117 protein-coding genes, 2 tRNA genes, 1 other RNA gene and 1 pseudogene (2 of these 121 only partly in view) are annotated in these 110,433 nt (G+C 61.5%); 60 read left to right on the top strand and 61 right to left on the bottom strand.

Going from position 1 to position 110,433, the window contains the following annotated elements; all coding sequences use genetic code 11:
* The 15 genes from Q1A89_RS18205 to Q1A89_RS18135 all read right to left on the bottom strand — a co-directional run.
* On the bottom strand, positions 1-2,320 hold the 5' portion of the coding sequence (locus Q1A89_RS18205) for a DUF3772 domain-containing protein (RefSeq protein WP_299731675.1). Its footprint begins 80 nt before the window's first position; only the first 2,320 of its 2,400 coding nucleotides appear in the window; its start codon is at positions 2,318-2,320; its stop codon lies off the left edge, out of view.
* Positions 2,320-3,348 (bottom strand): cysteine synthase A, encoded by a 1,029-nt coding sequence (locus tag Q1A89_RS18200; RefSeq protein ID WP_299731672.1) that lies wholly within the window; start codon positions 3,346-3,348, stop codon positions 2,320-2,322. Before Q1A89_RS18200 ends, Q1A89_RS18205 begins: the two co-directional genes overlap by 1 nt.
* Before the next feature lie 58 nt (positions 3,349-3,406).
* A complete protein-coding gene (locus tag Q1A89_RS18195) occupies positions 3,407-4,522 on the bottom strand; it encodes an NUDIX domain-containing protein (RefSeq protein ID WP_299731669.1) in 1,116 nt (371 codons plus the stop codon).
* A gap of 4 nt (positions 4,523-4,526) precedes the next feature.
* Positions 4,527-4,967, bottom strand: coding sequence for a TrgA family protein (locus Q1A89_RS18190; protein WP_299731666.1), 441 nt, complete (start codon positions 4,965-4,967; stop codon positions 4,527-4,529).
* A gap of 20 nt (positions 4,968-4,987) precedes the next feature.
* Positions 4,988-6,196 (bottom strand): cyclopropane-fatty-acyl-phospholipid synthase family protein, encoded by a 1,209-nt coding sequence (locus Q1A89_RS18185; RefSeq protein ID WP_299731663.1) that lies wholly within the window; start codon positions 6,194-6,196, stop codon positions 4,988-4,990.
* Between the two features lie 178 nt (positions 6,197-6,374).
* On the bottom strand, positions 6,375-7,793 hold the full coding sequence (locus tag Q1A89_RS18180) for a deoxyribodipyrimidine photo-lyase (RefSeq protein WP_299731660.1): 1,419 nt from the start codon (positions 7,791-7,793) through the stop codon (positions 6,375-6,377).
* A gap of 77 nt (positions 7,794-7,870) precedes the next feature.
* On the bottom strand, positions 7,871-9,097 hold the full coding sequence (locus Q1A89_RS18175) for an aminotransferase class V-fold PLP-dependent enzyme (RefSeq protein WP_299731657.1): 1,227 nt from the start codon (positions 9,095-9,097) through the stop codon (positions 7,871-7,873).
* Positions 9,098-9,256: 159 nt separating this feature from the next.
* Complete coding sequence (locus Q1A89_RS18170) at positions 9,257-9,547, bottom strand: hypothetical protein (RefSeq protein WP_299731654.1); 291 nt, start codon at positions 9,545-9,547, stop codon at positions 9,257-9,259.
* A 246-nt stretch (positions 9,548-9,793) separates the two neighbouring features.
* Complete coding sequence (locus tag Q1A89_RS18165; protein WP_299731650.1) at positions 9,794-11,488, bottom strand: BCCT family transporter; 1,695 nt, start codon at positions 11,486-11,488, stop codon at positions 9,794-9,796.
* A gap of 307 nt (positions 11,489-11,795) precedes the next feature.
* Entirely contained in the window at positions 11,796-12,218 is a 423-nt protein-coding gene (locus Q1A89_RS18160; protein ID WP_299731647.1) for an HIT domain-containing protein, read from the bottom strand.
* 39 nt (positions 12,219-12,257) lie between these two features.
* Entirely contained in the window at positions 12,258-13,244 is a 987-nt protein-coding gene (acuI, locus tag Q1A89_RS18155) for an acryloyl-CoA reductase (RefSeq protein WP_299731644.1), read from the bottom strand.
* 84 nt (positions 13,245-13,328) lie between these two features.
* Positions 13,329-14,432: a dimethylsulfoniopropionate demethylase gene (locus Q1A89_RS18150; protein ID WP_299731977.1), complete on the bottom strand. Its 1,104-nt coding sequence runs from the start codon at positions 14,430-14,432 to the stop codon at positions 13,329-13,331.
* Positions 14,432-14,953, bottom strand: coding sequence for a DinB family protein (locus tag Q1A89_RS18145; protein WP_366524507.1), 522 nt, complete (start codon positions 14,951-14,953; stop codon positions 14,432-14,434). Before Q1A89_RS18145 ends, Q1A89_RS18150 begins: the two co-directional genes overlap by 1 nt.
* Positions 14,932-15,639: a DUF1326 domain-containing protein gene (locus Q1A89_RS18140; RefSeq protein ID WP_299731641.1), complete on the bottom strand. Its 708-nt coding sequence runs from the start codon at positions 15,637-15,639 to the stop codon at positions 14,932-14,934. Before Q1A89_RS18140 ends, Q1A89_RS18145 begins: the two co-directional genes overlap by 22 nt.
* Before the next feature lies 1 nt (position 15,640).
* On the bottom strand, positions 15,641-16,438 hold the full coding sequence (locus Q1A89_RS18135; RefSeq protein WP_299731638.1) for a DUF2182 domain-containing protein: 798 nt from the start codon (positions 16,436-16,438) through the stop codon (positions 15,641-15,643).
* A gap of 69 nt (positions 16,439-16,507) precedes the next feature.
* On the opposite strand from Q1A89_RS18135, the gene Q1A89_RS18130 reads away from it, so the two are divergent.
* The 4 genes from Q1A89_RS18130 (at position 16,508) to Q1A89_RS18115 (ending at position 20,188) form a co-directional block, all read left to right on the top strand.
* A complete protein-coding gene (locus tag Q1A89_RS18130) occupies positions 16,508-17,263 on the top strand; it encodes a GntR family transcriptional regulator (protein ID WP_299731635.1) in 756 nt (251 codons plus the stop codon).
* Positions 17,264-17,340: 77 nt separating this feature from the next.
* Positions 17,341-18,741 carry a selenium-binding protein SBP56-related protein gene (locus Q1A89_RS18125; protein WP_299731632.1) on the top strand — a complete coding sequence of 467 codons (1,401 nt, stop codon included), beginning with the start codon at positions 17,341-17,343 and terminating at the stop codon, positions 18,739-18,741.
* Positions 18,742-19,395: a hypothetical protein gene (locus tag Q1A89_RS18120; RefSeq protein ID WP_299731629.1), complete on the top strand. Its 654-nt coding sequence runs from the start codon at positions 18,742-18,744 to the stop codon at positions 19,393-19,395.
* A gap of 85 nt (positions 19,396-19,480) precedes the next feature.
* Positions 19,481-20,188, top strand: coding sequence for an SDR family oxidoreductase (locus Q1A89_RS18115; protein ID WP_299731627.1), 708 nt, complete (start codon positions 19,481-19,483; stop codon positions 20,186-20,188).
* A 21-nt stretch (positions 20,189-20,209) separates the two neighbouring features.
* On the opposite strand, the gene Q1A89_RS18110 is transcribed toward Q1A89_RS18115, so the two are convergent.
* Entirely contained in the window at positions 20,210-21,016 is an 807-nt protein-coding gene (locus Q1A89_RS18110) for a nucleotidyltransferase domain-containing protein (RefSeq protein ID WP_299731625.1), read from the bottom strand.
* Positions 21,017-21,158: 142 nt separating this feature from the next.
* Between Q1A89_RS18110 and Q1A89_RS18105 the strand changes: the two genes are divergently transcribed.
* Positions 21,159-21,605 (top strand): universal stress protein, encoded by a 447-nt coding sequence (locus Q1A89_RS18105; protein ID WP_299731623.1) that lies wholly within the window; start codon positions 21,159-21,161, stop codon positions 21,603-21,605.
* Between the two features lie 33 nt (positions 21,606-21,638).
* Here the strand turns inward: Q1A89_RS18105 and yghX are convergent, their stop codons facing one another.
* The gene (yghX, locus tag Q1A89_RS18100; RefSeq protein ID WP_299731621.1) at positions 21,639-22,526 is read right to left on the bottom strand and encodes a YghX family hydrolase; all 888 of its coding nucleotides are present in this window, start codon (positions 22,524-22,526) and stop codon (positions 21,639-21,641) included.
* Positions 22,527-22,627: 101 nt separating this feature from the next.
* On the opposite strand from yghX, the gene Q1A89_RS18095 reads away from it, so the two are divergent.
* From Q1A89_RS18095 to Q1A89_RS18065, 7 genes are all read left to right on the top strand, one after another.
* The gene (locus tag Q1A89_RS18095; RefSeq protein WP_299731619.1) at positions 22,628-22,978 is read left to right on the top strand and encodes a DUF4345 family protein; all 351 of its coding nucleotides are present in this window, start codon (positions 22,628-22,630) and stop codon (positions 22,976-22,978) included.
* Between the two features lie 112 nt (positions 22,979-23,090).
* Positions 23,091-23,441: a transfer-messenger RNA gene (gene ssrA / locus Q1A89_RS18090) on the top strand.
* Positions 23,442-23,509: 68 nt separating this feature from the next.
* The gene (locus tag Q1A89_RS18085) at positions 23,510-23,950 is read left to right on the top strand and encodes a nuclear transport factor 2 family protein (RefSeq protein WP_366524506.1); all 441 of its coding nucleotides are present in this window, start codon (positions 23,510-23,512) and stop codon (positions 23,948-23,950) included.
* A 226-nt stretch (positions 23,951-24,176) separates the two neighbouring features.
* Positions 24,177-24,779, top strand: a complete 603-nt coding sequence (locus Q1A89_RS18080) for a VPLPA-CTERM sorting domain-containing protein (RefSeq protein WP_299731615.1) — start codon at positions 24,177-24,179, stop codon at positions 24,777-24,779.
* A gap of 236 nt (positions 24,780-25,015) precedes the next feature.
* Entirely contained in the window at positions 25,016-25,831 is an 816-nt protein-coding gene (locus Q1A89_RS18075; protein ID WP_299731612.1) for a sulfurtransferase/chromate resistance protein, read from the top strand.
* Positions 25,828-27,081 carry a chromate efflux transporter gene (gene chrA, locus Q1A89_RS18070; RefSeq protein WP_299731609.1) on the top strand — a complete coding sequence of 418 codons (1,254 nt, stop codon included), beginning with the start codon at positions 25,828-25,830 and terminating at the stop codon, positions 27,079-27,081. Before Q1A89_RS18075 ends, chrA begins: the two co-directional genes overlap by 4 nt.
* A 77-nt stretch (positions 27,082-27,158) precedes the next feature.
* A complete protein-coding gene (locus Q1A89_RS18065) occupies positions 27,159-27,665 on the top strand; it encodes a ClpXP protease specificity-enhancing factor SspB (RefSeq protein WP_299731606.1) in 507 nt (168 codons plus the stop codon).
* A 20-nt stretch (positions 27,666-27,685) separates the two neighbouring features.
* Here the strand turns inward: Q1A89_RS18065 and Q1A89_RS18060 are convergent, their stop codons facing one another.
* Positions 27,686-28,255 carry a hypothetical protein gene (locus Q1A89_RS18060; protein ID WP_299731603.1) on the bottom strand — a complete coding sequence of 190 codons (570 nt, stop codon included), beginning with the start codon at positions 28,253-28,255 and terminating at the stop codon, positions 27,686-27,688.
* 184 nt (positions 28,256-28,439) lie between these two features.
* Here Q1A89_RS18060 and fumC point away from each other — a divergent pair, with 184 nt between their 5' ends.
* The 3 genes from fumC to Q1A89_RS18045 are packed head-to-tail and all read left to right on the top strand — an operon-like array spanning position 28,440 to position 30,249.
* Positions 28,440-29,831, top strand: coding sequence for a class II fumarate hydratase (gene fumC / locus Q1A89_RS18055; protein WP_299731600.1), 1,392 nt, complete (start codon positions 28,440-28,442; stop codon positions 29,829-29,831).
* Complete coding sequence (locus Q1A89_RS18050) at positions 29,828-30,025, top strand: DUF4169 family protein (RefSeq protein ID WP_299731597.1); 198 nt, start codon at positions 29,828-29,830, stop codon at positions 30,023-30,025. The genes fumC and Q1A89_RS18050 overlap by 4 nt, the downstream gene beginning before the upstream one ends.
* Positions 30,022-30,249, top strand: a complete 228-nt coding sequence (locus Q1A89_RS18045) for a ribbon-helix-helix domain-containing protein (protein ID WP_299731593.1) — start codon at positions 30,022-30,024, stop codon at positions 30,247-30,249. The genes Q1A89_RS18050 and Q1A89_RS18045 overlap by 4 nt, the downstream gene beginning before the upstream one ends.
* On the opposite strand, the gene Q1A89_RS18040 is transcribed toward Q1A89_RS18045, so the two are convergent.
* Entirely contained in the window at positions 30,246-30,998 is a 753-nt protein-coding gene (locus tag Q1A89_RS18040; RefSeq protein WP_299731590.1) for a cytochrome c biogenesis protein CcdA, read from the bottom strand. The genes Q1A89_RS18045 and Q1A89_RS18040 overlap by 4 nt on opposite strands.
* Before the next feature lie 93 nt (positions 30,999-31,091).
* On the opposite strand from Q1A89_RS18040, the gene Q1A89_RS18035 reads away from it, so the two are divergent.
* On the top strand, positions 31,092-31,319 hold the full coding sequence (locus Q1A89_RS18035; RefSeq protein WP_299731587.1) for a sulfurtransferase TusA family protein: 228 nt from the start codon (positions 31,092-31,094) through the stop codon (positions 31,317-31,319).
* A 42-nt stretch (positions 31,320-31,361) separates the two neighbouring features.
* Here the strand turns inward: Q1A89_RS18035 and Q1A89_RS18030 are convergent, their stop codons facing one another.
* The 9 genes from Q1A89_RS18030 to purC form a co-directional block, all read right to left on the bottom strand.
* Positions 31,362-34,016: a ribonuclease E/G gene (locus tag Q1A89_RS18030; RefSeq protein WP_299731584.1), complete on the bottom strand. Its 2,655-nt coding sequence runs from the start codon at positions 34,014-34,016 to the stop codon at positions 31,362-31,364.
* A gap of 730 nt (positions 34,017-34,746) precedes the next feature.
* Positions 34,747-34,902: a hypothetical protein gene (locus Q1A89_RS18025; protein ID WP_299731581.1), complete on the bottom strand. Its 156-nt coding sequence runs from the start codon at positions 34,900-34,902 to the stop codon at positions 34,747-34,749.
* A 57-nt stretch (positions 34,903-34,959) separates the two neighbouring features.
* Positions 34,960-35,820, bottom strand: a complete 861-nt coding sequence (locus Q1A89_RS18020) for a hypothetical protein (protein ID WP_299731578.1) — start codon at positions 35,818-35,820, stop codon at positions 34,960-34,962.
* A gap of 163 nt (positions 35,821-35,983) precedes the next feature.
* Positions 35,984-36,790 (bottom strand): hypothetical protein, encoded by an 807-nt coding sequence (locus Q1A89_RS18015; protein WP_299731575.1) that lies wholly within the window; start codon positions 36,788-36,790, stop codon positions 35,984-35,986.
* Positions 36,791-36,793: 3 nt separating this feature from the next.
* Entirely contained in the window at positions 36,794-38,128 is a 1,335-nt protein-coding gene (locus Q1A89_RS18010) for a sigma-54 dependent transcriptional regulator (protein ID WP_299731572.1), read from the bottom strand.
* Positions 38,129-38,134: 6 nt separating this feature from the next.
* On the bottom strand, positions 38,135-39,931 hold the full coding sequence (locus Q1A89_RS18005) for an ATP-binding protein (RefSeq protein WP_299731569.1): 1,797 nt from the start codon (positions 39,929-39,931) through the stop codon (positions 38,135-38,137).
* Positions 39,932-39,967: 36 nt separating this feature from the next.
* Positions 39,968-40,636, bottom strand: coding sequence for a phosphoribosylformylglycinamidine synthase subunit PurQ (gene purQ / locus Q1A89_RS18000; protein WP_299731566.1), 669 nt, complete (start codon positions 40,634-40,636; stop codon positions 39,968-39,970).
* Complete coding sequence (gene purS, locus Q1A89_RS17995; protein ID WP_299731563.1) at positions 40,633-40,863, bottom strand: phosphoribosylformylglycinamidine synthase subunit PurS; 231 nt, start codon at positions 40,861-40,863, stop codon at positions 40,633-40,635. The genes purQ and purS overlap by 4 nt, the downstream gene beginning before the upstream one ends.
* A 42-nt stretch (positions 40,864-40,905) precedes the next feature.
* Positions 40,906-41,667, bottom strand: coding sequence for a phosphoribosylaminoimidazolesuccinocarboxamide synthase (purC, locus tag Q1A89_RS17990; RefSeq protein ID WP_299731560.1), 762 nt, complete (start codon positions 41,665-41,667; stop codon positions 40,906-40,908).
* 150 nt (positions 41,668-41,817) lie between these two features.
* On the opposite strand from purC, the gene Q1A89_RS17985 reads away from it, so the two are divergent.
* From Q1A89_RS17985 to bmt, 3 genes are all read left to right on the top strand, one after another.
* Positions 41,818-42,138: a DUF1476 domain-containing protein gene (locus Q1A89_RS17985; RefSeq protein ID WP_299731558.1), complete on the top strand. Its 321-nt coding sequence runs from the start codon at positions 41,818-41,820 to the stop codon at positions 42,136-42,138.
* A gap of 166 nt (positions 42,139-42,304) precedes the next feature.
* The gene (locus Q1A89_RS17980) at positions 42,305-44,185 is read left to right on the top strand and encodes a phosphatidylglycerol lysyltransferase domain-containing protein (protein ID WP_299731556.1); all 1,881 of its coding nucleotides are present in this window, start codon (positions 42,305-42,307) and stop codon (positions 44,183-44,185) included.
* Between the two features lie 39 nt (positions 44,186-44,224).
* Positions 44,225-45,241, top strand: a complete 1,017-nt coding sequence (bmt, locus tag Q1A89_RS17975) for a betaine--homocysteine S-methyltransferase (RefSeq protein WP_299731554.1) — start codon at positions 44,225-44,227, stop codon at positions 45,239-45,241.
* Here the strand turns inward: bmt and Q1A89_RS17970 are convergent.
* Positions 45,238-46,314: a PA0069 family radical SAM protein gene (locus Q1A89_RS17970; RefSeq protein ID WP_299731551.1), complete on the bottom strand. Its 1,077-nt coding sequence runs from the start codon at positions 46,312-46,314 to the stop codon at positions 45,238-45,240. The genes bmt and Q1A89_RS17970 overlap by 4 nt on opposite strands.
* A gap of 203 nt (positions 46,315-46,517) precedes the next feature.
* On the opposite strand from Q1A89_RS17970, the gene Q1A89_RS17965 reads away from it, so the two are divergent.
* From Q1A89_RS17965 to Q1A89_RS17955, 3 genes are read left to right on the top strand one after another with little or no spacing between them, the layout of a single operon-like run.
* Entirely contained in the window at positions 46,518-47,219 is a 702-nt protein-coding gene (locus Q1A89_RS17965; RefSeq protein ID WP_299731548.1) for a B12-binding domain-containing protein, read from the top strand.
* A 33-nt stretch (positions 47,220-47,252) separates the two neighbouring features.
* Positions 47,253-47,798, top strand: a complete 546-nt coding sequence (locus tag Q1A89_RS17960; protein WP_299731545.1) for a thioredoxin family protein — start codon at positions 47,253-47,255, stop codon at positions 47,796-47,798.
* Positions 47,789-48,439, top strand: a complete 651-nt coding sequence (locus Q1A89_RS17955; protein ID WP_299731542.1) for a DUF1638 domain-containing protein — start codon at positions 47,789-47,791, stop codon at positions 48,437-48,439. Before Q1A89_RS17960 ends, Q1A89_RS17955 begins: the two co-directional genes overlap by 10 nt.
* 74 nt (positions 48,440-48,513) lie before the next feature.
* Here Q1A89_RS17955 and Q1A89_RS17950 read toward each other — a convergent pair whose 3' ends face one another.
* Positions 48,514-48,918 (bottom strand): SufE family protein, encoded by a 405-nt coding sequence (locus Q1A89_RS17950; RefSeq protein ID WP_299731539.1) that lies wholly within the window; start codon positions 48,916-48,918, stop codon positions 48,514-48,516.
* 190 nt (positions 48,919-49,108) lie between these two features.
* On the opposite strand from Q1A89_RS17950, the gene Q1A89_RS17945 reads away from it, so the two are divergent.
* Entirely contained in the window at positions 49,109-49,585 is a 477-nt protein-coding gene (locus Q1A89_RS17945) for a hypothetical protein (protein ID WP_299731536.1), read from the top strand.
* An 8-nt stretch (positions 49,586-49,593) separates the two neighbouring features.
* Here the strand turns inward: Q1A89_RS17945 and rnd are convergent, their stop codons facing one another.
* The 3 genes from rnd to purM form a co-directional block, all read right to left on the bottom strand.
* Positions 49,594-50,754, bottom strand: a complete 1,161-nt coding sequence (gene rnd / locus Q1A89_RS17940) for a ribonuclease D (protein WP_299731533.1) — start codon at positions 50,752-50,754, stop codon at positions 49,594-49,596.
* Between the two features lie 75 nt (positions 50,755-50,829).
* A complete protein-coding gene (gene purN / locus Q1A89_RS17935; RefSeq protein ID WP_299731530.1) occupies positions 50,830-51,420 on the bottom strand; it encodes a phosphoribosylglycinamide formyltransferase in 591 nt (196 codons plus the stop codon).
* Positions 51,417-52,463 carry a phosphoribosylformylglycinamidine cyclo-ligase gene (purM, locus tag Q1A89_RS17930; protein ID WP_299731527.1) on the bottom strand — a complete coding sequence of 349 codons (1,047 nt, stop codon included), beginning with the start codon at positions 52,461-52,463 and terminating at the stop codon, positions 51,417-51,419. Before purM ends, purN begins: the two co-directional genes overlap by 4 nt.
* Before the next feature lie 193 nt (positions 52,464-52,656).
* Here purM and Q1A89_RS17925 point away from each other — a divergent pair, with 193 nt between their 5' ends.
* Both Q1A89_RS17925 and Q1A89_RS17920 read left to right on the top strand, forming a co-directional pair.
* On the top strand, positions 52,657-53,745 hold the full coding sequence (locus Q1A89_RS17925) for a hypothetical protein (RefSeq protein ID WP_299731524.1): 1,089 nt from the start codon (positions 52,657-52,659) through the stop codon (positions 53,743-53,745).
* A 60-nt stretch (positions 53,746-53,805) separates the two neighbouring features.
* Positions 53,806-53,882 (top strand) — tRNA-Ile (locus Q1A89_RS17920).
* Positions 53,883-53,890: 8 nt separating this feature from the next.
* On the opposite strand, the gene Q1A89_RS17915 is transcribed toward Q1A89_RS17920, so the two are convergent.
* The 3 genes from Q1A89_RS17915 to Q1A89_RS17905 form a co-directional block, all read right to left on the bottom strand.
* A complete protein-coding gene (locus Q1A89_RS17915) occupies positions 53,891-54,271 on the bottom strand; it encodes a GFA family protein (protein ID WP_299731520.1) in 381 nt (126 codons plus the stop codon).
* Between the two features lie 5 nt (positions 54,272-54,276).
* Positions 54,277-54,726 (bottom strand): DUF4442 domain-containing protein, encoded by a 450-nt coding sequence (locus Q1A89_RS17910; protein ID WP_299731517.1) that lies wholly within the window; start codon positions 54,724-54,726, stop codon positions 54,277-54,279.
* 85 nt (positions 54,727-54,811) lie between these two features.
* Complete coding sequence (locus Q1A89_RS17905; RefSeq protein ID WP_299731514.1) at positions 54,812-56,137, bottom strand: ATP-binding protein; 1,326 nt, start codon at positions 56,135-56,137, stop codon at positions 54,812-54,814.
* A 57-nt stretch (positions 56,138-56,194) separates the two neighbouring features.
* Between Q1A89_RS17905 and Q1A89_RS17900 the strand changes: the two genes are divergently transcribed.
* The 3 genes from Q1A89_RS17900 (at position 56,195) to Q1A89_RS17890 (ending at position 58,665) form a co-directional block, all read left to right on the top strand.
* Complete coding sequence (locus Q1A89_RS17900; RefSeq protein ID WP_299731511.1) at positions 56,195-57,097, top strand: MBL fold metallo-hydrolase; 903 nt, start codon at positions 56,195-56,197, stop codon at positions 57,095-57,097.
* A gap of 80 nt (positions 57,098-57,177) precedes the next feature.
* Positions 57,178-57,252: transfer RNA gene (locus Q1A89_RS17895), tRNA-Asn, on the top strand.
* Between the two features lie 399 nt (positions 57,253-57,651).
* Positions 57,652-58,665 carry a D-cysteine desulfhydrase gene (locus Q1A89_RS17890; RefSeq protein WP_299731508.1) on the top strand — a complete coding sequence of 338 codons (1,014 nt, stop codon included), beginning with the start codon at positions 57,652-57,654 and terminating at the stop codon, positions 58,663-58,665.
* Positions 58,666-58,668: 3 nt separating this feature from the next.
* On the opposite strand, the gene Q1A89_RS17885 is transcribed toward Q1A89_RS17890, so the two are convergent.
* On the bottom strand, positions 58,669-59,349 hold the full coding sequence (locus Q1A89_RS17885) for a LysR substrate-binding domain-containing protein (RefSeq protein WP_299731971.1): 681 nt from the start codon (positions 59,347-59,349) through the stop codon (positions 58,669-58,671).
* Positions 59,350-59,379: 30 nt separating this feature from the next.
* Positions 59,380-59,553: pseudogene (locus tag Q1A89_RS17880) on the bottom strand (LysR family transcriptional regulator); the annotation flags it as partial.
* Between the two features lie 248 nt (positions 59,554-59,801).
* Between Q1A89_RS17880 and Q1A89_RS17875 the strand changes: the two are divergent.
* From Q1A89_RS17875 to Q1A89_RS17860, 4 genes are all read left to right on the top strand, one after another.
* On the top strand, positions 59,802-60,767 hold the full coding sequence (locus tag Q1A89_RS17875) for a glycine betaine ABC transporter substrate-binding protein (RefSeq protein WP_299731505.1): 966 nt from the start codon (positions 59,802-59,804) through the stop codon (positions 60,765-60,767).
* A 75-nt stretch (positions 60,768-60,842) separates the two neighbouring features.
* Entirely contained in the window at positions 60,843-61,898 is a 1,056-nt protein-coding gene (locus Q1A89_RS17870) for a betaine/proline/choline family ABC transporter ATP-binding protein (protein WP_299731502.1), read from the top strand.
* Positions 61,895-63,448, top strand: a complete 1,554-nt coding sequence (locus Q1A89_RS17865) for an ABC transporter permease subunit (RefSeq protein ID WP_299731499.1) — start codon at positions 61,895-61,897, stop codon at positions 63,446-63,448. Before Q1A89_RS17870 ends, Q1A89_RS17865 begins: the two co-directional genes overlap by 4 nt.
* Positions 63,445-64,164 carry an alpha/beta hydrolase gene (locus Q1A89_RS17860; RefSeq protein WP_299731496.1) on the top strand — a complete coding sequence of 240 codons (720 nt, stop codon included), beginning with the start codon at positions 63,445-63,447 and terminating at the stop codon, positions 64,162-64,164. The genes Q1A89_RS17865 and Q1A89_RS17860 overlap by 4 nt, the downstream gene beginning before the upstream one ends.
* Before the next feature lie 51 nt (positions 64,165-64,215).
* Here Q1A89_RS17860 and Q1A89_RS17855 read toward each other — a convergent pair whose 3' ends face one another.
* Genes Q1A89_RS17855 through Q1A89_RS17840 form a run of 4 tightly spaced genes read right to left on the bottom strand, consistent with a single transcriptional unit; the run spans position 64,216 to position 67,516 of the window.
* Entirely contained in the window at positions 64,216-64,590 is a 375-nt protein-coding gene (locus tag Q1A89_RS17855; RefSeq protein WP_299731493.1) for a PAAR domain-containing protein, read from the bottom strand.
* A 35-nt stretch (positions 64,591-64,625) separates the two neighbouring features.
* A complete protein-coding gene (locus tag Q1A89_RS17850) occupies positions 64,626-65,498 on the bottom strand; it encodes a hypothetical protein (RefSeq protein ID WP_299731490.1) in 873 nt (290 codons plus the stop codon).
* 18 nt (positions 65,499-65,516) lie between these two features.
* Positions 65,517-66,248, bottom strand: a complete 732-nt coding sequence (locus Q1A89_RS17845) for a hypothetical protein (protein WP_299731487.1) — start codon at positions 66,246-66,248, stop codon at positions 65,517-65,519.
* Entirely contained in the window at positions 66,245-67,516 is a 1,272-nt protein-coding gene (locus Q1A89_RS17840) for a DUF4123 domain-containing protein (RefSeq protein WP_299731484.1), read from the bottom strand. The genes Q1A89_RS17845 and Q1A89_RS17840 overlap by 4 nt, the downstream gene beginning before the upstream one ends.
* Before the next feature lie 432 nt (positions 67,517-67,948).
* On the opposite strand from Q1A89_RS17840, the gene Q1A89_RS17835 reads away from it, so the two are divergent.
* Both Q1A89_RS17835 and Q1A89_RS17830 read left to right on the top strand, forming a co-directional pair.
* A complete protein-coding gene (locus Q1A89_RS17835) occupies positions 67,949-68,875 on the top strand; it encodes an aldose epimerase family protein (RefSeq protein ID WP_299731481.1) in 927 nt (308 codons plus the stop codon).
* 224 nt (positions 68,876-69,099) lie between these two features.
* Entirely contained in the window at positions 69,100-69,438 is a 339-nt protein-coding gene (locus Q1A89_RS17830) for a TfoX/Sxy family protein (protein WP_299731478.1), read from the top strand.
* 169 nt (positions 69,439-69,607) lie between these two features.
* On the opposite strand, the gene ndk is transcribed toward Q1A89_RS17830, so the two are convergent.
* Complete coding sequence (gene ndk, locus Q1A89_RS17825) at positions 69,608-70,030, bottom strand: nucleoside-diphosphate kinase (protein ID WP_299374660.1); 423 nt, start codon at positions 70,028-70,030, stop codon at positions 69,608-69,610.
* Between the two features lie 171 nt (positions 70,031-70,201).
* Here ndk and Q1A89_RS17820 point away from each other — a divergent pair, with 171 nt between their 5' ends.
* From Q1A89_RS17820 to Q1A89_RS17805, 4 genes are all read left to right on the top strand, one after another.
* Positions 70,202-70,480 carry a hypothetical protein gene (locus tag Q1A89_RS17820; RefSeq protein ID WP_299731473.1) on the top strand — a complete coding sequence of 93 codons (279 nt, stop codon included), beginning with the start codon at positions 70,202-70,204 and terminating at the stop codon, positions 70,478-70,480.
* Positions 70,481-70,531: 51 nt separating this feature from the next.
* Positions 70,532-72,376, top strand: coding sequence for an ABC-F family ATP-binding cassette domain-containing protein (locus Q1A89_RS17815; RefSeq protein ID WP_299731471.1), 1,845 nt, complete (start codon positions 70,532-70,534; stop codon positions 72,374-72,376).
* A 91-nt stretch (positions 72,377-72,467) separates the two neighbouring features.
* The gene (locus Q1A89_RS17810) at positions 72,468-73,088 is read left to right on the top strand and encodes a MarC family protein (protein WP_299731469.1); all 621 of its coding nucleotides are present in this window, start codon (positions 72,468-72,470) and stop codon (positions 73,086-73,088) included.
* A gap of 30 nt (positions 73,089-73,118) precedes the next feature.
* Positions 73,119-73,700: a TIGR02281 family clan AA aspartic protease gene (locus Q1A89_RS17805; protein WP_299731467.1), complete on the top strand. Its 582-nt coding sequence runs from the start codon at positions 73,119-73,121 to the stop codon at positions 73,698-73,700.
* A 39-nt stretch (positions 73,701-73,739) separates the two neighbouring features.
* Here the strand turns inward: Q1A89_RS17805 and Q1A89_RS17800 are convergent, their stop codons facing one another.
* Entirely contained in the window at positions 73,740-74,195 is a 456-nt protein-coding gene (locus Q1A89_RS17800; RefSeq protein ID WP_299731969.1) for a DNA polymerase III subunit chi, read from the bottom strand.
* Between the two features lie 5 nt (positions 74,196-74,200).
* A complete protein-coding gene (locus Q1A89_RS17795; protein ID WP_299731464.1) occupies positions 74,201-75,670 on the bottom strand; it encodes a leucyl aminopeptidase in 1,470 nt (489 codons plus the stop codon).
* Between the two features lie 165 nt (positions 75,671-75,835).
* On the opposite strand from Q1A89_RS17795, the gene lptF reads away from it, so the two are divergent.
* Genes lptF through rsmA form a run of 6 tightly spaced genes read left to right on the top strand, consistent with a single transcriptional unit; the run spans position 75,836 to position 83,310 of the window.
* On the top strand, positions 75,836-76,960 hold the full coding sequence (gene lptF / locus Q1A89_RS17790) for an LPS export ABC transporter permease LptF (protein WP_299731462.1): 1,125 nt from the start codon (positions 75,836-75,838) through the stop codon (positions 76,958-76,960).
* The gene (lptG, locus tag Q1A89_RS17785; RefSeq protein WP_299731460.1) at positions 76,957-78,054 is read left to right on the top strand and encodes an LPS export ABC transporter permease LptG; all 1,098 of its coding nucleotides are present in this window, start codon (positions 76,957-76,959) and stop codon (positions 78,052-78,054) included. The genes lptF and lptG overlap by 4 nt, the downstream gene beginning before the upstream one ends.
* Positions 78,047-80,227, top strand: a complete 2,181-nt coding sequence (gene lptD / locus Q1A89_RS17780) for an LPS assembly protein LptD (protein WP_299731457.1) — start codon at positions 78,047-78,049, stop codon at positions 80,225-80,227. Before lptG ends, lptD begins: the two co-directional genes overlap by 8 nt.
* Before the next feature lie 17 nt (positions 80,228-80,244).
* Entirely contained in the window at positions 80,245-81,468 is a 1,224-nt protein-coding gene (locus Q1A89_RS17775) for a peptidylprolyl isomerase (protein WP_299731455.1), read from the top strand.
* On the top strand, positions 81,465-82,463 hold the full coding sequence (gene pdxA, locus Q1A89_RS17770) for a 4-hydroxythreonine-4-phosphate dehydrogenase PdxA (protein WP_299731453.1): 999 nt from the start codon (positions 81,465-81,467) through the stop codon (positions 82,461-82,463). The genes Q1A89_RS17775 and pdxA overlap by 4 nt, the downstream gene beginning before the upstream one ends.
* A 4-nt stretch (positions 82,464-82,467) precedes the next feature.
* Positions 82,468-83,310 (top strand): 16S rRNA (adenine(1518)-N(6)/adenine(1519)-N(6))-dimethyltransferase RsmA, encoded by an 843-nt coding sequence (gene rsmA, locus Q1A89_RS17765; RefSeq protein WP_299731450.1) that lies wholly within the window; start codon positions 82,468-82,470, stop codon positions 83,308-83,310.
* Between the two features lie 4 nt (positions 83,311-83,314).
* Here rsmA and Q1A89_RS17760 read toward each other — a convergent pair whose 3' ends face one another.
* The 3 genes from Q1A89_RS17760 to prfA all read right to left on the bottom strand — a co-directional run bounded on the left by Q1A89_RS17760 (position 83,315) and on the right by prfA (position 85,975).
* A complete protein-coding gene (locus tag Q1A89_RS17760) occupies positions 83,315-83,893 on the bottom strand; it encodes a DUF4167 domain-containing protein (protein WP_299731447.1) in 579 nt (192 codons plus the stop codon).
* Positions 83,894-84,095: 202 nt separating this feature from the next.
* On the bottom strand, positions 84,096-84,929 hold the full coding sequence (gene prmC, locus Q1A89_RS17755; RefSeq protein ID WP_299731444.1) for a peptide chain release factor N(5)-glutamine methyltransferase: 834 nt from the start codon (positions 84,927-84,929) through the stop codon (positions 84,096-84,098).
* A complete protein-coding gene (prfA, locus tag Q1A89_RS17750) occupies positions 84,926-85,975 on the bottom strand; it encodes a peptide chain release factor 1 (protein ID WP_299731441.1) in 1,050 nt (349 codons plus the stop codon). Before prfA ends, prmC begins: the two co-directional genes overlap by 4 nt.
* Before the next feature lie 62 nt (positions 85,976-86,037).
* Here prfA and Q1A89_RS17745 point away from each other — a divergent pair, with 62 nt between their 5' ends.
* Positions 86,038-86,325: a hypothetical protein gene (locus Q1A89_RS17745; RefSeq protein WP_299731438.1), complete on the top strand. Its 288-nt coding sequence runs from the start codon at positions 86,038-86,040 to the stop codon at positions 86,323-86,325.
* Here the strand turns inward: Q1A89_RS17745 and Q1A89_RS17740 are convergent.
* The 4 genes from Q1A89_RS17740 to Q1A89_RS17725 all read right to left on the bottom strand — a co-directional run bounded on the left by Q1A89_RS17740 (position 86,266) and on the right by Q1A89_RS17725 (position 89,826).
* Positions 86,266-86,685, bottom strand: coding sequence for a DUF1499 domain-containing protein (locus Q1A89_RS17740; RefSeq protein WP_299731435.1), 420 nt, complete (start codon positions 86,683-86,685; stop codon positions 86,266-86,268). The genes Q1A89_RS17745 and Q1A89_RS17740 overlap by 60 nt on opposite strands.
* Positions 86,682-87,629, bottom strand: coding sequence for an agmatinase (gene speB, locus Q1A89_RS17735; RefSeq protein WP_299731432.1), 948 nt, complete (start codon positions 87,627-87,629; stop codon positions 86,682-86,684). Before speB (Q1A89_RS17735) ends, Q1A89_RS17740 begins: the two co-directional genes overlap by 4 nt.
* Positions 87,626-88,588, bottom strand: coding sequence for an agmatinase (gene speB / locus Q1A89_RS17730; protein WP_299731429.1), 963 nt, complete (start codon positions 88,586-88,588; stop codon positions 87,626-87,628). Before speB (Q1A89_RS17730) ends, speB (Q1A89_RS17735) begins: the two co-directional genes overlap by 4 nt.
* Positions 88,589-88,662: 74 nt before the next feature.
* The gene (locus tag Q1A89_RS17725) at positions 88,663-89,826 is read right to left on the bottom strand and encodes a M20 aminoacylase family protein (RefSeq protein ID WP_299731426.1); all 1,164 of its coding nucleotides are present in this window, start codon (positions 89,824-89,826) and stop codon (positions 88,663-88,665) included.
* Between the two features lie 63 nt (positions 89,827-89,889).
* Between Q1A89_RS17725 and mazG the strand changes: the two genes are divergently transcribed.
* From mazG to Q1A89_RS17700, 5 genes are all read left to right on the top strand, one after another.
* Positions 89,890-90,714: a nucleoside triphosphate pyrophosphohydrolase gene (gene mazG, locus Q1A89_RS17720; RefSeq protein WP_299731423.1), complete on the top strand. Its 825-nt coding sequence runs from the start codon at positions 89,890-89,892 to the stop codon at positions 90,712-90,714.
* Positions 90,715-90,784: 70 nt separating this feature from the next.
* Positions 90,785-91,726 (top strand): nucleoside hydrolase, encoded by a 942-nt coding sequence (locus Q1A89_RS17715; RefSeq protein WP_299731421.1) that lies wholly within the window; start codon positions 90,785-90,787, stop codon positions 91,724-91,726.
* Positions 91,723-92,232 (top strand): GrpB family protein, encoded by a 510-nt coding sequence (locus Q1A89_RS17710; RefSeq protein WP_299731418.1) that lies wholly within the window; start codon positions 91,723-91,725, stop codon positions 92,230-92,232. The genes Q1A89_RS17715 and Q1A89_RS17710 overlap by 4 nt, the downstream gene beginning before the upstream one ends.
* Entirely contained in the window at positions 92,229-92,678 is a 450-nt protein-coding gene (locus Q1A89_RS17705; RefSeq protein WP_299731415.1) for an N-acetyltransferase, read from the top strand. Before Q1A89_RS17710 ends, Q1A89_RS17705 begins: the two co-directional genes overlap by 4 nt.
* 32 nt (positions 92,679-92,710) lie before the next feature.
* On the top strand, positions 92,711-94,102 hold the full coding sequence (locus Q1A89_RS17700) for a protein adenylyltransferase SelO (protein ID WP_299731412.1): 1,392 nt from the start codon (positions 92,711-92,713) through the stop codon (positions 94,100-94,102).
* Between the two features lie 44 nt (positions 94,103-94,146).
* Here Q1A89_RS17700 and Q1A89_RS17695 read toward each other — a convergent pair whose 3' ends face one another.
* Positions 94,147-95,022, bottom strand: coding sequence for a DMT family transporter (locus Q1A89_RS17695; protein WP_299731409.1), 876 nt, complete (start codon positions 95,020-95,022; stop codon positions 94,147-94,149).
* Positions 95,023-95,148: 126 nt separating this feature from the next.
* Between Q1A89_RS17695 and Q1A89_RS17690 the strand changes: the two genes are divergently transcribed.
* Both Q1A89_RS17690 and Q1A89_RS17685 read left to right on the top strand, forming a co-directional pair.
* A complete protein-coding gene (locus tag Q1A89_RS17690) occupies positions 95,149-96,003 on the top strand; it encodes a DUF533 domain-containing protein (RefSeq protein WP_299731405.1) in 855 nt (284 codons plus the stop codon).
* Between the two features lie 96 nt (positions 96,004-96,099).
* Positions 96,100-96,756 carry a class I SAM-dependent methyltransferase gene (locus Q1A89_RS17685; protein ID WP_299731402.1) on the top strand — a complete coding sequence of 219 codons (657 nt, stop codon included), beginning with the start codon at positions 96,100-96,102 and terminating at the stop codon, positions 96,754-96,756.
* A 10-nt stretch (positions 96,757-96,766) separates the two neighbouring features.
* On the opposite strand, the gene Q1A89_RS17680 is transcribed toward Q1A89_RS17685, so the two are convergent.
* The gene (locus Q1A89_RS17680; RefSeq protein WP_299731399.1) at positions 96,767-98,056 is read right to left on the bottom strand and encodes a DEAD/DEAH box helicase; all 1,290 of its coding nucleotides are present in this window, start codon (positions 98,054-98,056) and stop codon (positions 96,767-96,769) included.
* Between the two features lie 90 nt (positions 98,057-98,146).
* Between Q1A89_RS17680 and Q1A89_RS17675 the strand changes: the two genes are divergently transcribed.
* The 6 genes from Q1A89_RS17675 (at position 98,147) to Q1A89_RS17650 (ending at position 102,329) form a co-directional block, all read left to right on the top strand.
* The gene (locus Q1A89_RS17675; protein WP_299731396.1) at positions 98,147-98,566 is read left to right on the top strand and encodes a Fur family transcriptional regulator; all 420 of its coding nucleotides are present in this window, start codon (positions 98,147-98,149) and stop codon (positions 98,564-98,566) included.
* A gap of 23 nt (positions 98,567-98,589) precedes the next feature.
* Entirely contained in the window at positions 98,590-99,282 is a 693-nt protein-coding gene (locus Q1A89_RS17670; RefSeq protein ID WP_299731393.1) for an NYN domain-containing protein, read from the top strand.
* A 3-nt stretch (positions 99,283-99,285) separates the two neighbouring features.
* Positions 99,286-100,167, top strand: a complete 882-nt coding sequence (locus Q1A89_RS17665) for a DMT family transporter (protein ID WP_299731390.1) — start codon at positions 99,286-99,288, stop codon at positions 100,165-100,167.
* 76 nt (positions 100,168-100,243) lie between these two features.
* On the top strand, positions 100,244-101,518 hold the full coding sequence (gene eno / locus Q1A89_RS17660) for a phosphopyruvate hydratase (RefSeq protein WP_299731387.1): 1,275 nt from the start codon (positions 100,244-100,246) through the stop codon (positions 101,516-101,518).
* A complete protein-coding gene (locus Q1A89_RS17655; protein ID WP_299731384.1) occupies positions 101,515-101,823 on the top strand; it encodes a hypothetical protein in 309 nt (102 codons plus the stop codon). Before eno ends, Q1A89_RS17655 begins: the two co-directional genes overlap by 4 nt.
* Entirely contained in the window at positions 101,820-102,329 is a 510-nt protein-coding gene (locus tag Q1A89_RS17650) for a GNAT family N-acetyltransferase (protein WP_299731381.1), read from the top strand. The genes Q1A89_RS17655 and Q1A89_RS17650 overlap by 4 nt, the downstream gene beginning before the upstream one ends.
* Here Q1A89_RS17650 and Q1A89_RS17645 read toward each other — a convergent pair.
* Entirely contained in the window at positions 102,317-103,378 is a 1,062-nt protein-coding gene (locus Q1A89_RS17645; RefSeq protein WP_299731378.1) for an FAD-dependent oxidoreductase, read from the bottom strand. The two genes, Q1A89_RS17650 and Q1A89_RS17645, sit on opposite strands and share 13 nt — an antisense overlap.
* A gap of 24 nt (positions 103,379-103,402) precedes the next feature.
* On the opposite strand from Q1A89_RS17645, the gene Q1A89_RS17640 reads away from it, so the two are divergent.
* Positions 103,403-103,819, top strand: coding sequence for a cupin domain-containing protein (locus tag Q1A89_RS17640; protein ID WP_299731375.1), 417 nt, complete (start codon positions 103,403-103,405; stop codon positions 103,817-103,819).
* 6 nt (positions 103,820-103,825) lie between these two features.
* Here Q1A89_RS17640 and Q1A89_RS17635 read toward each other — a convergent pair whose 3' ends face one another.
* A complete protein-coding gene (locus Q1A89_RS17635) occupies positions 103,826-104,950 on the bottom strand; it encodes an anhydro-N-acetylmuramic acid kinase (protein ID WP_299731372.1) in 1,125 nt (374 codons plus the stop codon).
* Between the two features lie 88 nt (positions 104,951-105,038).
* Here Q1A89_RS17635 and tyrS point away from each other — a divergent pair, with 88 nt between their 5' ends.
* Complete coding sequence (tyrS, locus tag Q1A89_RS17630) at positions 105,039-106,280, top strand: tyrosine--tRNA ligase (protein WP_299731369.1); 1,242 nt, start codon at positions 105,039-105,041, stop codon at positions 106,278-106,280.
* A gap of 238 nt (positions 106,281-106,518) precedes the next feature.
* Here tyrS and lpxB read toward each other — a convergent pair whose 3' ends face one another.
* From lpxB to Q1A89_RS17605, 5 genes are all read right to left on the bottom strand, one after another.
* Positions 106,519-107,682 carry a lipid-A-disaccharide synthase gene (gene lpxB, locus Q1A89_RS17625; protein ID WP_299731366.1) on the bottom strand — a complete coding sequence of 388 codons (1,164 nt, stop codon included), beginning with the start codon at positions 107,680-107,682 and terminating at the stop codon, positions 106,519-106,521.
* Positions 107,670-108,563, bottom strand: a complete 894-nt coding sequence (lpxI, locus tag Q1A89_RS17620; protein WP_299731363.1) for a UDP-2,3-diacylglucosamine diphosphatase LpxI — start codon at positions 108,561-108,563, stop codon at positions 107,670-107,672. The genes lpxB and lpxI overlap by 13 nt, the downstream gene beginning before the upstream one ends.
* Positions 108,563-109,351: an acyl-ACP--UDP-N-acetylglucosamine O-acyltransferase gene (gene lpxA, locus Q1A89_RS17615; protein WP_299731360.1), complete on the bottom strand. Its 789-nt coding sequence runs from the start codon at positions 109,349-109,351 to the stop codon at positions 108,563-108,565. The genes lpxI and lpxA overlap by 1 nt, the downstream gene beginning before the upstream one ends.
* Positions 109,348-109,812, bottom strand: coding sequence for a 3-hydroxyacyl-ACP dehydratase FabZ (gene fabZ, locus Q1A89_RS17610; RefSeq protein WP_299731357.1), 465 nt, complete (start codon positions 109,810-109,812; stop codon positions 109,348-109,350). Before fabZ ends, lpxA begins: the two co-directional genes overlap by 4 nt.
* 130 nt (positions 109,813-109,942) lie before the next feature.
* Positions 109,943-110,433, bottom strand: partial view of an OmpH family outer membrane protein gene (locus tag Q1A89_RS17605; RefSeq protein WP_299731354.1) — the 3' portion only. Its footprint extends 79 nt past the window's final position; the window shows 491 of its 570 coding nt (coding positions 80-570); its start codon lies beyond the right edge, outside the window — the gene reads right to left on this strand; its stop codon occupies positions 109,943-109,945.

The following is a 110,433-nucleotide window of genomic DNA, read 5'->3' as shown; positions in this document are numbered from 1 at the left end:
GTGTTTCGGGTGTGGGCGTGGGCTGCAAAGCTTCGGGGTTGCGCAACCAGACGTCCCGTTGGGCAAAGGGAATTTCGATGCCCTCTTCGGCAAAACGTGCCGCGATCTGATGGTTGAGTTCGTTCTTGACCACCATCATCCAGTTTACATCGCGCAGGATCATGCGGATTTCGAAATCAAGACTGTCTGCGCCAAACCCGGAAAACAGGATCATCGGCGGCGGGTTCATGATTGCCATCGGATGCGCCTCGGCCAGTTCGCGCAGGATGCGGTCTACCCGGCGGGTGTCTGTACCATAGGCGACACCGACCGGGATGATCACCCGGCCCACGGTATTGCCGCGCGTATAGTTGGTCACGGTCCCCGAAATCAGATCGGCGTTGGGCACAATGACGTCGGTGCGATCAAAGGTCTCGATCCGGGTCGAGCGCACCGAGATCGAGCGGACATAGCCCATCTGTCCGCCCACCTCGATCCAGTCGCCTTCGGCGATGGGCCGTTCGATCAGCAGGATGATGCCCGAGACAAAGTTCGACACGATGGTTTGCAAGCCAAAGCCGATGCCGACCGACAGAGCCCCGGCGACAATCGCGAGGCTCGACAAATCGATCCCGGCGGCGGTGATCGACACAAGGGCTGCAAGGAATATCCCGACATAGCCCAGCCCTGAGACAATCGCGACCTGCCCACCCGGATCAAGCTTGGTCTTGGGCAGCACCGATACTTTGAGCGCGTTTTGTGCCGCGCGGGTCATCGCATAGCCGATGGCAAAGACGATGATGAGGGTAAAGAAATTGCCCGGCGAAATGGTCATCTCGCCGATGGTCAGACCGGTCCGCACCCGGGCCCAGAGCTCGGTCATGTCGGTGACACGCGCCCCCCAGATCAGCGGCAGCACAAGCAGGGCCATCAGCACGATCACGAAACTGGCGAGCGTCGGGATCAGGCTTTCTTCTGCCCCTTCGGAGGGGCGCAATGCGGCATAGATATCACGCACCAGCCCCTGCAACAGGCGGGCCGTGCCGACAAGGCCCAGCGTCACAATCGACGGATAGATCAGGAACTGTGCCGCCGTGCTATAGCCGAACGTGGACAGAATTGGCGCGAGGATGCCGACGGCAATCACCCCTTTGCCGAGCACCGAGATCAGCCGCTCGTACAATTCGCTGTCCGGCGTGGTTTCGTCGGCGGCATCGCGGCGGACGCGGCGTAGCAGCCAACCGACCCGGATCAGCAACAGGCTGGCCGCGATGGTCAGCGGGTAATGCAGCACCGCATTGGCCGCCCGCTCATAGCGGTCAAACTCGGACAGCCGATCCAACAGGATATACAGCGCCAGAACAAAGCCGAGGAAGAAAACGTAAATGCGCGCCTCGACCCGCCGCGTTTTGGGCAAGCGTGTCGGGGCACGAACGTGTTCGTCGCGCGGAAAGACCCGGCTGGCCAGCCAAAGCGCGTAGAACAGGACAAAGCCCATCGGCTCGAGCGCCTCAAGCACGATTCCGCCGCGCGGACCAAACAGCCCGGTCGCGCCAATGGCGCGCACGATGGCAAAGAGGCCCAGCATCGGCAGCACGATCTGCCCCAATGATACGACAAAGCCTGCAACCTCGCCCGTGGCCCGCGCATCATTGCGCTGGATGCGCAGGGCAAGCCATTCCGACCAGTACCGGGCCCGCGTCAGCAGGATGAAGCCGATGGCCAGCAGAACCACCACCAAAGGCAGGTTGTCGCGGGCCGTTTCGCGCTGTGTCGGATTGTGCCAGGCCTGTTGTGTGCCTGCCATCGCGGCGGCGGCGGTGTCACCAAGCGCGCGCAGGGCAATGGACCAGTTTGCAGGATTGATAGGCCATGGGCCGGCGTCCAGCAGCGCCTCGGCCTGGCGTTCCCGTATGATGCGGTCGATTTCGGAAATGATGCCGTTGGCGCGGCTGATCGATTCCTCGGCAGTGCGTCGCGGCGTGGTCAGCCGTTCGATCTGTTCATTCAGTTCGGCGCGCCGCGCCGCGATTTCCTCGGCCTCGCTGGCGCCTTCCTCCGGCGCGGGACCAAGGGCAGCGACCTGATCGCGCAGCGTTGCGATCCGCCCGTCATTGGCCGTCAGTTGGGTCTGAAATTGCTGGCGCCAATCGGCGATCTGCGCGCGCAATTGCTCGAGCGCCTGATCCGACGCCCGCGCGACATCCACAGCCTCTTCGGCCCGTTCGGCGACAGACTGCCATCGCGCATAGTCAGGGGCCGTCGCCTGCGCGAGCGCCAGACCAGCCCATAGCATGACAGCCAGAGCTGCCAGAATGGGCCGCATGAGGTGTCGCACCATCACACGTCCTCAAAGACGCCCGGTATGCTCGCAGGGGGCCGGTCCAGCCATTCGGGCACAGGCAACCCCTTTTCCTTGAGAAAATCGGGGTTGAACAGTTTGGACTGATAGCGGGACCCATAGTCACACAGGATCGTCACGATGGTGTGCCCGGGCCCCAGTTCGCGGGCCAGCCGGATGGCACCGGCGATGTTGACCCCGGTCGAGCCGCCCATGCACAGGCCTTCATGTGTCATCAGATCAAAGACGATCTCGCATGCCTCGGCATCCGGCACCCGGTAAACGAAGTCTGGCGCAAAGCCTTCGAGATTGGCGGTGATGCGCCCCTGCCCGATGCCTTCGGTGATGGAATTGCCCGGGTTCTCCTCACCGGTGTAAATCTTGAACAGGCCCGCGCCTTCCGGATCGGTCAGCGCGATCTTCACGCCTTTGGGCTGCAACACCTCTGCCACACCGGCCAATGTGCCGCCTGAGCCGACGGCACAGGTAAAGCCGTCGACTTTTCCGTCCGTCTGTTCCCAGATCTCTGGCCCAGTCGTGTCGATGTGGGCCTGTCGGTTGGCCACGTTATCGAATTGGTTCGCCCAGATCGCGCCGTTCGGCTCCGTTTCGTTAAGTTTGGCCGCCAAGCGACTGGAATATCTAATGTAATTGTTCATGTTGGCATAGGGCTTCGCAGGGACCTGTACGAGTTCCGCGCCTGCGAGGCGCAACATGTCCTTCTTTTCCTGACTTTGGGTTTCAGGGATCACGATCACCGTCTTGTACCCCATCGATGCTCCAACAACCGCAAGCCCGATGCCGGTATTGCCAGCAGTGCCCTCGACGATTGTGCCACCGGGGCGCAATTCGCCCGAAGCAACCGCGTGATTGATGATCGACAGGGCCGCGCGGTCCTTTACCGACTGGCCGGGGTTCATGAACTCGGCCTTGCCCAGAATGGTGCACCCGGTCTCTTCACTGGCCTTGCGCAACTTGATGAGGGGGGTGTTTCCAACGGCGGCGGCCAGATCAGGGGCAAAGCGCATGGGCGGCGTTCCTTCTTCTTGGTGTTGGTCACTGGTGTAGCGGGCGCGCGGGGCTATCTCAACCCGCCTCATGCCTGCGCAGGCGGTCGCGATGATGCGCCAGCCAATAGGTCAGCAAAGTGAGGGGCGCATTGACGGTGCGCCGCGCCTCGGCCAGTTCCAGCAGGGCATCAAAGGACATCACATGGGTGCGGATGTCTTCGCCTTCGGTGTCCAGCCCGCCGATGCTGCCTTGGGTGTCGGGCAGATCGCACAGGCCCACGAACAGGTTGAAGAATTCGGTGGTGGCACCCGGCGAAGCATAGCAAGCCCCGACCTCTTCAAGGGAGCGCAGATCCAGCCCTGCCTCTTCCTGTGCTTCGCGGCGTGCGGTTTGCGCGGGCGTTTCACCGGGATCAATCAGGCCCGCCACAGGCTCCAACTGCCAGGCCACAGGATCGTGCCGCCCGATGGGCCCCATGCGCACCTGTTCGACCAGCAGAACCCGGTCGCGCAGCGGATCGTAAGGCAGCACAATCGCCGCATCGCTTGAGACAAAGACCGAGCGGTCGACGACCGGCGACATGCCACCACCAAAAGTCTCATGGCGCAGCTTGATCTCGTCATAGCCGTAAAAGGCCGTGTGGGCGCGGTGGCGCGCGACAATCTCGATACGACCGTCCAGCACCCCTGCCCCGTCGTGTCCTCTTTGGGCCAATACGCGGCTCCAGGCGCGTTTGCGAATCTGTGGAAAGCGGGCCGAGATCACGTCGCGCGACAGCGTACCAAAACCGTCCATAACCTCTTGGGCGGCGGCGACGCTCATCGCGGCCCAGTCCTGCACCCAGCGGTCGAAATCCCAAGGTTCGGGGGTCGCCTGCACGCCCTCATCCGGAATATAGACATCCGCCTGAGTCCCGTCGGCAAGGGTCAGCAGTTGCAGATCGTAATCAAACCCACCCTCGTAATAATCCAGCCGCGCGATGTCCTCATTGGACAGACCGCGCACCACGACGCCGTGTGCCTCGGACCCTTCGGCGCGTATCAGGACCGGATAAGGACCGTCGCGCGCGGCCATCACCGCGTGGCCCGGCAATACAGCAGGGTCGAAATCCGGCGCATCCGCCATGCGCCCCATCACGCATTCCAGCAGGGGCACATGGCGCAAGGTGCCATAAAAGAACAGGTTTTTCATGGGCCTATCGCCAGGTGCGCCACGCGAATTCGGCAGCAAGCCCCACAACGACGCCCCCGACCAGCAACGTGGTCCAGATCGGGATGGTGGACATCAGCAACGCCCACTCGGCCCCGATTTCAAAAATCGAAACCAGAGCCTCGAATGCACCATCATAGCGGTTCTTCATCGCGATCCGCACCATTTCGTTGCAGGACTGGATGAACAGCGCCCAGAATACCAGAACAACGGGTGCTGTGAGGCCGACATTGATCGCGGAAATGGTGCTGCGCCCGGCGCGGCTGCCGATCACCATCCAGCCGACAAGCAGACCAACAACGACGTTGACCTGTACGAACCAGCCGAAATTGGTGTCTTCCTCGAACAGCGGCATGATCATGAACGACACGATAAAGGCGAGCACTCCCATGCCGATTGCTGCCATCAGTTTGGCTGCGTTAGGCATCGTGTATTTCCTTCATATTTCTATCCGGGTCGTTTGATCGTGATCTGCGTTACGTCACAGTTGGCACTTTCAAAGGTCGCAGCACAAGATGTCAGATAAAAATTCCACATCCGCCGGAACCGGTCGTCAAAGCCCATTTCCGCGATCTGGTCCCATTTTTCGTTAAACGTTTCGTGCCAGCGGCGCAGCGTGATGTTGTAGCTGGGGCCAAATTCGACCGAGCGTTCGACGGCCAGACCGGCCCGCACGATCTGCGCGCGCAATGCACTTGGGCTGGGCAGCATGCCGCCCGGAAAGATGTATTTCTGGATAAAGTCTACGCCGCGCTGATAAACGTCCCAGCGCCGATCCTGCACCGTGATGATCTGCAAGGTGGCGTTCTTGCCCGGCTTCAGGCGCTCGCGCACGGTGTCGAAATAGGTCGGCCAGTATTTCTGTCCTACGGCTTCGAACATCTCGATGCTGGCAATGCCATCATAGGTGCCTGTTTCATCGCGGTAATCTTGCAGCTTGAAATCGACAAGCCCAGAAAGTCCCGCTTTTTCAATGCGTTCTTGCGCATACTTAAACTGTTCTTCGCTGATCGTCAGCCCCGTCACCTTGAGCCCGCGTTCGCGCGCGGCGTATTCCGCAAAGCCGCCCCAGCCACAGCCGATCTCAAGGATATGGTCGCCGGGCTGTGCGCCCATCTGGTCGACCATGCTGGCATATTTGGCGATCTGCGCCGCCTCGTGGTTTTCCTGCCCCGTCTCGAACAGTGCGCTGGAATAGGTCATCGTGTCGTCCAGCCACAGCCCGTAGAACTCGTTGCCGAGGTCATAGTGATAGCTGATGTTCTTGCGTGCCTGCTCGCGGTGGTTGCGTTGCAGCCAGAACCGGAACTTTTCAAACCGGCGCACGAGGCCTAACCCCGGAAAGCCATCATAGATCTCGTCATTGTCGGCATGAACCCAGTCCATAAAGGCCTGCAGGTCCGGCGTGCTCCACCATTCATCAAGGTATGCGTCACAAAATCCGAGGTCCCCTTCACGGATCAGGCGGGCAAAAAGGTCGTCATTGTGGATATGCACCTCGGCCACAGGGCCGGGATTCGGCCCCTCTGCACGAAACCGACGCCCGTCGGGCAGGACAAAATCGACACGGCCTGTGTTCATGCCCCGCAGCATCGTGAAGGCCCGGGTAAAATAGCGCGGCAGGTTCTTTTCGCCGTCTGTTGTGGTCTTGATCATGCGCACTCCCGTTCGCAATTGTCGCAGGCTAGCCAGACAGAATGCCCCACGCAAGGTGCTGCCCGGCTCTGTTGGTAAAAAGCATGTGTTTTGAGGCGATTAAGTCGCATATCGCCCCTGATTAGAGGCACGTTCTGCACCATGTCGCGCAATCCGGGGATGCATGTGGATCGCCGCATCAAAAACCCCGGTTTTCGTACGCGTCGAGTGCGCGTTTGCGCCCCGCATCGGCGGCCACGATCGGGTCTGGATAGGTGTCACTGGCGGATAGGGTCCAACTGCGCGGAATGGCGTCGAAATAGGTAAGCGCATCGGCGTGCGGGTTGCTGCGCCCTTCGGCTATCCAGCGGTTGACGTAGTCGCGGTTCTTGTCGAATTTGTCGAGCTGCGTAACCGGGTTGAACACACGGAAATAGGGGGTCGCATCCGGCCCCGACCCGGCGGACCACTGCCAGCCCATCGCGTTGCTGGCCGGGTCCCAGTCGATCAGACAGTCCTCGAACCACGCCTGCCCGATCTTCCAGTGACACAACAGGTGCTTGGTGAGGTAGCTCGCCACGATCATGCGCCCCCGGTTGTGCATCCGCCCCGTCACGTACATCTCGCGCAAGGATGCATCGACAAAGCGGATGCCAGTGCGTCCCTGTTTCCACGCCGTCACTTCGGATGCGCGTTCGTCTTCGTTCCAGGGAAAGCCATCCCAGTCCTCTTTCCAGTTCTGATTTAGAATGCGCGGGGTGTGGTGCATCAGGTGATAGGCAAACTCGCGCCAGACCAGCTCCTTGAGGAAGGTTTCGGCCCCCGGTTTGCCTTCTTCACGGGCACGCAGGCCGGCATGCCAGCATTGATGCGGGCTGATCTCGCCAAGGGCGAGGTTTTCGGACAGGCCCGAGGTGCCATCCTCGCCCGGCAGGTCGCGCCCCTGCACATAGGTTGCGACCTTATGCGCCATGAAAGACCCCAGCCGGGATTGCGCGGCACTTTCCCCCAGACGGACATGAGGGCGCACGATCTCTGCCCCCCGGTTCATGGCAGCACCCAAGCGCCAGTTGTCGATGTCTTCGCTTTCGGGCCATGTCTCGGGCGCGGGAATGCGTCCCGGCGCGGGCAAGGGCGCGTCCACATCGCGCATCTTCACCGCGTTCCACATCGGCGTATAGACCTTGTAGTACCCGCCGGTCTTGGTCTCGACCGTCCAGGGTTCGAACATCAGGTGACCGCCAAAACTGCGCGCTTCGATGCCGTGGTCTTTTAGGCTGGCCTTGATCTCCGTGTCGCGCGCAACGGCCGCCGGATCATAGAGGCGCGACCAGAAAACGGCCCCTGCCCCGGTCTCTGCGATCACATCCCGCAGCACCGCACCCGCATCGCCCGAGCGGCAGATCAGGCGGCTGCCTTTGTCTTTGAGGGTTTGGCCCAGATGCGCGGCCCCCAGACCCCAGCGCCACTTGGGGGCCGCCCCAAGTTCATCGACCGCAGCATCGCGGATCACCAAGGGAATGACGGGCCGCCCGCTGGCGCAGGCCGCGCTCAGCGCCGGGTGGTCGCTGATCCGCAGATCGCGACGAAACCAGAGAATGATGGGGGAAGTGCTCACAGCCTGTTTTACCTTTTGTTAACAGGCTTTACGTAGCGCGCCGCCACTTGGATCAACACCTCAAGCAGATTGCGTGTTCACAATTCCGCGTCCAGTGCGTTCAGCAGCTGATCAATCTCTCCGTCATCGGTGTAATGGGTAAAGCTGAGGCGCAACACACCGCGCGCCGCGTCCACGCCCATGGCCTCAAGCGCGCGCTGTGCGTAGAAATCCCCGCCACCCGTCATGATCCGGTGTTTTGCCAGTGCTGCGGCCACCGGCAGCGGGTCACGCCCCAGATCAAGGGCGACCGTGGGCGCACGCGTTGCGGCGTCCGTCGGGCCAATGACGCGCAGATCATTGCGGTCCTTCAGCGCATCCATCAAGCGGGTCAGCGCGACCTCTTCTCGTGCGCGCATCAGGTCATGCACAACCTGCCCCCGCTCGGTCGGCCCGGCAGAGCCGCCCGGGACCTGATGGGCATAAAGCGCGTCCACGTAGTCTGCCATCCCGGCGCAGGCCGCGACCTGCGCGTGATCCGGCCCTGCAGGGGTAAAACGTTTGTACAAGGAACCGGCATTGAAGAAATGACCCTGATTGGGCAGCAATTCCCCAAGGGTGCGGCGGATGACCATGAGACCCTGATGTGGCCCATAGGTTTTGTAAGCGGAAAAGAGGTAAATATCGGGGCCCAACGCGCCCACATTGGCAAAGCCATGCGGCGCATAGGATACCCCATCGACGCAAGTGAATGCCCCGGCCGCATGAGCCAGCGCTGTGATCTCGGTCACCGGATTGATCTCGCCCACGACGTTCGAGCAATGAGGAAAGCAAACCAGCCGTACGGATTCGTCCAGCAGGCTTTCAAGTGCGGCAGGGTCCAGATGGCCCGTACCGGGATCAACCTTCCACTCGCGCACCTCGATGCCGCGGTCGGCCAGACGGCGCCAGGGGCCGGTATTGGCCTCGTGATCCTGATTGGTGACGACAATGGCCTCGCCCGGCTGCATCATCTGCCCAAAGGCCTGCGCCAGCACATAGGTATTCTGGGTGGTCGAGGGGCCAAAGCTCAGCTCGTCTTCGGCGACACCAAGGATGGCGGACATGCGCGTGCGGGCCTCGTCCATCTCTTCGCCGCCCAGACGCGAGGCTTCATAGTCGGAATAGGGTTGCACCTTGCGCTGGGTGTAAAAGCGGGTCAGCCGGTCGATCACCTGCCCGCAGGTATAGCTGCCGCCCGCGTTTTCGAAAAACGCCTGCCCCTGCAAGGAAGGCTCGGCAAAAGCCGGGAACTGTGCGCGGACGAAATCGAGATCGAGGGACATGAGTGCAGAGCCTTCAGCTGGGTCGCTCAAAGACTATGGAACTCGTCGGAATCCGCAAGGCGGCATGTGACGGATTGCCCCCATTCAACGCCAAACGCGCCCGTCGTCGGGCGCGTACGGTGAAACAGAGCGGCGCGTTGCCCCGCCGCGTCAGCTGGATCAGCGAAAGACGCCGACGTGGTATTCTGGCTGCAACGCGATGGTGGGCGTTGGCGCAAACGAGATGATCGACGTTCTGGCCTGAGCCACAAAGCTGGGCATCGTGTAAACGGTAAATGCGCAGTTCGCCGCAGGCCCGTTTGTTGCCGCCTTGAGAGACCATGCGTTGGCATGACCGGCTGTGCTGGGTGCATAGACGCAACCATTGGACAAGGTCATGTCGGAATTCGATCCGGCGCTGGCCGTTGCTGCGGCCAGGCAAAGGCTGGCGGTGAGGATAAGTGAGCGCATGAAACGTCTCCCATTCGTAGGTTAAACTTGTGTCTGAGTTTCAAACTACTGAGGGAGTGCGGTCACATGGTGGCCCAATTGAGAAACTTGTAAGGCAGACGCCTACGTATGGACGCAATTGGTATATTGTCACTTGTTTTAAGGCCTTTACAGCGGCCAGACATACGGATTCGGCGACGAAAAAGGGCCCCGACCTATCCGGTCGGAGCCCTCTTTGATGTCAGCGTGTCCTGATCGGAGACGCGATTACTCGGCTGGGGACAATCCGTTGCCCGTCGCGCCCGGAATCTCCGAATGCACGGCAGGCACGCCTGCGGCCTCACGACGACCATCGTTGTAGATCGCCTTGATCAGCGCGATGCACATCAGCGCCATCACAACCGAGAACGGCAACGCCCCGATCACCATGGCCGTCTGAATGGCCCCGGTCCCGCCAGAGATCAGCAGACCCGCCACAACAAGCCCAAGGGCAACACCCCAGAACAGGATATGTGGACGTGCCTTTGGACCTTCGTCGCCCGCAGCGTTGATGGTGTTCACGATCAGAACCGCGGAGTCAGCGGATGTGACAAGGAACGTCATTAAGAGCACAACGATCAGAACCGCCATGCCCCAGGCCAGAGCCTGCGCGATGGGTGCCAGCATGAACTCGGTCATGGCAAAGATCTTGTCGCCATTGGCCGCGTCCAGAATGACACCGTTTGCATCACCGTTCAGTTCCAGATCGATGGCGGTGCCACCGGCCCAAGAGAACCAGACAAAGCACATCAGCGATGGCACGATCATCGCACCCAGCACGAATTCACGGATGCTGCGCCCGCGCGAGATGCGCGCAAGGAACAGGCCCACGAAAGGTGCAAATGCAATCCACCAGGCCCAGTAGAACACCGGCCACCAGCCCTGCCACTGTGTGAGCAGGAAGGCTTCGGACCCTTCGACACCGTCCGAAGAATAGACGTTGAAACTGAGCCATGGCAGCGCGATCAGGTAATCCCAGATGCCAACGAAGAACGCCGCAGCGCCAAAGAATGTCGCACCAAACAGAATGAAGAAGCCCAGAAGGACAATCGACAGAACCATGTTGATGTTGGACAGCCATTTGATGCCCTTGCCCACGCCGGACAGTGCCGACAGGGTCGAGGCCCCCATGATGACCAGAAGCGCCACGATGATACCGAGCGTTGTGGCAGAGCCATCTTCGAGGACGAGGCCACCGATGCCGATCCGTGTCAGACCCGCAACGAACTGCTCCACACCAAAGCCAAGCGTTTGCGCCACACCAAGGATGGTCGCAACCACGGCCACAATGTCAATGATGTTGCCCAGAACACCCGAAAGCGAAGAGCCGAACAGCGGTGTCAGCGACGAGCGGATTGTCAGCGGCAGACCACGACGGTAGCTGAAGAACGCCAGTGCAAGACCCGCAATGGCGTAACACGCCCACGCGCCCAGCCCCCAGTGCAGGAAGGACCAGACATAGGCCTCGCGCACGTTGTCCGCATTCAGCGCGTTTGTGGCGCCCTGAATGACCGACGGGTTATTCTTGAAGTGTGCGACAGGCTCGGCGACGGCCCATGTCAACATGCCCACGCCGATCCCGGCCCCGAACATCATGGAGAACCACGAAAAGTTGCTGAACTCGGGCTTTTCACCCGGCTGGCCAAGGTTCAGACGCCCCGCCGTCGGCCAAAGCGCCAGCCCGAGGCAGACAATCACAAAGAACGTCACAACCCAGATGTACCAGGCGGCAAAGTTCGACAGAATGACGCTGTTCCAGTCGCCCAGCACAGTGCCCGCTTCGGTCGGCCAGACGATACACCAGACGACGAGCATGCTGATGATGATCTTACTGACCACCGCGACGTTGACACTGAATCCCCGATAAAACCCTGAGTCAGCGGTTTTGATCGGAAGCTCCGTAAGAGGAGGTTCGATAGCCATGTGTTGTGTTCCCTGTTTTGACATTTTTATGACGTGCATAACAACACGTTGAACAGGAAACGCGAAACGTTAATTGCCCGGATTTTTGGCGAAAACGGTGCTGATTGCGTCGTTTTACTGGCGCACTTGAAATTTGGCGGGCAATTTTCATGTTTGTGAATATTGCGCCGCCTATCGGAAACTTTGGCGTCCCATGTCGTCGAACATGGCGCGCGCCAGTGTCAGGCCTGGCTCCCTGTTGCCGCGAAACGGCGTGACGCGACGCGGAACAAGGGCGCCACGTCCCCTGCCCGCCCGCTGTCCTGTGTCAAAGCTGGGCGCTGATCTGTTCGGCGTGGCCCTTGATCACATCCATGTCACCCATCTGCCCCGGTGGACGTATGCCAACCCCTTCGTGGCGGGGATGGATGTGGAAATGCAAATGGAACACTTCCTGCCCGCCCGCGGCCTCGTTGAACTGCTGCAAGGTGATCCCGTCTGCATCAAACGCCGCCTTGGCAGCGTTCGCCACTTTCTTCACCGTCGCCATGACGGCCGCCAGTTGTGCATCACTTGCGTCCAGCACATTGCGGCAGGGCGTTTTGGGGATCACAAGGCAATGCCCGTCCGTGCGCGGCATGATGTCCATGAAACACAAAGTGTGCTCGTCCTCGTACACCTTGAAGCACGGGATTTCGCCGCGCAGGATCTTGGCAAAGATGTTCTGGTCGTCATAGGGGGCGGTGGTCATGCGGGTCTCCGATCTGGCTCAGAGACCCACATAATTGGATCAGGCGTTGACGTCCACGACAACGCGCCCCTTGACCTGTCCGTTGAGGATGTCGGCGCCGAGTTGCGGCAGGTCCGACAGGGTCGCGGGCTGGATCATCGCCTCCAGCTTGTCCATCGGCAGGTCCCTGGCGATGCGCGCCCAGGCGCGAACGCGGTTGTCATAAGGCTGCATCACGGAATCGATGCCAAGCAGGTTCACACCGCGCAACAGGAACGGAATAACGGTGGCAGGCAGCCCCGCACCCCCCGCAAGACCCACAGCGGCAACCGACGCTCCATATTCCATCTGCCCCAGCACACGGGCCAGCATCGCGCCACCCACCGCATCGACACAGCCACCCCATGTCTCGCCCTCAAGCGGGCGCTTGGTGGTTTCATTGATCTCTTCACGCGCGACAATCTGGCTGGCCCCGAGCGAGGTGAGGTAGTCGGCGGTCTCTGGTCGCCCCGTGACACCGGCGACCTTATGGCCAAGCTTGGCCAGAATGGCCGTCGCAACCGACCCCACGCCGCCCGCAGCCCCGGTGACCAGCACCGGTCCCGCTTTGATCCCGTGATCTTCCAACGCCATCACGGCCAGCATCGCGGTGAACCCGGCGGTGCCCACGGCCATCGCCTGACGGGTGTCCAAACCCTCGGGCAGTGGCACCAGCCAGTCGGCCCTGACCCGCGCCTTTTGCGCATAGCCGCCCCAATGGGCCTCGCCCACGCGCCAGCCGGTCAGCACAACCTTGTCGCCCGCCGTGTAGCGGTCATCGTCCGAGGCCTCGACGGTCCCGGCAAAATCGATACCCGGCACATGAGGGTAGTTGCGCACCAGCCCGCCACCGGGGCCGATGCACAGCCCATCCTTGTAATTCACGGTCGAATATTCAACGGCAACGGTGACCTCACCGGCAGGGAGATCGTCAAGGCTCAGCTCCTGCACCGCAGCGGATGTCTTGCCGCTTTCCTCGTCCTTGTTGACCACCAGTGCGTTGAACATATCACTCTCCATTTATCGAAGGACCTTGCCCTTCATTGTTCCAAAAAATATGCCGGGGTCCGGGGCAGCGCCCCGGTCCAACACTCAAAGCCAGAACCCGTCCTGAACTGTTGCGCTGCGCATACCATCGGGGCATTCGACTTCCAACACGGTTCCCGGGTCCCAATGGGTCATGCGCACCATTCCGATGGACACGTTGGTCTTGAAGTCGGGCGACCACGCGGTGCTGGTCACCTGCCCGACCCGGCGGCCTCCGCCAAAGATCGGCCAGGGCCGATCACAAGGGCCAACCGCATCGCCGTGGATGGCGATGGGGCGAATTTCCTGAACGGGACCTTCTTTGGTCACGCGCAACAGCGCATCCCGCCCGATGCAGCCGATGGCCGTCTGGGTGTCGCAAAACCGGCCCAGCCCGCATTCATGGGGTGTGTTGTCGTCGGTCATGTCATTGCCATAGGACAGGAGGCCCCCCTCGATCCGTTCGATGGCGTTTGGACAGCCTGCGCGCACGTTCAGGTCCTCTCCGGCGGCAAACAGCGCGTGCCACAGAGGCATGCCGATCTCGGTGCCATCGACATAAATCTCGAACCCGCCCTGCTTGGAATAGCCCGACCGGGCGATGGCCAGATCGCGGCCCTCGAACTGGAACATGTCAAAGCGGAAAAACCGGATGTCGCGAACGCGGTCGCCAAAGACGCGGGCCATCAGGTCTTCTGACTTGGGCCCCTGAACGGCGAGCGGAGAGACATCGGGTTCGTCCACCAGCACATCAAGGCGATAGCCGTTGGCGATGCCCTTGACCCAGAGCAGCAGATCGGAATCCGCAATCGAGATCCACCAGCGGTCCTCGCTGAGCTTGACGGCGACAGGATCGTTCAGCATGCCGCCCGTCTCGTCCACGATGGGCACGTAATAGCACTGGCCCGGCAGCATCCGGCGCAGATCACGTGGGGTCAGCATCTGCATCAGGCGCCCCGCATCTGGGCCGCGCAACTCGACCTGCCGTTCGACCGCAACATCCCAGACCTGCACATGGTCCTTGAGGTGGCGGTAATCGGCCTCGACGCTTTCAAACACGGTCGGCAACAGCATGCGGTTGTAAACGGTGTAGGCTTTGACACCCGCCGCTTCGACACCGTCAGAAAAGGGGGTCCTACGCAACCGGCGTGACGGGGAAATGACGGCCATCATTTTTCCTCTGGCAAAAAGATCAGATCGCTCACAGGTGCTTCAAGCCCCGCGGCGGTCATCATCGCGTGGACTTGTCCGCGATGGTGGGTCTGGTGGTTGAACAGGTGTGCCACGCAAAGTTCGAGGGGGGCGTGCATCTCGCGTTTCGCCATGCCTGAATACCACGTCAGCGGGCCTTTTAGATCGAGCGTGCGCAAGGTGTCCGCCCACATGCGGATCGCCCCGTCCATCCGAAACCTTTCAGCGCTCCACACGGCAAAGGTGGGTGTAAAGTTCAGATGATCCCTGTTCGTGGGGGCGGCAACGCTCGGGTCGAACCGGCTCATCCAGATCGTATCGCCCCACAGGATGTGGTTCAACGTCGCCATGATCGAGCCGAAGAAAGCCCCGCGATCTTCGCGCAGCACATCTTCTGGCACCTCCGTCAGTGCCTCGGTCAGCTGACGGTTCTGCCACGCATTGTAGCGCGCCATGGTGCGAACATAACCGGCCTCGATCACGGTTTGGGGCCTTTCCAATCAATCGGGCAGATCTCAGCCGATTTGCCGCCAAAGTCCCAGATACGCCCGTAATCCCGCACCCGGCTTTTCAACCCGCGCGCGGCGATAATGTCCGGACCCATCCAGTATTTCGAGTTGGTGATCATCACCGGGTGATCCGGGGTCGCACCGTCGATCATCTCGATCTCGCCCTGGATCTTGCGCCCGATATAAAGACCACGCTTCTTGCCATCGCGCACGATTTCGACCTTTTCGCGCTCGGCCCCAACGATGTCGCTGACCAGCAACGTGAAGAGGCCCGTTGTGCCCCCCGCAGCGCCGGAAAAGATCTGCAGGATGCCATTGTAGGCTTTGCCGCTCGCCCGCTCGTCCACATAGGCCGCGACCCGCCAGCCGCCCTCGCCCATACGGCCCGGAATGTCGACCATCAGCCCGATGTTAAGGCCCGACAGGTCCTCGCCCTCATAGTGGCCTTCGTCGATGGCAATGGCCATCCAGGCGTGGCAGTGCCCTTCTGTGGGCGGATGCGCGCCAAGCGAGACAACGCAGGGGCAAAAGACCTCGCACGAGCAGTTGAGGAACAATTCGCCCTTGATCGCCCATTCGGTCGGCGTCATCTGGCGCCGTCCCGGGTTGGGCATGCGGCTGTCGATCCGCTGGCTGATCGGCAACCTGTCCGCGTCGGGACGTTTCTTTACGGCCATCTCATAGTCCTCCGATGTTGGGGAAATAGGGCCAGACCAGAACGGCCAGCCCGGCGGCGATCAGGATCGCCCCCATGGGTTTGGTGATAACGTGCCCGATCTGCGGCAGCTTTTCGAGCACCATGAACAGCGTCGCAAGACCCATCCACGCAAGGCTCATCACCCCGCCGACAAAGCCAAGCGCCATGAACCCCCAGCAACAGCCCACGCAGAACGCGCCAAGGCCAAGCCCCATGCGCAACCCACCTGCAAAGCCGGTGCGCCAGTGGCCAAGAAAATACATCATCGGGCTATGGCAGACGCCATGGCAAATCTCTTTCGCTCGGGTGAACTGAAACAGACCGACAGCAATGAGGAGTATCCCTGCAAATGTCGTGGTCTTGGATATGCCCAGCATGTCGATCACGCCGCCATAAAGCAAGGCCAGTTGCACACCGGTGATCAGGGCGGCAAAGGCGACCCAAATGATCAGGTAACCCGCGATGACGCCCAGCCAGCCGTCCCGCGTGCCGTCCGCCGAGATCATGAGGTCTTCGTAACTGCGCAAGGTCGGCACCAGCGTCGGCAGCATCATCGCCGCCATCATGATGGCCCACATCGCGAACAGCGGTCCGAAACTGGCCATTGGCATATACATCGGCATCCGCGGGTCCATCGCAGCCATAGCTGCGCCCATCTCGCCCGGACGGCCCAGCAGGTCGACATCCATGTCCACAGACATGGAATACATCATCCACCACGCCGCCAGAATGGCGCCAAAGAACCCCAGCCAAAGGGTTGAGCGAACAAGAAGTGGCATCGGCCCTCCCAAAGCGAATGCGACTCAAAGCTTGCCAGATTAAATGTCAGACATTAATATGTATGACAAATGAAAATTGACCCCAACAGCTCCAAAGACCTCTCGGCCCAGATTGCAACGGCGATCCGGGATGCCATCGTGGCGGGTGATCTGATCGTAGATCAACGCCTGCCGTCCGAGGCGGAACTGGCCGATCAGTTCGAGGTGTCCCGCCCGACCGTGCGCGAGGCGCTCAAGCGTCTGGCGGCGCAATCGCTGATCCGCACCCAGCGCGGGGCGACCGGCGGCGCCTTTGTCAATCGGCTGCGCTATGAAGAGGCGTATACCCAAGCCGTGACCACCTCGACCCTTTTGCTCAGTATGAACGCGGTCAGCTTTGATGTCGCCTGCGAGGCGCGCTATGCGCTGGAACGCGCCTGTGCCCCGATGTCCGCGCAGCGTCGTACACCGGATCAACTGGCCACGATGCGCGCTGAAATCCACCGTCAAAGCCAACCGGACCTGTCGGACGAGGCGTTTTGTGCCTCTGACGTGACCTTTCACCGTGCGCTGGTGGATGGTGCGGGCAACAAGGTGCTCAGCTATCAGCTTGCGGGTGCTGTCGAGGCGATGCAGCCCCTGATGAACATGATCACCTTCACCGCCCGCTCGCGCGAGGCGATTGTCGCCCTGCACACCGAACTGGCCGACGCATTGACCGCAAGGGATGCAGCGCAGACCGATGCGACCCTCATCAAACTCGAAGCCTACACACGGGAACTGGCGCAAAGCGTCGCGCAAGCCCGTGCCAAACGGGCCACACAGAAGGAGCGCAAAACCGCCTGAGCCACAGGATACGCGTTCATTCAAAAACGCCAGACGGGTCAGGCACCAGAGATCAACCATACGTCAGGGAGGACGATATGAATTTGAGACCAGACCCCACATTTCACCCGACCCCAAAGATGGCCATGGAGGCCCCGGTCGAGACATTGGCCTTTACGCTGATGCTTAGCCCCGATGGGAGCAAGCCCGACGGATTGGCCGTCGTGGATGTTGACCCCAAATCAGACACCTACGGTCAGATTGTCCATTCGCTCTTTGTGCCCAATCTGGGCGACGAATTTCACCATTTCGGCTGGAACGCCTGCTCCTCGTCCCTGTCGCCACTCACGGGTCATGCGTTCCTTGAGCGCCGCTATCTGATCATCCCCGGCATCCGCTCGTCCCGCATCTATATTATCGATGTGAAAGACCCGCTTGACGCCAAGATCCACAAGATCATCGAACCCGAAGAGTTGATGGCCAAGACGGGTTATTCACGCCCTCACACCATCCACTGCGGCCCCGAGGGCATCTATGTCTCGACCCTTGGCGGCGGTGGCAAGGATGGCACCGACGGCCCTCCCGGTATCTTCATCATGGATTGCCAGACCTTTGAAATTCAGGGCCGTTACGAGATGGATCGTGGCATTCAGGACAAGCACTATGATTTCTGGTGGAACCTGCCGCGCGACTACATGGTCAGTTCCGAATGGGGCCTGCCGCCACAGTTCGAGAATGGCATCGTGGCCGAGGATCTGCTGTCCAACAAATACGGTCACACGATCCATTTCTGGGATTTGCGCGCGCGCAAGGTCGCCAAGTCCATCGATCTGGGCAAAAACCACCAGATGGCGCTGGAAATCCGCCCCGCCCACGATCCGGTCAAGGAATACGGGTTCTGCGGCGTGGTGGTTGATACGACCAACCTGCAAGGCGCGATCTTTACGTGGTGGAAGGACGACGACGGAGAATGGCAGGCCAAAAAGACGATCACGATTGATCCAGTGCCCGCAGATGCCGACGACCTGCCCGAGTTGTTGAAAGGCTTTGGCGCCTGCCCGCCACTGGTCACGGACATCGATCTGTCGATGGATGACAAGTACCTCTATGTCGCCTGCTGGGGTCTGGGGGAGATGCACCAATACGATGTGTCCGACCCGATGAACCCGGTTCTGGCGGGTAAGGTCGAGATTGGCGGCATCGTCAAAAAGACCAAGCATCCCAACGGCAAGGACTTTGGCTACGGGCCGCAAATGGTCGAGATCAGCCGCGATGGCAAACGTGTCTACTGGACCAATTCGCTCTATTCCACATGGGACGACCAGTTCTACCCCGGTGACCGGGGTGCGGCGATGGTGATGGCCAATGTGGGCGAAAACGGCGGGCTGACACTGGATGAAAACTTCTGGACGGAATTCCCCGAAGGCTATCGCAGCCACCAGATCCGTCTTGAGGGCGGCGACTGTTCCACCGACAGCTTTTGCTATCCTTCGGTCTAGATGGACCTGACAACCGCGGCGGGCCTCTGGCTCGCCGTGATCCTTTCCGGCCTCTATCACGGGCTAAACCCCGGCATGGGCTGGCCGCTGGCCGTGTCCTCGGCCCTGTTCGAGCGGCGGCGCAGCGCGCTCTGGCCCGCGCTTGGCGCGCTCAGCCTTGGGCATTTCGCGGCCATGCTGGGCATTCTGCTGCCGTTTTCCATGATGACCCTGCTGATTGATCATGCCCGTGAAATCCGTATCGGTGCAGGCGTCATTGTGATCGGCATGGGCCTTTACCTTGCGATCACGCGCCGCCACCCACGTTTTCTGGCGCGCATTCCGCCGCACCGCCTCGCACTGTGGTCCTTCCTTGTGGCGCTGGCACATGGGGCGGCGCTTATGCTGGTGCCGATCTATCTGGGTCTGTGTGCCATCGAGGAACTCGATGCGGGCCACCGCGCGGCCTCGGCGCTGATGGCGACAACCGCGCTGGCCCTTGGCGTTGCGATCCTGCACACCGTTGCCATGATCGGCTCGGGCGGGGCCGTGGCCTATGCGGTACACCGCTGGCTGGGCCTGCAATTCCTGTCACGGAGCTGGTTCGACCTTGAATTGGTCTGGGCGCTCAGCCTGATCCTGGTGGGTGTCATTGGCATCTGGACCGCCCTCTAGGGGGCTCATGGCCATCCCTTGCACCCGGCCCCCGGGGTGCTATGCAGGATAAAGCACTCTTACCCAGACAAAAGGGACATCCGCCATGCAACTCAAAGGCAAAACCGTTGTCGTCACCGGCGGCAGCGACGGGATCGGCAAGCACATCTGCCTGAAGCTCGCCGCGCAATCCTGTCAGATCGCGATCATCGGACGGGATGCCGGGCGGCTTGAGGCGGTCAAACAGGACTGTGCCGCGCTTGGGGCACCCCGCGTTGAAACCTATGCCGTCGATATTCAGGACACCGGTGCCCTCGAAGGGGCCGCCACTGCCATCCTGCAAGATTTTGGCGGAGTGGATGTCCTGATCAACAATGCAGGGATCTGGCACAAGACCGGCCCGCTCGACAGCATCGGAGCGGACATGTTGCTGGCCACGGTCCAGACCAATCTGACCGCGCTGATGCAGTTGACCCGGTTCCTGATCGCAGACCTGCGCAAGCGTGACGAGGCCATCATCCTCAATGTCGCCTCCAAATCCGGCGTGGTCGCACAAGGCGGGCAGTCGGTCTATACGGCGACGAAATACGGCGTGCGCGGCTTTACCGAAGTGCTGAAAGTCGACGAACAGGAAACCGGCATTCGTGTCGCTGGCCTCTATCAAAGCGGGACAAACACCGACATGTTCGCCAAGGCCAATGAGGATGTGCCCAACCACATCTTTACCGAGCCCGAAGATCTGTCCGATGTGGTCGTCTTCATGCTGTCACGGCCCCCAAAGATCTGGCTGCACGATGTGCGGGTCGAGCTGTAATCGTCGCTGACCGGCGGTAACTCAGTCCGGCGAGTAAGGGCGGTCGATGTCCAAAGTGTCCTTGAGGCGCGCCCACGTCACCTCTTCGAACCGTTCGGGCCAGTCCACGCCAATCGCGGCGGCCCGGCGGCGCGCACGCGGCAGATAGGCCTGGGCATAGGCCAGATGCGCGGCAACCATCCCCTTATAGGTCGGCACAGGCGGGGGCAGCGCCTCAAGCACCGCCTTTTGCTCAGCGCTGATCAGGCGGTTTAGGTGCAAAACGCCGCCACGATTGGGGGCGGCCGTTTCTTCAATCATCAACTCGACCAGCGCGTTGCGTAGATGAAAGACACCAAGAACGCCGTTGATATATTCCGCGCGCCCGGCGGCAAGATGCAGCAGGCCAAGCAGGCGAATGAACTCCTCTACCTGATAGCGGAACCTTTGCGGATTTGGGGTTGCTGGTGCCGGAGCCTCCTGCAGGCCAGAATAAATTCCGCTGTGATCAAACAGCGGTTTGAGCCCGGCTTGCGTGTGATGTCCCATCTGCTCGGGTTTCAGGATGATCACATCTGTGCGGGTCCAGTCTGCGGTGATTGCATTGATCAGGACAGGCACGGTGGCGCGGTCCCACCACAGCACGATCTCGCCGGTTTGCGCCACCGCATCGCGCCAAAGGGCTGCGACAGCATCAATTGCGCCGTCCTGCGCCACCATGACGAAATCGATGTCGCTATAGGCATCCGCAAGCCCTGTGGCGTAGCTGCCGCTCAGAAACAGCGCCTCGATCCCGGGCGCATCGGCAAGGGCGGCAGTGAGGGTGTCGATGACGTGCTGATGGGTCATGGCCGGGCCTCGCTGTACATCTGGATTTGGGCAAGCATAGGCCACTGGTCCGAGGGCCGAAACCCGGCGTTGATCCATATCAACGCCACCTGTCCCTGCCCCCGCTAGCCTGTCTGACGAACACGAAGCAGGAGGATCAAAGATGTTCAACACAATCGTGGTCGGGCTGGACGGCTCGGAAACATCCCACACGGCGCTGCGACTGGCCTGCGATCTGGCCGGGAAATATGATGCGGACCTTCACCTCGTGCACACCCCGCAACCCAAAACCGTCGCCTTTGCGATGGGGGCTGTTGCGGGCTATCACACCGCCACAACCATGCCCCACGCGGACGAAGTGCAGGCGGCAGGCAACAAGATCCTCGACCAAGGGGCTGAGATCGCTGCCGAAATGGGTCGCACCGTGACCGGCAAGCACCAGCAACTCGGCGAACCGGCGGACGTGATTATTGGCTACGCACAAGGCTGCGACGCCGATCTGATCGTGACGGGCCGCCGGGGGCTGGGCTCGATCAGCGCGCTGGTGCAAGGCAGCACCACGCAGAGGGTCAATCATCTGGCCCAATGCGCGTGTCTTTCGGTGGTCTGACCGTCTCTTGAAGGCGCGGGCGCGCCCTGCCCCTCAGCTCAGATGTGCGGCGAAATGGGCCAACGTGCGCTCCCAGGCAAGGGCGGCGGCGGCGGGGTCATAGCGCGGCGTTGTGTCGTTGTGAAACCCGTGCGGCGCACCGGCATAGATATGGGCCTCATAGGCCTTTCCGTTGGCCTTGAGCGCGGCCTCGTAAGCCGGCCAGCCTGCGTTGATGCGCTCGTCCAGTTCGCCATAATGCAGCAACAGAGGGGCATTGATGCGGGGCACGTCTTCGACGGCCGCTTGCCGCCCGTAAAACGGGACCGAGGCCGCCATGTCCGGATAGGCCACCGCCAGCGCGTTGCACACCCCACCGCCATAGCAGAACCCGACTGCGCCAACCTTGCCGGTGGAACCGTCGTGAGTGCTCAGGAACTCAAATGCGGCAAAGAAGTCCTGCAACAGCTTGGTGCGATCTAGGCTGCGCTGCATCGCGCGCCCCTCGTCGTCATTGCCCGGATACCCCCCAAGAGGCGACAGCCCATCGGGGCCAAAGGCCAGATAGCCCGCCTTGGCCGTGCGACGCACTACGTCTTCGATGTAAGGGTTCAGCCCCCGGTTTTCGTGGATCACCAGAACGGCGGGCAAAGGGTCGCTGACACCCGCCGGTTTGGCCATCAGGCCCGAGATTTCGCCGTGCCCGTCAGGACTGTCATAGCTGACGCGCGTCGTCTGGATGCTCGGATCGTCCGGCGCGACCTGCTCGGCCAGCGCATAATTGGGCTGCAGGCTTTCCAGCACCGCCGTGGCCGTCACACCGGCGGCCAGATACTTGCCCGCACCGCGCAGGAAATCGCGCTTGCTCATATCGCCATGCACATAGCCGTCAAACAATTTCAGGATGTTGGGATCGAAGTCTTTGGCCGTCTTGCGTGTCATTGCTCAGTCTCCCCGGGGTTGCATGGTCAAAAGATAGCGCAGGCGCGGCCAGTGGCTATCATCACTTGCCCGTGAGTGGATGGCGCGCTAGCTCAAGGTGTATGATTGATATCCTCAACCTCATCGCAGCCCTTTTGACCATCGGCTTTGGACTGTTCGGGTTTTTGGCACCCCGCTACACCGCAGCAGCACTCGATCTTGCGCCAACTACCAGCACCATGGGGTTGAGCGAGATGCGGGCCAGCGTGGGTGGCCTGTTTGTCGCGGCGGGCGGGGCGGCCATCTGGCTTGATGAGCCGCTGGGATATGCGATGGTCGGCTTTGCCTTTGTCGGGGCGGCTCTGGGGCGGGCTCTGTCGCTTGTTTTCGACGCACCGCCGGTGAAAAAGGTGCTGGTCTTTGGCGGGATCGAGGCGGCCTTGGCTGCGTGGTTCTTGTGGGCGAACCTTTGAAAGGTTGGCATAAAACTGGAATTAATCTTTAGATAGCCGACGAATACGCGGCAAAGTTCATCCAGGTTTCAACCCTTCTCTGTTTCAAATAAATCCCCGCCGGAGGCTCCCGGCAATTGCAAAACGCGCGCCACTCGCCTATATCTGTATCGTCCTTCGGGACTATGGACATAAACGCGCTCGTAATAAGCGGATCGGACCCGGGGGCGGTACCCGGCGACTCCACCAAACATCCTTTCATTTGGGGGATCATGGGGTCGAAATAGGATCGACGGACGTCTAAAGGGGTTTGCTTTGTCTCGGCTGTCTGCCACCGTTACCGGCGAAAACTGTACAATTGCAAATGACAATCGTGCTCCGATGGCAGTAGCAGCATAAGCTGTTCCTAATATCGAAAATTAAGTCCTTAGGCTTTGCAGCCTAAGGCGGGGTTCGCAGGCACCTGGCAACAGAAGCCTGCACTTATCCACTCGCCTTGAACCCTTCATTAAGCTGTGCGCTCTATCGTCATGCGTGTCGCAAACGACATGTATGAGGGGCAAAGTGCCACACAAGATAAAGGTCCTGAAAACCTATTACGACGAGGTTTGGCAAAAAGGGAACGTTGCTGCGCTGCACAGCTTGCTGGCGCCCGACGCGCGCACACGCGGCATTCTTGGCGATGAACCGTTTGATGCCAACGAACTCGGCGAATTGGTAACGATGACACGGGCCCTGATTGGTCCCGTCACTGTTAATTTTCCGATCGTGATTGAACAGGACGACTGGCTTTCCGTGCTCGTCGAAATCAAAAGCCATGCATTGCACAACGGTGATCCCATACATGTGTTCAACCAGATGCTGGTGCGCTTTGACGGCGAACGCATGGCCGAGGTGTCCAGTAATCTTGACGCGCTCAGCCTGTTCGAACAACTTGGCCTGCTGCCTGAAAACGCGATGGTGATGATGTTGGCGGGCACACCGCTGCGGTGATCCTGTTCGCGCCGTCGCTGCCACTCAAACAAGCAAAACGCAGCGTGATTTTGCAAATTTTGGAACCAATAGTGCCAAAAGACGTCGATTGTGTTGGTGGTCGCCGAGAGCAAATAGTTAATTTTCTCGATTACACCTTAATCTATTGATCGTGAGGCTATGCCCCACTGCTCATGGTTGCATAAATTCTGACTTGGACCCATTTTTGCGAGGACACCAGAGTGTTTTGAAGACACCTGGCCTGTCGATGGTCATTTCGAGCGTTGCAAGCCTTGCTTCCGCGGCCACGTTTTTCTCTGATCTTGCGTCATTTCAGGCGGCGACAACCACAACCGTCGAAAGCTTTGAAAACGCCTACGCTGTGCAACCTTCGTTCACCTTCACGGGCTTCACGATATCCGAGACAAACGGCACTACGAATCAAATCGGCGCGGGCACACCACCCTTTTCATCGACGGGCGTCGTTTCAGGCACGGGCAATGCGCTTTATCAGGACAACGGGGATTCGCTGCTGAATTTCACCGCGTTTTCGTCACCCTTCACCGCGTTTGGCCTGTGGATGACCGCATCCCAAGCTGCAACCGTGACAGTGTCCGGGTCGGTGGCGAGCACATTCGATCTGACCGCAGACACTCCGCAGTTCTTTGGCGTGACCGACATCGGCGGACTCACGAGCATCAATTTCAGCGCCAGCGGTTCGCCCTCGATCGTCGCTGTCGATGACGTCTATACCGGCACCATCAGCGCCGTACCTTTACCGGCGGGCGGCGTTCTTTTGCTGGCCGGTCTTGGTGGTCTGGTCGCCCTGCGTCGTCGCAAAAAGTTATAACGCTCTGACACAACGCACACCGGACGGCCTCGGGAAACCGGGGCCGTTTTGCGTTGCAAAAGGGCCGATGCATTGCCGATCTGATGACTGGGTCAATGACCAACCATTGGATGCCGCCTTCAAGCATCTTGACTTCACGGCCAAAGCGAAGATGCTACAGCCATGGGGTAGACGCGAACACCCCGTGAGGCGACAGCCCAACGTTCGCATGTTTCCAATGCAAAGGATGCATGCTCATGGCTGCCCCAAACGAAATCACTTGCTCCCAACTCTTGCGTCTGATTGGCACGGCGGATGCGCCTGTTATCATTGACATTTCCATCGATCCCGACTTTGCCGATGATCCGTTCCTGATCCCCGGCTCCGTGCGCCATCCTCATACTGACCTTGCGGGTCTCAAGGCCCGTTTGGGCGGGCGGCACGCGGTGATCACCTGCCAGCGCGGCATCAAACTGTCGCAAGGCCTCGTGGCGCGGCTGCGCGCGGATGGGTTCAGCGCCGAATATCTCAAGGGTGGGATGTATGCGTGGCGCGACATGAAGGACATGATGCGCGTGCCCGCCGCCGCCCTGCCCGATCCGGTGGATGGCGCCACGCTCTGGGTGACCCGCCACCGCCCCAAGATCGACCGGATCGCCTGCCCCTGGCTGATCCGCCGTTTTGTCGACGCGCACGCCCGGTTTCTGTTTGTCTCGCCTGCCGAAGTGATGGGGGTGGCCGACCGCTATGGCGCAACCCCCTTTGATGTCGAGGACGTGTTCTGGAGCCATCGCGGAGACCGCTGTACCTTCGACACGATGCTCGACGAATTTGCACTGCACGCGCCGGCGCTGGACCGGCTGGCAACTGTGATCCGCGCCGCTGACACGAACCGCCACGATCTGGCCCCCGAGGCGGCAGGCCTGCTGGCCATGTCGGTGGGTTTGTCACGTCAATATCGTGATGATCAGGACCAGTTGCAGGCCGGTCTGCCCCTGTACGACGCGCTTTACCGGTGGGCGCGTGATGGTGCGGATGAAGGCCATGACTGGCCGACGGGGCGCGCGCAATGACGGCCCCCAGCTATCCAGACCTGTTCCGGGTGTTTGGGCGCATAGGCCTCTTGTCCTTTGGCGGGCCTGCCGCGCAGATCGCGCTGATGCATGACGCCCTCGTGACCCGCCAGAAATGGCTGAGCGAGGATCAGTACCTGCGCGCCCTGTCCTTGTGCATGCTTCTGCCCGGCCCCGAAGCGATGCAACTGGCGACCTTTTCAGGCTGGCGCTTGCGCGGCACATGGGGCGGGCTGCTGGCGGGGCTGCTGTTCGTGGTGCCGGGAGCGGTGGTGATCCTCGCCCTCGCCCTTCTCTACATTCACTTCGGGGAGCTGCCGCTGGTGCAGGCCGCTTTTCTGGGCATCAAGGCGGCGGTCATCGTGGTGGTGTTGCAGGCCCTCTTGCGCCTTGGGCAAAAGGCGCTGAGCGATCGGGCGGCGTGGATTCTTGCCGCCATCGGCTTTGTCGCCCTGTTTGTCTTTGGCCTGCCCTTTCCGCTGGTTGTGATTGCCGCGGGCCTCTTTGGATACCTGACCGCAGATTTGCGCGCACCACCTGCCGCACCTGCACCGGCGCGCGCCAGAACCGGGCGCACCGTGATGATCTGGGCCGCGCTTTGGGCCACGCCACTGATTGTGCTGTGGGTCAGCGCGCAGGATTTCTTGCTGCAAGTGGGCCTGTTCTTTTCCAAACTGGCCGTTGTCACCTTTGGCGGGGCCTACGCGGTGCTGGCCTATATGACCCAGGAGGTGGTGCAGGATTTCGACTGGATCAGCACCGAGCAGATGATTGATGCCCTTGGGCTGGCCGAAACGACACCGGGCCCGCTGATCCTGGTGACCGAGTTCGTGGCACTGCTCGCCGGTTTTGCCCAAGGTGGGCTGGGATTGGCGCTGGCTGCCGGGGCGTTGACCCTGTGGGTCACGTTCATCCCCTGTTTTCTATGGATTTTCGCCGCCGGTCCCTATCTCGACCACATCGCCGCGCGTCCGCGCCTGTCCGCCGCCCTCAGCCGGATCACCGCCGCCGTGGTGGGTGTGATCCTCAACCTGTCGGTCTGGTTTGCGCTGCATGTGGTCTTTGGCACCATCGAAACGGCCCAGGGCCTCGCCCTGCCCGTGCCGAACCTTGCAACGCTCAATATCTGGGCAGTGGTTCTGACGCTGATTGCGATGGGCCTTATGCTTGTGGCCAAAGTAAAACTCCTGCCCACGCTCGGGCTGATGGCACTGGCGGGTTGCGCAATTTCGCTGGCCGGTCTCACTTAATGCAGGCTTTGTCACTGCGCCCTCTTTTCACCGCGCGGAATTGGGATATGCTAGGGCTGTAAAGTGCGAGGAGTGCCATGGGCCGCAGCATTGATTACGGCAACCTGATGCATGAGGCCATGCGCGGCCTCATCCGCAAAGTGTTGAGTGATGTTGCCGAACGCGGGCTGCCCGGATCGCACCATTTTTTCATCACCTTCGACACCAGCCATCCGGATGCGGAACTGGCCGATTGGCTCAGCGATCGCTATCCCGGCGAGATGACGGTGGTGATGCAGCACTGGTATGACAAGCTGGATGTGGGCGAGGATGGCTTTGCCGTCACGCTGAATTTCGGCGACGCGCCCGAGCCACTTTATGTGCCTTACGACGCGATCAAGACCTTTGTTGACCCATCCGTCGAATTTGGTCTGCGCTTTGAAACGCAGGACGACGAGGACGGGATTGATACGGCGACCAGCAAGTCCCCGGACATCCTGCCCCGCCCGCCTGCGGCCAAGCCAAAACCGCTCAAAAGTGACGACGATGACGATGCACCGGCCAAGGATGCAGAAATCGTGTCGCTGGACAGTTTCCGGAAATAATCAGGCCATCGGCCCATGTGTCACTCGCGGGCGAGAAACGTCTCGACCGCGCGCTGAATTTCGCCGTCCCGGATGGTCTGGAACCGCAGATCAAGGCCGCCATCTGCAAGCGTGCGGTCATATTGCTGCAGGCTATAGCCGCCATCGGCCCCCACAAACAACGAATAGACGGTGAGGGTTTCCCCCACGATCCGCGACCAGACATAGGGTTCCCCCTTCATCGGGTCGAGCTGGACCTCGTGGCCAAAGACGTTCTTGCGCTGTGCGGCGGCAAAGACCGCACCCCGCCCGCTGTCGACAAAGTCGATCTCGTAGGATTTTTCGCGCACCTCACCGTCCGTGCGGTACGTGACCGACGTCCATTGCACGCGAAACCCGTCCGACGTCTCGGAAATCTCGACGCTCATGTCGCGCGGGATCTTGGTGCCGTCCAGTGACGTGACCTCGGCTGATCCGCTATAGGTGCCGATAAAGGCCGACGCATCGGCGCGCGCCATGCCGACGAACAGGGCACAGGCCGCGCTGAGCGCAAAGAGTGCCGCCACGATGTGATGCAGGCCGGAAATTTTGGCGGTGCGGGTGGTTGGCATGGTCGAACTCTCCCAAAAATGCGCGCTCCTTATAACATAGTGCGATACCGGCAAAGTTTCATCACCCTTTCTGCCATTGTTCCCTTCACGAACGCGCGTGTAAAAACCAGCACGCTTGTCTGTGCCGCACCCGCCCGGTAAACGCGAGGGCAAGACACTGACAATTGCAGCAAGGACCAGACCTATGGCCGACACCCGCACCGAATCCGACAGTTTTGGACCGCTCGAGGTTCCGGCCGACAAGTATTGGGGCGCCCAGACCCAACGCTCGATCATCAACTTTCCCATCGGCTGGGAAAAACAACCCGTCGCCATCGTGCGCGCATTGGGAGTGATCAAGCAGGCCTGTGCGATGCAGAACAAGGCGCAAGGCGGGCTCGATCCGCAACTGGCCGATGCGATCATTCAGGCCGCAAGCGAAGTGGTGGCAGGCAAGTTCGACGACAACTTCCCCCTCGTGGTCTGGCAGACCGGGTCGGGCACGCAGTCAAACATGAACGCCAACGAAGTCATCGCCAACCGTGCCATCGAAATCCTCGGCGGCGTGATCGGATCGAAAGATCCGGTGCATCCCAACGATCACTGCAACATGGGCCAGTCGTCCAACGACACCTTCCCGACGGCCATGCACATCTCGACCGCAATGATGGCGCGCGATGTGTTGCTGCCGGGGCTGGAAAAGCTGCACGGCGCATTGCAGGCCAAGGTCGAGGCATTTGACGGCATCATCAAGATCGGGCGCACCCACACACAGGACGCCACACCGCTGACCCTCAGCCAGGAGTTTTCCGGCTACACTCATCAGGTTGCCATGGGCATCCAGCGGGTGAAGGACGCGCTGGGGCGCATCTATGAACTGGCGCAAGGGGGCACTGCCGTGGGCACGGGCCTCAACACCAAAGAAGGCTGGGCCGAGGCGGTCGCAGCCCACATGGCCGAGATCACCGGCCTGCCCTTTGTCACGGCCCCCAACAAGTTCGAGGCCTTGGCCGCCCATGACGCCATGGTCGAGATGTCGGGTGCGCTGAAAACCGTATCCGCGTCGCTCTTCAAGATTGCCAACGACATCCGCCTGCTCGGCTCTGGCCCGCGCTGCGGTCTGGGCGAGTTGGTGTTGCCCGAGAATGAACCCGGCAGTTCCATCATGCCCGGCAAGGTGAACCCGACCCAGTGCGAGGCGCTGACGCAGGTCTGTGCCCATGTGATGGGCAATGATGCGGCTGTTGGGTTCGCGGGCAGTCAGGGGCATTTTGAGTTGAACGTCTACAAGCCCATGATGGCCTATAACGTATTGCAATCCATGCAGTTGCTCGGCGATGCGGCCTCGGCCTTTACCGACAATCTGGTGGTCGGTCTGGATGCAGACCGTGTGCGCATAGACAAGTTGATGCGCGAGTCGCTGATGCTGGTCACAGCGCTGGCCCCCGAAATAGGCTATGACAACGCCACCAAAGTGGCCAAGACCGCGCACAAGAACGGCACGACCCTGCTGGAAGAGGCAATTGCCCTCGGATTTGTTGATGAAGAGACGTTCAACCGTGTTGTGCGCCCCGAAAACATGATCGGCCCGAAGTGAGCGACAGCCCCATCAACCTCAACAAGGTGCGCAAAGAGCGCGCCCGCGCCGCAGACAAGGCGCGGGCCAACCAGAACGTCGTCGCCTTCGGGCGCAGCAAGGCCGAAAAGCAGGCGGTGGGCAAGGAAGAGGAGCGCACGCGGCGACAGTTGGACGGCAAGGCGCTGCGCGACGACGGTGACGACACCGCATGAGCGGGCGGCCGCAAAAACACTCGCTCACCCTCAAGGGCCACCGCACCAGCGTGTCGCTGGAAGAGGAATTCTGGACTGCCTTTCGCGCCATCGCTGCCAAAGAAGGCAAACCAATCAATGCATTGGCGAGCGAAATTGATGCAAGTCGTGATCCGGATGTGGGACTGGCCTCGGCAATTCGCGTGTTTATCTTGCAGCGGTTGACTGCGCAGCTATCCGATTAGCCAAAGGTCGCCAGCACCGGGAAGCGTTCCAGCAGCCAGAACGAAAACCGCGTGAACCAGCCAAACAGCATCGCGGCACCAACCAGCAAAAGCAGGCCGCCCATCACCTTTTCGATCAGGCCCATATGGCGCTTGATGCGGTTCATGAACCCCATTGCCCGGCTCATGAACATGGCCGCCAGCAGGAATGGAATGCCCAGACCGGCCGCGTAAATGCCCAACAGAACCGTCCCACGGGTCACCGACGCCTCGGTGGCGGCAAGCGTCAGAATCGCGCCCAGTTGCGGGCCGATGCAGGGTGTCCAGCCAAAGGCAAAGGCCAGGCCCAGTACATAGGCGCCAAAGGACGACCCGCCCTGATCCCCCGCATCCATCCGCGCCTCTTGATCAAGGAACGGAATGCGGAACACGCCAAGGAAATGCAGGCCGAAGACCATGATGACAGCTCCGGAAATCTGCGAAAACAGCACCTGGTTCATCAGGAAAAACGCACCGAACGCCGAGGCGGCAAAGCCAAGGAACAGGAACACCGTGCTCAGCCCCAGCACAAAGAACAGTGCTGTGATGACCGCCCTGTTGCGCTTGGTTGAGCCTTCGGACATCTCCGACACGCTCATCCCGGACATATAGGCGAGATAGGGCGGCACAATGGGTAGCACGCAGGGGCTGAGAAAGCTGATGATCCCGGCCAGCAGCGCGACGCCCATCGCGGGAACAAGGCTTGCGTCGATGATTTCGATTCCGAACATGCCCTCACCCCTATCCCGGCGCGCGGGCTGCGTCAGCCCCCGCGCGGTCACATGTCTGTGGACAGGCTGAAACATCGCCCCTACATCGGCACTATGGATGACACGTATACTCTCGATGCCACGGGCCTGTTGTGCCCCCTGCCCGTGCTCAAGGCGCGCAAGCGTTTGCAGGCCATTGCGACGGGCGAGACCCTGACCATGCTCGCCGACGATCCCGCCGCGATCATTGATGTTCCGCATTTTTGCGACGAGGCGGGCCACATATTGGTCTCGAGTGACCAGAGCGGCCCGGTGCAGACCTACGTGATCCGCAAAGGCTGATCCCGAAAGAAAAAGGGCGCACCCTGCGGCGCGCCCCTCACTTTACTTGCCCAGCGACCACCAGCCGCGTTTTTTCGGCTTGGGTGGGACGTCCTCGGCGACCGTGTCGGCCACCGTCTCTGCCGCTGCTGCGACCGGCTCGGGTGCAGGTGGCTCGGGTTCCGGCGCGGGTTCTGGCTCTGCCGGGGCAGCAGCCTCTTGTGGCGCTTCCGCGGCGGGGGCCTCTTCGACAGTGGGTTTGGGCGCGCGTTTGCGGGTCCGTTTCGGCTTGGGCGGCGCCTCGGCTTCGGCCTCGGGGGCTTCGGCGCTTTCCTCGGCCGCCGCCTCTGGTGCAGGTTGCTCGGCCGCAGGGGCCTCGCTTTCGGCCTTGGGTGCATCGGCGGATTTGGAACGGCGCGTGCGCGTTGGCTTCTTCTTCGGCGCAGGAGCGTCCGCCTCTGCCTCTGGTGCCGCTTCAACTTCGGGCGTCTCGCCCTCTTCTGTCGCCTGAGGCGCGTCGTCATTCTCGAACGCGGCATTCTCGTCGGCCCCGTTGTTATCCTGACCATTGCCCTTGCCGCGACCCCGACGACGCCGACGGCGGCGGCGTTTGGGTTTTTGTTCGCCATCCTCTTCGGAAGGCGCGCTGACAGGCGCAGAGCCGGCGGGCGCAGGCGCTTCGTCCTCGACCACCTCTGTGATGTCCTCGTCCTCGTCCACCTGATCCATCAGAGAGGTGTCGACCGACACCACCGCTGTCTCGACCGCCTTGACCACACGGGTGGCGGTCTTGAACTTTTCGATGGTGAAATCGGGGCTGATCAGATGCGGCTCGCCTTCGATGCGGACCGACAGACCATAGCGGGCCTCGATCTGCGCGATATGCTCGCGCTTCTGGTTCATCAGGAAGTTGGCGATGCCCACAGGCGCCTTGACCAGCACCTCACGCGAGCGGCGGCGGGTGCCTTCTTCTTCGATCTGGCGCAGGATGGACAGGGCCAGGTTGTCGTCCGAACGGATCAGACCCGTGCCATGACAGGCCGTACAAGGCTGTGTCGTGGCCTCGATCATACCGGGACGCAGGCGCTGGCGGCTCATCTCCATCAGGCCAAAGCCCGAGATGCGACCGACCTGAATGCGGGCGCGATCCGTCTTCAGCTTGTCCTTCATCCGCTTTTCGACGGCGGCGTTGTTCTTGCGCTCGTCCATGTCGATGAAGTCGATGACGATGAGGCCTGCAAGGTCACGCAGACGCAACTGGCGCGCCACCTCTTCGGCCGCTTCAAGGTTGGTCTTGAGGGCGGTGTCCTCGATCGACCCTTCTTTGGTGGAGCGGCCGGAGTTCACGTCGATGGCCACAAGCGCCTCGGTGATTCCGATTACGATGTAGCCACCGGATTTCAGCTGAACTGTCGGATTGAACATGCCGCCAAGGTAGGTTTCCACCTGATAGCGCGCAAAGAGCGGTAGGCTTTCGGTGTAGAGTTTCACGTTCTTGGCGTGGGACGGCATGATCATTTTCATGAAGTCCTTGGCGGTGCGATAGCCCCGCTCGCCTTCCACAAACACCTCGTCGATATCGCGGTTGTAAAGGTCACGGATCGAGCGTTTGATCAGGTCGCCTTCCTCGTAAATCTTCGCGGGTGCGATGGATTTGAGGGTCAGCTCGCGGATCTGTTCCCAGAGCCGTTGCAGGTATTCATAGTCGCGCTTGATCTCGGCCTTGGTGCGCTGGCTGCCTGCCGTTCGCACAATCAGACCGGCGCCTTGTGGTACGTCAATCTCGTTGGCGATCTCTTTCAGTTTCTTGCGGTCAGCGGCATTGGTGATCTTGCGGCTGATCCCGCCACCACGGGCGGTGTTGGGCATCAACACGCAGTAACGTCCGGCCAGCGAAAGGTACGTTGTCAGCGCCGCACCCTTGTTGCCGCGCTCTTCCTTGACGACCTGCACCAGCAGGATCTGGCGGACCTTGACGACCTCTTGGATCTTGTATCGCTTGGGGCGCGGTTTGCGGGCCGGGCGGATGTCTTCGCTGTCATCCTCATCGGCAACGGATTCGATGCTGTCATCCTTGGCCGTTGCGTCCGGGCCCTTGGGTGTCTCGTCGTCGTCATCGTCATCCGACTCGCTGTCGGCCTCAGAGACAGCCTCGGACACGTCATCGCTGTCGGTCTCTTCACCGGCTGCAGGTGTTTCCACGGGCGTCTCGGCCACCGTTTCCATGGGCGAGGCCGCCTCGTCCGCGGGCACTTCTGCTTCGGTCTCGGTCTCTGCCCCGGCGTCCATTTCGAGGTCGATGGTCTCCATGCCCTCGATCTCTTGCGTGGCCTTGGCATCCTTGTCCTTGGTGGCTGCGCTACGCGAGCGTGACCGGCGCTTGGGTTTGGGCTTTTCATCGGCTTCGTCGCGGGCCTTTTGAGCCTCAACATAAGCGCGCTCTTCCTCCATCAGGGCCTGACGGTCGGCGACGGGGATCTGGTAGTAATCGGGATGAATCTCGGAAAAGGCGAGGAACCCGTGGCGATTGCCGCCATAGTCCACGAACGCCGCCTGAAGCGACGGTTCGACCCGTGTTACCTTTGCAAGATAGATGTTGCCAGCGAGCTGGCGTTTGTTCTCGGATTCAAAGTCAAACTCCTCGACCTTGTTTCCGTCCACCACCACAACGCGAGTCTCTTCCGCGTGGGTGGCATCGATAAGCATTTTCTTAGCCATTTAAGTCCATTGCGCGCGTGCACGCGGCCCGTCCCCGGAGGAGCAGGCCGTCGTACCGCGTGTCTTGTCTGGGCGATATGCGGCACGCGGCAGGCCTGACCCGGGGGGCCTTCTGCTGGAACTCTCAATGTCCTTGCGCGTGTCATCGCGGTTCTTCTCCGACGCAAATCACCCCTTGGGGCGCTGCATCCGTTCATTAGCTGCGCGCGGCATGTGCCGACGTCAGCATCTCGTGGCCCCGTTGGGGGCCCAATCGGTCTGTCACGGCATTCGCGGGGCTGGCCCGTCAAAACACAATCGACAGCGAAACTCGTATCCGGGGCGACGCGAAACAGCGTCGGAAACCCGTATGCATAGATAAGGCGAAGACAGTGCCAATGACAATGGGGAATCTGAGGTGCGCACCCGGATCGGAGTGCGATCGATTTCCCGCCATGCGGGTACTCGTCTGTTTTTTAAGCACCCCTGCCCCCACGCCATGACGGGGGACCGGGCCGAAGGCGTCACAGGATTTCAATGGCTTTGCCCTGTTTCATTCGCTTGATCAGATCGGTCAGCTTGGCGCCATGCAGCAAGCTGGTTTTGGGTTCATCCTTGAGGGTTTTCGCAAATCCCTGATGACACCCGGCCAGGCTGGGTCATCCCACTTGTCCTGTAACGCAATGGCATCCCGAAGCTCGCCCGAAGGCACACTGATCTGATCCATCGCGCTTGGGTGGATGTATGTCTGCTAAAGTCTCAACGGGTCATACGGCCCGAGCAAAAAATTCAGATGGTGCAAGTTATGCTCGGTCTTGAGTTGCGCCCGCAGAAACTTGGACAATTCCTTCTTGGCCATAACGCCTTCGACGGTGCTTGGGTATTTCCGATTGCCTATCACTTTCATGATCTTGCTCCTTTAGTCGGGCCCGCTGGCGGACCCGACACTGGGTTATCGCCAAGGTCACTGGATGGTTTCAAAGGCCTTGCGCTTTTGCATCCGCTTGAAAATGTCGATGAGCTTGTCGCCGTTCAGCAGGCTGTTGAGAGGCTCGTCCTTCATGATCTTGCCAAAGATCACTTCTGCCGTGGTCTTGTCCTTGCGGTGCATGGCAAGAATAAAGGCCCGGATGCGGTCCAGTGGCTTGTCGCCTTTCAGGTTCTGAAACCCGCAGACCTGCAGCGCTTTCTTGTTCAGCTTGATCTCCGGTGTCTGGGCCTGCAGCGGTTCGGCTTCGGGCCCTTTCATCCGCTTGGCAAAGCCGCCTTCGTAAAGAAATTCGTTGAGGGTATCGACCTTCAGCTTGGATTTCTCCGCCCGCAGCATTTTTTCGGCTACTGGCCGGATTGTCGGCGGGCCGAACTTGTTCAACGCGGCAATGTATTTGCGCAGCAATTCGACGTTCTGGATCCGAAGCTGCTTGGCCGCGCGAATGACCGGCGGTGCCTTCTTGTCGTTTTCGCCTTCGTCTGCGGGCATGTTCGCCGGCGTGTCCATGGTTCCGCCCTGCGCCTTGTGGTAGGCGAGGAACTCTTCGGATTTGTACATGCGTTCCAAAGCATTGAGTTCGATCAATCCTTTGATGTGCGTGCGGGCCGCGGTGACAACTTTGGCCCATCCCTTGTGGTTCCAATCGCCGGCCAAGGCGTCGGCTGCGGTAAACAATTTGCCGGGAATGTTCACGCCCTTGGGCAGGCTGTTTTGCAGATAGGTGTTGTAAAGGTATTCGGGGTCGAACTTCTCTTCGAGAAATTCGTACAAGTGATAGTCGAATTCCGCTTTCAACTGGGCTTGCAGCAGTTCGTTGAGCTTCGATTTGCGCATGACCGCGTCGTACGAGTCAGGATACTGCCTGTTGCCAATAACTTTCATGTCTTGTCCCTTTCAATCTCTTTTGCCAGACGCGACCAAGCGCGCCATCATGCTCCGTTAACGGGTGAGCAGGCGGGTTTATTCGATTGAAATAGAAATTTTTTGCGCCGCGGTGCTACATGTCCCGCCGACAGCGGTCGCGCTCTTGTTCGGACAGGTTGCTGCAGAACAGGTTCAGCTGGATGTCGCGCCGCGTGGTATAGTCCGCCGCGGAATAGACCCGGCGGACCATTGGGTTGAACGGCCACGCATAGTAGCTTTTGGAGGCATAGGGCAGCAGCATCAAAACCCGCGCGCTGCGCAGATCAAAGGCGGACGGGTCCTGTACCTCGAGGATGGCATAGTCCACACTCACGTCGTTTGGCAGCGTGTCGACACCGGGCAGGTTCAGCATGTCCAGCAGGACGTGCTCATCACCGCGAAAATCCGACCACATCAGGTAATCGACAGGTACGCGCGTGCCTTGCGGTGTCTCCACTGTCTTGCGGTCCTTGTACTCGCCCGGCGCGGGCACATGTTCGAAAAATCGCAAATCTGCAAAGTCGACGGGCCCGGCGGCCAGTGCGGCTGCGGCCTTGTCGCGGTTGTACAGCCCAAAGGCGCGCGCGGGTGTGTTGAAGCGGTGGATGGCGGTGTGCGGCGTGCGCACCGTGTCGTCACTGACAAAGACCTTGCCATCGATGGCAATGCTGTCGGGCAATATGGCGAGGCCCCACATGGCCTCTGCCTGCAGCCGCGCGCGCTGGTGGTCGATCAGCGGGACAAAGACGAAACCGACACACCAGAGCAGCCCAAGCGGTAAGACCCAGATGCGCCAACACTTGCGCCACAGCCAGACACCCAGCAGCGGCACCAGCACGTACAGCAGGTAAAACAGCACCGCCAGAATGAAATCCAGCGCAAAGCCCGGCCCGAGGTCCATCGATCAGAGGTAATCTGACCTTTGCAATCCGTACTTGGCCATCTTTTCGTTCAGCGTCCGGCGCGGCAGACACAGCTCGTCCATCACGGATGCGATCGAGCCCTTGTGGCGGCGCATCGTATTGTCGATCAGCATCCGCTCGAACGCTTCGACGTATTCCTTGAGTGGCTTGCCTTCGGTGGTCATCACCGGCTGCATTTCCTCGTGGTCGTTCATCAAGAGCGAGGCGATGGATCCCGTCCCGCGCCGCGCCTGCAGCACGGCCCGCTCGGCGATGTTGATCAGCTGGCGCACATTGCCCGGCCAAGGGGCCTGCAACAGTTGGGCCGCCTCTTGCGCTGACACCTTGGGCGCGTCACAGCCATATTCATCGGCAAACTGGTCCGAGAGCCGCGTGAACAGCGTCAGGATGTCCTCGCCACGCTGACGCAACGGAGGCACCGTGATCTTGAGCGCCGCAAGCCGGTAATAGAGATCGGGACGCAGCGCGTCCTCGCAGGTGCGCCCGGCCTCTTGGAGATTGCTGATCCCCACAATGCGGGTCTCGGCGGGCGTGCCCTGATCGTTGATCACGCTCAAAAGGCGCGCCTGCAGGCTTTCGCTTAGTGCTTCGATATCTTCGAGCACCAGCGTGCCGCCACGCGCCTCTTCGATGGCGGGCAATTGGGCGTCTTCGGGCTGCATGGGCCCAAACAGACGCTTGGCCAGCGCCTCTTCTTCCCAGGCCGAACAGCTGATCAGGACAAAGCGTTTGCCCGCGCGGGACCCCACCGCATGCAGCGCATGGGCCACCAGCGTTTTGCCGGTCCCCGTCTCGCCGTCGATCAGCACATGGCCGTCGGCCTGACCGAGATCGAGAATGTCCTCGCGCAGCCGCTCCATCACAGGGCTCTGCCCGATCAGCTTTTTCATCAACTGCCCGCCATCAGACAACTCGCGACGCAAGGCGCGGTTGTCCATGGTCAGGCGGCGCTGGCCCGTGGCCTTCTTAGCCAGTTGTGACATGCGATCCGGGTTGAACGGTTTTTCTAGAAAATCAAAGGCACCGACACGCATCGCCTCGACCGCCATCGGCACATCGCCGTGACCGGTGATCATGATCACCGGCAAGGCGCTGTCATTGCCCATGAGTTTTTTCAGAAACTGCATCCCGTCCATGCCCGGCATCTTGATGTCGGAAATGACGATGCCGGGATATTCGGGCCCCAGCACTTTCAGCGCGTCTTCGGCGCTGGCGAAGGTTTCGGTGTCATAGCCCGAAAGGGCCAGCCACTGGCTGATCGATTGCCGCATATCCTGTTCGTCATCGACGATTGCAATTTTCATCGCTTGGGTCATCTGAACTTACTCCGCCGCTTCAATTTTCTTGTCGTCGTCATGGTCGTCTTCTTCGGCCTGCTCACCCAGAACAGGCAATTGCATCTCAAACACCGCGCCGCCGGACTGGCCGTTGCGCGCTGTCAGACGTCCGCCCAGATCGTTCACAATGCCCGAAGAGATGGCAAGCCCCAGGCCAACACCGTCGCCGGGCTGTTTGGTGGTGTAGAACGGCTCGAAGAGCGCGTCGAGATCGGCAATTCCGGGGCCGTTGTCGCGCACCGTGAGGGTGGCGGTTTCGCCAGCCGACAGGATGATGTCGACTTGGGGTGCGCGCATCGTCTTGGTCGCATCAATGGCATTGCGCAGCAGGTTGACCATCACCTGCTCGATGCGCAACCGATCCCCCAGCACTTCGACCGGATCGGGGGGCAGAACGCGATTGATCTGGACCCGGCGCTGGCGCAGTTGCGGCTCCATCATCGACAGGCTTGAGGCCAGCGCGTCAGCCATATTTACAGGGCTCAGCGCGTCCTGTCCCTTGCGGGCATAGGATTTGAGCTGGCGCGTGATGGCCCCCATCCGCTCGATCAGATCGTCGATGCGGCCAAAGCTAACCAGCGCCTCGTCAGGTCGGTTGCGGCGCAGCAAAAGGCGCGCACCGGCAAGGTAGGTTTTCATCGCTGCCAAGGGCTGGTTCAGCTCGTGACTGACGGCCGCCGACATCTCACCCAGGGCGGCCAGTTTGGATGATTGTTCAAGGGTTTGTTCGGCCACGGCCAGGTCTTCCTGCACCCGTTTACGCTCGGCAACTTCCCGCTGCAACTGCACGTTCAGACGGCGAAGCTCTGCCGACTCGCGCGCAAATGACGCCACACGAAAGGCCGAGCGACGGCTGAGCGCATAAAAGGCCAACGCCAGCAGAATGGCGAATCCCATGATCTCAAGCGCCAGCACCCCGTTCACCCGTTCGCGCACCGACTCGTAGGTGGTGAACGAAACCATGCGCCAGCCGCGAAACGGGATGCGGTTTTCCAGTCGCATCATCGCCTCGCCCTGAATGTAGGCATCCGCCGGCAACGCCGTCCAATCGGCGGTCACGCGGATCGCGCGTTCAATGGCGCCTTGTGGGGTTTGTCGCTCCAGCGCGTCTTCTTCGGTGCGGCCCCGCCAGCGCGGTTCGGTGGCGATGATTATCTGTCCAAGGCTGTCGGTGACAAACACCGCGGCTGAGGTCCCGGCCCAGGCGCGCTCGAATTTCTGCAAATCGACCTCGACCGCGATCACACCCAGCGTGTCCCCCCCGGCCATGATCTTGCGCGAATAGGTAAAGGAAAAGCCGCCCGCCTCGCGTGGCGTGGCGCTGAACACGGTGTCCGAGGCGCGCAAGGCATCAATAAAGAACGGATCGGTGCGGTGATTGCTGCCCAGCCGATCGCGATCCGTCGCCGCCACAGCCCGCCCGTCGATATCCATCAGGATCAGGTTCGCCGCCCCGATTTCCTCAACAAACGAGATCAGGCGCTGCGTGGATTGTTGATAGTCGGCTGAATTCAGCGCCCCAATCAACGTCGGATCACGGGCCAGCAGTTGCGGCACGATGGCACTTTGGCGCAATTCGCTCAGCAGGTTGCCCGAATAAAGCGCAAGGCGCAATTCGGCACGGTTGCGGGTGGTTTCGGTGAAACGGTCCGTCAGCAGGCGGTTGGTGACAAACACGGTGGCCACAGCAACCACCGTAAGCACCACAAGCGCGAGCCGCACACGCCAACCAATGATACGCGGCGCCTGAGCAGAATTTGCGAGCTGAGAAAGCGGACCCATTGTTCCAACATAAGCGCCGGAGCGGGGCCTCTCAAGTCACGCTGTGGTCAGTTGCGTGGCCACTGCGCGGAACAACGCCTGTCCGTCGGTGCCGCCATGGCCTTGATCCGCCGCCCGTTCGGGGTGCGGCATCATGCCAAGAACGCGCCGGTTCTCCGACAGGATGCCCGCAATGTCGCCCATCGACCCGTTGGGGTTGTCCGTATAGGTGAAGGCAATGCGATCCTCGCCGCGCAAGGTATCAAGTGTGGCGGCGTCTGCGAAATAGTTGCCATCATGGTGCGCGATCGGAATGTCGATCACGTCGCCCGCGTTGTAGCCTTCGGTATAAGCCGATTGCGAGGTCTCGATACGCAAGCCCACCGTCTTGCAGATGTATTTGAGGCCTGAGTTGCGCAACAGCGCGCCCGGCAGAATGCCGGTCTCGGTCAGCACTTGAAAGCCGTTGCAGACGCCCAGCACATAACCGCCGCGCTCTGCATGGCCCTTCACGGCCCGGCAGATCGGAGAATTCGCCGCAATTGCCCCGCAGCGCAGGTAGTCACCAAAGGAAAAGCCGCCCGGCACGCCAACCATGTCGATGCCCGCTGGCAGGTCCGTGTCCTTGTGCCAGACCATCTCGACCTCGGCCCCTGCTGCGCGGAACGCCACGGCCAGATCGCGATCACAGTTCGACCCGGGAAAGACGACAACCGCGGCCTTCATGACAAATCGACCCGATAGCTTTCGATCACCGTGTTGGCGAGCAGCTTCTCACACATCGCCGTCACATCCGCCTCGGACGTGCCATCGGCCAGATCAAGCTCGATCACCTTGCCCTGCCGCACGCCCTCGACCCCGTCAAAGCCAAGCGCCCCAAGTGCGTGGCGCACCGCCTCGCCTTGCGGATCCAGAACGCCGTTCTTCAGCATCACATGCACAGTCGCTTTCATGACCAGCCCTTCATTGTTCCAAAAATATGCATGATCCGACGCTCAGTTGATGAGCGTCGGCTTGGTGATGGGCGCGGACGTCTTGGGCATGACCCCCAGACGGCGCGCCACTTCGGTATAGGCATCCGTGAGGTTGCCAAGATCGCGGCGGAACACGTCCTTGTCGAGCTTTTGGCCGGTTTCGATGTCCCACAAACGGCAGCTGTCGGGGCTGATCTCGTCGGCCACGATCAGGCGCATGAAATCCCCGTCATAGACGCGACCGACCTCGATCTTGAAATCTACGAGGCGAATGCCAACAGCCATCATCACACCACTCAGGAAATCGTTCACGCGCAGCGCGAGGCTCAGAATGTCGTCCATGTCCTGCTGGCTGGCCCAGCCGAAGGCGGCGATATGTTCCTCGGTCACCAGCGGGTCACCCAGATTATCGTCCTTGTAGCAGTATTCGACGATGGGGCGCGGCAGTTGCGTGCCCTCTTCGATCCCAAGGCGCTTGGACATGGTCCCGGCGGCATAGTTGCGCACGATCACTTCCAGCGGCACGATCTCGACCTGGCGCACCAGCTGTTCGCGCATGTTCAGACGCTTGATGAAATGCGTCGGCACGCCAATCTGCGCCAGCCCGGTCATGAAAAATTCGCTCAGGCGATTGTTCAGCACACCTTTGCCGTCGATCACGGCCTTTTTCTGTGCGTTGAAGGCGGTGGCGTCATCCTTGAAATACTGGACAATCGTGCCCGGCTCGGGACCTTCATAGAGGATCTTGGCCTTGCCTTCGTAAATCTTTTTGCGTCGCGCCATGGGCGTCCTTTCCCTTGGGGCCGCAGGGTGAGTCTGCGCCGCCTGTCGCCCTCATAAGCATTCGGGGGTAGGCTCGCAAGCAAAGGGGTTGCAAGGCGCGCCCGCCCCCCGCATATCTTGAGAAACAACTTGATCCCACGGAGTAGGCCCATGAGCACCTTTGATGACCGCGAAAACGCCTTTGAAAACAAATATGCCCATGACGCAGAAATGCAGTTCAAGGCCGAGGCCCGCCGCAACAAGCTTTTGGGCATGTGGGCCGCTGGCCTGATGGGCAAATCGCCCGAAGATGCCGCCGAATACGCCCGCGAGGTCATCAAGGCCGATTTCGAAGAGGCCGGGGACGAGGACGTCTATCGCAAGGTCTCAGGCGATCTGGGCGATCTGGCGGACGAGGCCACGATCCGCGCGCAAATGGCCAGTCTGATGGTTGAAGCCAAGGGGCAAATCCTGAACGAAGTGCAGGAATAACAAATCATTACACGTCACAGGTGATCTGAATTGACGCGCAGGCCCTGCCCGGGTCTGCGCGTTTTTATGTGTTTTGCGCACAAGCCATCGGCGGGCGTTAAGCATTGGCTTAGCCCGGTACGCTAATCCTGTCCGCGGGTAATGTGGTTCGAGGGTTGTGGGTTTCATGTTTGCTTTGGTTCTGTCGTCACCGGTTCGGGTCGTGCTGCGCGCGGCTGTGCCAGTGGCCGTCCTCGCGCTCTGCGCGCTGCTGCTGGCGCCGACCCTGTCGATGGACGTGGTGCTGTCGATGCCGGAGCGCCTTGGCGACATTTCATGGGGCCGCTGGGTGTTGGCCCTTGCCTGCACAATGGGCAGTTTCTGGGCCGTTGCCCAATATGACGCTCTCGCTCATCGCGCGCTTGGCACCGGCATCTCGCCGCAGCGGGCGCAGGTCAGCGGTGCGATCGGCATTGCACTGGGACAAACCCTTGGCTTTGGCGTGGTCACTGGTGCGGTCGCGCGCTGGCGCATGCTAGGCGACTTGCGCCTTGGGCAGGCGGCCAAGGTGTCAGCCTTTGTTGGTGCAAGTTTCGTGATCTGCTGGGCCGTGTTGGCCGCACTGGCCTCTCTGATCCTGCCGGGACCCGAATGGGCGTTCTGGCCCGCGCTGGCCGTCTGCTTGGCCGTGCCCGCATTGCCGGTGGTGTTGCTGCTGTGCCCCGTCATTCGGACATTTGGTGTTGAGTTTCACTTGCCAAGCCTGCCGATCAGCGGCGCGATCCTGTTCTGGGCGCTGATCGACACGGGCCTGGCGGCGACGGCTCTGTTCATCCTGCTGCCCGCCGGCACGCTTGACTTTGCAACCTTCTTTCCGCTGTTTCTTATCGCTTTGGGCAGCGGGCTTGTGTCCAACACGCCGGGCGGGGTCGGCCCGTTCGAACTCGTCTTGCTGAGTGCGGTGCCTGCCGGCGATCCAGCGGCGATCATCGCCGCGATCCTCGGGTTCCGGGTCGTCTATTACGCCCTGCCCGCCATTTGTGCAGGTCTTGCGTTGATGCGCCCCTTTGGCCGCAGCATCACCCCGGCCCTGCGCACCCCGCCCGCTCGCGCAACTGGTCCGCGCAGCGAGGTAGCAGTGGTGGCGCAGAATGGTGGGGCCATCGCGGCCAGACGCGACAGCACCCTCGCCCTGTGGCCAACCGCGCAGACCCTGACCCTGTTCACCGACCCCATGGCTGGATCACGCGACGCTGCGCTCGACCATATCCAAACGGCGGCCCGCGCTGCGGGCAAACTGGCGCTGATTTACAAATGCGACGCCCGCATGGCGACAACTGCCCGCACCGCAAGGTGGCGCGTCCTGCATTTTGCGGATGAAGCCGTGGTGGACCTTGCACGCTTTGATCTGTCCGTGCCGTCTCGACGCGCCCTGAGACGCAAGCTGCGGGCGACCGAAAAAGCCAATGTCACATTGCGCGCGGGGCATCCGCTGCCCTTCACTGCGATGGCCCGTATCGACGCGGAATGGCAAGCCTCTCACGGGCAGGCGCGCGGCGGCAGCATGGGGCGCTATTGCCCGGACTACGTGGCGCGGCAATGGGTTGGCTGCGCCTATGTTGCGGGCCGTCTGGTGGGGTTCGTGACGGCCCATCGCGGCCCTGATGAGTGGTGCCTCGACATCATGCGCCACAGCGACGACGTTCCTGACGGCACAATGCACGCGTTGGTCAATGCCGCCATCACGGCGGCTTCCCGGGCGGGCGCCTCACGCTTTTCGCTGGCCGCTGTGCCCGCCTGCCCCGACCCGCACAGCGCGGTCTGGCGATGGGCGGCATTCAAGGTCGCTGCCCGCGCGGGCGGACGCGGTTTGCGCCAGTTCAAATCCAGCTTTGCCCCCCGCTGGGTGCCCAGATACGCCGCTGCACAATCCTGGGGCGGGCTGACACTGGGGCTGGCCGATATCGCCCGCGTGATCCAGCGCCCCGGCTCCTTGGCACCTGCCACCACAACCGAACCTCATAATGTTGATGAAAATTATGAACTGGATTCAATCAAGGCCGCGTGAGAAGCAGCCAGACATCACACGCGCGCGCGAGGCTTGACCATGACCAATCCGTTTTCTGACCTGTTGGCCGAAAAAGGCACCCTTTTGGCCGACGGGGCCACGGGCACCAACCTGTTCGAAATGGGATTGATGGCCGGCGACGCGCCAGAACTGTGGAACGAAACCGCGCCAGAGAAGATCACCGCCCTCTACAAGGGTGCTGTGGATGCAGGCAGCGACGTGTTCCTCACCAACTCATTCGGGGCCAACGCCTCGCGGCTAAAGCTGCACGATGCGGGCCACCGCGCATTCGAGCTGAGCAAATTGGCCGCCGAAATCGGGCGCGAGGTCGCGGACGCTGCGGCGCGCCGCGTGATCGTCGCAGGCTCGGTTGGTCCCACGGGCGACATCATGGAACCGGTTGGCCCGCTGTCCCACGCCGACGCAGTCGAGATGTTTCACGAGACCGCCGCAGGCCTCAAGGCAGGTGGCGCTGACATCGGCTGGGTCGAGACGATCTCGGCCCCCGAGGAATTCACCGCCGCCGCCGAAGGGTTCGCGCTGGCGGACCTGCCCTGGGTCGGCACGATGAGTTTTGACACCGCCGGGCGCACCATGATGGGCGTGACCAGCACCGACATGGCCAAGCTGGTCGCTGGCCTTCCCAATCCGCCGCTGGCTTTTGGCGCCAATTGCGGCACAGGGGCATCAGACCTGCTGCGCACCCTGCTGGGCTTTGCCGCCTCGGGCACCGAGATTCCGCTGATCGCCAAGGGCAATGCGGGCATCCCGAAATACCATGACGGCCACATCCACTATGACGGCACGCCCGAACTGATGGCCGATTATGCCGCCCTCGCCCGCGATTGCGGAGCGTCGATCATCGGTGGGTGCTGTGGCACAACCCCGGCCCATCTCGAACAGATGCGCGCCTCGCTTGACACGCGCCCCAAACGCCCGGCCCCGACGCTGGATGAAATCGTCGCGGCTCTTGGCGCGTTCACCTCGGCCAACGACGGCACTGGCGACAACACGGCGCCTGCGCGCAAACGGCGTGGCAACCGGCGGGTCGCCTAGAACAGGCTCAGCTGTGCGGTTGGCGGCTTTGGCGGTTCAAACAGGTCCGTGCGCATGGGTGGAGCGGTTCGTTTCAACCCCAAGCGCTTGATCGCCACGGCAAAACGGGCCGCGATGATCTCGGCATAGGCGCCCTCGCCCCGCATCCGGTGCCCCCAACGCGCGTCATAATCCTTGCCCCCATGCATCTCGCGCAGGCGTGCCATGATGCGCCCGGCGCGGTCTGGATAATGCGCGGCCAGCCAATCCTGCCACAGGGGCGAAACCTCTTGTGGCAGGCGCAGCATGATCCAGCTAGCCGTGCGCGCGCCTGCCTCTTTGCCCTGGGCCAGGATTTCTTCCAATTCAGGGTCGGTCAGCGCGGGCACCATGGGCGAGGCCATGATGCGCACCGGAACGCCCGCCGCACTGAGGCGTCGGATCATCTGCAAGCGGCGGGCGGGCGCGGGTGCGCGCGGCTCCATCAAGCGGGACAGGGCCGCATCAAGCGTGGTCACCGAAATGCCAACCCGCACCAGACCGCGCCGCGCCATCCGGCCAAGTATGTCGATATCCCGCTCGATCAGCACACCCTTGGTCACGATGGCCACCGGATGACCGCAATCCTCGAGCACCTCAAGACAGGCGCGCATGATCCCGTGTTGCTTTTCGATGGGCTGATAGGGATCGGTGTTGGTGCCAATCGCCATGGGCGCAACCTTGTAGGCGCGCTTGCCCATCTCTGCGCGCAACACGATGGGCGCGTCGGGGCGCGCGACCAGTTTGGTCTCGAAATCCAGACCCGGCGACAGGCCCAGATAGGCGTGGCTGGGCCGGGCAAAGCAATAGACACAGCCATGTTCGCAGCCCCGATATGGATTTATGGACCGATCAAACGGCAGGTCTGGCGAGCGATTATAGGAGATGATCGAGCGCGGCCGTTCAATGCTGACCTCGGTGCGCAGGGTCGGCAACACCTCGTCGATGTCCCATCCGTCGGCCTCCTGGTGGCGCGTGACACTGTCATAGCGGCTGACCGCGTTGGTCAGCGCACCGCGTCCCTTGGGGGCTTTGGTCTGCAAATCCGATTTCATTGTTCAATAGTAGAACATAAACAGAACATACGCCAGAAAAGAGTTCCAAATCAGTCACAAACCGATAAACTGACGCCGCGTACGATGCCTCAGGTCGCCCTTGATGCCGGGCATGTCGCAATCCGGACAGTGCCCCTGCGGCATTCTGTCCGATAAGGCAAACAGAGGCACGGGTCTTTGCGCCCGATTTTCAAGGAACGGCCATGTCAGACGAAGACGAAATCATCCTGTCCGAACTCGACGATGAAGAGCTTGTGCAGCAAATGTTCGACGACCTCTATGACGGTCTGCGCGAAGAGATCGAAGAGGGCGTGAACATTCTGCTCGAACGGGATTGGGCCCCTTACGACATCCTGACCAAGGCGCTTGTGGGCGGCATGACCATCGTGGGCGCGGATTTCCGCGACGGGATCCTGTTTGTGCCCGAAGTGCTGCTGGCCGCCAACGCGATGAAGGGCGGCATGGCCATCCTCAAACCCCTGCTCGCCGAAACCGGTGCGCCCCGCGTGGGCAAGATGGTGATCGGCACGGTCAAGGGTGACATCCACGACATCGGCAAGAACCTCGTGTCGATGATGATGGAAGGCGCCGGGTTCGAAGTGGTCGATCTGGGCATCAACAACGCGGTCGACAAATATCTCGATGCAATCGAGGCCGAAGGGCCCGACATTCTGGGTATGTCCGCCCTGCTCACCACCACGATGCCTTACATGAAAGTCGTGATCGACACGATGGTCGAAAAGGGCATCCGCGATGACTATATCGTTCTGGTCGGCGGTGCCCCTCTGAACGAGGAATTTGGCAAAGCCATCGGCGCGGATGCCTATTGCCGGGATGCCGCTGTGGCGGTGGAAACGGCCAAGGAATTCGTGGCCCGCAAGCACAACCAGATGGCGGCCGGATAACCTCGGCCCCCAAAGGCCAGAGGAGACGACGACATGTTACGTGACACCCCCGTGTGCGATTTCGGCTGGGCTGCGCCTGCGTTTGGGCTTCCTGATGCGCAGGGCAAGATGCACAAACTTGCCGACCACCTGACCTCCAAGGGCCTGCTGATCGCGTTCATCTGCAACCACTGCCCCTATGTGGTCGCCATCGCTGACCGGCTGGCCGCGGATGCGCAGACCTTGTTGGATGAGGGCATCGGCGTGCTTGCCATCATGTCCAACGACTATGACAGCTACCCCGCAGACGCGCCCCACCGGATGATCGATTTCGCGGACAAGCACAATTTCCCCTTCCCCTACCTTGTGGACGCCGACCAGCGCGTGGCCCGCTCTTACGATGCGATCTGCACGCCGGACTTCTTTGGGCTGAACGGCGCTGGGGAATTGCAGTATCGTGGGCGGCTGGATGATGCGCGCATGGGGGATGCAACCAACCGCGCCCCCGAACTGCTCACCGCCATGCGCCAGATCGCAGCGACCGGCCACGGCCCACAGGATCAGACCCCCAGCATGGGCTGCTCGATCAAATGGCGCTGAACGACACCGCCCTGACCGAACACGGTCTGGACGCCACGGGTCAGGGCCGTATCCTGCTGATCGCCTGCGGCGCACTGGCGCGCGAAATTCTCGACCTCAAGGCGCGCAATGGCTGGGAACACATGGACCTCACCTGCCTGCCGGCAAAACTGCACCTCTACCCCGAAAAGATCACGGATGAGGTCCGCAAGGCCGTTGCCAAACACCGCGCGGCCTATGCCAGCATCTTCGTCGTCTACGCAGATTGCGGCACCGGTGGCCTGTTACAAACGGCCTGTGAAGAGATGGGCGTCGAGATGGTCGCAGGCCCGCATTGCTACAGCTTTTTCGAAGGAAATGAACGCTTTGCCGAGATAAGTGAAAGTGAATTCACCGCCTTCTATCTCACCGATTTCCTTGTGCGCCAGTTCGAAGCCTTCATCCTCAAACCCATGGGCCTCGACCGTCATCCGGAACTGCGGGACATGTATTTCGGCAATTATGAAAAGCTGGTCTATCAGGCCCAGACCGACGATCCGGCCCTGACGGAAAAGGCACGAAAAGCCGCGCAAACCCTCGGCCTTGCCTTCGAGCGTCGCTTCACCGGCTACGGCGATCTCAGCACCACGCTTGCCAAACTCGCCCCTGTTTCTTCTGACTGAAAATACCACGGGGGTTTGGGGGCAGAGCCCCCATTCACAAAATCAAATCGCGTCGCCGCAAGGCGGCCTTTGGATCACTCGGCCGCCACCAGACGCACCCGTTCGATCATCGCGCGCAACCCGTTCGAGCGCTGCGCGGACAGATGATCGTTCAGACCCAGCCGCGCCATCTCGGCGCGTGCATCCACATCCAGAACAGCTTTGGCTTCCAGTCCGTTGTAAAGGCGTCGTAAAACCGCGATGAGACCCTTGACGATCATAGCATCACTGTCACCATCAAAATGAAACTTTCCGTCCTCGATCACCGCGTGCAGCCACACTTGCGATGCACAACCATCGACCTTGGTCGCAGGCACTTTCAGCGCCTCATCCAGCGGCGGCATCGCCTTGCCCTGCTCGATCACATAGCGATAGCGGTCTTCCCAGTCGTCGAGAAATTCGAAATCCTCCACGATCTCTTCGAATGCGGCACTTGCCATGAAAAACCTCTTTTCATCGAACCCGTCTCGTGACCTAGGCGTTGCACCCCCAAAGGTCCAGTGCGGCAATGGGCGCTTTTCAAGTGCTGCGACATCCGCTACCTAAAGAGCCAACAGATGAGACGAGCAGACCATGCGCCTTTTGACGACGACAGTTTTGATTGCAACGCTCACGTTGAGTGCGTGCGGAGTGATCCGCGACAGCCGCGTGAACCCGTTCAACTGGTTTGGCAACAGCCGCTCGGACCCGATCGAGCGGGACGCGCGCGCAGAGGTCAATCCTCTCATCCCCGTGAACGAACGCGGCGGATTGTTCCGCTCCACCCGCGACAAAGTCGTTGAGTATCGCGGCAGCCCGGTCGATCAGGTCAGCGGTCTGGTGATCGAGCGCGTGCCCGGTGGGGCGATCGTGCGCGCCACGGGCATTTCGTCTTATGACGGCCCTTACGGTGTCCAACTGACCCCCGCCACCGAAGGTACAGAGCCCGTAGACGGCGTGTTGACCTACCGGCTCGAGGCCGAGCGCCCGTCTGAATTGCGCCGTGCCACGTCGACCCGTGTGCGCACCGTGACGGCAGCCGTACATCTCAGCGATCGCGAATTGCGCGACGTCCGCGTCATCCGCGTCGAGGGCGTGCGCAACGCACAGACCACGTCACGCCGCTAAGCGTCGCTTCAGTCCAGTTCGATAATCCGGATATCCGCGCCAGACGCAGTCAGCGCCACACGGCCTTCGCACAGGCGCAAAGCGTCTTCGCCAAACACTTCGGACCGCCAGCCCTTGAGTGCGGCGACATCGCGCACTCCGGCCGCCAGCGCATCCAGATCAGAGGCCGACGCAATCAGCTTGGCCGCCACACCCGCACTTTCGGTTTTGGCCTTGAGCAGAACCCGCAACAAATCCGCGAGCGCCGGGTTCACCTGCAGCTTTTCACGTGAGCGATCCGGTTTGGGTTGCGACTCGGGCGGCATGGTCACGCCGCGCGCTACGGCCGCCAGAATGCCATCGGCGATATCGCCCTTGCGCGCCTCGCGCAGGAGCAAGCGCGAGCGGCCCAGGTCCTCAAGGGATTTCGGCTTGTTGCTCGCCAATTCGACCAGCGCATCATCCTTGTAGACCCGATTGCGCGGGATATTGCGGCTTTGGGCATGGCTTTCACGGAAGGCGGCCAGCTCCTGTACCACAGCAAGGAATTTGGACGAGGATGTGCGGGTCTTGACCCGTTTCCACGCGTTCCTTGGGTCGATGATATAGGTCTCGGGCGTCAGCAGAGTCTGCAATTCCTCGGCAACCCAACGCGACCGCCCGCTCTCGGCCAGCTTGGCGGCGAGGAATTCGTAGATCTGGCGCAGATGCGTCACGTCCGCCAGCGCATATGTCTTTTGCGCATCCGTCAGCGGACGGCGCGACCAGTCCGTGAAACGTGATGTCTTATCAAGAGGTTGGCGCGCGATCTTGCGCACCAGTGTCTCATAGCCCACCTGCTCGCCAAAGCCGCAGACCATCGCCGCCACTTGCGTGTCAAACAGCGGCTCGGGAAAGACCTGCGCATCCACATAGAAGATTTCGAGGTCCTGCCGTGCGGCATGGAACACCTTGACCACCGAGGTATCGCGAAACAGATCGTAAAGCGGCTCCAGCGACAGCCCACCCGCCAGCGGGTCCACCAGCACAGCACCGCTGTCATCGGTGCCCGGCATGGCCAGCTGGATCAGGCAGAGTTTGGAATAATAGGTCCGTTCGCGCAGGAACTCGGTGTCGACCGTGACATAGTCGTGGGTTGCGGCCTCTTTGCAATACGCGGCGAGGTCATCGGTCGTTGTGATTGTTTTCATGTACGAACTTCTTGGTTTGTCCGGTGCGCATCACCGATTGGTCTGAGGGACGCTATAGTAATCCCATGGGGGTTGCTAGAGCGTGAGCGGGGCTGTCTCTCCGCTGGCGAACCGGCGCAGGACCGCCGGGTAAAGCCGGTGTTCCTGCACAAGGACCCGCGCGGCCAGCGTTTCTGCGATGTCGCCGGGGTTCACCGGGATGCGGGCCTGCCCAAGGATGGGTCCGTCATCAAGGGCCGGCGTGACCAGATGCACAGTGCAGCCATGTTCGCTGTCCCCAGCCGCAAGCGCGCGGGCATGGGTGTTAAGCCCCTTGTATTTGGGCAACAGCGAGGGGTGGATGTTCAGCATCCGACCCTGCCAGGGCGCCACAAAACCCGCGGTGAGCACCCGCATGAAACCCGCAAGGCAGATGATATCAAGATCATACGGGACGAGCGCTGCGGTGATCGTATCCTCGAACCGGGCACGATCCTCGTCAAACGGGCGGTGGTCGATCACTTCGGTCGCAATGCCTTGCTCCCGCGCCCAGGCAATGCCGCCCGCGTTTTCATTGTTGGAGACCACGACTGCGGCGCGTGCGGGGTGGTCGCCCACCATGTCCGAGACCAGCGCGCGCATGTTCGACCCGCCGCCCGAGACGAAGATGCCGACCCGTTTGCTCACCAAAGCTGCCCTGAATAGCTCACGCCCTGCCCGTCGCTCACGTGGCCGAGGGTGATCACCGTCTGTCCTTCGCCCGTCAAGGCTGCGGTCACCTCCGAGACGGCTTCGGGGGCCACGATGACCACCATGCCGATCCCTGCGTTAAAGGTCTTGAGCATCTCGGCCTGTTCCATCCCGCCCTTCTCGGCGAGCCATTTGAAAACGGGCGGCAAGTCCCACGCATCCAGATTGACGCTGCAGCCAAGCCCTTCGGGAAAGACGCGCGGCAGGTTCTCGGTCAAGCCACCGCCAGTGATGTGAGCAAAGCCGCGCACGCCGCCCGCCTTGATCGCCGCGAGAGCTGCCTTGACGTACAGCCGTGTGGGCGTCAGCAGTGCCTCGCCCAGCGAGCCATCGGCCCACGGGCAGGCGTCGTCCCAACCAAGGCCCGAGGCTTCGACAATGCGGCGCACCAGCGAGTAGCCGTTGGAATGCACCCCGTCCGAGGTCAGTCCCAGAACCACGTCGCCTGCCGCGACATCAGCTGGCAGCGCTGTGCCCCGTTCCATCGCGCCTACGGCAAAGCCAGCAAGGTCGAAATCGCCCGCCGGATACATGCCCGGCATCTCGGCGGTTTCGCCACCGATCAACGCGCAGCCAGAGGCGGAACAACCCTTAGCGATCCCTTCGATGATGCGAGCGGCCTGATCCAGATCCAATTTTCCTGTGGCGAAATAGTCGAGGAAAAACAAGGGCTCAGCGCCCTGACAGACCAAATCGTTGACGCACATGGCCACCAGATCGACGCCCACGCCGTCCACATTGCCAGTGTCGATGGCAATGCGCAGCTTGGTGCCCACACCGTCCGTTGCAGCCACCAGAACCGGGTCAGAAAACCCTGCCGCCTTGAGATCAAACAATCCGCCAAATCCACCAAGGCCCGAGGCCACGCCCGAGCGTTTGGTGGCCGCCGCCGCAGGTTTGATCCGCTCGACCAGCGCGTTGCCTGCGTCGATGTCCACGCCTGCTTGTGCGTAGGTCATTCCATTTTTGCCATCGCTCATGTGCAATCCCCCTGCGTCCCGCGCCCCATAACGTGAACCGGACTGGAGTTGCAAAAGGAAATACGTGCTGTGCGCCTGCGCACATCAATTCAGCGCAATAAACTGTGATCCCGCCAGAGTTGAAAACGCGAGATCGGGTCCACAAAGTTGATAGAGGCAAGTGAGCCACAACTTCTTTTCGGGACAATCCACCATGACCTCTCGCACCCCCACCCTCGCCGCGTTGTTGATCGCCGCACCACTGCTTGGCACGCAGGCCCATTCCCAGGTCGTCAACATCAAGGACGGAGGGTTCACCTTTACCTTTGGCGGCCAGATCAACCGGGGCATTCTGTTCGCAGATGACGGCGTCGAATCCAACCAGTTCTCGGTCGACAACGACAACTCATCCACGCGCCTGCGTGCACAGGCCGAATATGACTTCGGCGACTACGCAGTTGGCGCAATTATTGAATATGAATTCGAGTTCAGCTCGTCCAACTCGGTCAGCCAGTTGAATTCCGACATCAGCTCGTCCGTGTCGAACGAACGGAAATTCGAACTCTATACAAATACGCCGTTTGGTAACTTTGCCTATGGTCAGGGCGACACGGCATCCAATGGGGTGTCCGAAGTGGATTTGTCCGGCACGAGCCTCGGCAACTACTCGGATGTGGGTCTGATTGCGGGTGGGCAACTGTTCCGCACGCCGAGCGGTGCACTCAGCACATCGGATGTCGGTGATTTCTTCAGCAACTTTGACGGACTCAGCCGGATCGAGCGTTTCCGCTATGACACGCCGGAATTCCTGAATGGTTTTGTCGCATCCGTGTCCTTCGGCGAGGACAGCCGCAACGACATTGCGCTGCGGTACAACGCAAAACTGGGCGACATTCGCGTGAGCGCTGCTGGTGCCTTTGCAGAAACCGAAACGGCAGATCGGGTCAGCGGTTCGATTTCGGCCTTTCACGATCCAACCGGGTTCAACGTGACGTTTGCAACCGGTGCGGACGATCTGGACAACAGCAATCGCGACCCCGGCTTCAACTACATCAAGTTCGGGTATCAGACCGACAAGCTGATCAAGGCAGGCACGACATCCTTTGCCATCGACTATTATGACGGACAGGATCAAGGCGTGCTGGGCAGCAGCTCGGAATCCGTAAGCTTTTTTGCTGTTCAGAAAGTCGACAAGTTGAACACCGAATTTTACGCCGGTTACCGCACCTTTGATGTCAGCACACCGTCAACCGACTTTCAGGATATCGACGTCGTCCTTGTTGGCGCACGTTTCAGGTTCTGAAGCTTACGGCCCGCCGACGCCTTGACACGTCCAATTTCGGTGGTATCCCCGAGCCTTGGCGGGCCTGTAGCTCAATTGGTTAGAGCAGAGCGCTCATAACGCTTTGGTTGCGGGTTCAAGTCCTGCCGGGCCTACCAAATTCCGCCTAGCCGTCGTCGCGCCCGCGCTCGTAGCAGGTCGTTCCGGCAAACGGCGCCAGCCACGGTGCGCGACGGATGCACCACAACTCGTATGTGGGCACCAGTGCGTTGGGATCGTCCATCGCACCCAGGTGCACTTCGATCTCGTCTGCACTGCGGGCAAAGACGGAACTGCCGCAGCGCGCACAGAAGGCGCGGCCTTCATAGCTTTGGGCTGGGCCTGTGATGTCTACCGCTGCGGCGTCAAACACGGCTGCTGCATAAAACGCCGCCCCGTGATGTTTGCGGCAGTCCAGACAATGGCAGATGCCCACCCGTTTGGGCGTTCCGGTCGCCGTCAGGCGCAAACCGCCGCACAGGCAACCGGCCCCAAAGGCGGCACCCATGCGCCCTACCCCGCAGCCTTGACGTGCCAGTCGACGCGCAGGTTAACGACCGTGTCACCCGCTTCGTCGCGGATATCAACATCGACGGCAAAAGCGACCTTGCCGACCTCTTTCAGCTCCGCCAGCAATTCTGCGCCCGGTCGGCTGGATTGGGCTGTGGCGGTCAGGCGGCCCTTGGCGATCTTGACGTAAGAAATCTGCGCGCCCGCCGCAACGGGTCGGACCGTCAGTAGCACTGGTGCCAGCGCCCCACCCAGGGCCGCGCCCGAGGCCGCCTCGCCCAGCGTAAACATCGCGCCCGCATGTTGAGTCTGGATGTGGTTGGAGGTTTCGGTGCGCTGATCAAGTGCGGCTGTGGCCCTGCCATCCGCAATCTCGAGCAGTTCGATACCGACGTGATTGGCAAAGGGAATAGCCTTGCTCATATGGTCCTTGATCATGTCGAACGGGGTCATGTGCGGGTTCCTTTTGAAAAATCTCTTGGCCTCTGGGTAAGGGGGGACGGGCCGGCGGAACAAGCGTTCCGTGGCGGCACGTGCCTCAGCGCGCAATCACGATGTCCGCGCGCAACCCCCCCAGCTTGTCACTGTGCCCAAGGCGCAGGACACCGCCGTGCGAGCGGGCGATGTCGGTGGCAATGGCCAGTCCCAAGCCCACACCCGAGCCCTGGTTCTGGTTGCGCGACGGATCAAGGCGGACAAAGGGGCGTTGCGCATCCGCGCGCTGGCTTTCGGGGATGCCGGGGCCTGCGTCCTCAACGCGAAAGCGCAGCGATTTGTCACTCAGCCGCACCGACACCTCGGCCCGCTGGCCATAGCGCACCGCATTGGTGATAAGGTTGTCCAGCGCGCGGCGCATGGCCGGCACACGCAGCATCACTGTGCCTTCGCCGTCCCCCTCGACCTCGGCCAGCGTCACGGGCTGGCCTGCACGCTGCGCACTTTCGACAAGGCCTCGGGCCAGTGCGATGGGATCGACCTTTTCCGGCTCCCCCTCGCTGTCACCCTTGGCAAAGCTCAGAAAGGCGTCGATCATCTCCTGCATGTCATCCACATCCCGCTCCAGCGGGATGCGGTCTTCGTCCTCGAGCATCGACAGCGCAAGGCGCATCCGTGTGAGCGGCGTGCGCAGATCGTGGCTGACCCCGGATAGCATCAGGGTGCGGGTTTCGATTTGCCGTTCGATCCGGTTGCGCATGTCGACAAAGGCGGTCCCGGCCGCGCGCACCTCGGTCGCCCCGGCCGGCACATAGGACATCGCATGGCCACGGCCAAAAGCCTCGGCCGCGCGGGCCAGCCGTTTGATCGGACGCAACTGATTGCGCATATAGATGAAGGCGACAAAGGTGATCAGGATGCTGAAAAACACCATGTTGACCAGCAACTGGTGCGGCGCGGCGGCCGACACGCGGCGGCGGTCGAACTGCATCTCGACCGGCCCCAGATCGGTGGCGAGGATCAGGCGGACGACGCGGTCGTTGGACAGATCCACCACCGCCAGCTCGGGAACATGTCGACGCAGGTTCTGGGTGATCACGATGCCGGAAAAATCATACCACTGCCGCCGGTCCGCTTCGCCCAGGGCAGCGTCTTCCACTGGGCGCAGCAAAATGGACAGCGGGCCGATCACATCCGCCGTGCTGATGGCGATGTCTTCGACCGAACTCTCGCGCGCGATACGGCTCAGCACAAGGCGCACCTCGCGGGCGGCGGCATTGCTCATCTGCCGTGTGACATCTTCGAAATGGTCCGATACAAACACCACCGACACGACCAGTTGCACAAAGACAACCGGCAGCATCAGGATCAAAGCCGCGCGGGCGTAGATGCCTCGGGGCATGTAACGTTTGAGCCATTGGAACGTCATGGGCGCAACCTAGCGCGCAGGGCGGATGACTTAAAGGAACAACAGGGGGCGGCAGGCATGGACGGTTTTGACCCCACAATCGGGAAGGCTGAGGTGCTGGAACCGGGACTGCGCCGGATCGTTGCGCCCAACCCGTCGCCGATGACCTATAGGGGTACAAACACGTATGTGCTTGGCACCCGCGATCTGGCCGTGATCGACCCTGGTCCGACCAGTGACGCGCATCTGGACGCCATCCTTGGTGCAGTCGGGATCGACCAGCAGATCAGCCATATCATCGTCACGCACAGCCATCTTGACCACTCCCCCCTCGCCCGCCCGCTGGCTGCAGCAACAGGCGCGCCGGTGCTGGCCTTTGGCCGGGCCGAGGCCGGGCGCAGTGCCGTGATGGCAGAGCTGGTGGCCGCTGGCATGGTGGGCGGTGGCGAAGGGATCGATACCGGTTTTGCCCCCGATGTGCTGATCCGCGACGGAGAGGTGATCGCGGGCAGCGATTGGGCGCTTGAGGTGATCCATACGCCGGGGCATTTGGGCAATCACATCAGTCTGGCTTGGGGTGATGCCTGCCTGACCGGCGATCACGTCATGGGATGGGCCAGTTCGCTGGTTTCGCCCCCGGACGGAGATCTCACCGATTTCATGGCCTCCTGCGCGCGCCTTGCGGGTCGCGAGTGGCGGGTGTTCTACCCCGGCCATGGCGCGGCGGTGGCTGAGCCGGGCAAACGGCTCGACTGGCTGATCACCCATCGCACCGCACGGGAAAGCGCCATTCTGGCGGCCCTTGATGCAGGTCCCGCCGATGCCGCGACGCTGGCGCGCGCCGTCTACACCGACACACCTGCCGCCCTGTTGCCCGCAGCCACGCGCAACGTGCTGGCCCATCTCATTGACCTGACAGGGAAATCCAGGGTGCAACCCCGCGGACCACTCACCGCAGACACCATATTCGAACGCATTTGAGGGGGTGCAAACTTTTTCGCCTTTGCGCCTGCAAAGCCTCTGGACGATGCGAATCCGCCTTGCTATACGGCGCGAACCGTTCCGGCGTAGCTCAGCGGTAGAGCAGTTGACTGTTAATCAATTGGTCGTAGGTTCGATCCCTACCGCCGGAGCCAATTTTTCCAACAATATCAAAGTTCCACGGGCATCCTTGGGCGCAGAATTTCGCGTTTTGGAATTATGCAAGCGCCATGGAAGCAGCTTGACCCGGAATGCTTCGTCATTGAAATGACGTATCGATCAGGATCGATCTTGTTCCTCGCTTGCGAGGCAGTCCCAACTTCCGAGATACTCTTGGTCGCGCGCAAGAACATCGCCAACAATAACACCGTGACCTATTCTGATGAGGCTGATGGTGTCTGCACGTGCCACAATCGACGAATTTGACAGAAACCCACAAACTTCACCGACACCCAAAAATGCCCTCAGTTGCATCGTTACGTGATGCGAAATTTGCATTGGGAATGCGGTTTTCCCACGGATAAGTTGAGGCAAATGCAATCAGGAGCCATCGCATGCATCTTGCCCGTTTCCCGCGCGTTCACTTTGCTCACCTGCCCACGCCACTTGAACCGATGGAGCGGCTCTCGAAAGAGCTGGGCGTTGAATTGTGGATCAAGCGCGATGATTGCACCGGCATGTCGACGGGCGGGAACAAGACCCGCAAGCTGGAATTCCTCATGGCGGAAGCGCTGGAACAAGGCGCGGATATGGTGATGACCCAAGGGGCCACGCAGACAAACCATGGCAGGCAAACTGCTGCCTTTGCGGCCAGGCTTGGCCTCAAATGCCACATCCTTCTTGAGGATCGCACGGGCTATCAGGACGGCAACTACAACACCAACGGCAACGTGTTGCTGGACCACCTGCACGGCGCGACGACCGAGAAATTTCCCGGCGGTCACGACATGCCCGCCGAAATGGAAAAGGCCGCCGAAGCGATGCGCGCCAAGGGGCACAAGGTTTATGTCATCCCCGGTGGCGGGTCCAACCCGACGGGCGCTTTGGGCTATGTAAACGCAGCGTTTGAGTTGGTGTCGCAGGCGAATGATCGTGGCCTCAAGATCGATCGGCTGGTGCACGCAACAGGCTCTTCGGGCACCCAGGCCGGTCTCGTGACCGGAATGAGCGCGATGAATTCGCTGATCCCTGTGCTGGGCATCGGCACCCGCGCGCCGCAGCCGAAACAGGAACAGATGGTTTATGATCTGGCGTGCAAAACGGCCGAAAAACTGGGCTGCCCAGGCGTAGTCAAACGCGAGGACGTGATGGCAAACACGGATTACGTCGGTGAAGGTTATGGCATCCCAACTGCAAGCGGCATCGAGGCGATCAAGATGTTTGCCGAGTTGGAAGGCATTCTGCTCGACCCGTGCTATTCCGCAAAAGGGGCTGCGGGCCTCATCGATCTGGCGCGCAAAGGGGCCTTCAAAGGTGAACGTGTTGTGTTCCTGCATACGGGCGGAGCAGCGGCATTGGGCGGGTATGACTTTGCCTTCGACAACACCGCGCGCTGGGTCACGATCTAGCCGCTACAACAGGTCCCACAACTCCCGCGCCTGCGGGGCGAAGCTGGTCGGGTCCGCGAGGGCTGCGATGGTCAGTCGCGCGCACCATGTCTCGTCACCGATCGGGACCAATGTGCCATCAGCAAGTTCCGCAGCGATCGCCGTTTCCGGCATCCACGCAAAGCCGCTGCCATGCAGCAATCTGCGTTTGATGGTTTCGACCAATCCATCAACGTAGATCGTTTCAACATTCATCGGCTTTTGACCCACCGTGCTCTCGACCACCATGTCGAGAAAGGATGACTGCTCGTATGCCAGATACGGGATCGGAGGGCCGTCATTGGTGGACAGGTTCCATCCGTCCTTGCCCGCGCGCGCGTCAACAGCCACGGGAATCAGGCGTTCCGTCAGCAGGTTTTTGCGGGTGAATACCGCGTCATCAATCCGGGGCGAGACCGAGGCGTGATAATAGCACAACATGATGTCGACCGCCCCCTCGACCAGCAGCTCGCAACACGTGCTGAGAGAATCGGAGACCACTCTGGTGCGCAAACCCGGGATATCGCGCTGCATGTTTTCGATCCGGTTTGCCAAATAATTCACCGATATCGTGTGCAACACGGAAATTCGTACAAAACCGCTGCCCCCGCCTTGGGCGTCCCGGATCGCTTCGCGGGTTTCGGCCAGTTGTGAAATTGCGCCCAAGGCCACGGGCAGAAATTGCCTGCCGGCGTCGGTGATCTGAATGGGGTAAGTGGCCCTGTTGACCAAAGGTCGCCCAACCCAGCTCTCCAAGGCTTTGATTCTACGGCTGAATGCGGACTGCGTGATGTTGCGCTCTTCGGCGGCGCGGGTGAAATTCAACGTCCGGGCCAAACATTCGAAGTCGCGCAGCCAATTTAAGTCCACTCAGAATCACCACCGTCAGGAACGTATTCCGAAAGGCTAAGCTAAACTATGCAATTTAGGAATAGTTTGATGCGATGTTCGAATTTGTCCGAAATTCGGTTCTGCCCCTAGACTGATCCTCAGAATGCGACGCCTGGGGCCTCCGCCTTGTTCGTTGCATCGCGATCCAACAGAATGGGACAGGGCGCGAAATCCCTTCCCGCAAAAAGAGACGCCGAAATCGGCGCGATCCAACAGAGGAGATCACTATGAAAACCAAACTGAAATCACTGAGCCTCGCGGCGACGGTCAGCATTTTTGCGCTGCCAGCCTTCGCAGCCGAAGAGGTCAAGATCGGCCTGCCATCCTGGACCGGTGCCCAAGCCATCGGTCACCTGCTGGGCGAGATCGTCACTTCCCGTATCGGCGGCAAGGTCGAATACGTGCCCGGCAACAACGCCACGATCTTCCAGGCCATGGACCAGGGCAAAGGTGACATCGATGTGCACCCTGACGTCTGGCTGCCCAACCAGGAGAGCTTTACCAAGAAATACGTGGATGAAGCGGGCACCGTCACGCTGTCGTCCAACCCTTACGAGGGCAACCAGGGCTTCTGCGTCTCAAAGGATTTCGCTCAGGCCAATTCGATCACCGACATTGCCGATCTGGGTCGCCCTGACGTGGCCGCTTTGATGGACAGCGATGGCAACGGCAAGGGCGAGATGTGGATTGGCGCCCCCGGTTGGGCCTCGGCCAATGTCAACGAAGTCAAAACGCGCGACTACGGCTTGCTTGATTTCATCGAGCCAATCCGCGCCGAAGAAAGCGTCAAGACCGCGCGCATCAAGGACAGCATCGCCAAGGGTGAAGGCTATGCGTTCTATTGCTACAAGCCGCACGCGGTCTGGTTCATGTTCGACGTGGAAATGCTGAGCGAACCAACGTTTGATCCGGCCAAATATACGATGATCCAGCCCTCAGACGATGCCGACTGGTATGAAAAGTCGTCTGTCGCCACCAAGGACGCACTGAAAGAAGTGCAAATCGCGTGGTCCAACTCGTTGGCGGATCGCTCCCCCGCGATTGCGGAATTCTTCGCAAACTTCAGCGTGACGGCCGATGACGTGAGCGGTCTGGCGTTTGAAATCTCGGCCAATGGCAAGGACCCGGCGGACGCCGCAAAAGCGTGGATCGAGGCGAATTCCGATCGCGTCGACGCAATGCTCGGTCTTTAAGCGGACCTGAACACAGGCGGCACCGGGGACTGAAACCGGTGCCGCCTCCCCTCTCCTTTGCAAAAGAGACACGCCATGGCCTCCGACACTGTTGTCGAGATATCCAACGTCTGGAAGATATTCGGCGCCCGTGCCGAAGACGCCTTGCGCGCGGTGCGCGACCGTGGGCTGACCAAGGCGCAGGTCCTGTCCGAATTCAACGCCGTCGTGGGCGTCGCCGATGTCAGCCTGTCGGTCAACCGCGGTGAAATTTTCTGCATCATGGGTCTGTCAGGAAGCGGTAAGTCCACCTTGGTGCGCCACTTCAATCGCCTGCTGGAACCAACCGATGGCAAGATCAAGATCCAGGGCACCGATGTCATGGCCTTGGGTCCGCGCGAGCTGCAACGCTTCCGCAACCAAAAAATCGGCATGGTTTTCCAGAATTTCGCGCTGATGCCGCACCGGTCCGTTCTGGACAACGTCGCCATGCCACTCGAAATCCGCAAGGTGCCCAAGAACGAACGGATGCGGCAGGCCGCGGCCATTCTGGACATCGTGGAACTGGGGGCGTGGGGCGCCAAATTCGCCCACGAGCTTTCCGGCGGCATGCAGCAGCGCGTCGGCCTTGCCCGCGCGCTGGCGGCGAATCCTGACGTGTTGCTGATGGACGAGCCGTTCTCTGCCCTTGATCCCCTGATCCGTCGCCAGTTGCAGGATGAATTCATCCGGCTGAGCAAAATTCTGAAAAAGACCACCATCTTTATCACCCACGATCTGGACGAAGCTGTTCGCATTGGCGACCGCATTGCCATCATGCGCGATGGCAAGATGGTGCAGATGGGCACTGCCGAAGACATCGTGATGGACCCCGCAGATGACTATGTCGCCGACTTCGTGGCCGGCATCTCGCGCCTGAAGGTCGTGCATGCCCATGCGGTGATGCAGCCAATCGAAACGCATGTCGCCGCACATGGTCCCATTCCTGCCGATGCCGCACGAGTCGCTTCGGAAGAAACGCTGAGCACCCTGATCACCATGGCCATCGATGACGGCAACCCGATCATCGTGCAGTCCGACGGCAAAGACCTTGGCATCATCACCCGTGCGGATCTCTTGCGCACCGTGATTGAAGGAACGGAAGTATCATGACCGATGTGAACGCTGATCTTGGGGTGAACCCGCTGGAAGACACGTCTTCCGAGGCTGCACTCGCCTATGCCGAAGAACGCCGCGACAACATTCGCACCTTCGTGCGCACCAGTCCCGAGTACTACATCCGCATGTTCGACAAGATCGGCGCGTCGGCCAGCTTTACCGCGACCTTCAACGCCATGGCGGGCCTGTTCGGTCCAATCTGGTTTGGCGCGCGCGGATTGTGGAACTGGGCTTTGCCGTTTCTGATCCTTGAGGCCCTTGCCTATGTGCAGATCGCACGCGGGCTGTTTGGTGACCTCGCCGCAGATGCCATGGCCCGCATTGCGTCCATCGAAGGCACCCTGGAGTTGCGCAAGCAACAACTGGCCTCGGCGATCGAGACGGGATCGGACAAGGTCGACGTCTATCAACGCACGGTGGACTCGCTCGAAGCCAATATCGGCGGCATCAGGGCCGAGGCAGAGGCATTGGGCGCGGAGGGTCCCACCATTGCCCTGACCGGTCTTGCGATCCTGATCGTGGTCAAGTTGGCGCAATCGTTGATGGCCAACTGGGCGCTCGAAGCGCGGTTCTCCGATTGGCTGTCTGACCGCGCCATCCGCTCCGGTATGCCGGTGTCGCAGATCGTGTTCAGCGCTATTTTCATGGTGCTGATCGTTGCGACAGCCATGCTGCACTACAGCTTCCCGGGGCGGTTCACGCTACTGGGCGAGTTTCCGACCGACCCCGATATCCGGCTTGGCAGCATCGACCGCGTCGAGGCGTTCTTCAACTGGGCAGTACTGAACGGAGAGGCGCTTTTTGACGCAATCACCTACTTCATCCGGCTGGTGCTGGACGCGCTTGAACTTGTCTTTGTCAGCACCCCCTGGATCGTCGTCGCTGCACTCATTGTCTTGCTCACGTGGTTGACGGCCGGTGTGCGCATGGCGATCTACTCCGGCGCGTTTCTGGCCTATATGGGGCTGCTGGGGTTCTGGGAAAAAGCCATGACAACACTCGCGCTGCTCGGCACCGCCGCGTGTTTGTCGATCCTGATCGGCATCCCCTTGGGCATGTTCGCGGCCCGCAGGCCCCGGTTCTATTCCTTCATCCAGCCGATCATGGATTTCATGCAGACCATGCCCGCATTCGTCTTCATGATCCCTGTCATCGCCTTCTTTGGGACGGGCAAGCCAGCGGCAGTTGTGACCACCATGATCTTTGGCGGCACGCCGGTCGTGCGTCTGACCGTTCTTGGATTGCGCGGCGTCCCTGAAAGCGTGCGGGAGGCCGCAATCAGTTTCGGGGCAAACAAATGGTATCTGCTGACCAAGGTGGACCTGCCTCTGGCCAGCCCATCCATCCGCGCAGGCATCAACCAGACGATCATGTTGTCCCTTGCCATGGTGGTTGTGGCCTCCCTCATCGGGGCCAAGGGACTTGGCGAAGACGTGCTTGAGGCCCTGCAATACGCCAATGTGGGCCAAGGTATCCTTGCGGGCTTCTCGATCCTGTTCTGCGCCATGATCCTTGACCGCATCGTGCAAGGCGGGCGCAAATGATCCCTGTCGTCTTCGTCCATGGGTTCATGGGGGGTAGTCGGCAATGGCAATCGCAGGTCGAAGCTCTGGCGGGTGTGGAGACTTACAGCGTCGATCTGCCAGGTTTTGGCGAAAATGCGCATATCGACGGGCTCGACACCATTGCCGGTTTTTCTGACTGGGTCCTCGCGGACCTGAAGTCGAAAGGCATCACCCATTTTCACCTTGTTGGGCACTCCATGGGCGGCATGATTGCCCAGGAGATGATCTCGCAATCCCCCGACAGCGTGGACCGTTTGGTGCTGTATGGAACAGGCGCGCAAGGCGTGTTGCCGGGGCGGTTTGAAACCATCGCAACATCGAAACAACGCGCCCTTTCGGACGGCCCGCACGCAACGGCAAGGCGCATTGCGGCCACTTGGTTCCTAAATGGAGATACGGCGGGGGCCTACGAGACATGTGCCGCAATTGCCGAGCGCAGCAGCATTCAGGCAATTCTTGCGGGGCTTGATGCCATGAGCGGATGGACGGGCGTTTCGAAACTTCCCTCGTTTATGGCAAAGACCCTTGTCGTTTGGGGGGATCACGATCGGACCTACCCATGGACACAAACGGAAGAGCTTTGGCGATCCATTCCCAAGGCAAGTCTGGCCGTCATTCCCGATTGCGCCCATGCAGCGCATCTGGAGAAACCGCGCATTTTCAATGATATCGTCAAAGATTTCTTGACCGGGTGACCCTTTAATTGGGCCTGATATCAACTGGTTCCAGATGACATAGCGCGACCCTCAGCCGTTCACAAACGGCGCGCCCGCCCTGGCGGCTGCGCGCATGCACGCGTCGCCCGCTGTGGGCTTGGCACCCAGTCCGGGCGAGCCCCCCCCGTGGATACCGATCAACACTGTAGGGCAACCACCAACGATCTTGCCGCCATGGGCGCAGGCATCTGTCATGCGGCTGGCCGGAGACTTGCCGATCAACACCGTGGGCGAGCCATAGACAATCGGGTCCGGGATCACGCCAAGACAGGCCGAGATATCGCCGATCCGCGCCGCAGGCAGCTTGCCTGTCAGAACGGTCGGAAAGCCGGTGAGGATCGGCCCGCCGCCATGGGCGGGACAGGCGTGCATGTCTGTAATGCGGGCTCCGGGAAATCTCGACACGGGCGGGATCCTTTGTCTCGTGGGGTATAGGGAACTCAGGCCACGTCCCATTCAACGGGGCGGGCAGCCGCACTATCAAATGGCGGGATATCGTCGATCATCAGGGCCTCGTCCATCGCGCTGATCGGTTTGTCGCTCAGAAACCCATCCGTATCGCGCGCGTGCGCGGCCTGTTCGTTCCAGGCCATCAACTGTGATCTTTGGCGTCGCGAAAGAGTTGGCGCAATCTCGCGCCACCATTCCCGTGTTTTCATGACAAGGAAGCCATCGCAAGCGACGCTCGCAGGATCATACTGGAATTCGCCAAACCACTTTTGCCAAAGGTAATTGTCCCACTCGGTCCGGCGGCTTTCCATCTTGATCCATGCGTCGTTGTCACTGTCAAGACGTCGTTTGAACGCTTTGTGGGGTAACAGCACTTCGTCCTGGTAAGACGAATAAAGCGCATCTCGCAAATCCGGCCCCGATCGTTTTTCAAATGCCAATATATCAGGGGTCCAATGACCAAGCGTGTCGATCCATATATGCTGAGAGTACAGCGCATGCTGATAAGCGTTCGCAACCGGGTGCATGCTTCCATCGGGATGTTTCTTGTATCCTGAAATGGTAGGAACCATGGCGTTGTCCAGCGCATAGCCCCATTGGTAGAACCTCTCGGCATCCTCCCCACCCGCGATAAGATTGCTCAGTATTTCGCGCATCAGATCGCTGACCTGCGTGTCGGATCCGGCGGGATCAATCGACGACTTCCGATCGAACCAGCGTCGCGTTTCGGTGCGGATCAGTTCGATGTTTCGGATCGGGCGCCGCAGAAAATCGTCAAATTCCCCAACCTGATCGGACACCATCCAATACCAGGATGGACCGATGCTCACGAGTTGTGTGTGGGACAAGCTAATTATTGCCATGTGAGGCTCCATTTAAGGTCAAGACAGAGCGGGCCCCGACATTGGCGGCTGGTTGGGACGGATAATGTTCAAGTAGTCGCGTATGCGTCCGTTCGACCTGGCGTCAGGAAGAGTCTGGCACCGTGGGTGGTTGGGTCCAAGATGGGGGATGTTGTTTGGCTGCCAAGGATTGTTTTCTCCTCCACGCAAAATGTTGTTGATCGCGTCGCGCTCCTCTTGGGAAAAAAACTCGGCCGGATCGCAGTCCGGGTCCATTCCGTTTTGGCCTTGGAATGGCTTGAACGACCTCCTTAGTCGGCTCTGAGCGCCGCGCAATTCATCAATATGTGTTCCCCAGCCCGGCGTGCCCGGCCCCTGTGCGCCGCACATCTGTTCCACCATTCGGTTGAGATACCCGTGATTGCCCTGATTGGGATTGTTGGGATTGCGCTTGTTGTTGTAAAGCGAGTCCTTCACCTCGCCGGCAGAATTCTGGCACTGCTCCTGACAGGTGTGACAGACCTCTTCGTCTTCTCCGGCAGCAGCGGCCTCGTCCTCTTCTGCGTTTTCATCCGCCTGTTCCATTGAATTGACGTAGTCATCCAGCATCGTGGCGGCGGCCCGCCCCACTGCCCGTCCAACGCGCGAGCCGATGGCCCGCCCAAGGAAGGTGCCCAGCCCCGGGGGCGGAATGAACGAGCCGATGATGCCGCCAATCGCACCCCCCGTAACGCCGCCAACGGCACCCCCTGCGGCGGCCGCCCCGCTCATGCCTGCAACTCCGCCACAGCGTTTTTCATGGTCGCAAGCGTGTCTTTCATCGCGATCTTGACCTGTTCGTCCGGCGTGTCATTGCCGCGCTTGATAAAGGCTTTGACCTCGCGGCTTTTGGCGATACGCCCTTCGGTGATCGCGCACAGATAGGCCCAACGGTTGTGCGCGCCCAGACCACGCAACCCCAACGCCTTTCCGCTCTTGCGGCTGGCACGGGCAAGACCCGTCAGCTGGGTGCGCGACAGGTGCTGAAAGTTGGGTGGCAACACTTTGCGCAGATAGGCCACCGTCTTGAGGATCAGCCGGTCCCGCCGCCGCTCTTCGATCTTTTCCATAGTGGCCGTGCTGAGGGTCAGCGCGCCCGGCCTGGGCGCGGGCCAACTGTAAGGACGCACGAGATGAAACCACGGATAGTCCCCCGTCCAGTCCGGGCTTGGGCCAAACAGCAAGGCCGTGCACGGCCCAAACAGGCGCGAGGCTTCTTCGCTGTTCATCGCAAACACGGTTTGGGCCAACGAATTGGCATCGGCATGGCGAAACAGCACAAAGGCATGGGGTTCGTCCGGCTCGGCGTCAGTGGCATTGCCCGACAGAAAGGTCTTGGGGATCAAAATCCGGTTGGTCTTGCGCAAATGAAAGTACAGCGCGTCCGTCCCCGCCTCGCATTGCCAGAACACACCTGCGGGCTTGTCGCCCAGCAGCGCAAACAGCGCCTCGACGGTCTCCCCATAGCTGCGCCCGGCAAAAGAGGCGCCTGCCTCATCCAGTGTCACGAGGTAAGGCGATGTTCGCACCGGCGCGGCCGAACGGTCCTGCACATTCAGATAAAGCGGGCGGGTGACAAAGCCGCCGTCAAACAGGGCGGCGGGCAGATCGTCAAACTGCGCCCCGTCCAGCACCGCATAGACCGGGCGGGCCACGTGATCGAGCGCCAGCACTGCCTCTTTCAACGATTGAGGCTGGGTCATGGGTTCCGGAACGTGTCCAGTACCGATTTCTGTCAAGTCGCCGAATTCGACCAGATGGGTGTCGTGGACAAGTGCGGCCAGTTCTGCGTGCGCCTGTTCGGCCTCTTCACCCGCCGGAGTGCAGTCGGTGACCGAGACCAGCGCATAGGGTGTCACCTTGAGAAACAGCGCCACACGTTCGATGGCCGTTTCGCGGCTTTCGGCCCAGACTGCTGCGGGGCAAGAATAGCGCCGCGCCGCCGCATCATCGGGCACATCCGCATCTTTGACCTCAAGGGTGGCAAGCCAAGTCAACATCTTCAAAAAACTTCACCTCGATCAGAGGTAACTCACTGTTGTTCAACACTTTAACGCGCTCCCGGGGCTTGCAAGCACGGGGGCGCTGCCAGTTTGGCGACTTCTACTTTGGAGGGTTATTTTAATGTTTGCAAGGTCTTGACCAGCCTGAAATCCGAAGTAGCAAAGCCTCTCAACCACCTGAAAAGGCTGGGATAAGCGGAAGAACGCGCAAGGTCCGTGCGCCTGCCTGCGGTCTTTTGCAGCAGCAGAGCGGATTTCCGGCGATATCCCGCCGTTTTCGGCGCCTAATTTCTGCGCAACACTGCCTCGAATGGAGCGCGCCAGGGGCGGCTGCGAACCTGTCCGTTGCAGCAATAAGATCAAACCGGCGCCATGTGTCCGTCCGAACAAGGGCTGGCGTGTCTTCCCACGCGCTGCCATGTTCGGGTGATGAACGATACAATCACCCTCACCTCCCAAAACCTGCGCGCGACCTTTTCACCCCATGGCGCGCGGCTTGAAACCTTGTGCTTTGAGGGTGGGCCATCGCTGATCCTGCATGCGGACTCGTCCGAACACCCCGAATGGCGCACGGTCTATCCCGGTGCCATCGTTGGCCCCATCGCCAATCGCGTGCGGGGTGGCAATGTGCCGATCCATGGACAGGTGTTTCAGATGCCCCGCAATGAAAACGGCATGACCGCGCTGCACAGCGGGCCGGATGGGTTGGACCAGCGCATTTGGGACGTGATCCACCAATCAAACAGTGACGTGCAGTTCCGCGCGCAGCTTGTGCCGGGTGATGGCGGGCTGCCGGGTGCACGTACGATCACGGTGCACTACCGGCTTGAGGCGGCCACTCTGATCCTCGATATCTCGGCCGAGACGGATGCCCCCACCCCTTTCAACATCGCCCACCATCCCTATTGGCGGCTTGGGGATGCGCAGGATCACCGGTTGCAGGTCAATGCGACACACTACCTGCCCGTGGATGATAGAAACCTGCCAACCGGGGAAATCGCGCCAGTTGCAGGCACCAGCTTTGATCACCTCAGCCCAAAAGCGCCCGACCCGGATGTCGATCACAACTTTTGCATCGCGCGCCAACGCAGGGACGTGCCCGAACCGGTCGCGACGCTTACCGGAACGGACGGTCTGACCCTGCAAATCGACAGCACGGCACCGGGATTGCAGGTCTATGCCGGGGGATTCCTGCCGACACTTGTCGGAACTGAGGTGAAACCGGGCGCCGGACTCGCGCTTGAGCCGCAGGATTGGCCCGATTCCGTCAACTGTCCGGAATTCCCCGATATTTTGTCCACACCACGGCGATCTTTCCGCCAGATCACCCGATATCGCCTGTTTCGTGCCACATAATTGCCACATTCATGCCCTCGCCTCGGCAAATCACTGTGTTGGGGTGTAGGGGCCGTCGCTTTTGACGGCGTCATGAAAAGGCCTATCGCCATGCCCGCCCTACCCCGCACGCCCGTGCCCGCGCCTGCGCCCACCAAAAAGCCCAAGCCACGTCCGATCATCACCGACTACGCCAGTCTCTGAAACGCGTGACTTGACCTGTGGCGCGCATTAATACTGCGCCCATGAGCACACCCGTTTCCTCGATCCGCAACCTCGGCCCCGCGATGGATGCCGCCTGTGCCAAGGCCGGTATCCCGGATGCAGAAACCCTGCGCGCCCTGGGTCCGGACGAGACCTATCGCCGCCTCTTGCGGGCCGGCACACGCCCCCATTTCATCGGTTACTACGTTCTGGTCATGGGGCTGCAGGGCCGCCCCTGGAACGATTGCAAGGGCGACGAGAAAAAGGCCCTGCGCGCGCGGTTCGATGCGATCAAAGCTGACAGTTTCGACAGCGGGCTGTCCGAATTCGAACGTGTCCTGAACGATATCGGCGTGATCGAAAAGCCCCGGCAGGCGTAACGACGGAAACCGCCGCCGATCCAAAGACTTTCCCTAAAATGGTGTTGGGCCCGCTGAAGCATCGATGCATCGCAGAACACGGACCGACCGCAGGATCTGCACACCAACTCAAACGAAAAAGGGCCCCAGCACGTGCTGAGGCCCCCATCCGTTCAGATCGCAGGTTGGCTTAACCCACCAGCTCCAGACCGGAGAAGAAGTAAGCGATTTCAACCGCAGCCGTCTCAGGTGCGTCCGAACCGTGGACCGAGTTTTCGCCAACGGACTCGGCAAATTCGGCGCGGATGGTGCCGGGGGCCGCGTCTGCGGGGTTGGTGGCACCCATCACTTCGCGGTTCTTGGCAATCGCGCCTTCGCCTTCCAGGACCTGGCACACGATCGGGGCCGAGGCCATAAATTCGCACAATTCATCATAGAATGGACGCTCGGCATGGACCGCGTAGAACACGCCAGCTTGCGCTTTTGTCAGGTGAATGCGTTTTTGCGCCACGATGCGCAGGCCCGCCTCTTCGAACTTGGCGTTGATCGCACCGGTCAGGTTGCGGCGGGTTGCATCGGGTTTGATGATGGAAAATGTGCGCTCTAGGGCCATGGGGTCACTCCTGTCTGTAACGGCGAAAATGCCGTCGTGATTTGCGCGCCGCCTAACACGGCTGGCCAGCGTGGAAAAGTGGATTATTGCCGATGGCGAATTTGGGGCTTGTTACCTGACGAAAACTATCAACTTAATACCTGAGTGAATCACTCAACATAAGGATAGCCCATGTTTCGCTCTCTCGCCCCAACCGTCGCCCTCGTGCTGGCAGGCGCCGCCCACGCCGACACCGCGCCAATACCGATGACCTACGAGATTTTCGAGGCCTCCGTGGTCCACCTCGACCTCGACAGCTGCCCCGCCTCCCTGCCGCAGGAGAACAGCTTTTGCCGCGCCGCGATCCTGCATGATGCGGTGCATGTCTTTGCCTTTGCCGACAGTGGCGACAGCCCGATGATCGGCTACCGAGCCTTTGATGCACCACCGCTGGGCGAGACCCTGCAATAAGTCGCACAGCCCGCATTGACTTGGCGCGGCGACTGCTGCAGTCGTCCCGCCATGTTGCGCATCTCAGATATCACCTATGCCGTTGCGGGCCGCCCCCTGTTCGAGGGCGCAAGCGCCGTGATCCCCGAAGGCCACAAGGTCGGCCTTGTCGGGCGCAACGGCACGGGCAAAACCACGCTGTTCGGTCTGATCCGGGGTGAATTGGTGCTCGAGGGCGGCGATATCTCCCTGCCCTCCGGCGCGCGCATTGGCGGCGTGGCCCAGGAGGTCCCGGCCTCCGCGAACTCCCTGCTCGACACGGTGCTGGCCGCCGACACCGAACGCGCTGCCCTGCTGGCCGACACCAGCGAGGATCCGGTGCGCATCGCGGAAATCCAGACGCGGCTGACGGATATCGACGCCTGGAGCGCCGAGGCACGCGCGGCCACGATCCTCAAGGGTCTTGGATTTGACGATCACGAACAACTCATGCCCTGTTCTGACTTCTCGGGCGGCTGGCGCATGCGCGTGGCCCTCGCAGCCGTGCTGTTCTCGCAGCCCGACCTGCTCTTGCTGGACGAACCGACCAACTATCTCGACCTCGAAGGGGCGCTGTGGCTTGAATCCTACCTCGCCAAATACCCCCACACGGTGCTGATCATCAGCCATGACCGTGGGCTCTTGAACCGGGCCGTGGGCGCGATCCTGCACCTTGAGGACCGCAAACTCACCTATTATTCAGGCCCCTACGACCAGTTTGCGCGCCAACGCGCCGAACGGCTGGCCAATGCCACTGCCATGGCGAAAAAGCAGGATGCCCGACGCGCGCATCTGCAATCCTACGTGGATCGCTTCCGCTACAAGGCCGACAAGGCGCGCCAGGCCCAGTCCCGGCTCAAGGCGCTGTCCAAGATGACGCCGATCACCACGCCACAAGAAGCAGGGCTCAAACGCTTCGACTTCCCTAACCCCGAAGACCTCTCGCCCCCCATCATCCATCTCGACGGGGCCAGCACCGGCTATGGCGAGACAACGGTACTTTCCAAACTGAACCTGCGCATCGATCAGGACGACCGCATTGCACTCCTGGGCAAGAACGGTCAGGGCAAATCCACCCTCTCCAAATTCCTGTCCGACCGCCTGCCCGCCATGTCCGGCAAGTTCACCAAATCGAGCAAGCTGCGCATCGGCTATTTCGCCCAGCACCAGGTGGACGAGCTGTTCATCGACGAAACCCCGCTGGATCATTTGCGCCGCGAACGGCCCAAGGAAGGGCCGGCGAGATGGCGCGCCCGTCTGTCAGGCTTTGGGCTGATGGCCGATCAGGCCGAAACGTTGGTGGGCAAACTCTCGGGCGGGCAAAAGGCGCGCCTGTCGCTGCTGCTCGCCACGCTGGATGCGCCCCACATGCTGATCCTCGACGAGCCAACCAACCACCTCGACATCGAATCCCGCGAAGCACTGGTCGAGGCGCTCACGGCCTATACAGGTGCGGTGATCCTCGTCAGCCACGACATGCACCTCTTGGAACTCGTCGCCGACCGGTTGTGGCTGGTGTCGAACGGCACCGTGAAACCCTACGAGGATGACCTCGAGGCTTATCGCAAGATGCTGCTGGCCGATGGCAAACCGACACGGGCCACACAGGAAAAACCCAAGCCCAAACGCCCCTCGCGCGACGCCATCCTGACCCTCAAATCCGAACTGCGCAAATCCGAAGCGCGGGTAGAAAAGCTCAACGATATGCGCGACAAGCTGGCCAGGAAACTCGCCGATCCGGACCTCTACGAAGGGGCCAAGATCGGAGAGATGGAAGTCTGGCAAAAGAAATATGCCGAAGTGATGGAGGCCCTCGAACGGGCCGAAGCGCTCTGGATGAAAGATCTGGAAAAGCTCGAAATGGCAGAAAGTGCGTGATCCTTCACTTGGCAAGATAAACTCCGGGGTTTGGGGCAGAGCCCCAACAAAACATGACTTGCGCCGCAAGGCGCGCAATTAGAAAACGGCCATGATCGACACCGCCTTTCTCATCACCGCCTTCGTGACCATGTTCGTCGTGATCGACCCGATCGGCCTTGCGCCGCTCTTCGTGGCGCTGACCCAAGGGGTGCCCGAACGCCAGCGCCGCCGCATCGCGCTGCGGGCCTGCGCCATCGGCATGTCCATCCTGATTGCATTCGCGATCTTTGGCGAGGCGGTGCTGGGCTTCATCGGCATCTCGATGCCCGCCTTCCGCGTTGCTGGCGGCATCCTGTTGTTCATCACCGCCCTCGACATGCTGTTCGAGCGGCGCACCAAGCGGCGCGAGGATCAGACCGAAGAAGACTACAACGATCCGTCCGTCTTCCCTCTCGCCATCCCGCTGATCGCCGGGCCCGGCGCCATTGCCTCCGTCATCCTGCTGACGGGCCAGAAACCGGGGGTCGAGGGGCTGGCGCTGGTGCTCGCCATCACGGCCCTCGTGCTAGGCGTGTGCATGATCCTCTTTCTCGCCTCCAGTCTGCTCGAACGGGTCCTGGGCAAGACGGGCATCACAGTGGTCACGCGCCTGCTTGGCATGTTGCTGGCGGCGCTCTCGGTGCAGTTCGTGCTGGACGGGCTCAGCAATTTCGCCCCACTTGCGGGCTGACATGCGCGCGCGCCGCCTTATATTGACCCCATGAGCAGTGACAACATCGCCCAGCTGATTTATCTCGGCGCCCTCGCCCTTGTGCTGGGTGGCGCCTTTCTGTTGAGTTCAAAACTCAAGCTCAGCCAGACCCTGCAAATGGCCGGAATCTGGGCGCTGATCTTTGTCGGGGCCATCGCTGTTGTCGGCCTCTGGGGCGACATTCAGGATGATCTATACCCTACGCAGGCCCGCTTTGATGACAGTGGCACCATTACCGTACCGCGCAGCCGCGATGGGCACTATTACCTGACCCTCGACATCAACGGCGCGCCCATCGACTTTATCGTCGACACCGGCGCGACGGACATCGTGCTGAACCAGAAAGATGCGGCAACCGCAGGTCTTGCCCCCGACACGCTCAACTTCCTCGGGCGCGCAGCCACGGCGAACGGAGAGGTGCGCACCGCTGCCGTCCGCCTCGATACGGTGCAGATTGGGCCGCATACGGATACGAATGTGCGCGCCGTGGTCAATGACGGCGAGCTGTGGCAGTCCCTTCTTGGCATGGGCTATCTGCAAAACTGGGGCCGGATCGAAATCGCAGATGGCGAGATGCGGCTGAGCCGCTAGGCGCGCGCAAGGCGGGCATGTTGCCCGCCCGGCACCGGTTCAGGTCTGCGCCTTCATCTCCCACTTGCCGCTCTCTTCGGACCAGTATTGCGCCGAGGCACCTGCATCTTTCAGCGCCTTCCACTGGCCACGGGCCACATCCAGCGCTTCGGGATCATTGCCATCAAACAGCACGCAGACCCGCGTGAGGGCCGCGATCTCCTCGGCACTGACCACCGCGCCGTCCACGCTCATCACACAAACCGCATTGTTCGCAGCCTCGCCCGTGGTCAGCAAGACGGGCTGGTCCGCATCATGCGCACCACCGGCCAGCCCGTGGGGCAGAAAGTCGTCCTCTGCCCCCAACCACAGCCGCTCATCCAACCAGGCCAGACGGGCCGCGTCGGTGCCGCGCACAGCCACGCGCCACCCGGCCCCCATCGCCTTACTCAGCAACATCGCCAGCGTCTCTTCCAGCGGGCGCCGGGTCAGGTGATAGAAATAGGCGACCCCCATTGCCGTCAACCCTCGTAGGCGTCCGCGACCAGCCGGTTCAGCGCCATCACGCCCCACCCCGTGGCACCTGCAGGGGCCAGCGGCGTGGCTGACTTGACCGAGGCCACACCCGCAATATCAAGGTGAATCCAGGGGGTTTCGTCCTTCACAAAGCGTTTGAGAAATTGGGCCGCGGTCACGGAGCCCGCAGCACGTCCGCCGATATTCTTCATATCCGCAATGCGCGATTTCAAAAGGTCGTCATAGGCTTGTCCCAGCGGCATGCGCCACGCGCCCTCGCCCTCGGTCTCAGCAGCCTTGAGGAAGGATTTGCAGAACCCGTCATCGTTGGAAAAGACCCCTGCATTCTCATGGCCAAGGCCGATGATGATCGCGCCGGTCAACGTGGCCAGATCGATCATGCCCGCAGGTTCAAACCGCTCTTGGGCGTACCACATCACGTCACACAACACGAGGCGACCCTCGGCATCCGTGTTGATCACCTCAACCGTGTCGCCCTTCATCGAGGTGATGACATCACCCGGACGCACCGCGTTGCCCGAGGGCATGTTTTCGACCAACCCGACAAGGCCCACGACATTGGCCTTTGCCTTGCGCAAGGCCAGCGCGCGCATGGTGCCTGCGACGACCCCCGCACCACCCATGTCCATGGTCATGTCCTCCATCCCGGCCCCGGGCTTGAGGGAAATACCGCCGGTGTCAAATACCACGCCCTTGCCGACAAGGGCCAGAGGTGCGGCGTCCTTGTCGCCACCTTTCCACTGCATCACCACCACTTTGGACGGGCTGTCAGAGCCTTGTCCGACACAGAGCAGCGTACGCATGCCGAGCTTTTCCAACTCCGCCTCGTCCAGCACTTCGACTTCAAGACCCAGCGATTTCATTTCGGCCAGACGGTCGGCGAATTCGGTCGTGGTCAGCACATTGGCCGGCTCGTTGGTCAGATCGCGGGTCATAAAGGCCCCCTCGGCAACCGCCATCAACGGGGCCGCATCCGCGCTGGCATCTTCCGGGTTGGCGCACATCACGGTGATATCGGTATCATGTTGTTCTGCATCGCTCTTGTGATCGGAGAATTTGTAGTCACGCATCACAAGGCCAAATCCGATCTCGGCCACCCGGCGCACGCCGTCGGCGGCCAGCAGCAGGGCCTTGTCGTTGCGCAACTTCGCCAACGTTGCCCCGGCCTTGCGGGCCTCGGCCACGCTTGGGTTGCGCGGCAGGCACAGGATATCCAGCGCCTCGGCGGCCATGCCCACAGGCCATGCCATCGTGGTCACCTGCCCCATCTTCACCTTTTCGAACCCGTCCGAGCCGACAAAGCGCGCAATTGCCCCCTTGGTCAGCCGATTGGCGCGCCGTGCGGCCTGCCCCATCTTGCCGTCGGGGGCCACGATGACGGCCACGCGGCCGTTATGGGCTGCAATGGCATCAAGGTCGGTTGCAACGAAGGAAAGAGGCGTGAGGGCGGTCATGGCATACTCCGAAAGGTTCAAATCCCGACAGAGGTAACCCGCAACACCGCCCCTGACCAGCGCACAAAGGTGCGATTAAGAGTTTTCCAACGCATCCCCATACGGTAGCCTGTGCGCAAGCGCAGTCGCGTCAAGAACAAGAACAGGCACACCCCGGAGGGCTCCTTGGTCAGATTTGACCGATATATGCTGTCGCAACTGATGTGGTTGTTTGGCTTTTTCGCGCTTGTTCTGGTTGCCGTATTCTGGATCAACCGGGCGGTGCGGCTGTTCGACCGGCTGATCGGGGATGGGCAGACGGCGTTGGTTTTCCTCGAATTTTCGGCCCTTGGCTTGCCACGGCTGATCACCACGGTGCTGCCGATCGCGACCTTTGCCGCGGCGATCTATGTCACCAACCGCCTCAGCAACGAAAGCGAACTGACGGTGATGATGTCCACGGGCACCTCGCCCTGGCGCATGGCGCGCCCGGTCGCTGTCTTCGGCCTGATCTCGGCCCTGTTGATGTCGCTGTTGTCGCATCTGCTGGTGCCTGTCGCCAGCGAGCAACTGGCCGAACGCGAGGACGAGATTTCGAAGAACATCACCTCGCGCCTGCTGACCGAGGGTGAATTCCTCAGTCCCGCACCTGGGGTGACATTCTATACCCGCACCGTTGGTCAGGACGGCGTGCTGCGCGATGTGTTCCTGTCGGACCGGCGCGGCGTGGACGAGCGGATGATCTACACCGCCGACCAGGCCTATCTGGTGCGCAATGGCGAAGGCACGTCGCTGATCATGGTGGACGGGCTCGCGCAACGGCTGAGCCCGCAAAACCTCAGCCTGTCCACGGCCAAGTTCGAGGATTTCTCCTTTGATATCACAACGCTGATCCGCACAGACACGCTGAGCGTCGCGGGGCTGCCCTATCTGACCAGCGATCAGCTGATCACCAACTGGCCCGACATCGCCGAGCGGCTGGGCACCAGCACAGGCGCCGTCGCCGAGGAACTGCATGGCCGCTTTGCGCGGGCCACTTTCTGTTTTGTCACCGCCCTGATCGGCTTTGCCACCCTGCTGGTGGGTGGGTTTTCCCGTTTCGGGGTCAAGCGCGAGATCGTTATCGCCTTTCTGGTGCTCATTGCTTTGGACGGAATGCGCGGCAGCCTCTCGGGGCCGGTGCTGGCCAATGCCGGGCTTTGGCCGATCCTTTACACACCGTCCGTGCTGGGCGCGTTGATCGGCTGCGGGCTGCTCTGGCGGGCCTCGGGCGGGCGCGTGTTCCGGCGACGCATGCGGGGGGCGGCATGATCCTGCATCTCTACTTTGCCCGCCGATTTGCACTGGCGCTGCTGGCGATCACCGGGGTTCTTGCCACGCTGGTCTTTCTTGTCGATCTGATCGACCAGACGCGCAAATTTTCGGAATTCGGGGTCGGCCTTGCGCAACTGGCCGGGCTCACGCTGCTCAATGCGCCGGAAACGCTGGACCAGATCCTGCCGCTGATCATGATCCTTGGCACGGTCAGCCTGTTTCTGGCACTGGCGCGCTCCTCCGAACTGGTGGTGACGCGGGCCTCTGGGCGTTCGGCAATGCGCGCGCTGGTTTCTCCGGTGATCGTGGCGCTGATTATCGGGGTCTTTGCCACGACCACGCTTGGGCCCATCGTGGCGGCAACGTCCAAACGCTATGCGACGCTGGCAGACGGCTACCGTTCAGGCGGGATTTCGGCGCTTTCCGTGTCCGAGGATGGGCTGTGGCTGCGTCAGGGGGGCACCACCGGGCAGACGGTGATCCGGGCTGCGCGCTCGAACGCGGATGCCTCGGTGCTTTACGACGTGACCTTTGTGGCCTATGCGCCCGATGGCGGCCCGGCCCGTCGGATCGAGGCGGGCAGCGCGGCCTTGCGCGACGGGGCGTGGTCGCTGCGGCAGGCCAAGGTCTGGCCGCTGGTGGCAGGCCTGAATCCCGAGGCCAGCTCGGTTGTGCATGACATGCTCGAAGTGGAATCGACCCTCACCCTTGATCGTATCCGCGAAACCCTTGGCACCCCCACAGGCGTTTCGATCTGGGACATGACCGAGCTTATTGAACAGCTCGAACAGGCTGGTTTTTCGGCCCGCAAACACGAAGTCTGGCTGCAATCCCAACTGGCGCGACCGCTGTTTCTGGTGGCCATGGTTCTTGTTGCCGCCGCCTTCACGATGCGCCATACCCGGTTCGGGGGGACTGGCACAGCGGTGCTGGCAGCGGTGTTGTTGGGGTTCACTTTGTATTTCATTCGCAGTTTTGCGCAAATTCTGGGTGAAAACGGGCAGATCCCCGTCTTGCTGTCGGCCTGGGCGGCACCTCTTGCCGCAGTGTTGCTGGGCCTTGGGCTGCTGTTGCGGACCGAAGATGGGTAGCGTACACAGCCCCCTGCAACGCGGGCTTTGCCTGCTGGTTCTGGCGCTGGCCCTGTGCTGCGGTCTGGCTCAGGCGCAAGAGGCACCCGTTGCACCTGCGGTTCTGGTCGCGGACGACATCCAGATCACCACCGACCGGCGCCTGATCGCCACTGGCAATGTCGAGGCGTTTCAGGGCCAGACCCGGCTGACCGCAGGGTCGATCACCTATGATCCGGACACGGGGACCCTGACCCTGACGGGCCCCATCACCATAGACGATGGCGCAGGCCTGCGTATCCTCGCTGATCAGGCCGAACTCAGCAGTGACATGCAAAACGGCCTGCTCTTGGGCGCGCGCCTCGTGCTGAACGAACAGTTGCAATTGGCCGCCCTGCAGATGAACCGGGTGAACGGTCGCTACACGCAGCTTTACAAGACCGTCGTGACCTCTTGCGTGATCTGTGCGGACGATCCACGCCCGCCGCTCTGGCAAATCCGCGCAAAACGGGTGATCCACGATCAGGAGGCGCAGCAGCTTTATTTTGATGAGGCGCAATTGCGGGTGCGCAACGTGCCGATCTTTTACCTGCCCCGCCTGCGCCTGCCGGACCCCACGCAAGAGCGTGCCACCGGGTTTCTGTTCCCCGAAGTCCGCTCGGATTCGCGCCTTGGCACAGGTATCAAGGTCCCTTATTTCATCCGCCTCAGCGACCACCGAGACCTCACGCTGACGCCGTATCTGTCCAACAACACCCGCACTCTCGAATTCCGCTACCGGCAGGCATTCGCGCGCGGGCGCATCCAGATTGAAGGGGCGGTGTCGGACGACGATCTGCAACCCGATGACAGCCGGGGCTTTGTCTTTGCCGGCGGGCGATTTGATCTCAACAACGATTTCCGCCTGCAATTCGACATTGAGACGGTGTCGGATGACTCCTACCTTTCGGACTATGACACGTTCGGGCGTGACCGGCTCGACAGCCAGATTGAGATCAGCCGTACGCGGCGGGATGACTTTTTGCGCCTGTCCTATATCAACTTCAAATCCCTGCGCGATGACGAGGACGACGATGTGCTGCCCTCGGATGTGATCGAGGCGCTCTATGAGCGGCGGTTCTTCCCGCGCGGGATTGGCGGCGAAATCCGGCTGGCGACCGAGGCACATGGACACCAGCGCAAATCCACGCTCGACTTTGACGCCAATGGCGACGGGGTTGTGGACGGGCGGGACGTGCTGCGTTTCAATGTCGAGGCAGAATGGCTGCGCACCTTTCAGATGGGCGGGCTGCAGGCGCAAACGTGGTTGGGTCTGGCGGGTGGTGTCTATCAGATCACCGATGATGTAACGAACCCCGACAATGAAAGCGAACTGGCCCCGACAGCGGCCCTTGTGCTGCGCTATCCGCTGGTGCGGCGCGGTGCGGGCCGGGTGCGCCATGTGCTGGAACCCATTGTGCAACTGGCGTGGATCGGCGGCGATGGGCTGAATGTGCCCAACGAGGAAAGCACGCGGGTTGAATTCGACGAGGGCAACCTGCTGAGCCTTTCGCGCTTTCCAGCGCTGGACCGGCGCGAAAGGGGCTGGTCAGCCGCGATCGGTGCGACCTGGTCGCGCATTGACCCGGACGGCTGGTCGCTCAGCATCACGGGCGCGCAAATCGTGCGTCAGGATGCGCAACCCGACTTCAGCCCCAGCACGGGGCTGTCGGGCACGGATTCCGATTTCCTGCTGGCAGGACAGATGCGTCTTTCGGGCGGGCTGGCGCTGTCCGGGCGCACGCTCTTTGACGAACATTTCGACGTCACCCGCGCCGAGTTACGCGGCGACTGGAGCAACAGGCGCGTCGATGTCGGCGGCAGCTTTATCTGGATTGACGAGGACCCGGCCATCGAACAACTGGCCCCCATCGGCGAAATCACCTTTGACGGCGCGTATCGGATCGACCGGTTCTGGACGGCCAGCGTCGATATGCGCTACGACATCGAGGAAGGGCGGGCCGCAACCGCGGGCGCGGGGCTCACTTACGAAAACGAATGTGTGCGCGTCGGGGTGTCGGTCAACCGCAGCTTTGCGGACTCGACAACTATTGAGCCCTCCACCAGTCTGGGGTTAACAGTGTCCTTGCGCGGGTTCTCGGCCAATACAGGCGAGCGCATCGAGGTACGATCATGCGGAAAGCAGGCGAAATGAGCAGTAAGAGACGAGCAATGACAATCGCACGGGCATGTGCGGCAGGCGTGTTGGCGCTGGCCACCTCGTTCGGCGCGGCGCAGGCGCAAAACCTGTTTGCCCCGGTCGCACAGGTTGATGAGGCGCTGATCACCGAATTCGAAGTGCAGCAGCGCATCCGCTTTCTGCAAATCCTCGGCGCCCGCGGCGGCACCCGTGGTGAAGTGATCGAGGAGTTGATCCGCGACCGCCTGCGGGCGTCGGCCACCTCGCAGGTTGGCATCACCGCCAGCCCCGATCAGTTGCAAGAGGCTTTTTCCGAATTTGCTGCCCGCGCTGATCTGTCTGCCGAAGAATTCGTGTCCAGCCTGGAACAGGCGGGGATCGCGGCACAGACCTTTCGGGATTTCATCGCCACACAGGTGATCTGGCGGGACTATATCCGCGCCCGTTTCGGTGCGCGGGTGCAGATCTCTGATCGCGAGGTCGACCGCGCCGTGGCGGGTGCGACATCCAATAGCGGCATCGAGGTGCTGATTTCGGAAATCATTATCCCGGCCCCGCCTGCACGTGCCGAACAGGTGCTGGCACAGGCTGAACAGATCGCCCAATCCACGACAGAGGCCGAGTTTTCCGGCTTTGCCCGCCGCTTTTCCGCGACCGCCTCGCGCGGTGCGGGTGGACGCCTGCCATGGACACCGCTCAGCGATCTGCCACCCGTTTTGCGTCCCCTTTTGCTGGCGCTTGGACCGGGCGAGGTGACGTCGCCCTTGCCCATCCCCAATGCGGTGGCCCTGTTCCAACTGCGTGACATCCGCGAAACCGACGCGCCCGAGCGGCAATATTCGGCCATCGAATACGCCGCCTACTACATTGCGGGCGGCCGCACCCCAGAGGCGCTTGGCCGCGCACGTGCCATCGCCGCGCGGGTTGATCGTTGTGATGACCTTTATGGCATCGCGCAGGGCGAGCCGGAAACCAACCTGGATCGCGGCAGCCTGCCGCCCGCAGAGATTCCCACCGACATCGCCATGGAACTGTCCAAACTTGATCCGGGTGAAACCTCGACCGCGCTGACCCGTTCCAACGGACAGACCCTCGTGCTGCTGATGCTGTGCGGGCGTACGCCGGCGCTGGAAGAGGATCAGGAGATCGACCGCGACTCCATCGCCGCGCAACTGCGCAACCAGCGCCTGAACGCGTTTTCGGAAAACCTGCTGGAACAGCTCGCGGCAGAGGCGACAATCACCGTCTTCGAATGAGCGCGCCGCTGGTCGCGATCAGTTGCGGCGAACCGGCGGGCGTCGGTCCTGAAATTGCGGCCAAGGCGTGGGCGGCACTGCGCGCCGAGGTGGCTATGGTCTGGATCGGCGATCCGCGCCACTTGCCTGCAGGCACGCCCATTGCCGAAATAGACAGCCCCGCAGAGGCGGCACAGCACAGCACAGACGCCCTGCCCGTCCTGCCCCACGCCTTCCCCGCCGCAGCGCAACCCGGCGTTGCCACGCCCGAGAATGCCCAAGGGGTGATCGACGTAATTGCGCGCGGCGTCGCGCTCGCCCGGTCCGGTGAGGTCGCAGCCCTCTGCACCGCTCCGATTCACAAGAAGGTGTTGATCGACGGGGCGGGTTTTGCCTATCCCGGTCATACCGAATATCTCGAAGCGCTCACGGATGCGCCGCGTGCGGTGATGATGCTGGCCTCTGAGGCGCTGCGGGTTGTGCCCACAACCATCCATATCGCTCTGGAAGAGGTTACAACCGTCCTCACGCCCGAGCTGCTGCGCCACACGATCGAGATCACTGCCGAAGGGCTGCGCTCGCAATTTGGAATTGCCAACCCCCGCCTTGTGGTTGCTGGCCTGAACCCACATGCGGGCGAAGGTGGCGCGATGGGGCGACAAGAGCTTGACTGGATCGCGCCGTTGATAGCCGAGATCGCCGCGAGTGACCTTGACGTCACCGGACCGTGGCCAGGAGATACTTTGTTTCATTCGGCGGCCCGCGCGCGCTATGACGCCGCCATCTGCATGTATCACGATCAGGCCCTGATCCCGATCAAGACGCTCGATTTTGACCGTGGCGTCAACGTGACCCTAGGCCTGCCCATCATCCGCACCTCACCTGATCATGGCACTGCCTTTGATATCGCAGGTCAGGGCATCGCCAACCCCACCAGCATGATCGAGGCGATCCGGTTGGCCGCGCGGATGGCGGGGTCCGGGACGCCTCCGGCGGGCATATTTGGAGAACAATGAAGCGATGAGCGCCATTGACGACCTGCCCCCCTTGCGGACCGTGATTGCCAGTCATGGGCTCAGTGCGAAAAAATCGCTGGGCCAGAACTTTTTGCTTGATCTGAACCTCACGGCCAAGATTGCGCGTCAGGCGGGGGACTTGTCGGGGTGTGACGTGCTGGAGATTGGTCCCGGTCCCGGTGGGCTGACGCGCGGGTTGCTGTCGGAAGGCGCGCGCCGCGTGCTCGCCATTGAAAAGGACGTGCGCTGCGTGCCCGCGCTGGAGGAGATCGCGGCGCGCTATCCGGGGCAATTGCAGGTGATGATTGGGGACGCGCTCGACATTGATCCACTGGCACATCTGAGCCCGCCGATCCGCGTGGCCGCCAACCTTCCTTACAACGTGGGCACCGAATTGCTGGTGCGCTGGCTGACGCCACCCACCTGGCCGCCCTTCTGGCAGTCCCTGACCCTGATGTTCCAGCGCGAGGTGGCTGAACGGATCGTGGCGACCCCCGGTTCCAAGGCCTACGGGCGGCTGGCGGTGCTGGCGCAGTGGCGCTGCGAGGCGCGCATTGCGATGTCCCTGCCGCCCGAGGCATTTACGCCTGCGCCCAAGGTATCAAGCGCGGTGGTGCATCTGACCGCCCTGCCCTCACCGAAATTCGAAGCCGACGCAGAGGTGCTGAGCCGGGTTGTCGCCATGGCCTTCAACCAGCGGCGCAAGATGCTGCGTTCGGCGCTCAAGGGGCTGGGACCGGATATCGAAGACTACCTGCACACAGCCGGGATCAAACCGACCGAGCGGGCCGAACAGGTGTCATTGGAAGGGTTTTGCGCGCTGGCCCGCGCGGTTGCTGCGGGCTAAGCGCTTATTCGGCCGCTTCTGGGGCAGATCCATTGTCGACAGGCGTTTCCGCACCATCACCGCTGGGGGCAGGTTTGTTGCGCGGCTTGCGGCTGCGTGGCGGTTTTGGCTTGGGCTGGCTTTCGGGTGTTTCCACCAGATTGCTGTCACCAGCCGCCTCGACCACGTCCGGTTGCGGCGCCAGGGCCGGATCCGACGGGGCACTGTCGCCGGGGTTATCCTGACGCTGCGCATTGCGCTCACGGTCCCGGTCGGCCTGACGGTCACGCTCGGCTTGCCGCTCGCGGTTCTGGCGTTCCTGCTCTTCGCGGCGGGCGTCGATTTCGCGCTGTGCCTCGCTCAGCAGGCGCAGGTAATGTTCGGCGTGCTGCTGAAAGTTCTCGGTGGCGACCCGGTCGCCGGACAGCTGCGCATCACGCGCGAGCTGGTTGTACTTGTCGATGATCTGCTGTGGCGTGCCACGGACCTTGCCCTCGGGGCCGGAACTGTCAAAGACGCGATTGACGACGTTGCCACCGCCACCGCTGTTGTTGTTGCGATTGCGACTGTTCTTGGACCGTGACCGTGATCTCGAAGATTTCATGGGGTAATGTTTCCGCTCTTGGCGTGTCTTTTGTGATCAGCCGAAGTGCACATCTGCACCAGTTTTTAATGTTCGGCGATCTTGATGGATTGGGACGCTAGCACGTTGCATGGCACGAGGCCGTAGCGTCTGGGTTATGAATAAGCATGGGAATGCGGCCACGACAAGGGCAAAAGGCAGATTTTAACCATTTTTGAAGGGCTCACGCTGGATTCCGCGCAACGACGACACGGGGGCGCCCATCCAGATCGGGCAGGATTCGCACATCGCTCCAGCCTTCGGCCTCGAAAATCGCCCGCACATCATCGCCTTGCGTGGAGCCGAATTCGCAAATCACCCGGCCCTCAGAGGTCAGGTAGCTGCCCGCAAGAGCGGCAATCTCGCGATACGCCGACAGCCCGTCACCCTCATCCGTCAGCGCCATGCGCGGTTCATGATCGCGCAATTCCGGTGCGACTTCGTCCATCTCGAAGGCGGCGAGGTACGGCGGATTGGCCACGATCAGATCAAAGCGGCCCTCGACCGGGTCAAACCAGCTGCCGTTCAGCACTTCGGCGCGCGCGGCCACTTCGTGGCGCACCGCATTGGCGCTGGCCTGCAGACAGGCGGCCTCGCTCAGGTCCACGCCGATGCCGCGGGCCTCGGTGCGTTCGGCGAGCAGCGTGACCAACAGGCAGCCCGATCCAGTGCCCAGATCCAGCAGGCGGGTGAAATCCTCGGCGAGGGCGGCCTCGATCAGCGTCTCGCTTTCGGGGCGCGGGTCCAGCACATCGGCCGTCACCGCAAAGCTGCGCCCGTAAAAGCCGCGCTTGCCGACCAGTTGGCTGACCGGCACCCGCACAGCGCGCAGGGCGATCAGGTTGTCATAGCGTTCGGCAATGTCGGGCGCGATGTCTTCGGGGGCGATCAGGGTCACGCGGGCGGCATCAACTTGTGCGGCATGGGCCAGCAGCACACGCGCGTCCCGCGCCGGGTCCGGCACGCCAGCGGCGCGCAGACGGGCGGTGGCCGCCACCATCGCCTCGGCGGCCGTCATGTGCCCATCTCGGCCATCAGGCGCGCCTGTGCATCGGCTGTCAGCGCATCGATCACCTCGTCCAGATCGCCCTGCATCACCTGATCCAGCTTGTAGAGCGTGAGGTTGATGCGGTGATCGGTCATGCGCCCCTGCGGGAAATTATAGGTGCGGATACGTTCGGAGCGATCGCCCGAGCCCACCTGCGACGCGCGATTGGCCGAGCGTTCGCTGTCGACCCGGTTGCGTTCGAGATCATAGAGCCGCGCGCGCAGCACCTGCATCGCCTTGTCGCGGTTGCGGTGCTGGGATTTTTCGCTGCTGGTGACCACCAGACCTGTGGGCAGGTGCGTGATGCGCACGGCCGAGTCGGTGGTGTTCACGTGCTGCCCCCCCGCCCCGGACGAGCGCATGGTATCGATGCGGATGTCATTGGGGTTGATTTCGATATCAACCTCTTCGGCCTCTGGCAGCACGGCGACAGTGGCCGCAGAGGTGTGAATGCGCCCGCCGCTTTCGGTGCTGGGCACACGCTGGACACGGTGCACACCGGATTCGAATTTCATTCGGGCAAACACATCCTGCCCGGTGATGTGGGCCACGACCTCTTTGATGCCGCCCAGTTCGGTGGCGTTTTCCTCGATGATGTCCACGCGCCAGCCATGGGCCTCGGCATAGCGCAGGTACATGCGCAGCAAATCACCGGCAAACAATGCGGCCTCGTCGCCACCTGTACCGGGGCGTATTTCCAGCATGGCCGGGCGCGAATCGGCGGCATCCTTGGGCAGCAGCGCAATCTGCAGGGCCGCCTCGGCTGCGGGCAGTGCATCAGTCAGGCGCTGCATCTCTTCGCGGGCCAACTCGGCCATGTCCGGATCATCCAGCATCGCCTTGACCTCATCAATACCACCAAGCAGGCCAAGATAGTCGTCAATCTGATCCACAACCGGTTTCAGATCCGAATACTCTTTGGCCAGCATCGCAATATCGCCTGACCCATCAGACATCGCCGCCTCAAGATATTGAAAGCGGTCACGGATTTGAAAAAGGCGGTCCTGCGGGATCATGGAGCGGGTGTGCGATAAGGTTACTCTTTGGTCAAGAGGCGGACTATGCTATGGTCTTGCCCATGAAACGTGCGATCCTACTTTCTCTCCTGATGGCGAGCCCCGCGCTCGCCGATGTCACTTCCCCCTCCGGCAAGACGGTTGAGTGCTATTGCACCGACAAGCAACGCAACCGTGTCGAATTGGGCGAAACCGTTTGTTTGAACGTCGATGGGCGTATGTTCATGGCGCAATGTCAGATGTCGCTGAACGTGCCGATGTGGCGAGAGGTGAAAAAGGGCTGCCTCAGCTCATCCCTCGATGGCGGCCAGAACATGAGTGAGCCGGGCGGCATTCACCCCAAGATCTGACGACCCGAACCGCAAGCGTCCAAACAGCCTGAGCATGCCGTCGGCATGTTCGATCGTCGTGTAATCCGGAAATCCCCACAGCTGAGAGCGGGTCACGTAGGTGATGCGCCCACTGTCCACCGATCCGGCCAGCACGCGGGTGCGTGGCAATGCGCGCATGGCCCGATCCGCCGTGACCAGCGCCGCCGAGTCGCTCATGACAACCCGGATCGCGCCGCCTTTCAGATCCTTGTCCTGCGTCGCTGTCACAGGCTGATGCCAGCGCGCCACGTCTGTGGGCGCAAGGCGCACATAGGCAGCCGCCGCAATAGCCAAAAGAACAACCGTTCCAATGAGATACATGACGAGCCTAACTTTCATCGGTACGCCACACCCGGCAGGATACAGAGCAGCTCGAACAGGATATTCGCCCCCGTCAGTGCGGTGTTGCCGGACGTGTCATAGGGCGGCGACACCTCGACCAGATCACAGCCCACAAGGTTGAGCCCGTTCAACGCGCGGATCAACTGCAATGCCTGCGGTGAGCTGAGCCCGCCGATCTCGGGCGTGCCCGTGCCGGGCGCAAAGGCCGGGTCCAGACTGTCGATATCATAGGTGATATAGGTCGGCCCCTCGCCGATATCGCGCCGGATCTCGCCGCCCAGCGTGCTCAGATCGCGCCCCCACAACTCATGCGCCGGAAACTGCTGAAAGCCCCAGCCCGCAGCCTCGGTGAAATCCTCTGCCGAATAGCCACTGCCTCGCAGCCCGATCTGATAGGTCTTGTCCGGCTTGATCAGCCCTTCTTCATAAGCGCGGCGAAAAACGGTGCCATGGGTTTCGCGCTCTCCGAACATCTCGTCGTTCACATCCGCATGGGCATCCACATGGATCAATGCCACGGGTCCGTGGCGCTTGGCCATGCTGCGCAGGATCGGCAGGGTGATCGAATGATCGCCACCAATGGCCATGGGCACCGCATCATACTGCAAGATCGCCTCGTAACTCTCTGCAATGATGCGCAAACTGTCCGCCAGCGAAAACGTGTTGATTGCCAGATCGCCGATATCGGCCACCTGCAGACTGTCAAACGGCGCCGCGCCTGTGGCGAGGTTATAGGGGCGGATCATCGCTGATTCATTGCGCACCTGCTTGGGGCCAAACCGGGTGCCGGATCGCCAAGAGGTGCCGATATCCATCGGAACCCCCAGCACAGCCACGTCCAGCTTGTGCAACTCATTGCTGCCGGGCAGGCGCATGAAGGTGCCCGGCCCGGAAAAGCGTGCCAGATCATTGCCGCTGATGGGCTGGTTCTTCGGGCTCACCCGCGCATCCTCCATCCTAAAAGCTGGCAAATCTCGACCGCCACATGGGCGCCTGCAATGGCCGTGGCCCCCGTGGTGTCAAATGGGGGCGACACCTCGACGATATCGCCGCCCTGAATGTTGATCCCAGCGAGATTGCGCAAAAGCGCCGCTGCCTGTGCCGAACTGAGCCCGCCCCAGACCGGTGTGCCGGTGCCGGGGGCAAAGGCCGGGTCGAGCCCGTCAATGTCGAAACTCAGATAGCAGGGACGATCCCCCACAATCTCGCGCGCACGTTCTGCCGCCGCCTCTGGCCCTATGCGGTGAAATTCGGGTGCGTCGATGATGTTCACCCCCAACGTGTCCTCATTGGTGGTGCGAATGCCGATCTGAACCGAGGTCGCCGGGTCCACAATCCCCGACTTCACCGCCTTGTAAAACATCGTGCCGTGATCAACGCGGGACATGTCATCATCGGGCCATGTGTCGGAATGGGCGTCGATATGCACCAGCGACATCGGCCCGAACTTCTCCGCATAGGCTTTGAGGATCGGGAACGAGATATAGTGATCGCCCCCCAAAACCACGCTCGCCGCTCCTGCCGCCAGAATCCCGCGAATATGATCGGTCAGCGTGTCCGGAAATGCAGGCACATTTGCATAATCAAAGGCCACGTCGCCGTAATCCACGATGACCCGCTCACTCACCACGTCAAAGGGCCAGCCATATGGCGCATCCGGCGCCTGCAAGGTTGAGGCCTCGCGGATCGCGCGCGGCCCCAGCCGGGTGCCGGGCCGGTTGGTCACCGCCTGATCAAAGGGCACGCCGGTCACCGCAATGTCCACGCCCGTCAGATCCTTGGTATAGCGACGGCGCAGGAACGAGGTCGCCCCGGCAAAGGTCAGCTCAAAGGACGGCCCCCTTGGATCGTCGCGGGTGAACGCATGATCCATCTGCGTCTTTGCATCTTCCAGCGCCATATCGCGCACCGTCCCTTCTTCTCTGATTTCAAAAAATCCCGGGGTGAGGCCCAGAGGGCCGAGGGGCAGAGCCCCTATCCCACGGGCTGCGCTGTTTCGACGAGGCGGGCAAAGAACGACGCCCCGATTGGCGCAATCTCGTCATTGAAGTTGTATTTGGGGTGATGCACCCCCGCCCCCTCGCCCTGCCCCAGCATCAGGTAGGCGCCCGGCCGGGCCTCCAGCATATACGAGAAATCCTCGGCCCCCATCACAGGCTCCACATCCGGCTCGACCCCGTCGTCACCTGCGACCTCTGCCGCGACCTTGGCGGCAAAACCGGCCTTGGATGCGTCGTTGACGGTGGGGGGATAGCCAAACTCGATCTCGAGCTTTGCCTCGCAGCCATAGGCCGCAGCGGTGCCGGCCACCACCTCTTCCATGCGGCGCACGACCATGGCCTGCACCTCCTTGTCAAAGGTCCGGATTGTGCCATTCAGGTACGCCGTCTCCGGGATCACGTTATCGGTTGTGCCGGTGTGAATTTGCGTGGCCGAAATAACCAGCTGATCCAACGGCTTGTGATTGCGGCTGACGATGGTTTGCAGCGCCGTGACAACAGCGCAGGCCGCCACAACCGGGTCAACCGTGTCATGGGGGCGTGCCGCGTGCCCGCCCTTGCCTGTCACCGTAATGTGGAATGTATCGGCGGCAGCCATGATCGGGCCGCCACGTGTGTGGAACTTGCCAAAATCCTTCCCCGGCGCGTTGTGAATGGCATAGACCTCCTTGATGTCGAACTGGTCCATGATGCCCTCCTGCACCATGACCTCGCCGCCGCCGCCCGCCTCTTCGGCCGGTTGAAAGATCAGCGCCACACGGCCCGAAAAATTGCGCGTCTCGACCAGATATTTCGCAGCCCCAAGCAACATCACCGTATGCCCGTCATGGCCACAGGCATGCATCTGCCCCGGATGGGTCGAGGCATAATCGACCCCGGTGTCCTCGGTGATCGGCAAGGCGTCGAAATCCGCGCGCAAGCCAATGGTCGGCCCATCCCCCTTGCCTTCGATGATTGCCACAATGCCCGTCTGCGCAATGCCGTCATGGATCGCATCCACCCCGATCTCCTTCAGCCGTTCGAGAATGAAGGCCGAGGTTTTGGGGCAATCAAAGGACAGTTCCGGGATCGTGTGCAGATGCTGGCGCCACGCTGCCATCTCGGGGCCAAGATCGCCGATACGGTTGATGATTGCCATGGGTGGACTCCTGTCAATGCGATGCGTCAGATATCAGCAAAACCGAAACCCGAAAGGCTTGCAATGGCAGACGATCTGATTAACGACCAAACCGCAGGGATTGAGCGGCTTTTGGAGATCATGCGCCGTCTGCGCGACCCCGAGACCGGTTGCCCCTGGGATATCGAGCAGACCTTTCAGACCATCGCCCCCTACACGATCGAAGAGGCTTACGAGGTTGCCGACGCCATCGAGCGGCAGGATTGGCCCGAGCTCGAGGGCGAATTGGGCGATCTGCTGCTGCAATCGGTCTATCACACCGCCATCGGCGAAGAGGCGGGGCATTTTTCCTTTCACTCCGTGGTCACCAACATTTCGGACAAGATGGTGGCGCGCCACCCACACGTGTTTGGCGACGAATCCCGCGAGAAATCCGCCGAACAGCAGACCCGCGATTGGGAGGCGATCAAGGCAGCCGAGCGCGGCGCTAAAGCGCAACGCGGCACATTGGACGGAATCGCGATGAACCTTCCGGCCCTGCTGCGCGCTCTCAAGCTGCAAAAGCGGGCTGCGCGCGTGGGCTTTGACTGGCCCGATGTGTCTCACGTCATCGACAAGATCAACGAAGAGGCGGCCGAATTGGTCGAGGCACGCGACACCATGAATCACGAGGATATGGTCGACGAAATGGGTGATCTGCTCTTTGTCATGGCAAACCTCGCGCGCCACCTAGAAATCGACCCCGAAGAGGCACTGCGCCGCACCAATGCCAAGTTCACCCGCCGGTTTGGCGCCATCGAGGCGGCTTTGGCCGCACGCGGCAAACGCCCCGAGGACAGCACACTCGACGAGATGGACGCGCTCTGGAACGAAGTAAAAGCTGCAGAGAAAGCATCACAGGTGCGTTGATCCGCATCGCGCATTCTGGACAACCGGCGACATTGCCTCCACGTTGCGCGCACCCGAGCAGGAGAACGACATGGCGCCGCGCAAGATCATCATCGACACCGATCCCGGACAGGACGATGCCGTCGCAATCCTGCTGGCCCTCGCCAGCCCCGAGGACCTTGATGTGCTCGGGATCACTGCTGTTGCAGGTAACGTGCCCCTTGATCTAACTTCGAAAAATGCGCGCATTGTCTGTGAGTTGGCAGGCAAAGTTGATGTACCAGTCTTTGCCGGTTGTGACCGTCCGCTGGGGCGTGAACTGGTCACAGCCGAACATGTCCACGGCAAAAGCGGCCTTGATGGTCCCGACCTGCCCGACCCCGAGATGCCCCTGCAAGATGGCCACGCGGTGGACTGGATCATCGACACAGTGCGCCGCGAACCCGCAGGCAGCGTCACACTTTGCCCGCTCGGGCCCCTCACCAACATCGCCAGTGCCCTGCAAAAGGCCCCCGACATTGCCGAACGGGTTGCGCAGATCGTGTTGATGGGCGGGGCCTATTTCGAAGTGGGCAACATCACGCCTGCGGCCGAATTCAACATCTACGTCGATCCACAAGCTGCTGATATCGTATTCAAAAGTGGTATCGATATCGTGGTCATGCCACTGGATGTAACCCACAAGGCGCTGGTGACCCAGGCCCGCAACGATGCTTTCCGTGCCCTTGGCAATGCCGCGGGGATCGCGGTGGCGCAGATGACCGATTTCTTCGAACGCTTCGACAAGGCCAAATACGGCTCGGCCGGGGCGCCGCTGCACGACCCATGCGTCACCGCCTACTTGATCCGCCCCGACCTGTTCACGGGCCGCCACATCAACGTGGAAATCGAAACCACCTCCGAACTCACACTCGGGATGACTGTTGCTGACTGGTGGGGCGTGACCGACCGCCCGGCCAATGCGTTTTTCGTCGGTGATCTGGACGCGGATGGCTTTTTCACCCTGCTGACCGAGCGCCTGGCACGGCTGTGAGCCTGCTGGTCGCCTATGACGACAGCTGGCCTGCCATGGCCGCCGCAGAGGCCGCGCGCTGGCGCACCCATGTTGCCGGACTTGTCACCGTCCACCATATCGGGTCCACCGCAGTGCCCGGCCTGCCCGCCAAACCGATCATCGATCTGATCCCCGTCTTTGCCGACGACGCATCCGCCGACGCGGCACGCCCCGCACTCGAGGATATGGGCTATGAATGGATGGGCGCATTCGGTCTGCCGGGACGGCGCTATTGCCGCCGCTTTGACCCCGAATCCGGCCACCGGCTGGTTCACGCCCATGCCTACGTGCAGGGACACGCAGATATCCGCCGCCATCTCGCCTTTCGCGACGCCTTGCGCAACAACACAGCCTTGCGGGTCGCCTACGCCTCTGTCAAAGGCGCCTGTGCGGCCCGCCACCCCGAAGGCGGCGCGGACTATGGCGTCTGCAAATCCGGATGGATCGCCAAAACCGAAGCCAGAGCGTTGGAGCGTTATCAATGAGTGCGGCCCTGACCCTTGCCACGACTGAACATTTCGACCGGCTGATGCCGCTTGTGACCTCCTTTCACGCCGAGGAAGGGATCACCCTGAGTGACGAGGACCGCCTGAACGCCGTCCAACCCCTGCTCGATGGCAGCCCGCACGGCGCGGCCTATCTCATCGGCCCGCCCCGCGCACCGATCGGCTATATCGTGGTGTCCTTTGGCTGGTCGATCGAGTTTGCGGGCATGGACGGCTTTGTGGACGAACTTTACGTCCGCCCCGGCGTGCGCGGACGTGGTATCGCGAGCGAAGTGCTGATCGCCCTGCCCCGTGCTCTCGCAGGCGTCGGCCTCAAGGCACTGCACCTCGAGGTGAACACCTCCAACAAACCCGCACAGCGGCTCTACCGACGCGCCGGGTTCTCTTTGCGCGACGGCTACCACCTGATGACGCGCACCTTCTAGGAAATGTCTGCCGCGCGCCTTATGTGTGGGACATGACCCTGCACATCCCCTTTGACAACAGCTATGCCGCCCTGCCGGAAGCGTTCTACACGCGCCTTGACCCCACGCCCGTCTCTGCGCCCGCAATGCTGGTCTGGAACGAAGGGCTGGCGCGCGATCTGGGCATCAGCGCCCCTGACGCCGAGATTTTTGCCGGAAACACCGTGCCCGACGGCGCCGCCCCACTGGCGCAGCTTTATGCCGGGCACCAGTTTGGCACCTACAATCCGCAATTGGGTGACGGGCGGGCCATCCTGCTGGGCGAGGTCCTCGACACAGACGGCGTCCGGCGTGACATCCAGCTCAAAGGCTCCGGCCCCACGCCCTATTCGCGCATGGGTGACGGGCGCGCGTGGCTGGGGCCCGTCCTGCGCGAATACGTGGTGAGCGAGGCAATGCACGCCCTCGGCATTCCCACAACGCGCGCGCTCGCTGCTGTGGCCACCGGCGACCCGGTCTACCGCGAACAAGGGGCACTGCCCGGCGCGGTCCTGACCCGGGTGGCGGCCAGCCACCTGCGTGTCGGCACCTTCCAGATCTTTGCCAATCGCGGCCACATGGAAGAGCTGCGCACCCTCACCGACTACGCCATCACGCGCCACTGGCCCGAGGCGGACGGCCCCATGGGCTTGCTTGCAGCCGTCTGCGCTGCACAGGCCGAGCTGGTCACCGCATGGATGTCCGTCGGCTTTATCCACGGTGTGATGAACACCGACAACTGCACCATCTCGGGCGAGACCATCGACTATGGGCCCTGCGCCTTTCTGGATGCCTATGCCGAGGGGCGGGTGTTCTCCTCCATCGACCAGATGGGGCGCTATGCCTATGGCAACCAGCCGCGCATTGCCGTGTGGAACATGGCGCAACTGGCCACCGCACTGATCCAGCTGTTTGACGACAAGGAACAGGCCGTCGAACAGGCGACCGAGATCGTGCACGCCATGCCCGGACAATTGCAGGCCGCATGGCTGCGCCGCTTTGGGGCCAAGGTTGGGCTGGCGAATGCCACGGAAGAAGACCAGCCATTGATCGAGGACCTGCTTGCGCTGATGCAGGCGCAAGGCGCTGATTTCACCAACACTTTCGCCGCCCTCGGCACCGACAGCGCGCGCGATCAGTTCACCGACCGTGACGCCTTTGATCAATGGGCGACCCGCTGGCAGGCGCGCGCGCCGGATGCCGCCCTGATGGCCAAAACCAACCCGCAACTGATCCCGCGCAACCACCGGATCGAGGCGATGATCGAGGCGGCCGTGGCAGGCGACATGGCCCCGTTCGAACGGCTGATGACCGGCTTGTCAAAACCCTATGTCAAAACAGACCCCGACCTGCACCGCCCCCCCACAAAGCAGGAAATCGTGCCCGCCACCTTCTGCGGCACCTGACCTTCATTGTTCCGAAAAATATGCAAATCCCGCACCCGCCACCCCTAGCGGCGGTTGATCAGTACAAGGCCCGCAGCCACCAGTCCTAGCGCCAGCCAGATGCTCAGACCCACCTGCTCGCCCAGAATCAGCCAGCCCAGCAGCACCGAAAACACCGGTGAGAGAAAGCTGAACGAGGCGACGCCCGAGGCCGGATAGATCTTGAGCAGCCAGAACCAGAACAGGAATCCGAAACTGGCAATGGCAAGGATCTGATAGATCAGGCCCGCCACATGGAGGGGCTGCAAATCGCGGATCAGGTCGCCAAAGAACAGTGCGGCGATCAGCAGCAGCGGTGCCGAAACCAGCAGTTGCCAAAAGAGTTGCTGGGCCGCGGGCACCGCGCTCAGCGATGTTGTGCGCACGCTCAGCGCAATCCCGCCCCAGCACATACCCGCCCCAAGGGCCAGCAGATCACCCAGCAAACTGCCCTGCCCCGCACTGCGATCGGCCAGCGCCAGAACCACGCCGCCCATCGCCAGTGCCATGCCAAGCATGCGCAACGCCGTCAGCCGCTCGCCCGGCAGCAGCACGTGGCTCGCCAGCGCCAGCCAGATCGGCATCGCATAAAACAGGATCGAGGCGCGCGACACGGTTGTGAGGTCCAGTGCATTGAAAAGCAGAATGAATTCAAGGGCAAAGAGGCTGCCCGCCAACACGCCCCCCGGCACGCTGGCACGCGGCAGACGCAGCGAAATGCCCCGCGCCTTCATCCAGATCGCCAAAACAACAAGCGCCCCGGCCGAGCGCAACGCGGCCATGAACACAGGCTGAAACCCACCGTTTGAGACTTTGATCACCACCTGGTTGAGCGCCAGATTGACCGCAAAGGCGGTCAGTGCCACGGCGCCGGTCAGATCGATATGGGTCCTGCGAGTCATCGGCGCACTTGGGCCGTGCCTATGGGCGATGTCAATTCCCGCCAAACATTCCCCGCTGCACGCCACACGTTTCGTGCAAAGGTTAACATGTATCGATTCGACAGACAGATAATCAGGGGGGACCTTATGAGTTTGATGAAAACACTGGCCAAAGTGGCCATCGGCGTGGCCGTGGCCAAAGGCGCGAGTTCGATGATGAAAAACCGTGGCGGCGCGCAGGCCGCCGGGGCCGGAGGTGGTCTTGGCGGGCTCTTGGGCGGCCTTGCAGGCGGCGGCGCACAAGGTGGCGCGGGCGGTTTGCAGGATATGCTGGGCGGGCTGTCGGGCGGCGCTCAGGGCGGTGCCGGTGGCCTGCAGGACATGCTGGGTGGCCTCATGGGTGGCGCACAGGGCGGTGCCGGTGGTCTTGGTGGTCTGCTTGAAAACCTCGGCGGCGGTGGCAAGGGCGGCGGTCTGCAGGACATGCTGGGTGGTCTTGCCGGCGGCGCCGGTGCCGGTGGCCTTTTGGGCGCGCTAGGTGGGGCCATGGGCAATCGACCCGCCAGCAACAATGCAAGCTTTGGCGAGGTGCTGAACTCGTCCTTTGACCAGACCCCGCAGGAGGCCATTGAACCCACCGCCGATCAGGAGGCTGCGGCCGCACTGATGCTGCGTGCCATGATCCAGGCGGCCAAGTCCGACGGCAAGTTGGACGAGGGCGAACAGGAAAAACTCATGGGCCAGCTGGGCGGCGACGTTGACGCCGAAGAGGCGGCCTTTGTACGCGGAGAAATGCAGCGCCCTGTGGATGTGAACGCATTGGTGGCAGAGGTGCCGCGCGGCCTCGGCCCGCAAGTCTATGCGATGTCGCTGTTGGCCATTGATCTCGATTCCCAGGCCGAGGCGCAATACCTGCACTCCCTCGCCCAAGGGTTGGGCATGGATGCAGACACGGTGAACAACGTGCACGCCCAGCTTGGGGTGCCGTCGCTTTACACCTGAGGGCAAGGCGTTGCAGAAATGGATGCAACGCCCGTACCAATGCGTCCGGGCGCGCCGAACAGGCGCGTCCACGCTGCCCGAGAAAGCCAGACCCAGATGAAGAAATTCGCAGAGATCACCGACGACGATCACCTGTCCGAAGCGGTGGAACACGCCCAATCCCTCGCCGCGCGGCTGCCAAAAGCGCTGGACAAGAACAAGCTCTACAAGGCCGCCATCGACCATGTCGCACAGCTTGAGATCAACGACACGGACCTGCCCGAAGGCTCATTTGGCTACATCCCGATCGATCTGGACGATTTTCTGAATGCCATCCTCGAACTGGAGAGCATTCTGAGCGCAGACGTGGACTATCAGCACAGCGAATTGCGCCACAGGCCCTGTTCCTTCCTCGAAGTCGGCTGTGGCACCGGGCGCAATGTGCACCTGCTGGGCCGGACAGACCGCTTTACCTTTGACTGCATTCACGGGTTTGATCTGTCCGCGCAGATGATCGAAACCGGACGGCAGCGCTATGGTCTGGGCAAGGATATCTTTGTCCAGGACTGTCTCGACTTTGACTACGGCGGCTATGACATCGTGTTTTTCTACTGTCCAATGTCGGACAACGCCATTGAACGGCAATTCGAAGAACGCCTGATCGATACCATGAAATCCGGCGCGTTCATCGTGGCCTTTGGCGACGAGATGCTGGACGACAGCCGCAAACTCATTCCGAAGGGCGACAACAGGCGCATCTACAAAAAGATGTAAGGTGCGCCGGTCAGCCCTGCGACCCCTTGGCCTTGGGTTTGCGCCGCCGCCGGTTGCCAGGCTTTGCCGCACCTGGCGCACCACCGGGACGGCCGCCACCGCCGCCGCCACCACGACCCCCACGACCCCTGCCCCGACCACCGCCGCCGGGCTTTTTGGCCGTTGGATCCTCGACCGGCTCCCAAGGGCGACCGGAGGCGACAGGGATCGCCGTCTTCAGCACCTTCTGGATGTCTTTCAGCTGATCCATCTCGTCCGGCGCACAAAACGCAATTGCCGCTCCGTCCTTGCCCGCGCGCGCGGTGCGACCGATGCGATGCACATAGGCCTCGGGCACGTTGGGCAGATCAAAATTGTAGACGTGTTTGACATCCGGAATATCCAGACCCCGGGCCGCCACGTCCGTGGCCACCATCACCTTGACTTCGCTTGCCTTGAAGGCGGCCAACGCGCGATCCCGCTGGCCCTGCCGCTTGTCACCGTGAATGGCCACAACGCCAAAGCCCTTCTTTTCGAGCGCGCGGGCCAGACGGTCCGCCCCGTGCTTGGTGCGGGTAAAGACCAGAGCGCGCTCGTCCTTATGCTCGGACATCAACTCGACCAGCAGCGCGGTCTTTTCGGCCTTGGCGATAAAGTGGATGGCCTGGGTCACCTTGTCGGCGGCCTTGCCGGGGGGTGAGACTTCGATCCGGATCGGGTTGCGCAGGTAACTGCCTGCGATCTCTGCCATCTGCTTGGGCATGGTGGCCGAAAACAACATGGTCTGGCGATCCTCACCCATCATCGACGCGATCTTGCGCAGATCGTGGACAAAGCCGAGGTCGAGCATCTGATCCGCCTCATCCAGCACCAGAAACCCGGTCTGATCCAGCCGCACCGCGCGGCGATCACACAGATCAAGCAGGCGACCGGGGGTCGCGACCAGAATATCGACACCCTTGGACAGGCGCTGGATCTGCGGGTTGATCGACACACCGCCGACCACGATCTGCACTTTCATATCCGTCAGATCACGCAACACATGGGCGATCTGCCCGGCAAGCTCGCGGGTCGGGGCCAGGATCAGACCGCGCGCGGTCTTGGGGGCGGCGCGCCCGCCCTCTTCCATCAGCCGCGCGATCAGCGGGATGCCAAAGGCGGCCGTCTTGCCGGTGCCGGTCTGGGCAAGGCCCATCACGTCGCGCCCGTTCATCGCATGCGGGATAGCCTGGGCCTGAATCGGGGTTGGGTCCGTCAGACCCATCTGTGCCACGCGGGCGCCAAGGGCGGCGGGCAGGTTCATCATGTCAAAATCACTCATGGCCCCCAGTGGACCCATACCCCGTTGGCGTCAACCGCAATTGAGCCAAGCGAATTGTGCAAGCGGCAAACACCCGCTAAACCAGCGGATATGAGTGCAAAACGACCCTCCATCACCGCCCGCAGCGAAGCCATGGGCCTGCGCATGACCCAGCCCCGCCGGATCATTGCCGAAGTGCTGCAGGCCTCGGACGACCACCCGGACGTCGAAGAGCTGTACAATCGCGCCAGTGCCGTGGATTCCGGCATCTCGATCGCCACTGTCTATCGCACTGTCAAACTGTTCGAAGAGGCCGGGATTCTCGACAAGCTGGAATTCGGGGATGGACGCGCGCGCTACGAAGATGCAGAGCGTGAACATCACGACCACCTGATCGACATGAACTCGGGCGAAGTGATCGAATTCATGGATGAAGAGATCGAGGCCCTGCAGGAAAAGATCGCCCAGAAACTGGGCTATGAGTTGCGCGGCCATCGTCTCGAACTCTATGGCGTGCCGAAAAAGCGCTGAGTGCGCACCGCAAAGGAAATTATGTGACTGACCGAGACCGCCCCCTGTTGGCCGTATTGATCGATGCCGACAACGTGCCTGCCAAATTCGCCGATGCCATCCTGCGCGAGGTCACGGCGATTGGCGAACCGGCCCTGCGCCGGGTCTATGGCGACTGGACCTCCGGGCGGCTGAATGCGTGGTCGGCGCGGATTCTGGAACTGGGCCTAGTCGCCCATCAGGACACCTCGAACACCACCGGCAAGAACGCCAGCGACATCGGCCTTGTGATCGACGCGATGGATATCCTGCATGGGGGGCGCTTTGACGGCTTTGTCATTGTCTCCTCCGACAGCGATTTCACCGCCCTTGCCAACCGCCTGCGCGAGGATGGGCTGACCGTGATCGGCATCGGCGAATCCAAAGCGCCCGAGGCGCTGCGCAATGTCTGCAACCGCTTTATCCTGATCGAGAACCTGCTGGACGAACCCGAACAGGCCTCCAGCCGCGCTGCCCCCAAATCCGCCCTGCCCCTGATCGAAGGGGCGATGGACAAGATCCAGCAGGATGATGACTGGTACGCGCTCGGGCAGATCGGACAGGCGATCCAGAACGCCCACCCCGATTTCGACACGCGGACATATGGGCATCGCAAGCTGTCGGCGTTGGTCGAGTCGCTCAAAGGTGTCGAAACCCGCAAACAGGGCAATCAGTTGATGATGCGGCTGAAACGGTAGCCCATGATCAATGACAATCTGCGCGCAGCGGGCGTGATGGTGCTGGCCATGCTGGCCTTTGCCATCGAGGACGCACTGATCAAGGTGCTCGCCGCCTCTATGCCGGTCGGGCAAATCATCGGGGTGCTGGGCCTTGGCGGCTTCATCGTCTTTGCCGGTATCTGTCGCGCACAAGGGGTTGCGCTCTGTGGGCGCGCATTTCTCCACCCCGCCGTTCTGTTGCGCAACCTTGCTGAGTTGAGCGGTGCTGTCGGCTTTGTCACCGCCCTTGCGCTTATCCCCCTGTCCACCGCATCGGCCATCCTGCAGGCCGCACCTTTGCTGGTGACCCTCGGGGCCGCTCTTTTTCTGGCCGAACCTGTCGGGTGGCGGCGTTGGGGTGCGATCATCGTGGGCTTTGGCGGTGTGCTGATGATCATCCGGCCCGGAACCGAAGGGTTCAACTGGCTGTCGATCTATGCGGTTGTGGGGGTGCTGGGCCTTGCTGCACGCGATCTGGCGACACGGCGCGTGCCCGCCGCGATCAGTTCGATGCAGCTGAGCATGCTGGCCTTTGCCTCGCTCGTGCCTGCTGCTGCCATCCTGATCGTCGTCAGCGGCGATCGGGTGGTGGCGCCGTCACCGCGCGACTGGGGCATTCTGACGATCTGTGTGCTGATCGGGGCCGTCGCCTATTTCGCGATTACCTTTGCCACCCGCATCGGCCAGATCAGCTATGTCACGCCGTTCCGCTATTCGCGCATGATCTTTGCGCTGATCATCGCGCTGGTCTTCTTCGGCGAAAACCCCGATGCGCTGACCCTGACGGGGGCTGCGATCATCATTGCCTCGGGGCTTTACACCCTTTGGCGCGAGCGAGTCGTAAAATCCACCGCATCGCCCTGAGCCCCCTTTTGTTAGCGCCCCCATCGCTGTAAACGCTACGTAAACCAAAACGCCAACCTTTCCGGAGACGTCACCCATGAGCACCATCATCGACATCTATGCCCGCGAAATCCTCGACAGCCGGGGCAACCCCACGGTCGAAGTGGACGTGACCCTCGAAGACGGCACCATGGGCCGCGCCGCTGTGCCCTCGGGCGCTTCGACCGGCGCGCATGAAGCGGTCGAGCGCCGCGATGGCGACAAGGCCCGCTACATGGGCAAAGGCGTGCTTGAGGCGGTCGCTGCCGTGAACGGAGAGATCGCCGAAGCGCTCGTCGGGATCGACGCCACCGAGCAAGTGGAAATTGATTCCGTTATGATAGAACTCGACGGCACCCCGAACAAAGCACGCCTTGGTGCCAATGCCATTCTCGGCGTGTCGCTGGCCGTGGCGAAGGCGGCGGCGGACTACACCCAACAGCCGCTTTTCCGTTATGTCGGAGGCACGTCCGCTCGCGTCCTGCCGGTGCCGATGATGAACATCATCAATGGCGGCGAACATGCCGACAACCCCATCGACATTCAGGAATTCATGATCATGCCTGTGGCTGCGGACAATATCCGCGAGGCTGTGCGCATGGGCTCCGAAGTGTTCCACACCCTGAAAAAAGAGCTGACCGCCGCAGGTCTGGCGACGGGTATCGGCGATGAGGGCGGCTTTGCCCCAGCCATAAACTCCACCCGTGACGCACTTGATTTCATTATGAAATCCATTGAAAAGGCGGGCTACACTCCGGGCGAGGAAATCTATCTCGCGCTCGATTGTGCGGCGACGGAATATTACAAGGACGGCAAATACGTGCTGGCGGGTGAAGGCAAAACGCTGAGCTCCGAAGAAAACGTGGCCTACCTTGCGGCATTGGTCGACGACTATCCCATCATCTCGATCGAGGACGGCATGGGCGAAGATGACTGGGACGGATGGAAGGCCCTCACCGACGCCATCGGCGACAAGGTGCAACTGGTCGGTGACGATCTGTTTGTGACCAACCCTGAACGACTGGCCACGGGTATCGAACGCGGCTCTGCCAACTCAATGCTGGTGAAAGTCAATCAGATCGGGACGTTGACGGAGACTCTTAAAGCGGTCGATATGGCCCACCGCGCGCGGTTTACCAACGTGATGAGCCACCGTTCGGGCGAGACCGAAGATGCCACCATCGCCGATCTGGCTGTCGCCACCAATTGCGGGCAGATCAAGACCGGCTCCCTGTCCCGCTCGGACCGGTTGGCCAAGTACAACCAATTGATCCGCATCGAGGAAATGCTGGGCGAAAGCGCGCAATATGCAGGGCGCTCGATTCTGAAATGATGTGGGTTGCGACACTGGCGTTGGGTCTGGCCGGTCTGGCCGGACCCGTGTGGGCGCAAACCGGGCCTGAAACCTGTGCCCGCATGAAGGTCGAGGATCGCCTCGGACCGCTCAGTGAAGCGCAATGCCAGTGCAATTATTCCGTTGCAGATCAGGTGCTTGACGCGGATATCCGCGCGCTGCTTTTTGATGCGTGGTATAACGGCAATGACAACATGGCCAAGGTCGAACAACTGAAACCTCGCCATCGTGTGCGCCGCGAAATGCTGGAACTGCGCAAGGCCATTCAGAAGCACTGTTCATGACACTCACTCTGCGCCCGGCAACCCCCGCTGACGGCGATGACATCGCCCGTCTGTGCTGGGCTTATCGCGACCTGCTTGTTGAACGCTCGGCCGATATGCCGCCCATTGTCGAGACCTATTACAGCAAGGAAAGCTATGCCGTGCTGATCGCCGACCTGCCCCGCATCCATGCGCGGCCCAAGGGCGATATTGTGCTGGCCACGATCAACGACGCGGTCGTGGGCTGTGCTATGTATTACCCCCTCGCCATTCCCGGCGTGACAGAGATCAAACGTGTCTTTGTCGACCCTGCGGCCCGTGGCACCGGGGCGGGACGTGCTCTGATCGAGGATTGCATGACCCGCGCGCGGGCGGATGGCTACAATCGCATGGTGCTCGACACCATGATCCACCTGACTGAGGCGATTGGTCTGTATGAACGCCTTGGCTTTCAACCTTGCCCGCCGTTTTACGAGCCCGAAGTCCAGTTCGAACCGTACCTGCGGTTCTTTGATCACCCGCTTTGAAATCTGTCCGAGGTGAAGGGTGCGGTCAATGCAGCCTGCGCATTGCTGAGCGGGCGGTCGAGCACCTGCGGAGCCAACACTTCGGCCGTGATCGCCGCCAATGTGATGCCCGAGTGCATGACGGCCACGAATAGCCCCTCGGGCCCGCACGCCCCGATCACGGGAAGGCCGTCTCGTGGCACCGGGCGTTCGGCCAGCATGACCTGTTCCCAAGTGAGCCGATGTCCCGGCACCAACGCCTGCACACGCTCCAAGGCAGCGTCCGCCAGCAGGTCAGGCCGGTCACTGATCTCACTGGCATCGTCGCTTTGATGATTGGGCGCGGTTGGTGCCCAGATGTGGCCCTGGGCCTCCTGTCGCAGCTCTTGCCCCGGTGCGACGAGGATGTGGCGCATCACCTGCCGCACGGGGGCCGTGCGCAGCATCAACCCCGGACGGCGCAACATGGGTAGATCAACACCAACCGGGCTCAGCAGGTCCGGACTGCCGATCCCGGCGGCGACAATCACCCGGTCTGCGGGCACATGACCCTGCGCCGTTTCGATCCCCGTGATCCTGTCGCCCCTGTGGGTCAGGCCCAGCACCCGGACACCGGACACACGGCGCACGCCCCGCAACATTGAAGCCACTGTGTCAGCAGGCGCTGCCACCCCCTCCTGCGCAAAGTGCAGGGCGCACGGTGGGGCGGCAATGTCGGGTTCCAGCGCGGCCCACCTGTCCGGTGTGACCTCCTCCACCGCATATCCCAGCGCGCACAACTGATCGCGTTGCGCATCAAACGCAGCGCCCGTCTCTTCCCAGCACAGACAGCCTGCCCACGTCACATGCCCGCCCAGACGGCGCCAGGCGGCCAGCCCTTCGGCGCGCAGGGCAAAGTGCTCGGGGGTGAGAAAAAAGCTGGCATTGACCCAGCCGAACGAGGCGGGTGTGGCACCCGGGGCCCCCTCGAACAGGGTCACGTCTGCGCCTGCTGTGCACAGGGATCGGGCAAGGGCAGCACCGATGATGCCGCCGCCAACGATCACGATTTTCATCTGCTTGCTCTGCATATCAACCCACCCTAGCCTGCGGGCATGACCGCACAAGAGATCATTGACCACCTGCGCCTGTCGCCCCATCCCGAGGGCGGCCATTATCGCCAGACCTGGGTCGCGGAAAACGAAGGGCGCCCCAGCGGCACCTGTATCTATTTCCTGCTGGCGCGGGGCGAGACCAGCCAGTGGCACCGCGTCGATGCCACCGAAATCTGGCTGTATCACGCGGGCGATCCGCTGATCCTGTCGCTGAGCCCGGATGAGGCAGGCCCGGCGGTTGATCATTTGCTGACCCCGGATCTGAGCGCCGGTGCGCCCCAGATCATCGTACCGGAACAGCACTGGCAGGCGGCGCGCAGCACGGGTGATTACACGCTGGTCAGTTGCACCGTCTCGCCCGGGTTCCAGTTCGAAGGGTTCACACTGGCCCCGCCAGGGTTCGACATCCCGCGCTAGGTCGGCTCAGATCAGGGAGCGCACAGAGTCAGGAACGCTGACCGTGCCACCACCAACTGCCGCCCGCACGCCCGTCGTGCCGGGACAAGAGGTGGGCAGACCGCGGGCGACGCGCACAGCGAGATAGGCAAAGGCTTGCGCCTCAAGCATATCCCCATCCAGCCCCACATCCTCGACCGGCATCACGGGGCAATCGAGAGAGACCTCAAGCATCTTCATCAGCACCGGATTGCGCCGCCCGCCCCCGGTCACCAGCACGCGGGTTGGCGGGCTTGGGCAATGCTGCATTGCCTCGGCCACACCAGTCGCGCACATGGCCGTCAGGGTGGCGGCGGCATCCGCATCACTCAACTCGTTGACCAGCCCCACCATCTCGGCAAAATCGTTGCGATCCAGTGACTTGGGCGGCATGCGGGCAAAGAAGGGCTCGGCAAGGAACAGCTCCAATGCGCCGGTTTCAACCGTGCCCTGTTTGGCCAATGCGCCGTCCTTGTCATAGGGTTGGCCAAGGCGTTTGAGCATTAGATCGTTGAGCGGTGCGTTGGCCGGGCCGGTATCAAAAGCAAGCAGCGCGCCGTGCGCTTCGGGCGCGTCATGGGTCGGGTCGACCCAGGTGATGTTGCCGACGCCGCCAAGGTTCAAAAAGGCGATCGGCCCGGTCGCCTTGATCCATTTGGCGCAGGCAAAGTGAAAGAACGGTGCCAGCGGCGCGCCCTCACCACCCAGTTCCACATCGGCCGAACGGAAATCCCACACCACGGGCACCCCAAGGGCATCGGCCAGTGCGGCCCCGTCCCCCAGTTGCAGCGTGCCACGGCTGCGCGGCGCATGGGCGACGGTCTGGCCGTGAAAGCCCACCAGATCGATGCCCTCAAATTGTGACAAGAGCGCCTGATGCGCGGCCATCACGACGTCGGTCGCCGGTGCGAGCGTCGGCCCCGCCCATTGGTTCAGAGCAGCGCGCAAGGTGTTCTGTTCGGGCGACGAATAACTGCGATACTCAAACGGCCCAAAACCCGTGATATTCACCCCATCCGTCTCAAGCACGGCGGCGTCCACCCCATCCAGCGACGTGCCCGACATGGCCCCAAGGGCACGGATCACCACCCCTTTCTGCCTGAGCTTATCCAATGTCTTTTCCTTTGCGCTGCTGCGGCCTATAGACGGCCAAAGCCCGGTCTTGTGTCAGACTGCGGCAGCACTGCGCCAAGGACAAGCCATGACCTATTCGCCCCGATCCGATTTCCTGCACGTGATGCAATCGCGCGGATTTCTGGCCGATTGCACCGATCTGCAAGGACTGGACGAGACGCTGCTGAAGGGGCCTCAATCGGCCTATATCGGGTTCGATGCGACGGCCAAATCGCTGCATGTGGGCTCGCTCATCCAGATCATGATGCTGCGCTGGTTTCAAAAGACGGGCCACAATCCGATCACGTTGATGGGTGGGGGCACAACCAAGGTCGGCGATCCATCCTTCCGGGCTGACGAACGCCCTTTGCTGGATGCGGCGGCGATTGACGCCAATATCGCGGGCATCAAGCAGGTGTTTTCGGCCTATCTCGACTATGGATCGGGCGCGCAGATGCTCAACAATGCCGAATGGCTGGATGATCTGAATTACCTCGATTTCCTGCGTGACATTGGGCGGCATTTCTCGATCAACCGGATGCTGAGCTTTGAAAGTGTGAAGTCCCGGCTGGATCGCGAACAGTCGCTGTCTTTCCTCGAATTCAACTACATGATCCTGCAAGCCTATGATTTCATGGAGCTTCATCGCCGCTATGGCTGCATCCTGCAGATGGGCGGCAGCGATCAGTGGGGCAATATTGTCAACGGCATCGACCTCACCCGCCGGGTGATCGAGGGCGAGGTTTATGGCCTCACCTCGCCGCTGCTGACCACGTCTGATGGCAAGAAGATGGGCAAATCCCAATCAGGTGCCGTCTGGCTGAACCCCGAGATGCTCTCCCCTTACGAGTTCTGGCAGTTCTGGCGCAACACGACCGATGCGGATGTGGGCCGGTTCCTGAAGCTTTATACCGAGTTGCCGCTCGAAGAATGCGACCGACTGGGCGCACTTGAAGGGTCCGAGATCAACGAAGCCAAGGTGCGTCTGGCGACGGAAATCACCACGCTGCTGCACGGGGCCGAGGCGGCCCGCGCTGCCGCAGACACCGCGCGCGACGTGTTCGAAAAGGGCGGTGTGGGGGACGACCTGCCGACGCTCATCCTGAGCGCGAATGACATCGGCGACGGCATCTCGATCGTACAACTGATCGTGAAATCCGGACTTGCCGGATCGGGCAAAGAGGCCAAGCGCCTGATCGCCGAAGGTGGCGCGCGGCTTAACGATCAACCGCTCGACAATGCCGGGCTGATGATCGACGCAGGCGCCCTCGCCTCTCCCATCAAGCTCTCGGCCGGTAAAAAGCGCCACGCGCTGGTCCAACTGGACTAAAGCTTTGTCTCGGAGCCGGCCTCGCTTGAGCTTCAAGGGACGGGGACGCATGGCTTTGCCAAGATCAATCGCCGAGGGGCCCCTTCAGGGGATACGGCTATTGGTCTTGGGAAAGACGGGCGGCTCTGTCACGCAAAAGATCAATCGAGGCAGGGTTCGGGACATATCTTTGTCTTGGTGAGGCCGAAGCGTTTCCCAAATCAAAAAATGGAATGCGCCTGAAAGGCGCGCCTTTGGATTACATGCGGTCCAGCACCGCGCAGGCGGCCCGCAGGCCCGGATCCTCTCCACCGCGCCCTAGCAAATCCATCGTGCGCTCCATCGCGGCGGCCTGGGTGGATGGGTCGGCGAGCAGCCCTTCCATCGCGGCCAACACGTTCTCTGCCTTGAAGTCAAACCCGATCAGTTCGGGTACGACGCGGCTGTCGGTGACAAGGTTCACAAGGCAAGTGGTGTCGGTGATCAGCATGCGCGGGATGATCACGCGGCTGAGCCAGTTGAGATCAAAGGCGCTGACCATCGGCGTGCCCGCCGCCGCCAGTTCCAGCGCCACGGTGCCCGAGGTGGCAAGGGCCACGTCTGCGGCGGCAAAGGCGGCGCGCTTTTCGACCTGAGCCGCCTCTGCCTCCATGCCGCGGATGTCGATGATGTCCGCCTTCACCGGCCAGCTTTTGACCAGATCATGCACGGCCTCGGCCACGGCCGGGGCTGCGGGCACGATCATCCGCATGTCGGGGTGCGTCGCGGCCAGCTTGCCCAGCACCTCACCAAAGACCGGACCCATCCGCGCGATCTCGCCCCGCCGCGAACCAGGCAGGACAAGAACCAGCGGATCAGCATCGTTCAATCCATGGGCAGTCCGAAAGGCCGCCTGCTCATCCGGCGTGGCCCGTGGCGCGTTTGCCGCCGGGTGGCCGACAAAGTCACACTCCATCCCCTCGGCCTCCATGTAAGGCGGCTCGAACGGGAACAGCGCCAGCACATGGTCGATCATCGCAGCCATTTTCCTGGCCCGTTTGGGTCGCCACGCCCAGACCGTCGGGGCGACGTAATGCACAGTGCGGATGTCTGAGCCTGCCTTGACCAGCTTGGCCACGCGCAGGCAAAAATCCGGGCTGTCGATTGTGATCAGCACATCCGGTTTCATGTCGATCACGGCTTGCGCGGTTTCGGCGATGCGACGCTTGAGGTGGAAATACTTTGGCAGGACCTCGGCGATGCCCATCAGGCTCAGCTCGGACATGTCAAAGCGGCTGGTGAGGCCATGAGCCGCCATCAATGGGCCACCGATGCCCGCGAATTGCACGTCCGTGGCCAGCTCTTTCAAACCCTTCATGAGCGCCCCACCAAGGGCGTCGCCCGACGGCTCACCCGCCACCAGAAAGACCTTTAGCGCACCCACAGAAACATCCCCATCGCGTCGAGTATCCGCACAACTTGCGGCTGATCCAGCACCATCACACCACCTCCCGCGATCACGATCCCATCCAGGCCCGCCTCCGCCGCACGCATCGCAGTTGAGGGGCCGATGGTGGGCAGATCGACCCGCATGTCCTGCCCCGGTTTGGGGCCTTTGAAGAGATAGCCACCTTTCGCGCGGGTGCGCTGTTCTGCCACCGGGCCAGAAAGCCAATCCGCCGCCGCATCCAGCGCGTCCCCCACCATGTCAAAAACAAATTCGACCGGGTCGGACACAGCGCCGGTCCCACTATACGGCTCCGTCAGATCACCCAGCATCGCATCCGTGCCGCGCCCATCCTCGCGCGCAATCACATCCCCGGCGCGCAATATGCAGGCCTGTCCCTGATCCGCTTGCCCTTGGGCGTGCAGCACAGCCTCGGCCTGTGGCAAGCTGGCGATGACGTCCATCGGCGCCATGGCCTTGGTCAACGTACCGGTTGGCGGCAGCAGATCGGGTGCGAGGTCATGGGCACCGCGCACGGCAAACCCGGTTTGTTCAAAGATGCCGAGAACGGCGCGCAGCGCGCTGTCTTCCCCTCCGGACACGGCGCTGGTCAATATCGGGACCAGCGGTTGGGTGTCTGCATCCAGTTGGTCGGGGTCAATCACGGGCCGGTCGATTGCGCCGCAAAAGCAGACCTCGGTGACGCCGTGCGCACCAAGGGTGACCAGAAAACTGCCTAGATGCTCAATGCGAAAGGTGACGTCCACATCCAGATTGTCCGGCGTATTGCCTTTCAAGGCGCAGATCAGCGGCATGTCATCCTGCGCGGCGGCAACGGCGGCAGGCAGCGCCCCCCGGCCCACGATCAGCGCAAGCATCAGCGCGGGGTCAGGAACGACCGGTCGCTGTCGCCCATGACAAATGCCACGATCTCGCGGACATATGCGCTTTCTGTTTCCTTGCCGAGACGTTCGGCGCGGTCGTGAAAGGTGCCTTCGCCCTGTGCCAGCATCTGAAAGGCGGCGCGCAGCGCGGTGATGTCGGCGCGCCCGACGCCGCGACGTTTGAGGCCGACAAGGTTTAACCCGTCCAGCTCGCCGCGTGGCGCCTGCACGAGGCCGTAGGGGATCACGTCATTGGTCACCATGGTCACAGCGCCGATGATCGCGCCGCGCCCAATGCGCACGAATTGGTGGATGCCGGACAGACCGCCGATGATCACGTCATCCTCGAGGATGCAATGCCCGGCCACCGCCGCCGAATTGACCACGATCACCCGGTCGCCGATATGGGCGTCATGGGCAATGTGGCACCCGGCCATGAACAACCCGTCATCGCCGATCCGGGTCACACCGCCCCCGCCTTCGGTGCCGCAGTTCATGGTGACATGCTCGCGGATGCGGTTGCGTTTGCCGATGACCAGATTGCTGGCCTCGCCCTTGAACTTGAGATCCTGTGGCACTTCGCCGATCACGGCAAAGGAAAAGACGGTGGTCGCTTCGCCGATTTCGGTGCGACCGGTAACCACGACGTGGCTTTTCAACTCCACCTTAGGGCCGATCACCACATGCGGGCCGATCACGCAGAACGGGCCGATGCGCGCCGAGGGGTCGATGCGCGCGCCATCCTCGATCACGGCTGAGGGGTGGATGTTGGGGCCGCTCATGGTTTGGGCAGATCCATCATGGCCGTGAATTCGGCCTCACAGGCCATCTCGCCTTCCACTTCGGCCACGCCTGCGAATTTCCAGACCTTGCCGCCGGGCTTACCGCGCGTGGTTTCAAGTTTGAGCTCGAGCACGTCGCCGGGCACGACCATGCGGCGGAATTTGCATTTGTCGATGGCCATGAAATAGACCAGCATGTTCTTGTCAGCCATATCGAGCGCCGTGCCCACCATGACGGCGGCCGTCTGGGCCATGGCTTCGATGATGGTGACGCCGGGCATGATCGGTTTGCCGGGGAAATGGCCCTGAAAATGCGGTTCGTTCATGGTGACGTTCTTGATGCCCGTCGCCTTTTGATAGCCATCAATATCGACCACCTTGTCCACCAGCAGGAACGGATAGCGATGCGGCAGGATGCGCTGGATCAGCGCAATATCGGCGGTTTTCAGATCACTCGACATTGATGCTCGGCCCTTGTTTCAGAACGAATATGGAATGTGCCTATCAAGGCGGGCGGTTTGTCGCAAGCGTGGGCGCGGGCGGGGCCGTAACATCCTGAAACACTTGGACGGAGGCCGCTCAGGTGCTGCGTCAATCCGCTGCAGGTTCGGTTCCGTCCTGCAGGGCCGCATCGATGCGCGCAATGGCAGCATCGGTGATGTCGATGGCGTTGGCGCTGATGAACACGCTGCGCTGTTCCAGAACCACACCGGCCCCCGCTTCACGCATGATCGCCTCGAGCACGGGTACGGCGGCGGCCAGAAACCGGTCGCGGTTGTTTTCAAGTTGCGCAGAGATCGCGCGGCTTTCGTTTTCCCGTTCGCGGCGGATCGCCTGCACACGCGCATCAAAGGCATCGGCCAACGCGCGGAATTCCTCGGCGGACAGGGTATCGCGCTGCGCAGTCAGCTCGGCTTCTTCGTTTTCCAGTTGTTGTTCGAGGACGCGGTTTTCATCCGCCAGCGCGTCGTTTTGCGCCTCGATCTCGCGCAGCACCCGTTGGCCAAAGGCGCTGCCGCGATACAGCCGATCACTGTCGATGGTCAGGATCGGGCTGCGCACGTCCTGCGCTGTGGCAGGCC

Origin of the sequence: uncultured Tateyamaria sp., assembly GCF_947503045.1 — a bacterium.
Classification (GTDB): domain Bacteria; phylum Pseudomonadota; class Alphaproteobacteria; order Rhodobacterales; family Rhodobacteraceae; genus Tateyamaria.
Note: the sequence above shows the minus strand (reverse complement) of the source record. Positions and strands in the feature narration are given on the sequence as shown.

Bases quoted from the DNA above. Each gene is read 5' to 3' on its own strand.
- purQ (WP_299731566.1), bottom strand. From the start codon at position 40,636: ATGAAGGCCGCGGTTGTCGTCTTTCCCGGGTCGAACTGTGATCGCGAT.
- Q1A89_RS17950 (WP_299731539.1), bottom strand. From the start codon at position 48,918: ATGGCAAGTGCCGCATTCGAAGAGATCGTGGAGGATTTCGAATTTCTC.
- Q1A89_RS18060 (WP_299731603.1), bottom strand. From the start codon at position 28,255: ATGCCAACCACCCGCACCGCCAAAATTTCCGGCCTGCATCACATCGTG.
- Q1A89_RS17960 (WP_299731545.1), top strand. From the start codon at position 47,253: ATGTTACGTGACACCCCCGTGTGCGATTTCGGCTGGGCTGCGCCTGCG.
- Q1A89_RS17705 (WP_299731415.1), top strand. From the start codon at position 92,229: ATGAGTGCGGCCCTGACCCTTGCCACGACTGAACATTTCGACCGGCTG.
- Q1A89_RS18160 (WP_299731647.1), bottom strand. From the start codon at position 12,218: ATGACCACCGCCCCCTATGACGACCAGAACATCTTTGCCAAGATCCTG.
- Q1A89_RS17905 (WP_299731514.1), bottom strand. From the start codon at position 56,137: ATGACGTTCCAATGGCTCAAACGTTACATGCCCCGAGGCATCTACGCC.
- yghX (WP_299731621.1), bottom strand. From the start codon at position 22,526: ATGACACGCAAGACGGCCAAAGACTTCGATCCCAACATCCTGAAATTG.
- lptG (WP_299731460.1), top strand. From the start codon at position 76,957: ATGATCCTGCATCTCTACTTTGCCCGCCGATTTGCACTGGCGCTGCTG.
- purS (WP_299731563.1), bottom strand. From the start codon at position 40,863: ATGAAAGCGACTGTGCATGTGATGCTGAAGAACGGCGTTCTGGATCCG.
- Q1A89_RS18035 (WP_299731587.1), top strand. From the start codon at position 31,092: ATGGATGACACGTATACTCTCGATGCCACGGGCCTGTTGTGCCCCCTG.
- Q1A89_RS17850 (WP_299731490.1), bottom strand. From the start codon at position 65,498: ATGGCAATAATTAGCTTGTCCCACACACAACTCGTGAGCATCGGTCCA.
- Q1A89_RS18105 (WP_299731623.1), top strand. From the start codon at position 21,159: ATGTTCAACACAATCGTGGTCGGGCTGGACGGCTCGGAAACATCCCAC.
- Q1A89_RS18170 (WP_299731654.1), bottom strand. From the start codon at position 9,547: ATGCGCTCACTTATCCTCACCGCCAGCCTTTGCCTGGCCGCAGCAACG.
- Q1A89_RS17840 (WP_299731484.1), bottom strand. From the start codon at position 67,516: ATGTTGACTTGGCTTGCCACCCTTGAGGTCAAAGATGCGGATGTGCCC.
- lptD (WP_299731457.1), top strand. From the start codon at position 78,047: ATGGGTAGCGTACACAGCCCCCTGCAACGCGGGCTTTGCCTGCTGGTT.
- Q1A89_RS18200 (WP_299731672.1), bottom strand. From the start codon at position 3,348: ATGCGCTTTGCCCCTGATCTGGCCGCCGCCGTTGGAAACACCCCCCTC.
- speB (WP_299731429.1), bottom strand. From the start codon at position 88,588: ATGGCGCTGGAAGATGCAAAGACGCAGATGGATCATGCGTTCACCCGC.
- Q1A89_RS18115 (WP_299731627.1), top strand. From the start codon at position 19,481: ATGCAACTCAAAGGCAAAACCGTTGTCGTCACCGGCGGCAGCGACGGG.
- Q1A89_RS18030 (WP_299731584.1), bottom strand. From the start codon at position 34,016: ATGGCTAAGAAAATGCTTATCGATGCCACCCACGCGGAAGAGACTCGC.
- Q1A89_RS17760 (WP_299731447.1), bottom strand. From the start codon at position 83,893: ATGAAATCTTCGAGATCACGGTCACGGTCCAAGAACAGTCGCAATCGC.
- Q1A89_RS17810 (WP_299731469.1), top strand. From the start codon at position 72,468: ATGATCGACACCGCCTTTCTCATCACCGCCTTCGTGACCATGTTCGTC.
- Q1A89_RS17845 (WP_299731487.1), bottom strand. From the start codon at position 66,248: ATGAGCGGGGCGGCCGCCGCAGGGGGTGCCGTTGGCGGCGTTACGGGG.
- Q1A89_RS17740 (WP_299731435.1), bottom strand. From the start codon at position 86,685: ATGAAAGTTAGGCTCGTCATGTATCTCATTGGAACGGTTGTTCTTTTG.
- Q1A89_RS17870 (WP_299731502.1), top strand. From the start codon at position 60,843: ATGGCCTCCGACACTGTTGTCGAGATATCCAACGTCTGGAAGATATTC.
- rnd (WP_299731533.1), bottom strand. From the start codon at position 50,754: ATGAAAACAATCACAACGACCGATGACCTCGCCGCGTATTGCAAAGAG.
- Q1A89_RS17715 (WP_299731421.1), top strand. From the start codon at position 90,785: ATGGCGCCGCGCAAGATCATCATCGACACCGATCCCGGACAGGACGAT.
- Q1A89_RS18085 (WP_366524506.1), top strand. From the start codon at position 23,510: ATGAGGGGCAAAGTGCCACACAAGATAAAGGTCCTGAAAACCTATTAC.
- Q1A89_RS17665 (WP_299731390.1), top strand. From the start codon at position 99,286: ATGATCAATGACAATCTGCGCGCAGCGGGCGTGATGGTGCTGGCCATG.
- Q1A89_RS18040 (WP_299731590.1), bottom strand. From the start codon at position 30,998: ATGTTCGGAATCGAAATCATCGACGCAAGCCTTGTTCCCGCGATGGGC.
- Q1A89_RS17805 (WP_299731467.1), top strand. From the start codon at position 73,119: ATGAGCAGTGACAACATCGCCCAGCTGATTTATCTCGGCGCCCTCGCC.
- fabZ (WP_299731357.1), bottom strand. From the start codon at position 109,812: ATGTCGAGTGATCTGAAAACCGCCGATATTGCGCTGATCCAGCGCATC.
- Q1A89_RS18020 (WP_299731578.1), bottom strand. From the start codon at position 35,820: ATGCGCAAATCGAAGCTCAACGAACTGCTGCAAGCCCAGTTGAAAGCG.
- Q1A89_RS18025 (WP_299731581.1), bottom strand. From the start codon at position 34,902: ATGAAAGTGATAGGCAATCGGAAATACCCAAGCACCGTCGAAGGCGTT.
- Q1A89_RS17965 (WP_299731548.1), top strand. From the start codon at position 46,518: ATGTCAGACGAAGACGAAATCATCCTGTCCGAACTCGACGATGAAGAG.
- Q1A89_RS18065 (WP_299731606.1), top strand. From the start codon at position 27,159: ATGGGCCGCAGCATTGATTACGGCAACCTGATGCATGAGGCCATGCGC.
- purM (WP_299731527.1), bottom strand. From the start codon at position 52,463: ATGAGCGATGGCAAAAATGGAATGACCTACGCACAAGCAGGCGTGGAC.
- Q1A89_RS18195 (WP_299731669.1), bottom strand. From the start codon at position 4,522: ATGAAAAACCTGTTCTTTTATGGCACCTTGCGCCATGTGCCCCTGCTG.
- tyrS (WP_299731369.1), top strand. From the start codon at position 105,039: ATGACCTATTCGCCCCGATCCGATTTCCTGCACGTGATGCAATCGCGC.
- bmt (WP_299731554.1), top strand. From the start codon at position 44,225: ATGACCAATCCGTTTTCTGACCTGTTGGCCGAAAAAGGCACCCTTTTG.
- Q1A89_RS18110 (WP_299731625.1), bottom strand. From the start codon at position 21,016: ATGACCCATCAGCACGTCATCGACACCCTCACTGCCGCCCTTGCCGAT.
- lpxI (WP_299731363.1), bottom strand. From the start codon at position 108,563: ATGCTTGCGCTGATCGTGGGCCGGGGGGCGCTGCCTGCCGCCGTTGCC.
- chrA (WP_299731609.1), top strand. From the start codon at position 25,828: ATGACGGCCCCCAGCTATCCAGACCTGTTCCGGGTGTTTGGGCGCATA.
- Q1A89_RS17650 (WP_299731381.1), top strand. From the start codon at position 101,820: ATGACACTCACTCTGCGCCCGGCAACCCCCGCTGACGGCGATGACATC.
- Q1A89_RS17640 (WP_299731375.1), top strand. From the start codon at position 103,403: ATGACCGCACAAGAGATCATTGACCACCTGCGCCTGTCGCCCCATCCC.
- Q1A89_RS18120 (WP_299731629.1), top strand. From the start codon at position 18,742: ATGGACCTGACAACCGCGGCGGGCCTCTGGCTCGCCGTGATCCTTTCC.
- Q1A89_RS17955 (WP_299731542.1), top strand. From the start codon at position 47,789: ATGGCGCTGAACGACACCGCCCTGACCGAACACGGTCTGGACGCCACG.
- Q1A89_RS17815 (WP_299731471.1), top strand. From the start codon at position 70,532: ATGTTGCGCATCTCAGATATCACCTATGCCGTTGCGGGCCGCCCCCTG.
- Q1A89_RS17775 (WP_299731455.1), top strand. From the start codon at position 80,245: ATGACAATCGCACGGGCATGTGCGGCAGGCGTGTTGGCGCTGGCCACC.
- fumC (WP_299731600.1), top strand. From the start codon at position 28,440: ATGGCCGACACCCGCACCGAATCCGACAGTTTTGGACCGCTCGAGGTT.
- Q1A89_RS18185 (WP_299731663.1), bottom strand. From the start codon at position 6,196: ATGATCAAGACCACAACAGACGGCGAAAAGAACCTGCCGCGCTATTTT.
- Q1A89_RS18135 (WP_299731638.1), bottom strand. From the start codon at position 16,438: ATGCCACTTCTTGTTCGCTCAACCCTTTGGCTGGGGTTCTTTGGCGCC.
- Q1A89_RS18140 (WP_299731641.1), bottom strand. From the start codon at position 15,639: ATGGCCGTAAAGAAACGTCCCGACGCGGACAGGTTGCCGATCAGCCAG.
- Q1A89_RS17700 (WP_299731412.1), top strand. From the start codon at position 92,711: ATGACCCTGCACATCCCCTTTGACAACAGCTATGCCGCCCTGCCGGAA.
- pdxA (WP_299731453.1), top strand. From the start codon at position 81,465: ATGAGCGCGCCGCTGGTCGCGATCAGTTGCGGCGAACCGGCGGGCGTC.
- Q1A89_RS18005 (WP_299731569.1), bottom strand. From the start codon at position 39,931: ATGGGTCCGCTTTCTCAGCTCGCAAATTCTGCTCAGGCGCCGCGTATC.
- Q1A89_RS17745 (WP_299731438.1), top strand. From the start codon at position 86,038: ATGAAACGTGCGATCCTACTTTCTCTCCTGATGGCGAGCCCCGCGCTC.
- Q1A89_RS17865 (WP_299731499.1), top strand. From the start codon at position 61,895: ATGACCGATGTGAACGCTGATCTTGGGGTGAACCCGCTGGAAGACACG.
- Q1A89_RS18045 (WP_299731593.1), top strand. From the start codon at position 30,022: ATGAGCGGGCGGCCGCAAAAACACTCGCTCACCCTCAAGGGCCACCGC.
- rsmA (WP_299731450.1), top strand. From the start codon at position 82,468: ATGAGCGCCATTGACGACCTGCCCCCCTTGCGGACCGTGATTGCCAGT.
- Q1A89_RS18165 (WP_299731650.1), bottom strand. From the start codon at position 11,488: ATGGCTATCGAACCTCCTCTTACGGAGCTTCCGATCAAAACCGCTGAC.
- Q1A89_RS17695 (WP_299731409.1), bottom strand. From the start codon at position 95,022: ATGACTCGCAGGACCCATATCGATCTGACCGGCGCCGTGGCACTGACC.
- Q1A89_RS17685 (WP_299731402.1), top strand. From the start codon at position 96,100: ATGAAGAAATTCGCAGAGATCACCGACGACGATCACCTGTCCGAAGCG.
- Q1A89_RS17890 (WP_299731508.1), top strand. From the start codon at position 57,652: ATGCATCTTGCCCGTTTCCCGCGCGTTCACTTTGCTCACCTGCCCACG.
- purC (WP_299731560.1), bottom strand. From the start codon at position 41,667: ATGGCGCGACGCAAAAAGATTTACGAAGGCAAGGCCAAGATCCTCTAT.
- Q1A89_RS17800 (WP_299731969.1), bottom strand. From the start codon at position 74,195: ATGGGGGTCGCCTATTTCTATCACCTGACCCGGCGCCCGCTGGAAGAG.
- Q1A89_RS17795 (WP_299731464.1), bottom strand. From the start codon at position 75,670: ATGACCGCCCTCACGCCTCTTTCCTTCGTTGCAACCGACCTTGATGCC.
- Q1A89_RS17875 (WP_299731505.1), top strand. From the start codon at position 59,802: ATGAAAACCAAACTGAAATCACTGAGCCTCGCGGCGACGGTCAGCATT.
- Q1A89_RS18095 (WP_299731619.1), top strand. From the start codon at position 22,628: ATGATTGATATCCTCAACCTCATCGCAGCCCTTTTGACCATCGGCTTT.
- eno (WP_299731387.1), top strand. From the start codon at position 100,244: ATGAGCACCATCATCGACATCTATGCCCGCGAAATCCTCGACAGCCGG.
- Q1A89_RS18190 (WP_299731666.1), bottom strand. From the start codon at position 4,967: ATGCCTAACGCAGCCAAACTGATGGCAGCAATCGGCATGGGAGTGCTC.
- Q1A89_RS17645 (WP_299731378.1), bottom strand. From the start codon at position 103,378: ATGCAGAGCAAGCAGATGAAAATCGTGATCGTTGGCGGCGGCATCATC.
- Q1A89_RS17655 (WP_299731384.1), top strand. From the start codon at position 101,515: ATGATGTGGGTTGCGACACTGGCGTTGGGTCTGGCCGGTCTGGCCGGA.
- Q1A89_RS17725 (WP_299731426.1), bottom strand. From the start codon at position 89,826: ATGGCAATCATCAACCGTATCGGCGATCTTGGCCCCGAGATGGCAGCG.
- Q1A89_RS17690 (WP_299731405.1), top strand. From the start codon at position 95,149: ATGAGTTTGATGAAAACACTGGCCAAAGTGGCCATCGGCGTGGCCGTG.
- Q1A89_RS18130 (WP_299731635.1), top strand. From the start codon at position 16,508: ATGAAAATTGACCCCAACAGCTCCAAAGACCTCTCGGCCCAGATTGCA.
- Q1A89_RS17830 (WP_299731478.1), top strand. From the start codon at position 69,100: ATGAGCACACCCGTTTCCTCGATCCGCAACCTCGGCCCCGCGATGGAT.
- prmC (WP_299731444.1), bottom strand. From the start codon at position 84,929: ATGACGGCCGCCGAGGCGATGGTGGCGGCCACCGCCCGTCTGCGCGCC.
- Q1A89_RS17680 (WP_299731399.1), bottom strand. From the start codon at position 98,056: ATGAGTGATTTTGACATGATGAACCTGCCCGCCGCCCTTGGCGCCCGC.
- Q1A89_RS17900 (WP_299731511.1), top strand. From the start codon at position 56,195: ATGGACGGTTTTGACCCCACAATCGGGAAGGCTGAGGTGCTGGAACCG.
- Q1A89_RS17985 (WP_299731558.1), top strand. From the start codon at position 41,818: ATGAGCACCTTTGATGACCGCGAAAACGCCTTTGAAAACAAATATGCC.
- prfA (WP_299731441.1), bottom strand. From the start codon at position 85,975: ATGATCCCGCAGGACCGCCTTTTTCAAATCCGTGACCGCTTTCAATAT.
- acuI (WP_299731644.1), bottom strand. From the start codon at position 13,244: ATGTTCAACGCACTGGTGGTCAACAAGGACGAGGAAAGCGGCAAGACA.
- Q1A89_RS17980 (WP_299731556.1), top strand. From the start codon at position 42,305: ATGTTTGCTTTGGTTCTGTCGTCACCGGTTCGGGTCGTGCTGCGCGCG.
- Q1A89_RS17915 (WP_299731520.1), bottom strand. From the start codon at position 54,271: ATGGGTGCCGCCTTTGGGGCCGGTTGCCTGTGCGGCGGTTTGCGCCTG.
- Q1A89_RS18125 (WP_299731632.1), top strand. From the start codon at position 17,341: ATGAATTTGAGACCAGACCCCACATTTCACCCGACCCCAAAGATGGCC.
- Q1A89_RS17820 (WP_299731473.1), top strand. From the start codon at position 70,202: ATGTTTCGCTCTCTCGCCCCAACCGTCGCCCTCGTGCTGGCAGGCGCC.
- Q1A89_RS18010 (WP_299731572.1), bottom strand. From the start codon at position 38,128: ATGACCCAAGCGATGAAAATTGCAATCGTCGATGACGAACAGGATATG.
- Q1A89_RS17970 (WP_299731551.1), bottom strand. From the start codon at position 46,314: ATGAAATCGGATTTGCAGACCAAAGCCCCCAAGGGACGCGGTGCGCTG.
- Q1A89_RS17925 (WP_299731524.1), top strand. From the start codon at position 52,657: ATGACCTCTCGCACCCCCACCCTCGCCGCGTTGTTGATCGCCGCACCA.
- Q1A89_RS17835 (WP_299731481.1), top strand. From the start codon at position 67,949: ATGAACGATACAATCACCCTCACCTCCCAAAACCTGCGCGCGACCTTT.
- Q1A89_RS17675 (WP_299731396.1), top strand. From the start codon at position 98,147: ATGAGTGCAAAACGACCCTCCATCACCGCCCGCAGCGAAGCCATGGGC.
- Q1A89_RS17910 (WP_299731517.1), bottom strand. From the start codon at position 54,726: ATGACCCCGTTCGACATGATCAAGGACCATATGAGCAAGGCTATTCCC.
- Q1A89_RS18075 (WP_299731612.1), top strand. From the start codon at position 25,016: ATGGCTGCCCCAAACGAAATCACTTGCTCCCAACTCTTGCGTCTGATT.
- Q1A89_RS17860 (WP_299731496.1), top strand. From the start codon at position 63,445: ATGATCCCTGTCGTCTTCGTCCATGGGTTCATGGGGGGTAGTCGGCAA.
- Q1A89_RS18150 (WP_299731977.1), bottom strand. From the start codon at position 14,432: ATGGCCGTCATTTCCCCGTCACGCCGGTTGCGTAGGACCCCCTTTTCT.
- Q1A89_RS18015 (WP_299731575.1), bottom strand. From the start codon at position 36,790: ATGGACCTCGGGCCGGGCTTTGCGCTGGATTTCATTCTGGCGGTGCTG.
- mazG (WP_299731423.1), top strand. From the start codon at position 89,890: ATGGCAGACGATCTGATTAACGACCAAACCGCAGGGATTGAGCGGCTT.
- ndk (WP_299374660.1), bottom strand. From the start codon at position 70,030: ATGGCCCTAGAGCGCACATTTTCCATCATCAAACCCGATGCAACCCGC.
- lpxA (WP_299731360.1), bottom strand. From the start codon at position 109,351: ATGAGCGGCCCCAACATCCACCCCTCAGCCGTGATCGAGGATGGCGCG.
- Q1A89_RS18175 (WP_299731657.1), bottom strand. From the start codon at position 9,097: ATGTCCCTCGATCTCGATTTCGTCCGCGCACAGTTCCCGGCTTTTGCC.